101 protein-coding genes (1 of these 101 running past the window's edge) are annotated in these 113501 nt (G+C 68.0%); 60 read left to right on the forward strand and 41 right to left on the reverse strand.

Features of this window, described 5'->3' with window-relative positions:
- The first annotated feature begins 546 nt into the window (after positions 1–546).
- The gene (locus WFQ67_RS27855; protein ID WP_271106072.1) at positions 547–750 is read left to right on the forward strand and encodes a hypothetical protein; all 204 of its coding nucleotides are present in this window, start codon (positions 547–549) and stop codon (positions 748–750) included.
- Positions 751–824: 74 nt separating this feature from the next.
- Here WFQ67_RS27855 and WFQ67_RS27860 read toward each other — a convergent pair whose 3' ends face one another.
- Positions 825–3011, reverse strand: coding sequence for a putative bifunctional diguanylate cyclase/phosphodiesterase (locus WFQ67_RS27860; protein ID WP_337058792.1), 2187 nt, complete (start codon positions 3009–3011; stop codon positions 825–827).
- A gap of 117 nt (positions 3012–3128) precedes the next feature.
- Positions 3129–3446: a hypothetical protein gene (locus WFQ67_RS27865; RefSeq protein ID WP_213625003.1), complete on the reverse strand. Its 318-nt coding sequence runs from the start codon at positions 3444–3446 to the stop codon at positions 3129–3131.
- A gap of 150 nt (positions 3447–3596) precedes the next feature.
- Here WFQ67_RS27865 and WFQ67_RS27870 point away from each other — a divergent pair, with 150 nt between their 5' ends.
- The gene (locus tag WFQ67_RS27870; RefSeq protein WP_213625002.1) at positions 3597–4523 is read left to right on the forward strand and encodes a pyridoxal-phosphate dependent enzyme; all 927 of its coding nucleotides are present in this window, start codon (positions 3597–3599) and stop codon (positions 4521–4523) included.
- Positions 4524–4535: 12 nt separating this feature from the next.
- On the opposite strand, the gene WFQ67_RS27875 is transcribed toward WFQ67_RS27870, so the two are convergent.
- Positions 4536–6341, reverse strand: a complete 1806-nt coding sequence (locus WFQ67_RS27875; protein WP_337058793.1) for a monovalent cation:proton antiporter-2 (CPA2) family protein — start codon at positions 6339–6341, stop codon at positions 4536–4538.
- Positions 6342–6524: 183 nt separating this feature from the next.
- Here WFQ67_RS27875 and WFQ67_RS27880 point away from each other — a divergent pair, with 183 nt between their 5' ends.
- The 6 genes from WFQ67_RS27880 (at position 6525) to WFQ67_RS27905 (ending at position 12902) form a co-directional block, all read left to right on the forward strand.
- Positions 6525–6881, forward strand: a complete 357-nt coding sequence (locus WFQ67_RS27880; protein WP_173178714.1) for a VOC family protein — start codon at positions 6525–6527, stop codon at positions 6879–6881.
- A 100-nt stretch (positions 6882–6981) separates the two neighbouring features.
- A complete protein-coding gene (locus tag WFQ67_RS27885) occupies positions 6982–8016 on the forward strand; it encodes an AraC family transcriptional regulator (protein WP_337058794.1) in 1035 nt (344 codons plus the stop codon).
- Between the two features lie 118 nt (positions 8017–8134).
- Entirely contained in the window at positions 8135–9775 is a 1641-nt protein-coding gene (locus tag WFQ67_RS27890; RefSeq protein ID WP_337058795.1) for an AMP-binding protein, read from the forward strand.
- A 16-nt stretch (positions 9776–9791) separates the two neighbouring features.
- The gene (locus WFQ67_RS27895; RefSeq protein WP_337058796.1) at positions 9792–10559 is read left to right on the forward strand and encodes a 3-hydroxyacyl-CoA dehydrogenase; all 768 of its coding nucleotides are present in this window, start codon (positions 9792–9794) and stop codon (positions 10557–10559) included.
- 10 nt (positions 10560–10569) lie between these two features.
- On the forward strand, positions 10570–11763 hold the full coding sequence (locus tag WFQ67_RS27900; RefSeq protein WP_337058797.1) for an acetyl-CoA C-acyltransferase: 1194 nt from the start codon (positions 10570–10572) through the stop codon (positions 11761–11763).
- A gap of 11 nt (positions 11764–11774) precedes the next feature.
- The gene (locus WFQ67_RS27905; protein ID WP_337058798.1) at positions 11775–12902 is read left to right on the forward strand and encodes an acyl-CoA dehydrogenase family protein; all 1128 of its coding nucleotides are present in this window, start codon (positions 11775–11777) and stop codon (positions 12900–12902) included.
- 34 nt (positions 12903–12936) lie between these two features.
- Here WFQ67_RS27905 and WFQ67_RS27910 read toward each other — a convergent pair whose 3' ends face one another.
- The 7 genes from WFQ67_RS27910 to WFQ67_RS27940 all read right to left on the reverse strand — a co-directional run bounded on the left by WFQ67_RS27910 (position 12937) and on the right by WFQ67_RS27940 (position 19010).
- On the reverse strand, positions 12937–13392 hold the full coding sequence (locus WFQ67_RS27910; RefSeq protein ID WP_337058799.1) for a hypothetical protein: 456 nt from the start codon (positions 13390–13392) through the stop codon (positions 12937–12939).
- A 155-nt stretch (positions 13393–13547) separates the two neighbouring features.
- Positions 13548–14663, reverse strand: a complete 1116-nt coding sequence (locus tag WFQ67_RS27915) for an ATP-binding response regulator (protein ID WP_337058800.1) — start codon at positions 14661–14663, stop codon at positions 13548–13550.
- The gene (locus WFQ67_RS27920) at positions 14653–16407 is read right to left on the reverse strand and encodes an ATP-binding protein (RefSeq protein WP_337058801.1); all 1755 of its coding nucleotides are present in this window, start codon (positions 16405–16407) and stop codon (positions 14653–14655) included. Before WFQ67_RS27920 ends, WFQ67_RS27915 begins: the two co-directional genes overlap by 11 nt.
- A complete protein-coding gene (locus WFQ67_RS27925) occupies positions 16397–17386 on the reverse strand; it encodes an ATP-binding protein (protein ID WP_244862892.1) in 990 nt (329 codons plus the stop codon). The genes WFQ67_RS27920 and WFQ67_RS27925 overlap by 11 nt, the downstream gene beginning before the upstream one ends.
- A complete protein-coding gene (locus WFQ67_RS27930; RefSeq protein ID WP_111262925.1) occupies positions 17377–17775 on the reverse strand; it encodes an anti-sigma regulatory factor in 399 nt (132 codons plus the stop codon). Before WFQ67_RS27930 ends, WFQ67_RS27925 begins: the two co-directional genes overlap by 10 nt.
- Entirely contained in the window at positions 17735–18160 is a 426-nt protein-coding gene (locus WFQ67_RS27935) for an STAS domain-containing protein (RefSeq protein ID WP_442969635.1), read from the reverse strand. Before WFQ67_RS27935 ends, WFQ67_RS27930 begins: the two co-directional genes overlap by 41 nt.
- A 13-nt stretch (positions 18161–18173) precedes the next feature.
- The gene (locus WFQ67_RS27940; protein ID WP_337058802.1) at positions 18174–19010 is read right to left on the reverse strand and encodes an STAS domain-containing protein; all 837 of its coding nucleotides are present in this window, start codon (positions 19008–19010) and stop codon (positions 18174–18176) included.
- Between the two features lie 383 nt (positions 19011–19393).
- Here WFQ67_RS27940 and WFQ67_RS27945 point away from each other — a divergent pair, with 383 nt between their 5' ends.
- The 3 genes from WFQ67_RS27945 to WFQ67_RS27955 all read left to right on the forward strand — a co-directional run bounded on the left by WFQ67_RS27945 (position 19394) and on the right by WFQ67_RS27955 (position 20855).
- On the forward strand, positions 19394–19972 hold the full coding sequence (locus WFQ67_RS27945; protein ID WP_337058803.1) for a cupin domain-containing protein: 579 nt from the start codon (positions 19394–19396) through the stop codon (positions 19970–19972).
- 82 nt (positions 19973–20054) lie between these two features.
- Positions 20055–20384: a DUF2388 domain-containing protein gene (locus WFQ67_RS27950; protein WP_337058804.1), complete on the forward strand. Its 330-nt coding sequence runs from the start codon at positions 20055–20057 to the stop codon at positions 20382–20384.
- Between the two features lie 114 nt (positions 20385–20498).
- On the forward strand, positions 20499–20855 hold the full coding sequence (locus WFQ67_RS27955; RefSeq protein ID WP_213624989.1) for a hypothetical protein: 357 nt from the start codon (positions 20499–20501) through the stop codon (positions 20853–20855).
- A 63-nt stretch (positions 20856–20918) separates the two neighbouring features.
- Here the strand turns inward: WFQ67_RS27955 and antC are convergent, their stop codons facing one another.
- The 3 genes from antC to antA are packed head-to-tail and all read right to left on the reverse strand — an operon-like array spanning position 20919 to position 23836.
- Positions 20919–21938: an anthranilate 1,2-dioxygenase electron transfer component AntC gene (gene antC, locus WFQ67_RS27960; protein WP_337058805.1), complete on the reverse strand. Its 1020-nt coding sequence runs from the start codon at positions 21936–21938 to the stop codon at positions 20919–20921.
- An 18-nt stretch (positions 21939–21956) separates the two neighbouring features.
- Positions 21957–22448 carry an anthranilate 1,2-dioxygenase small subunit gene (gene antB, locus WFQ67_RS27965; protein ID WP_173178700.1) on the reverse strand — a complete coding sequence of 164 codons (492 nt, stop codon included), beginning with the start codon at positions 22446–22448 and terminating at the stop codon, positions 21957–21959.
- Positions 22445–23836, reverse strand: coding sequence for an anthranilate 1,2-dioxygenase large subunit (gene antA, locus WFQ67_RS27970; RefSeq protein WP_337058806.1), 1392 nt, complete (start codon positions 23834–23836; stop codon positions 22445–22447). The genes antB and antA overlap by 4 nt, the downstream gene beginning before the upstream one ends.
- Positions 23837–24167: 331 nt before the next feature.
- On the opposite strand from antA, the gene WFQ67_RS27975 reads away from it, so the two are divergent.
- The 5 genes from WFQ67_RS27975 to WFQ67_RS27995 all read left to right on the forward strand — a co-directional run bounded on the left by WFQ67_RS27975 (position 24168) and on the right by WFQ67_RS27995 (position 28226).
- A complete protein-coding gene (locus WFQ67_RS27975) occupies positions 24168–25178 on the forward strand; it encodes an AraC family transcriptional regulator (RefSeq protein WP_337058807.1) in 1011 nt (336 codons plus the stop codon).
- Positions 25179–25366: 188 nt separating this feature from the next.
- Entirely contained in the window at positions 25367–25723 is a 357-nt protein-coding gene (locus WFQ67_RS27980; protein ID WP_337058808.1) for a YciI family protein, read from the forward strand.
- 16 nt (positions 25724–25739) lie between these two features.
- Positions 25740–26489 carry a DUF899 domain-containing protein gene (locus WFQ67_RS27985; protein ID WP_213624984.1) on the forward strand — a complete coding sequence of 250 codons (750 nt, stop codon included), beginning with the start codon at positions 25740–25742 and terminating at the stop codon, positions 26487–26489.
- A complete protein-coding gene (locus tag WFQ67_RS27990; protein WP_263149631.1) occupies positions 26489–27721 on the forward strand; it encodes an RNA polymerase sigma factor in 1233 nt (410 codons plus the stop codon). The genes WFQ67_RS27985 and WFQ67_RS27990 overlap by 1 nt, the downstream gene beginning before the upstream one ends.
- A 67-nt stretch (positions 27722–27788) precedes the next feature.
- On the forward strand, positions 27789–28226 hold the full coding sequence (locus tag WFQ67_RS27995; RefSeq protein WP_173178694.1) for a YybH family protein: 438 nt from the start codon (positions 27789–27791) through the stop codon (positions 28224–28226).
- On the opposite strand, the gene WFQ67_RS28000 is transcribed toward WFQ67_RS27995, so the two are convergent.
- The 3 genes from WFQ67_RS28000 to soxR all read right to left on the reverse strand — a co-directional run bounded on the left by WFQ67_RS28000 (position 28227) and on the right by soxR (position 30142).
- Positions 28227–29081, reverse strand: coding sequence for a shikimate dehydrogenase (locus WFQ67_RS28000; RefSeq protein ID WP_337058809.1), 855 nt, complete (start codon positions 29079–29081; stop codon positions 28227–28229).
- A 4-nt stretch (positions 29082–29085) separates the two neighbouring features.
- Positions 29086–29526 (reverse strand): type II 3-dehydroquinate dehydratase, encoded by a 441-nt coding sequence (aroQ, locus tag WFQ67_RS28005; protein WP_337058810.1) that lies wholly within the window; start codon positions 29524–29526, stop codon positions 29086–29088.
- Between the two features lie 142 nt (positions 29527–29668).
- On the reverse strand, positions 29669–30142 hold the full coding sequence (gene soxR, locus WFQ67_RS28010; protein WP_213624980.1) for a redox-sensitive transcriptional activator SoxR: 474 nt from the start codon (positions 30140–30142) through the stop codon (positions 29669–29671).
- An 81-nt stretch (positions 30143–30223) separates the two neighbouring features.
- Between soxR and WFQ67_RS28015 the strand changes: the two genes are divergently transcribed.
- The gene (locus WFQ67_RS28015) at positions 30224–30535 is read left to right on the forward strand and encodes a hypothetical protein (RefSeq protein WP_213624979.1); all 312 of its coding nucleotides are present in this window, start codon (positions 30224–30226) and stop codon (positions 30533–30535) included.
- Positions 30536–30637: 102 nt separating this feature from the next.
- Here the strand turns inward: WFQ67_RS28015 and WFQ67_RS28020 are convergent, their stop codons facing one another.
- Entirely contained in the window at positions 30638–31165 is a 528-nt protein-coding gene (locus tag WFQ67_RS28020) for a fimbrial protein (RefSeq protein WP_213624978.1), read from the reverse strand.
- A 312-nt stretch (positions 31166–31477) separates the two neighbouring features.
- On the opposite strand from WFQ67_RS28020, the gene WFQ67_RS28025 reads away from it, so the two are divergent.
- Positions 31478–32341, forward strand: coding sequence for a LysR family transcriptional regulator (locus WFQ67_RS28025; RefSeq protein ID WP_213624977.1), 864 nt, complete (start codon positions 31478–31480; stop codon positions 32339–32341).
- 87 nt (positions 32342–32428) lie between these two features.
- On the opposite strand, the gene WFQ67_RS28030 is transcribed toward WFQ67_RS28025, so the two are convergent.
- The gene (locus WFQ67_RS28030; RefSeq protein ID WP_337058811.1) at positions 32429–33613 is read right to left on the reverse strand and encodes an HPP family protein; all 1185 of its coding nucleotides are present in this window, start codon (positions 33611–33613) and stop codon (positions 32429–32431) included.
- A gap of 312 nt (positions 33614–33925) precedes the next feature.
- Here WFQ67_RS28030 and WFQ67_RS28035 point away from each other — a divergent pair, with 312 nt between their 5' ends.
- Positions 33926–34639, forward strand: coding sequence for a lipoate--protein ligase family protein (locus WFQ67_RS28035; RefSeq protein WP_337058812.1), 714 nt, complete (start codon positions 33926–33928; stop codon positions 34637–34639).
- Positions 34640–34913: 274 nt separating this feature from the next.
- Here the strand turns inward: WFQ67_RS28035 and WFQ67_RS28040 are convergent, their stop codons facing one another.
- The 4 genes from WFQ67_RS28040 to WFQ67_RS28055 form a co-directional block, all read right to left on the reverse strand.
- Entirely contained in the window at positions 34914–35147 is a 234-nt protein-coding gene (locus WFQ67_RS28040) for a zinc ribbon domain-containing protein (RefSeq protein ID WP_173178683.1), read from the reverse strand.
- 80 nt (positions 35148–35227) lie between these two features.
- A complete protein-coding gene (locus WFQ67_RS28045) occupies positions 35228–37687 on the reverse strand; it encodes a TonB-dependent receptor (RefSeq protein ID WP_337058813.1) in 2460 nt (819 codons plus the stop codon).
- Positions 37688–37860: 173 nt separating this feature from the next.
- A complete protein-coding gene (locus tag WFQ67_RS28050; RefSeq protein ID WP_337058814.1) occupies positions 37861–38826 on the reverse strand; it encodes a FecR family protein in 966 nt (321 codons plus the stop codon).
- Entirely contained in the window at positions 38826–39332 is a 507-nt protein-coding gene (locus WFQ67_RS28055) for a sigma-70 family RNA polymerase sigma factor (RefSeq protein ID WP_337058815.1), read from the reverse strand. Before WFQ67_RS28055 ends, WFQ67_RS28050 begins: the two co-directional genes overlap by 1 nt.
- A 236-nt stretch (positions 39333–39568) precedes the next feature.
- On the opposite strand from WFQ67_RS28055, the gene WFQ67_RS28060 reads away from it, so the two are divergent.
- The 22 genes from WFQ67_RS28060 to pcaC all read left to right on the forward strand — a co-directional run bounded on the left by WFQ67_RS28060 (position 39569) and on the right by pcaC (position 64019).
- The gene (locus tag WFQ67_RS28060; protein ID WP_337058816.1) at positions 39569–41185 is read left to right on the forward strand and encodes a phosphoethanolamine transferase; all 1617 of its coding nucleotides are present in this window, start codon (positions 39569–39571) and stop codon (positions 41183–41185) included.
- Positions 41185–41763: a class I SAM-dependent methyltransferase gene (locus WFQ67_RS28065; protein ID WP_337058817.1), complete on the forward strand. Its 579-nt coding sequence runs from the start codon at positions 41185–41187 to the stop codon at positions 41761–41763. The genes WFQ67_RS28060 and WFQ67_RS28065 overlap by 1 nt, the downstream gene beginning before the upstream one ends.
- Before the next feature lie 130 nt (positions 41764–41893).
- On the forward strand, positions 41894–43960 hold the full coding sequence (locus WFQ67_RS28070) for an LTA synthase family protein (protein ID WP_337058818.1): 2067 nt from the start codon (positions 41894–41896) through the stop codon (positions 43958–43960).
- Positions 43961–44175: 215 nt separating this feature from the next.
- A complete protein-coding gene (locus WFQ67_RS28075) occupies positions 44176–44577 on the forward strand; it encodes a c-type cytochrome (RefSeq protein WP_337058819.1) in 402 nt (133 codons plus the stop codon).
- Positions 44578–44612: 35 nt separating this feature from the next.
- Positions 44613–46100: an aldehyde dehydrogenase family protein gene (locus tag WFQ67_RS28080; RefSeq protein WP_337058820.1), complete on the forward strand. Its 1488-nt coding sequence runs from the start codon at positions 44613–44615 to the stop codon at positions 46098–46100.
- 643 nt (positions 46101–46743) lie between these two features.
- A complete protein-coding gene (pcaQ, locus tag WFQ67_RS28085; protein ID WP_337058821.1) occupies positions 46744–47673 on the forward strand; it encodes a pca operon transcription factor PcaQ in 930 nt (309 codons plus the stop codon).
- A 117-nt stretch (positions 47674–47790) separates the two neighbouring features.
- Entirely contained in the window at positions 47791–48510 is a 720-nt protein-coding gene (gene pcaH / locus WFQ67_RS28090; RefSeq protein WP_111263930.1) for a protocatechuate 3,4-dioxygenase subunit beta, read from the forward strand.
- A 12-nt stretch (positions 48511–48522) separates the two neighbouring features.
- On the forward strand, positions 48523–49128 hold the full coding sequence (gene pcaG / locus WFQ67_RS28095) for a protocatechuate 3,4-dioxygenase subunit alpha (RefSeq protein ID WP_337058822.1): 606 nt from the start codon (positions 48523–48525) through the stop codon (positions 49126–49128).
- Positions 49118–50209: a cell division protein ZapE gene (gene zapE / locus WFQ67_RS28100; protein WP_337058823.1), complete on the forward strand. Its 1092-nt coding sequence runs from the start codon at positions 49118–49120 to the stop codon at positions 50207–50209. The genes pcaG and zapE overlap by 11 nt, the downstream gene beginning before the upstream one ends.
- Positions 50210–50337: 128 nt before the next feature.
- Entirely contained in the window at positions 50338–51180 is an 843-nt protein-coding gene (locus WFQ67_RS28105) for an IclR family transcriptional regulator domain-containing protein (RefSeq protein ID WP_111263928.1), read from the forward strand.
- 321 nt (positions 51181–51501) lie between these two features.
- The gene (locus WFQ67_RS28110; RefSeq protein WP_337058824.1) at positions 51502–52851 is read left to right on the forward strand and encodes an MFS transporter; all 1350 of its coding nucleotides are present in this window, start codon (positions 51502–51504) and stop codon (positions 52849–52851) included.
- Between the two features lie 204 nt (positions 52852–53055).
- The gene (locus WFQ67_RS28115) at positions 53056–54015 is read left to right on the forward strand and encodes an AraC family transcriptional regulator (RefSeq protein ID WP_213624961.1); all 960 of its coding nucleotides are present in this window, start codon (positions 53056–53058) and stop codon (positions 54013–54015) included.
- Between the two features lie 305 nt (positions 54016–54320).
- Positions 54321–55679 carry a benzoate 1,2-dioxygenase large subunit gene (gene benA / locus WFQ67_RS28120; protein ID WP_213624960.1) on the forward strand — a complete coding sequence of 453 codons (1359 nt, stop codon included), beginning with the start codon at positions 54321–54323 and terminating at the stop codon, positions 55677–55679.
- The gene (benB, locus tag WFQ67_RS28125; protein WP_173178667.1) at positions 55676–56164 is read left to right on the forward strand and encodes a benzoate 1,2-dioxygenase small subunit; all 489 of its coding nucleotides are present in this window, start codon (positions 55676–55678) and stop codon (positions 56162–56164) included. Before benA ends, benB begins: the two co-directional genes overlap by 4 nt.
- 67 nt (positions 56165–56231) lie before the next feature.
- Entirely contained in the window at positions 56232–57245 is a 1014-nt protein-coding gene (benC, locus tag WFQ67_RS28130; RefSeq protein WP_337058825.1) for a benzoate 1,2-dioxygenase electron transfer component BenC, read from the forward strand.
- Between the two features lie 118 nt (positions 57246–57363).
- On the forward strand, positions 57364–58137 hold the full coding sequence (locus WFQ67_RS28135) for a 1,6-dihydroxycyclohexa-2,4-diene-1-carboxylate dehydrogenase (RefSeq protein ID WP_213624957.1): 774 nt from the start codon (positions 57364–57366) through the stop codon (positions 58135–58137).
- Positions 58138–58306: 169 nt separating this feature from the next.
- The gene (locus tag WFQ67_RS28140) at positions 58307–59158 is read left to right on the forward strand and encodes a CoA transferase subunit A (protein WP_213624956.1); all 852 of its coding nucleotides are present in this window, start codon (positions 58307–58309) and stop codon (positions 59156–59158) included.
- Entirely contained in the window at positions 59155–59952 is a 798-nt protein-coding gene (locus tag WFQ67_RS28145; RefSeq protein WP_173178660.1) for a CoA-transferase subunit beta, read from the forward strand. Before WFQ67_RS28140 ends, WFQ67_RS28145 begins: the two co-directional genes overlap by 4 nt.
- Positions 59949–61154 (forward strand): 3-oxoadipyl-CoA thiolase, encoded by a 1206-nt coding sequence (pcaF, locus tag WFQ67_RS28150; RefSeq protein ID WP_337058826.1) that lies wholly within the window; start codon positions 59949–59951, stop codon positions 61152–61154. Before WFQ67_RS28145 ends, pcaF begins: the two co-directional genes overlap by 4 nt.
- A 289-nt stretch (positions 61155–61443) precedes the next feature.
- The gene (locus WFQ67_RS28155) at positions 61444–62805 is read left to right on the forward strand and encodes a 3-carboxy-cis,cis-muconate cycloisomerase (protein WP_337058827.1); all 1362 of its coding nucleotides are present in this window, start codon (positions 61444–61446) and stop codon (positions 62803–62805) included.
- 10 nt (positions 62806–62815) lie between these two features.
- Positions 62816–63610 (forward strand): 3-oxoadipate enol-lactonase, encoded by a 795-nt coding sequence (gene pcaD, locus WFQ67_RS28160; RefSeq protein ID WP_337058828.1) that lies wholly within the window; start codon positions 62816–62818, stop codon positions 63608–63610.
- A 13-nt stretch (positions 63611–63623) separates the two neighbouring features.
- On the forward strand, positions 63624–64019 hold the full coding sequence (gene pcaC / locus WFQ67_RS28165) for a 4-carboxymuconolactone decarboxylase (RefSeq protein WP_213624952.1): 396 nt from the start codon (positions 63624–63626) through the stop codon (positions 64017–64019).
- A gap of 438 nt (positions 64020–64457) precedes the next feature.
- On the opposite strand, the gene WFQ67_RS28170 is transcribed toward pcaC, so the two are convergent.
- Entirely contained in the window at positions 64458–65723 is a 1266-nt protein-coding gene (locus WFQ67_RS28170; protein WP_213624951.1) for an OprD family porin, read from the reverse strand.
- 116 nt (positions 65724–65839) lie between these two features.
- A complete protein-coding gene (locus WFQ67_RS28175) occupies positions 65840–67216 on the reverse strand; it encodes an MFS transporter (RefSeq protein WP_213624950.1) in 1377 nt (458 codons plus the stop codon).
- Positions 67217–67793: 577 nt separating this feature from the next.
- Here WFQ67_RS28175 and quiC point away from each other — a divergent pair.
- Complete coding sequence (gene quiC, locus WFQ67_RS28180) at positions 67794–69704, forward strand: 3-dehydroshikimate dehydratase QuiC (protein ID WP_213624949.1); 1911 nt, start codon at positions 67794–67796, stop codon at positions 69702–69704.
- Positions 69705–69856: 152 nt separating this feature from the next.
- Positions 69857–70516 (forward strand): TetR family transcriptional regulator, encoded by a 660-nt coding sequence (locus WFQ67_RS28185; protein ID WP_173178653.1) that lies wholly within the window; start codon positions 69857–69859, stop codon positions 70514–70516.
- Between the two features lie 12 nt (positions 70517–70528).
- Here WFQ67_RS28185 and WFQ67_RS28190 read toward each other — a convergent pair whose 3' ends face one another.
- The 7 genes from WFQ67_RS28190 to WFQ67_RS28220 are packed head-to-tail and all read right to left on the reverse strand — an operon-like array spanning position 70529 to position 78672.
- The gene (locus WFQ67_RS28190; protein ID WP_213624948.1) at positions 70529–71773 is read right to left on the reverse strand and encodes a TIGR02270 family protein; all 1245 of its coding nucleotides are present in this window, start codon (positions 71771–71773) and stop codon (positions 70529–70531) included.
- A gap of 45 nt (positions 71774–71818) precedes the next feature.
- Positions 71819–72712 carry a hypothetical protein gene (locus WFQ67_RS28195; protein WP_337058829.1) on the reverse strand — a complete coding sequence of 298 codons (894 nt, stop codon included), beginning with the start codon at positions 72710–72712 and terminating at the stop codon, positions 71819–71821.
- A 17-nt stretch (positions 72713–72729) separates the two neighbouring features.
- The gene (locus tag WFQ67_RS28200; protein WP_213624945.1) at positions 72730–73821 is read right to left on the reverse strand and encodes a PAAR-like domain-containing protein; all 1092 of its coding nucleotides are present in this window, start codon (positions 73819–73821) and stop codon (positions 72730–72732) included.
- Positions 73821–74858 carry a hypothetical protein gene (locus tag WFQ67_RS28205; RefSeq protein WP_213624944.1) on the reverse strand — a complete coding sequence of 346 codons (1038 nt, stop codon included), beginning with the start codon at positions 74856–74858 and terminating at the stop codon, positions 73821–73823. Before WFQ67_RS28205 ends, WFQ67_RS28200 begins: the two co-directional genes overlap by 1 nt.
- A complete protein-coding gene (locus tag WFQ67_RS28210) occupies positions 74858–75958 on the reverse strand; it encodes a DUF2169 family type VI secretion system accessory protein (RefSeq protein WP_213624943.1) in 1101 nt (366 codons plus the stop codon). The genes WFQ67_RS28205 and WFQ67_RS28210 overlap by 1 nt, the downstream gene beginning before the upstream one ends.
- Positions 75959–75971: 13 nt before the next feature.
- Positions 75972–76418: a DUF6484 domain-containing protein gene (locus WFQ67_RS28215; protein ID WP_173178647.1), complete on the reverse strand. Its 447-nt coding sequence runs from the start codon at positions 76416–76418 to the stop codon at positions 75972–75974.
- A gap of 28 nt (positions 76419–76446) precedes the next feature.
- Positions 76447–78672 (reverse strand): type VI secretion system Vgr family protein, encoded by a 2226-nt coding sequence (locus WFQ67_RS28220; protein ID WP_175384257.1) that lies wholly within the window; start codon positions 78670–78672, stop codon positions 76447–76449.
- Positions 78673–79042: 370 nt separating this feature from the next.
- Here WFQ67_RS28220 and WFQ67_RS28225 point away from each other — a divergent pair, with 370 nt between their 5' ends.
- From WFQ67_RS28225 to WFQ67_RS28245, 5 genes are all read left to right on the forward strand, one after another.
- Positions 79043–79471, forward strand: coding sequence for a GTP pyrophosphokinase (locus WFQ67_RS28225; protein ID WP_337058830.1), 429 nt, complete (start codon positions 79043–79045; stop codon positions 79469–79471).
- 324 nt (positions 79472–79795) lie between these two features.
- On the forward strand, positions 79796–80230 hold the full coding sequence (locus tag WFQ67_RS28230; RefSeq protein ID WP_213624941.1) for a DcrB-related protein: 435 nt from the start codon (positions 79796–79798) through the stop codon (positions 80228–80230).
- 46 nt (positions 80231–80276) lie between these two features.
- A complete protein-coding gene (locus tag WFQ67_RS28235; RefSeq protein WP_213624940.1) occupies positions 80277–81545 on the forward strand; it encodes a PAAR domain-containing protein in 1269 nt (422 codons plus the stop codon).
- Positions 81546–81553: 8 nt separating this feature from the next.
- Positions 81554–81817, forward strand: coding sequence for a hypothetical protein (locus WFQ67_RS28240; RefSeq protein ID WP_111264326.1), 264 nt, complete (start codon positions 81554–81556; stop codon positions 81815–81817).
- The gene (locus tag WFQ67_RS28245; RefSeq protein ID WP_213624939.1) at positions 81818–82342 is read left to right on the forward strand and encodes a hypothetical protein; all 525 of its coding nucleotides are present in this window, start codon (positions 81818–81820) and stop codon (positions 82340–82342) included.
- 376 nt (positions 82343–82718) lie between these two features.
- On the opposite strand, the gene WFQ67_RS28250 is transcribed toward WFQ67_RS28245, so the two are convergent.
- From WFQ67_RS28250 to tssA, 10 genes are all read right to left on the reverse strand, one after another.
- The gene (locus WFQ67_RS28250; protein WP_442969636.1) at positions 82719–84632 is read right to left on the reverse strand and encodes a type VI secretion system Vgr family protein; all 1914 of its coding nucleotides are present in this window, start codon (positions 84630–84632) and stop codon (positions 82719–82721) included.
- 126 nt (positions 84633–84758) lie between these two features.
- Positions 84759–87458, reverse strand: coding sequence for a type VI secretion system ATPase TssH (gene tssH, locus WFQ67_RS28255; RefSeq protein ID WP_337058831.1), 2700 nt, complete (start codon positions 87456–87458; stop codon positions 84759–84761).
- Between the two features lie 115 nt (positions 87459–87573).
- Entirely contained in the window at positions 87574–88602 is a 1029-nt protein-coding gene (gene tssG, locus WFQ67_RS28260; protein WP_337058832.1) for a type VI secretion system baseplate subunit TssG, read from the reverse strand.
- Positions 88566–90425 carry a type VI secretion system baseplate subunit TssF gene (gene tssF, locus WFQ67_RS28265; RefSeq protein ID WP_337058833.1) on the reverse strand — a complete coding sequence of 620 codons (1860 nt, stop codon included), beginning with the start codon at positions 90423–90425 and terminating at the stop codon, positions 88566–88568. The genes tssG and tssF overlap by 37 nt, the downstream gene beginning before the upstream one ends.
- On the reverse strand, positions 90422–90940 hold the full coding sequence (tssE, locus tag WFQ67_RS28270; RefSeq protein WP_213624934.1) for a type VI secretion system baseplate subunit TssE: 519 nt from the start codon (positions 90938–90940) through the stop codon (positions 90422–90424). The genes tssF and tssE overlap by 4 nt, the downstream gene beginning before the upstream one ends.
- A 2-nt stretch (positions 90941–90942) precedes the next feature.
- A complete protein-coding gene (locus WFQ67_RS28275) occupies positions 90943–91728 on the reverse strand; it encodes a type VI secretion system accessory protein TagJ (RefSeq protein WP_213624933.1) in 786 nt (261 codons plus the stop codon).
- A 227-nt stretch (positions 91729–91955) separates the two neighbouring features.
- Complete coding sequence (locus tag WFQ67_RS28280; protein WP_111264318.1) at positions 91956–92444, reverse strand: Hcp family type VI secretion system effector; 489 nt, start codon at positions 92442–92444, stop codon at positions 91956–91958.
- 73 nt (positions 92445–92517) lie between these two features.
- Complete coding sequence (tssC, locus tag WFQ67_RS28285) at positions 92518–94014, reverse strand: type VI secretion system contractile sheath large subunit (RefSeq protein WP_111264317.1); 1497 nt, start codon at positions 94012–94014, stop codon at positions 92518–92520.
- 12 nt (positions 94015–94026) lie between these two features.
- The gene (tssB, locus tag WFQ67_RS28290) at positions 94027–94542 is read right to left on the reverse strand and encodes a type VI secretion system contractile sheath small subunit (protein WP_111264316.1); all 516 of its coding nucleotides are present in this window, start codon (positions 94540–94542) and stop codon (positions 94027–94029) included.
- A gap of 94 nt (positions 94543–94636) precedes the next feature.
- Complete coding sequence (gene tssA, locus WFQ67_RS28295; RefSeq protein WP_213624932.1) at positions 94637–95671, reverse strand: type VI secretion system protein TssA; 1035 nt, start codon at positions 95669–95671, stop codon at positions 94637–94639.
- 403 nt (positions 95672–96074) lie between these two features.
- On the opposite strand from tssA, the gene tagH reads away from it, so the two are divergent.
- The 12 genes from tagH to tagQ form a co-directional block, all read left to right on the forward strand.
- On the forward strand, positions 96075–97724 hold the full coding sequence (tagH, locus tag WFQ67_RS28300) for a type VI secretion system-associated FHA domain protein TagH (RefSeq protein WP_337058834.1): 1650 nt from the start codon (positions 96075–96077) through the stop codon (positions 97722–97724).
- A 70-nt stretch (positions 97725–97794) separates the two neighbouring features.
- A complete protein-coding gene (gene tssJ / locus WFQ67_RS28305) occupies positions 97795–98277 on the forward strand; it encodes a type VI secretion system lipoprotein TssJ (protein WP_337058835.1) in 483 nt (160 codons plus the stop codon).
- 17 nt (positions 98278–98294) lie between these two features.
- Positions 98295–99629, forward strand: coding sequence for a type VI secretion system baseplate subunit TssK (gene tssK, locus WFQ67_RS28310; RefSeq protein WP_213624929.1), 1335 nt, complete (start codon positions 98295–98297; stop codon positions 99627–99629).
- Between the two features lie 6 nt (positions 99630–99635).
- The gene (locus WFQ67_RS28315) at positions 99636–100994 is read left to right on the forward strand and encodes a DotU family type VI secretion system protein (protein ID WP_213624928.1); all 1359 of its coding nucleotides are present in this window, start codon (positions 99636–99638) and stop codon (positions 100992–100994) included.
- Complete coding sequence (gene tssM / locus WFQ67_RS28320; RefSeq protein ID WP_337058836.1) at positions 100991–104506, forward strand: type VI secretion system membrane subunit TssM; 3516 nt, start codon at positions 100991–100993, stop codon at positions 104504–104506. The genes WFQ67_RS28315 and tssM overlap by 4 nt, the downstream gene beginning before the upstream one ends.
- A complete protein-coding gene (gene tagF / locus WFQ67_RS28325; RefSeq protein WP_213624926.1) occupies positions 104503–105198 on the forward strand; it encodes a type VI secretion system-associated protein TagF in 696 nt (231 codons plus the stop codon). Before tssM ends, tagF begins: the two co-directional genes overlap by 4 nt.
- Positions 105198–105926, forward strand: coding sequence for a PP2C family protein-serine/threonine phosphatase (locus tag WFQ67_RS28330; protein ID WP_213624925.1), 729 nt, complete (start codon positions 105198–105200; stop codon positions 105924–105926). Before tagF ends, WFQ67_RS28330 begins: the two co-directional genes overlap by 1 nt.
- 19 nt (positions 105927–105945) lie before the next feature.
- Positions 105946–109089, forward strand: a complete 3144-nt coding sequence (locus WFQ67_RS28335) for a serine/threonine-protein kinase (protein ID WP_337058837.1) — start codon at positions 105946–105948, stop codon at positions 109087–109089.
- Positions 109089–109805, forward strand: coding sequence for an ABC transporter ATP-binding protein (locus WFQ67_RS28340; protein ID WP_280527432.1), 717 nt, complete (start codon positions 109089–109091; stop codon positions 109803–109805). The genes WFQ67_RS28335 and WFQ67_RS28340 overlap by 1 nt, the downstream gene beginning before the upstream one ends.
- The gene (locus WFQ67_RS28345; RefSeq protein WP_337058838.1) at positions 109805–111010 is read left to right on the forward strand and encodes an FtsX-like permease family protein; all 1206 of its coding nucleotides are present in this window, start codon (positions 109805–109807) and stop codon (positions 111008–111010) included. The genes WFQ67_RS28340 and WFQ67_RS28345 overlap by 1 nt, the downstream gene beginning before the upstream one ends.
- Positions 111003–112700 (forward strand): formylglycine-generating enzyme family protein, encoded by a 1698-nt coding sequence (locus WFQ67_RS28350; RefSeq protein WP_213624923.1) that lies wholly within the window; start codon positions 111003–111005, stop codon positions 112698–112700. The genes WFQ67_RS28345 and WFQ67_RS28350 overlap by 8 nt, the downstream gene beginning before the upstream one ends.
- 146 nt (positions 112701–112846) lie before the next feature.
- On the forward strand, positions 112847–113501 hold the 5' portion of the coding sequence (gene tagQ / locus WFQ67_RS28355) for a type VI secretion system-associated lipoprotein TagQ (protein ID WP_337058839.1). Its footprint extends 308 nt past the window's final position; only the first 655 of its 963 coding nucleotides appear in the window; the start codon lies at positions 112847–112849; the stop codon falls past the right edge of the window.

Consider the following 113501-nt stretch of genomic DNA (forward strand, 5'->3'; position numbering starts at 1 on the left):
AGGGCCATCCCTGGCCCATCGCGGCTCTCGCGACATCCATGTCGCTCAACCCCTGAAACGACGATTGCGCTCGGCCTCCTGAAAGGGGCGTTTGGCCGCTGCTCCAACGTCTTCGCCAGAATCTTCATCGAGGTGCGCATCACGCTCGGGGCGCAACGGCTTCCGTAGGGTGGCGTAGAGCGAAGCGAAACCCACGCGGTGGGCGTGACGGGGAGTCATGAATGCCATGCTTGAGGCTTCGCATTAAGTTCACGGCAGCTAATGCAGACAGAGCCAATTCATTCACCCATCAGCCTGCCTTGCGGCCACAGGATTGCAGGCACCTCTCGTGGGAGCGGCTTCAGCCGCGAAGAGGCCGCAGCCGGCACCTGATTGCGCATGGCCGGATGCTCCATCGCGAATGAGTTCGCTCCCACAGGGGGCGGTGCTCCGGGGAATCGATTTCGCTGATATCCACTAGTGACCGATTGCGTTTCCCAGGACGCGACGGCGACGCGAAACTGGCCCCGTCGAATCACTCACCCCATCCCCTTAGGAGAACCCATCATGAGCCGCTACTTCACCGCCACCCTGCTTGCCGCCGTCGTTGCCGGCAGCGCTTTCAGCGTCAGCGCCGCCGACCATCACGGCTCGATCGAGCGCGCCTTCAAGGACGCCGCGAGCGACCGTGCCTCCGCCGCCGAAACCCAGGTCGACCGTGGCAACAGCAGCGAAGAACAACGCAAAGGCCTGCCGCGCTGGTGGCATTGATCCCGGCCGGTTTACACCGTTGCGAAAGGGCGCCCTGAGGCGCCCTTTGTCGTTTCCGCGGTTCGCTGCCGGATTCAACTGCCGGTGCGCACCGTCGGGCGGATGTGGTACGCCTCGGTGAAGGCCTGGGCGGACAGGGGGCGGGAGAACAGGTAGCCCTGGCCCTCGCCGCAGCGCTCCAGCTTGAGCCGGTCACGCTGGGCATCGGTCTCGATGCCTTCGGCGATGGTCTCCAGGTCGAAGCTGCGGGCCATGTCGAGGATGGCGCGGACCACCGAGGCGTCGCGGCGTGATTCCAGCATGCCCTGGACGAAGGAACGGTCGATCTTGATCCGGCTCAGGGGGTAGGTCTTGAGCAGGATCAGCGAGGCGTAGCCCGTGCCGAAGTCGTCGAAGGCGATGCCGACGCCATGGGTGCGCAGGCGCTGCAGGGTCTCCAGCACGATGTCGTCGTTGTCCAGCACGATGTTCTCGGTGACCTCCAGTTCCAGCGCTTCGGGAGGCAGGCCATAGCGGGCCAGGGCCTCCAGCGCCTCGGTCACCAGGTCGCCGACGTGGAACTGGGCGCTGAACAGGTTCACGCCCATGCGCATGTCTTCGGCGCCGTTGTTGCGCCAGAAGGCCAATTGCGCGCAGGCCTCGTTCAGAATCCAGTTGCCCACCCTGGCGGCCAGGGGGCTGCCTTCCAGGGCGGAGAGGAAGGCGTCGGGCGCCAGCAATCCGCGCTCGGGGTGCTGCCAGCGGATCAGCGCCTCGGCGCCCCGCAGTGAGCCATCGCTGAGGCGCACCTGGGGCTGGTAGAAGAGCACGAACTCGCCATTCTCCACCGCCTTGTGCAACTCCATGGCGTGCAGGTGACGACTCACGGCCTCCATGCGCAGTTCGGGGGTGAAGGCGGCCACCTGGCTGCGGCCGTTGCCCTTGGCCTTGAACAGCGCCAGGTCGGCGTCGCCCACCAGTTCGAGGGCCTCGAGGGCGTGCAGCGGCGCCAGCGCCAGGCCGCAACTGGCGGCCACCCGTACCTCGTGGCCGTCGATATGGATCGGACGGGCGATGGCGCCGATGGCCTCTTGGGCCACCCGCAGCGCGGACTCGGGCTCGGTGACGCCGGTGAGCAGCAGGGCGAACTCGTCGCCGCCGATGCGTGCCACCAGGTCGTCAGGGCCCGCTAGGGGGGCCAGGCGGGTTCCGACCTCCCGCAGGATGCCGTCACCGATCAGGTGGCCCAGGGTGTCGTTGACGTCCTTGAACCCGTCCAGGTCGATCATCAGCACCGTCACCGGCTCGGGCGCCAGCAGGGCTTCTTCGGCGCGGCGGTAGAAGCAGCCGCGGTTGGCCAGCCCGGTGAGGGCGTCGAAAGTGGCCAGGCGGCGCAGCTCGGCTTCTTCCTGCTGGCGCTGGCTGTCGTCGGTGAGCACCGCCTCGAAGCGCGGATACCCTTTCTCGCTCCAGGAGGACAGCGACATGCCCAGGTCGAACTCACTGCCGTCCTTGTGCAGGCCCTTGAGGGTGGTCGGCGTGTTCGGGTCGGCCAAATAGCCGGCGGTCACAGCGCGGCGGATCAGCGCCAGGAAGGGCGGACGCTCGGCCACCGCCAGCAGCGCCTCCACCGGCAGCCCGACCCCTTCCTCCGGGGCGTAGCCCAGCAAGCTGGCGGCGGCGGGGTTCCAGGCGAGGATCTGGCCACGGTGGTCGAACCAGAGCACCGGGGTGTCCGACTGCCCGGCGTAGGTCTCGAAGGCCGGGCGCTTTCGCCTAGCACTCGTCTCGATGCGGTGCAGTTCCAGGCGGTCGGTGGCCATGCGCGCGAGCTCTCGCAGGCGCTCGCGGTCGTCTTCCGAGAAATCCAGGTGGGGCTGGTCGTCGATGATGCACAGCGCTCCCAGCGGCAGGCCATCGGCGGTGAGCAAGGGCACACCGGCGTAGAAGCGCAGGTGGGTGGGGCCCAGTACCAGCGGGTTGTCGTGGAAGCGCTCGTCGCGGGTGGCGTCCGGCACCACCATTACCTGGTCCTGGGTGATGGCGTGGGCGCAGAAGGACATGTCGCGGCGCATGTCCACCTTGCCGACACCGGTGCTGGCGGCGAAGAACACGTGGTCGCTTCCTATCATGTTCACCGCAGCCAGCGGCATGTCGAACATCCTGGCAGCGATACGCACCACTGGGTCGAGGCTGGAGACGACGCGTTCGTCGTCGAGGCCGTAGTCGACGAGTGCACGCAAGCGCTCGGCTTCGTTCGGCAGCTGCGAGGGACAACGCATGGCAACCTCCTGTCGATGATCACTCCCTGTAGCAACGCCCTAAGGATAGATGGGAGGTGCGGTGCGCCAGCCTCGGGCAGGTACCAGCGGACGGACGGCTGCGTACATTGCCGGCCGTCAGTCCTCGATCGCCGGTTCGCGCAGCTTGGCCAGCCGTCGGTGGATCAGCATCAGCGCGATGGACGTGCCCTGGCGCAGCGGGGCGTCCAGGCGGCCGGAGAACATCGGCGGTGGGTCGATGGCGCCACCGGCCTCCAGTTGTCGCGCGATGCGTTCCAGCTCGAAGATGCCGTCGCCAGTGCCCGGGGTGCTTTCGCGGGCCCGGGCGATGGCCTCGTCGAGCCGCTGTGCCAGGTCGTGTGGGGCACCCGAGCCGATCAGGGCTCTGGCCATTTCCAGGCCGGCGAGGTGGGTGCGGTCGGGCGTCTTCTCCATGGGGACTTCCTGAGGGGGACAAGGGGTAGACCGTCGCCTGGGTGGGTTGCTCAAGGAATTTGAGACGTCGTCGCGCTGCAAGAACGTACAAGACGCCCTGGTGCCCGCCGGGCGAGACTGACGCCCCCACCTGCGCCGCGCGAGCCCTCCATGCCCCTACACATCCAGACCCCGCTGATCCATTCCCGCTCCCTGAGCCTGGCCGCCGGCACCGAGGTGTGGCTGAAGCTGGAGGCCTTGCAGCCGGCGGGCTCGTTCAAGCTGCGCGGCATCGGCGCCGCCTGCGAGCTCCATGCACGCCGGGGCACGCGGCGCTTCATCTCGTCCTCCGGCGGCAACGCGGGCATCGCCGTGGCCTTCGCCGGCCGCTGCCTGTCGATCCCGGTGACGGTGGTGGTGCCGGAAACCACCACCGAGCGGGCCAGGGCGCTGATCCGCCAGGAGGGCGCCGAGGTGATCGTCCACGGCAAGGCCTGGCACGAGGCCAATGCCCTGGCGCAATCGATGCTGGGCGAGGCGGATGCCTTCATCCATCCCTTCGACGACGCGCTTCTGTGGCAGGGCCACGCGACCCTGGTGGACGAGGTTGCCGCCAGCGGCTTGCAGCCCGACGCGGTGCTGCTTTCGGTGGGCGGCGGCGGGCTGTTCAGCGGCGTGGTGGAAGGCTTGCAGCGCAACGGCTGGGGCGCGGTGCCGGTGATCACTGCCGAAACCGCCGGTGCGGCGTCGTTCGCCCGGTCACTGGAGGCCGGCCGGCGTATCGAGCTGGAGCGCATCGACAGCGTGGCCACCTCCCTGGGGGCGAAGCAGGTGTGCGAGCGGGCCTTCGAACTGGGGCGCAGCCACCCGGTGCGGGCGCGGGTGGTCAGCGACCGCGCGGCGCTGCAGGCCTGCGAGCGCTTCCTCGATGAGCAGCGCCTTCTCGTCGAGCCGGCCTGTGGCGCGGCGCTGGCCCTGGCCTATGCGGGGGACGAGGCGCTGCGAGACTTCGAACGGGTGATGGTGGTGGTGTGCGGCGGGGTGACCGCCAGCCTGGAGCAGATCAGCGCCTGGAAGGCCGCCCAGCCGGAAGAATGAGCGGCCGGACGGTCACTTGACGCCCTGTTCCTCGATGCGGTCGGTGTCGAACAGGGTCTCCAGTTCGGCGCGTGCCTCGCGGGCGGTCTGCATCATCGCGGCGGCATCGCCATGCACCTTGTGCTGGGCGGCCAGCACTTCCTCGTCGTGGCGCTGGAAGCGGCGGATGCGCGCATTGGCCTGCTCCTCGTCCAGGCCCATGCCGAGCAGCACCTGGCGACTCATTTCCAGGCTGGAATGGAAGGTCTCGCGCACCGGCTGGGCGCCGAGGTCGAGCAACTGATGCACGTGCTGGCGGTCACGGGCGCGGGAGATGATCTTCAGGTGCGGGTAGAGGCGGCGCACCAGCTCGGTGGTCTTCAGGTTGGTCACCGGGTCGTCGGTGGCGACGATGAAGAACTCGGCCTTGTCGACCTTGGCCGCGCGGAGGATCTCCGGGCGCAGCGGATCGCCATAGAAGATCGGCATGCGGCCCAGGCTGCGGGACAGCTCGATGGTCTCCACCGAGGTGTCCAGGGCCAGGAACGGCACGCGCTGGGCGCGCAGCACACGGGCGACGATCTGGCCCATGCGGCCGGTGCCGGCGATCACCACCCGGGGCGAGTCGCTGTCGATCTGCTCGTACTCCGGCGGTACGTTCACCGATGCCGGCCTGGCCTTGACCAGGCGGTTGATGGCCAGGATCAGCAGCGGCGTCAGCGCCATGGACAGGGTGATGGCCAGCACCAGGAAGCCGTGCAGGCGGGCCTCGAACAGGCCCTGGTCGCGGGCCATCTTGAACACCACGAAGGCGAACTCGCCCCCGGCGGCCAGGACCACGCCCAGGCGCAGCGCGCTTTGCCGGGTGAGCCCGCCGGCGCTGCGGCCGAGCAGGTAGAGCACCGGGAACTTGACGGCGATCAGCAGTGCCGTGAGGCCCAGCACCAGCAGCGGCTGGCCCAGCAGCAGGCTGAGGTCGGCACTCATGCCCACACTGATGAAGAACAGCCCCAGCAGCAGGCCCTTGAACGGCTCGATCTGGGCTTCCAGTTCGTGGCGGTATTCCGAGTCCGCCAGCAGCAGGCCGGCGAGGAAGGCACCGAGGGCCATGGACACGCCGGCCAGCTCCATCAGCCAGGCGGTGCCGATCACCACCAGCAGCGCGGTGGCGGTGGACACCTCCTGCAGGCCGGTGCGCGCCACCACGCGGAACACCGGGCGCAGCAGGTAGCGCCCGCCGATGACCACCAGGCCGATGCTGCCAACCACCTCGGCGAGGTGGGCCAGCTGGCCGCCGTCCTCGCGGGCGGCGGTGGCACCGCTGAGCAGCGGGATCAGGGCGATCAGCGGGATGGCCGCGATGTCCTGGAACAGCAGGATGGCGAAGGCCAGGCGACCGTGGGGGCTGGTCAGCTCCTTGCGTTCGGCGAGGATCTGCAGGCCGAAGGCGGTGGAGGACAGCGCCAGGCCCAGTCCGAGCACCACGGCGCTCTGCCAGGTGCGGGCGAAGACCAGGTAGGCGATGCCGGCGATCAGCGCGCCGGTGAGCAGCACCTGGGCCAGGCCGACGCCGAACACCGAGCGACGCATGACCCAGAGGCGCCGGGGCGAGAGCTCCAGGCCGATGATGAACAGCAGCAGCACCACGCCCAGCTCGGACAGATGGCTGACGCTCTGCGGGTCGCTGACCAGGCGCAGCACGGAGGGGCCGATCAGCACGCCGGCCAGCAGGTAGCCGAGCACGGCCCCCAGTTGCAGGCGCTTGGCGAGCGGCACGGCAAGGACGGCGGCGAGCAGGAAGACCACGGCGACCTGCAACGAGCTGCCTTCATGGGGCATGGGAATTTCCTTGGGCTGACTTACGAAAGATCCGACGGAGCGGCAGAGGGCGCAAGGATAGGGGTTGCGGGCCGCCGCTGTCACGGCGCGGCCCTGTGTCCGGTTGGCGCGGGGCGCGAAAATCCTGGCTGCCGCGCGACGGGCGGCTATCCTGCTGCGGTCCCGGACAAGGAGCCCACTGCCATGAACGTGCTACGCCTGGTGGCCAACTTCGCCACCCCCGATCCCGCCGCGCTGGCGGACTTCTATCGCCGCCTGCTGGGCCTCGACCTGGTGATGGACCATGGCTGGATCCTCACCCTGGCCTCCCCGGAGGCGGTGCGCATGCGCCCGCAATTGAGCCTGGCCAGCGAAGGCGGCTCGGGTACGCCGGTGCCGGACCTGTCCGTCGAGGTGGACGACGTGGGCGAGGCCCACCGGCGCGCCCTGGCGTTGGCGGCGGAGATCGTCCACCCGCTGACCGACGAGCCCTGGGGCGTGCGGCGCTTCTTCGTGCGCGACCCGGCGGGGCGGGTGCTGAATGTGCTGGAGCATCTCTAGCGGGCCCCCTCGTTGGCGGGCGGGACCTGAGAAAGGGGCGGTCGTGCCCACTTCGCCATTCCCCTACAATCGGCCTCCCCATCGCACGCACCCGGGAACCATGACAGGCACCGTCGTCGAGAAAGGCACCATTTCCGTCCAGTTGGTCCGCGAGGCCCTGCTGGAGCTGCGTGCCCGCGGGCTCGACCCGGCGCCCTTGCTGGGGCATGCCGGGATCGCCGCCGAGGTGCTGGAGCGGCCTTATGGACGGGTCTCCTCGCAGCAGTACGCGCGCCTCTGGCTGCGCCTGGCCGAATGCATGGACGATGAATTCTTCGGCATGAACCCGAGGCGCATGAAGTCCGGCAGCTTCGCCTTCATGGCCCGCGCGGCGTTGAAGGAGCCCAGCCTGGGGGCGGCGCTGGAGGGCGTGCTCGGCTTCCTCGACCTGGTGTTCGACGGCCTTTCGCCGCACCTGGTGCGCCAGGGCGGGATGGCGGAGATCGTGCTGGAGGAGGCGCCGGGCGAGGCCCAGCGCGCCTTCGCCTACTTCACCCTGTGGATGATCGTCCACGGCCTGGCCTGCTGGCTGGCCGGGCGGCGCATCCCCATCCTCGCCATCGACCTGCGTTGCCCGGCGCCCGAGTACATCGAGGACTACCGGGTGATGTTCAGCGACAACCTGCGCTTCGCCCGGCCGCGCACGCGCCTGCTGTTCAACGCCGATTGCCTGGAGTTGCCGGTGCGCCGCAGCGAGCGCGAGCTCAAGCGCTTCCTCGGTGGCGCGCCGGCCAACATCCTGGTGCGCTACCGCGACCCGCAGAGCCTGGCGGCCCGCATCCGCGCCTACCTGCGCAGCCTGCGCCCCGAGCGCTGGCCGGACCTGGAGGCACTGTCCAGCCACTTCTTCATGGCGCCCTCGACCCTGCGCCGCAAGCTGGCGCTGGAGGACCAGTCCTACCAGGCGCTCAAGGACCAGGTGCGCCGCGACCTGGCCATCGCCAGGCTGGACAGCGGCGAGGGCAACTTCGCCGAACTGGCCTTCGAGCTGGGCTTCGCCGATGCCAGCGCCTTCTACAAGGCGTTCCGCAAATGGACCGGCACCACGCCGGGGCAATACCGCGAGCTGATGCACCCGGGCCCGCCGACGACCTGAGCTGGCCAGTGGCCGTTGTCAAAAATGCTCGCCGAGGTTGGCGCCATTCGACATTGCCGGCGGGCCAGGCCGGTCCGAAGATTCCGCCCACTACAAGAACAATGCGGAGTCACCGTCCATGCGCGACTACCACGAAGCTGCACGCCGGTTCGACCTGGCCGAGGCGTTCGCCGCCACCCTGGCGGGCACGCCGGAGGCCCTCAACGCCTGTATCGAATGCTGTGACCGCCACGCCGACGCGGAGCGCGTCGCGCTGGTCTGGGAAGGCCGCGACGGCCGCCGCGAGGACTGGACCTTCACCCGCCTGAAGGAAGCCAGTGCCCGGTTCGCCCACCATCTGCGCGAACTGGGCATCGGCCCGGGGGACTGCGTCTCCGGCCTGCTGCCGCGTACCCCGGAGCTGCTGGTCGCCATCCTCGGCACCTGGCGCGCCGGGGCCGTCTACCAGCCGCTGTTCACCGCCTTCGGGCCCAAGGCCATCGAGCACCGCCTGCAGTGCGGCCAATCGCGCCTGGTGGTGGTGGACACCGCCAACCGCGCCAAGCTGGACGAGGTGGCGCAGGTGCCGGCGATCCTCAGCGTCGGTGCCACTGGCGCCGCCGGTTGCGCCTTCTGGAGGGCGCTCGAACGCCAGGACAGTGACTTCGAGCCGGTCATGCGGCGTGCCGACGACCCCTTCCTGCTGATGTGCACCTCCGGCACCACCGGGCTGCCGAAGGCCCTGCAGGTGCCGCTGCGGGCCATCCTCGCCTTCGTCGGCTACATGCGCGACGCGGTGGGCCTGCGCGAGGACGACCGCTTCTGGAACCTGGCCGACCCGGGCTGGGCCTATGGCCTCTACTACGCCGTGACCGGGCCGCTGGCCATGGGCCACGCCACCACCTTCTTCGAGGGCGGCTTCAGCGTCGAGAGCACCTGCCGGATCATCCGCGAGCTCGGCATCACCAACCTGGCCGGCTCGCCCACCGCCTTCCGCCTGCTGTTGGCGGCGAAGGAGCAGGTGGAGCCGCAACTCAAGGGCCGGCTGCGCGCGGTGAGCAGTGCCGGCGAGCCGTTGACGCCCGAGGTGATCCGCTGGTTCGCCGACGGCCTGGGCGCCACCATCCACGACCATTACGGGCAGACCGAAATGGGCATGGTGCTGTGCAATCACCACGAGCTGGCGCACCCGGTGCGCATCGGCGCCGCCGGTTTCGCCGTGCCCGGGCATCGCGTGGTGGTGCTCGACGAGGCCCAGCGCGAACTGCCGGCGGGGCAGCCGGGCATCCTCGCCATCGACCGCGCCCGCTCGCCGCTGTTCTGGTTCCCCGGCTACCTGGGCACCGCCACCCGGGCCTTCGTCGGCGACTATTACCTGAGCGGCGACACCGTGGAGCTGAATGCCGACGGCAGCATCGCCTTCGTCGGCCGCTCGGATGACGTGATCACCACCTCCGGCTACCGGGTCGGCCCCTTCGACGTGGAAAGCGCGCTGATCGAGCACCCCGCGGTGGTCGAGGCGGCGGTGATCGGCAAGCCGTGCCCGGAGCGCACCGAACTGGTCAAGGCCTTCGTCGTGCTCAAGCCCGGCCACGCCGGGGACGCCTCCCTGGCCGAGGCGCTGCAACAACACGTGCGCAAGCGGCTGTCCGCCCACGCCTACCCACGCGAGATCGAGTTCGTCGCGGAACTGCCCAAGACACCCAGCGGCAAGATCCAGCGCTTCCTCCTGCGCAACCAGGAAGTCGCCAGCGCCCAGGCGCGTGCCGCCCACCCATGACCCAGGAGCTACCGACGTGCGTATAGAAAACAAGACCTTCCTGATCACCGGCGGTGGCTCCGGCCTCGGCCTAGCCACCGCCCGCGCGTTGCTGGCACAGGGCGCCCGGGTGCTGCTGGTGGACATCAATGCCGAGGCCGGCGCCGCCCGCGCGGCCGAGCTGGGTGACAACGCCCGCTTCCAGCGTGCCGACATCACGCACGAGGACGAGGCGCGGGCCGCCGTCGCTGCCGCCGTCGAGGCCTTCGGCGCGGTGCACGGGCTCATCAACTGCGCCGGCATCGCCCCCGCCGAGAAGGTGCTGGGGCGCAAGGGCGTGCACGGCCTGGACAGCTTCCGCCGGGTGGTGGAGGTCAACCTGATCGGCAGCTTCAACATGCTGCGCCTGGTGGCCGAGGCCATGGCCGGCAACGAGCCGGGCGAGGAGGGCGAGCGGGGCGTGCTGATCAACACCGCCTCGGTGGCCGCCTTCGACGGGCAGATGGGCCAGGCCGCCTATTCCGCTTCCAAGGGCGGCGTCGCCGCCATGACCCTGCCGCTGGCGCGGGACCTGGCGCGCTCGGGCATCCGCGTGATGTGCATCGCCCCCGGCATCTTCGAGACGCCGATGATGGCTGGCATGCCCCAGGAGGTGCGCGATTCCCTGGCCGCCGACGTGCCGTTCCCGCCGCGCCTCGGGCGCCCGGACGAGTACGCCGCGCTGGTGGCGCACATCATCGGCAACACCATGCTCAACGGCGAGGTCATCCGCCTGGATGGCGCGCTGCGCATGGCCGCCAAATAAGGAGAACCGCATGAACGCGAAGATCGACCCCATCGTCATCGTCGGTGCCGCACGCACGCCCATGGGCGGCTTCCTCGGTGACCTGCGCGAGATGAGCGCCGCCGAGCTGGGCGCCGCCGCCATCGCCGCCACCCTGGCGCGTGCCGGCCTGGCCGCCGACGCGGTGGACGAGGTGCTGATGGGCTGCGTGCTGCAGGCCGGCCAGGGCCAGGCGCCGGCGCGCCAGGCGGCCCTCGGCGCCGGGCTGCCCCAGGGCGTGGTGTGCTCGACGGTGAACAAGATGTGCGGCTCGGGCATGAAGGCGGCGATGCTCGGCCACGACCTGCTGGCCGCCGGCAGCGCCGACGTGGTGGTCGCGGGCGGCATGGAGAGCATGTCCAACGCGCCCTACCTGCTGGAGCGCGCGCGCTCCGGCTACCGCATGGGCCACGGCAAGGTGCTCGACCACATGTTCCTCGACGGCCTGGAGGATGCCTACGACAAGGGTCGCCTGATGGGCACCTTCGCCGAGGATTGCGCCCAGGCCTACGGCTTCACCCGCGAGCAGCAGGACGCCTTCGCCATCGAGTCCCTGACCCGTGCGCAGAAGGCCCTGGCCGAAGGCCGCTTCGCCGCCGAGACGGTGGCGGTGCAGGCCCGGTCGGGCCGCGAGGTGCGCGAGATCGCGGGCGACGAGCAGCCGCCGAAGGCGCGGCTGGACAAGATCCCCACCCTGAAGCCGGCGTTCCGCGAGGGGGGCAGCGTCACCGCCGCCAATTCCAGCTCCATTTCCGATGGCGCTGCGGCCCTGCTGCTGATGCGCCTGTCAGAGGCCCAGAAGCGCGGCCTCACGCCCCTGGCGCGCATCGTCGGGCATGCGTCCTTCGCCCAGGCCCCCGGGCTGTTCACCACCGCGCCGGTGGGCTCCATCCAGCGCCTGCTGGCACGCACCGGCTGGACCCTGGAGCAGGTGGACCTGTTCGAGATCAACGAGGCCTTCGCCGTGGTGCCGATGGTGGCCATGCGCGACCTGGGCATCGCCCACGAGCGGCTCAACGTCCACGGCGGCGCCTGCGCCCTCGGCCACCCCATCGGTGCGTCCGGTGCGCGGGTGCTGGTGACCCTGCTCGGCGCCCTCGGCCAGTACGGCTACAAGCGCGGCATCGCCTCGGTGTGCATCGGCGGCGGCGAAGCCACGGCCGTGGCCATCGAGCGCATGGACTGAAGGAGAGAACGATGATCCCGTCCGAACAAGACCTGCAGATTCGCGATGTCGCCCGCCAGTTCGCCCAGGAGCGGCTGAAACCCTTCGCCGCCGACTGGGACCGTGAGCACCGTTTCCCCGGCGAAGCCCTGCGCGAGATGGCCCAGCTGGGCTTCCTCGGCATGCTGGTGCCGGAGGAGTGGGGCGGCGCGGCCACCGGGCACCTGGCCTACGCCATGGCCCTGGAAGAGATCGCCGCCGGCGATGGCGCCTGTTCCACCATCATGAGCGTGCACAACTCGGTGGGCTGCATGCCGATCCTCAAGTTCGGCGACGAAGAGCAGAAGCGCCGTTTCCTGCGCCCGCTGGCGGAAGGCTCGATGATCGGCGCCTTCGCCCTCACCGAGCCCCAGGCCGGCTCGGATGCCAGCGACCTGCGCACCCGCGCGCGCCGCGACGGCGACCACTACGTGCTGGACGGCGCCAAGCAGTTCATCACCTCGGGCAACCACGCGGGGATGGTGATCGTCTTCGCGGTGACCGACCCGGCCGCCGGCAAGAAGGGCATCAGCGCGTTCATCGTCCCCACCGACACCCCGGGCTACCAGGTGCTGCGGGTGGAGGAGAAGCTCGGCCAGCATGCGTCCGACACCTGCCAGATCCAGCTCGACGGGGTGCGCATCCCCGCCTCGCTGCGCCTGGGCGCGGAGGGCGAGGGCTATCGCATCGCCCTGTCGAACCTCGAGGGCGGGCGCATCGGCATCGCCGCGCAGTCGGTGGGCATGGCCCGCGCGGCCTTCGAGGCGGCGCGGGACTACGCCCACGAGCGCAGGACCTTCGGCAAGCCGATCATCGAGCACCAGGCGGTGGCCTTCCGCCTGGCGGACATGGCGACGCAGATCGCCGTGGCGCGGCAGATGGTGCATCACGCGGCCGCCCTGCGGGAGGCGGGGCTGCCCTGCCTGACCGAGGCCTCCATGGCCAAGCTGTTCGCCTCGGAGATGGCGGAGAAGGTCTGCTCGGCGGCGATCCAGACGCTGGGCGGCTACGGCTACCTGAAGGACTTCCCGGTGGAGCGCATCTACCGCGACGTGCGCGTGTGCCAGATCTACGAAGGCACCAGCGACGTGCAGCGCCTGGTCATCGCACGGAGCCTGTAGGGGAGGGTGGGAGGCCGTCGCGGCCTCCCGGAGGTCAGCGGTAGGTGGCGCGGGTCTCGGCGCTGCCGAGCGGCGTCTTGCGCGGCGGCTCGTCGCCCTCCCGGGCGCGGCCGAACATCAGGTAGGCATCCAGCAGCAGCGCTTCGAGGCCGGACAGCAGCTGCTCCTGGTACTGCGCGCGTTCGCCGGCGGTGTCGGGGTCATGCTCGTCGAGCGTCTCGCGGATGCGCTGGACCAGGTGGGTGGCCTGCACCAGGCGATAGTCGCCCAGGGCCTGGCAGGCCTGCGCCGGGGAGTCGGGGCGGATGTCGAGGATCTCCTCGGGAAAGTCCTCGAGCGTGGGGAACTTCAACGAATCTTCCATGGGTGGGGTCTCCTGGCTGCGCGCCTGGTCCAGGCGCCGAAGGGGGCTGTCGGGCAGCTCTGGCGCGCGGGAATCGCGCATGAGCACGTCGAAGTGCGGTCGGGGGAAATGGCGGGCATCAGGCATGGCAAGGTCCTCGCGGCGGTTGAGCTGCCCCGGCGGGGCATGCCGTCTGGACTCTAGCGAGCGGTTTTGTAAGGGCTCAAGAATGATGGGAAGTAGGAGCGGTCCCCATCACCTGTGTGAAAGCCGGCACGCCCGCCTTGCGCGGGCCGTGCCCGTCAGGGCGTGACCACCAGGGCGGCCGGCAGGCTCAGGTGGACTTCGGCGCGCCCCTGCTGGTTGGCGAACGCCACGCTGCCGCCGTAGCTCTCGCAGAGCGCCTTGACGATGGGCAGGCCCAGGCCCCAGCTCTTGGTGTCGCTCCGGGTGGAGATGAAGTAGGGCGTGGCGAGGTTGGTCAGCACCTCTTCGGGGAAGGCGCCACGGTTGCTGACGCAGAGCAGCACCCTGTCGTTCTCCACGCGCTGCGACACCTCAATGGTGGTGCCCGCCTCGCCGTGCTTGGCGGCATTGAGCACCAGGTTGTCGAAGATGCGCAGGAAGGCCAGCTTGTCCCAGAACACCAGCTGGCCCGCGCCCTCGGCGTCGAGCGTGAGCGGGTTCTCCACCTGCAGGCGCAGGTTGGCCACGGCTTCCTCCAGCAGGGGGGCCAGGGGCATCTGCTCGCCGACCAGGCGGATGCCGCCGCCCATGCTGACGTGGGAGATGTCGAGGATGTTGGCGACCATCTTGTCGATGCGGCGCAGGTTTTCCTCCAGCAGGGTGATCATCTCCTCGGTGCGTCGTGCCGGGTTCTTCTGCATCAGCCCCGCGACCATGACGGCGGCGGCCAGGGGCGAGCGCAGGTCGTGGCTGAACGAGCGCATGAAGCGTTCGAGCATGATCTTCTCGGCGCGCAGGTTCTCGCTCTGCGCCTCGGCCACCTCGCGCTGCTTCTCGACGTCTTCGAGCTTGCTGTCCGATCTCATCAGGCTGGAGATGGTCGCCAGCATCTCGTCGGGGTTGATCGGGTGGGTGAGGTAGGCGCGGGCGCCGGTGTTCAGCCCCATCGCCTTGTCCTTGCCGCTCATGAAGGTGGCGGAGATGTTGATGATCGCCGGCAGCTTGTCGTGGCCAAGGCGCTGCTCGGCCTTCTGGATCAGCTCGAAGCCGCTCATGTCCGGCAGGTTGATGTCGAGGATCACCAGGTCCACGCCGCTTTCCAGGCTCGCCAGGCCGTCGCTGCCATTGGCGGCCTCCAGCACCTCGTAGCCGGGCTCGCTGGCGAGGATCTTGCGCAAGACGTAGCGGTTGGCATCCATGTCGTCGATGATCAGGATCCGTCTATTTCGCATCGTGGTATCTCCCCGCCAGGCGCTGCACCTGGTGCAGCAGGGTTTCGGCATGGTTGGGTTGGGACTTGTCGAGGATCGCCTGGCACCGGCTGCCGAGGCGCGTGCGTTCGCCGTCGTCCATCTGCTTGGCGGTGTTGACCAGCACCCGGGCGTGCATGCTCCAGTCCATGCTTTCCAGAAGGTCCTCGCCTGATATGTCCGGCAGGTCGAGGTCGAGGATGATGATGTCGGGGCGTACCGCATGCAGCTTGTCGATGCTGGCGCTGGCGCAATCCGCCTCGATGATCACGGGCTCGAAGGGTTGCAGCAGGTGGCTGATCAGGTAGCGATCTGCCGGGTTGTCGTCGATCACCAGGATGGTGGTGCCGGCGAGGCTGATCAGTGCCGGTTGGCGCTGGTTGTACTCGCAGGCCACCTGGACGTGGAAGCGGCTGCCGCGCCCGGGTTCGCTGGTGAGGCTGATATCACCCTTGAGCAGGTTGGCCAGGCGCAATGCCAGAGGCAGGCCAAGCCCGTTGCCGTGGACCTGCAGGCCCGGAGCGCGGATGCGGGCGAACTCCTCGAAGATGCGCGACTGGTTTTCCGCGGATATGCCGATGCCGGTGTCTTCAACGACGAACTCCAGGTTGTGCTCGTCCGGCTTGAAGCAGCGCACGCTCACGTTGCCTTCGCGGGTGTACTTGAAGGCGTTGCTGATCAGGTTGCGCATGATCTGGAACAGGCGGTTGCGGTCCGTGTCCAGGGGCAGGTCGAAGGCCGGCTCGGGAATCGTCCAGCTCAGGTGCGGGTAGCGCATGGCCAGGGCCCCGGTGAACTGGCGCAACTGTTCGATGAACTCGCTGAGCTCGAAGCGCTCGGGAAGCACTTCCATGCGCCCGGACTCGGCTTCCGCGAGGTCCAGCAGTTCGTTGACCAGCCCGGACAGGTCGGCCGCCGCATCGGCGATGAAGCGCACCTGCTTGTTCTGCTCGGCGTTGAGCGCCCCGTCGACGCCGCTGAGCAGCAGCTTGGAGATGTTCTCGATGATGTTGATCGGGGTGCGGAACTCGTGGGTCATGTTGGAGAAGAAGCGGCTGCGCGCCTCGCTGGCGTCCTTCAGCTCGGAGGACGCCTTCTCGAGCTCGGAATAGAGCGCCACCACGCCCTTGTTGGTGTTCTCCAGTTCCTGGTTGGTGGCTTCCAGTTCCTGCTGTTTGCTCTGCAACTCGGCGCTGGTGAGCAGCAGTTCGGAGCCACGCACCTGCAGTTCCACGTAGGGGTCGGCGGCCCCTTCGCTCTGCAGCTGGCGGCGGATCTGCTGGATCGACTGCTCGGCAGGCATCGGCTGTGGCGGGTAGACGGCCTTGCAGGCGCTGATGCAGGTGCCCCTGGGGGATGTCTCGATCTCGAAATCGTCCATCAGCCGCCGTGCGCCGCGCAGGCCGACGCCCATCCCGGTTGGTGAGATGTAGCTGCCATTCAGAATACTGGCGATCTCGGCGATGCCATTACCCTGGTCCACGGCGTCGAAGCAGATGCCGTTGACCATGCCGCGCATGTCGCAGCGCAGGTCGAAATGGAAGACGCCACTGCCGGCGTACTGGTAGACGTTGCGGGCCAGCTCCGACACCGAAGTGGCCAGGCGGATCTGCTCCAGGGTCGAGAGGCCGAGCCAGGCGGCGATCTGCTTGGCGCCCTGGCGGCAGCTGACCACATCGACTTCCTCGAGGATGCTGATGCTGGTGATGCGGCGCTTAGTGCTCACGCTTGACCACCACCACGGTTGCATCATCGTTGAGCCGCCGGTGGTCACGGTGGATGAGCGCGGCGATCACGCCAGGGTGGCGGGCGCGCAGGCCTGGATAGGCGTTGAAATCGATCTTGGTGCTGATGCCGTCCGAGGCCAGGATCATGATTGAACTATCGTCCCAGGGATAACTGAATGTATGGATACGACCGATGCGGTATCCGACCGTTCCATTGCTCGACACCATGCTGCGGCCCTTGTCGGTCAGCAGGGTGCCGGCGACGTTGCCGATACCGCAGAACTGCACCTGGCGCTGCTCCGGCTGTACCTCGGCGATGGCCGCCGCGCCGCCACGGGTCGACATCAGGGCGCGGTGCAGCTGTTCCATCAGCGCCTGCAGGGGCAGTTGCGGGTTGTGTTCGAGGAAGACCTGGCGGGCCTTCTGGCTGGCCACGTTCGCGGCGTGGCCATGGCCGAGGCCGTCGCACACCAGCACGCGGTTGCCGCGGATCGCCCAGGCGTCCCCGCCGATGTGCTCGCCGGGGTAGGGCGTGCACACGGCGCCCGCCACCAGGCCGTTGCCGGGCGGTGGCGGGGCGAGGTGGAAGCGCGCCTGTACCACGCTGCCCTGACCGGGCTGGGAGAACAGGTCGAAGCCGTCGGACATGCGCTGGATGGCGCCGAGCCCGGCGCCCATGGTGCCGGTGGTGGAATAGTTGTCGCTCAGGCACTGGGCGACGTTGCCCATGCCCGGCCCACGGTCCACCGCGATGACATCCAGGCGCTGCTCGTCGCAGCTGAGCAGAAGCTCGCCGCCCCCGGCGTGGATCACCAGGTTGCGGGCCATCTCCTGCACCACCACGGTGAGGCGGCCGAGCAGGTTCTCGTCCGCGCTGCGCTGGCTGGCATGACGGACGATGCTGCGCCTGGCCGCGTCCACATGGGCGGTTTCGGTGACGGGCAGCACCAGGTTGCAGTGTTCGACGTTCACTTCCATTTCCACAGCTCCACCCGGGTGCCCTGGCCTGGCTGGCTGTCGATGGCGAACTGGTCCACCAGGCGGCGTGCGCCGCTGAGGCCCAGCCCGAGGCCGCCGCCCGAGGTGTAGCCGTCCACCATGGCGCGCTCAAGGTCGGCGATGCCGGGCCCCTGGTCGCTGATGCACAGGCGTACCGCCGCGCGGCCGTCGCGCAGGCAGCTCTCGATGACGCATTCACCGCCGCCGCCGTAGATCAGGGCGTTACGGGCGATCTCGCTGGCCGCCGTCACCACCTTGGTCTGCGAGACCAGGCCGAGCCTGGCTTCCTCGGCCGCTTTGCGCACGCGCTGGCGAATGACGACGATGTCAGTCTCCTGCTTCAGCGGAAGCGTCTCTGTCTTCGTCACGCTCGTGCTCCAGGGTCAGGTCATCGTCGGCGACTGTGCTTTCCAGCCAGCGCATGCCTTTCTCGACGTTGAGGGCGGTCGCGATGCCCTCCAGCGAGAGCCCCAGTTCCACCAGGGTAATGGCCACGGCAGGCTGCATGCCGACGACTATGACCTTGGCGTCGAGGATGCGGGAGACGTTGGCGATATGGGAAAGCATGCGGCCGATGAATGAGTCGACGATCTCCAGGGAGGAGATGTCGATCAGCACCCCTTTGGCCTTGTGCCGCACGATCTGCTGGGTGAGATCTTCCTGGAGATCCAGGGCGAGCTGGTCGTGCATGTCCACCTGGATGGTCAGCAGCAGGTACTTGCCCATCTTCAGGATCGGGATTCTGTCCACCATCTATGCAGCCTCCTCAGCGCGCGCCGCTGACCAGACGGACGTTCAGCTCCTTGAGCGCGAGCTGGAAGGCGTCGGCCAGGGATGCCTTGGTCAGCACGTCGCCCAACTCCACGCCCAGGTGGACGATGGTGGCGGCGATCTGCGGTCGGATACCGCTGATGATGCACTTGGCGCCCATCAGCTTGGCGGCGGTGATGGTCTTGAGCAGGTGCTGGGCGACCATGGTGTCCACGGTGGGGACGCCGGTGATGTCGATGATGGCGATGTCGGATTCGGTCTCGACAATCTTCTGCAGCAGCGACTCCATCACGATCTGGGTGCGGTTGCTGTCCAGCGAGCCGATCAGCGGGATGGCCAGCACGCCCTTCCACAGCTGCACCACCGGGGTGGACAGCTCCAGCATGCTTTCCTGCTGCTCGCGGATCACCGTCTCGCGACCGGCCATGTAGGCCTGCATGCAGTAGAGACCGAGCTTGTCGATCAGGCGGCTGGCGGACCAGACCAGCTCGATGGCGTTGTCGTCGCGCTGCTGGATCAGCTGGAACAGCGGCTCCTTGAGTGACAGCACGAAGGTGGCCGTTTCGCTCGGGCTGAAGCCCTGGCGACTCTGGGCTGCAGAAAGGCGCTCCAGCAGGCCGCGGGCATTCTTCCAGGCGGCCTCGTTGAAATCCTCCCCCCCTTCGGTGATCCCCGCGATCAGGGCGCGAAGCAACTCGCGGGAGTTCTCCTGCACGGTGCGGTCGTCGATCAGGTCGCTACGGATACCGGCACCGCGCTGGGCGGCCATCCAGTCTTCGAGGATGGTCTTTTCGTTTTGCTTGAGCAGATCGGCTAGAACGGCGGTGGACATTGTTATCTCCCTGTCGAAGAGGACTCGTTGAAGAGCGGTTCGGTAATCGACCACAAAAAACGCGCCAAACACTAGCAAGGCGCGCGGGTAAACAGAACTCGGGGGGCGAAGTTTATTGACGTTTCGCGCGGCAGTCGCGGCAAGCCGCGACCCGCTTCGGCAATAGGATCGCAGCGGCGCGATTTGGTGCGATCCGAAGGTGGATAAAGCGTGCTGCAGCCCACGATTCCGCGTGCCTCATCGGGGCGATTCGCAGCTCGGCACCGCTCGCTCGCGACCGGCGTGACGCCCCGTTGAACCTGACCGCCCGGTCGGTTCGGGGGAACCACTGGCGCCGACGGTGTTTCCAACGTTCGGATAGCACCGAGTCGGAGGACCGAGAGATGCCAGCCAGCCTGACCCGCTTCGCCACCGAGCCTGCACGTCGCGCCCACGTTGCCGCCCGGGTGGGACACGCCGAGCCCGAGCTGCTGTTCTTCGAGGGCGATGGACGTACGCCCAACAGCCGCTTTCCCGTACTGCTCTACCGCGCCGCGCTGCCGGGGCAGGTGGACCGTGCCGAAGCCTTCGAGAAGCGCTTCGCCGCCCACCGCTGGGCACCTCTATGGCGCGACGGGGTGTTCGACTACCACCACTACCACGCCAGTGCCCACGAGGCCCTGGGTGTCGCCACCGGCAGCGCCCGGCTGATGCTCGGTGGCGAAAACGGCCGGGAGATCAGGGTGCGCGCCGGGGACGTGCTGGTGTTGCCGGCAGGCACCGGGCACTGCTGCCTGGAGGCCAGCGAGGACTTCCTGGTGGTGGGGGCCTATCCGCGTGGGCAGGAGGCCTATGACATCCAGCGGGCGGGCACTGATCGCTACCTGGCCTCGGTGCGGCGCATCGCCCAGGTGCCGACGCCGGTGGCCGACCCGCTGACCGGACGCGACGGCGCGTTGTCCCGGGCCTGGCGCGCCGCCTGAGCACGCGCGGGCTCTTTACTCGGCAGGTACCGCCGGTGCAGGCTCGGCCATCGCCCCGATGGAGGGGCCGGGGAGGAACGCCATGTCGCCCAGGACGCTGCTGCCGGTACTGCTGGTCTCGACCGCTTGCGCGGCCGAGCCTCCGCCCACCGGCAAGGAGCCGCCGAACGCCTTCGAGGCCGCGTTCTCCATGACGATGGTCGCGCCGATGATCAGCGTCATCGCCACCACCGATCTCAGCAGCGACGAGAAACAGTTGAAGCTGGGGCGTGCCCGCGAGGACGCACTGGCCTTCGTCGCCTCCGCCGGGGCGATCCGCGGAGCGCACCTGGAGCAGGCGCTCGGGCTGCTGCGCGCCGGCTCGGCCACGGGCGACATGGCGTGGGCGCAGGCCCTCGCAGCGGGCCGTTGACCCGGCCGTCCGTCGTCCTTACACAACCTTTACCCAACGGCGGTGATCCGCGGTTTCTCGCCGTTGTCTGATCTTGCGTCCCGGTCCATTCCCTAGCCGGGCGCAGGAGGAGTCATGTTTCGTCGTTTGCCCCAGGTTGCCCTGCTGCTGGGAGCCGCCGCCCTGGCCGGCCAGGCTTCGGCCCATGGGCATGATGCCGGCCCCGCCGTGATCGGGGCGGTGGTCGGGGCCGTCGTCGGCGGTGCCATCGTCGCGTCCCGCCCGGCCCCGGTGTATGTACAGCCCGCGCCCGTGTACGTGGCGCCACCACCGGTGGTCTACGCGCCGCCACCTCCGCCGCCTGCGGTGTACTACTACCCTGCGCAGCCCGTGTACTACCCGCCGGTGGTCGCCCAGCCCGTCTACTACGGTCCCGGCCCCTATTACGGCCCGCCGCGCCACTGGCACGGTGGCGGCCCGCGCCGCTGGTAGTAAGGAGGCCCCGCTGATGCGGGGCTTTCTTTTCGACGCCTCTGCCGCCGATAGGGGGATCAATCAGGTGCCGCTTTCGGTGAATTTCTCCAGGTACAGCGGGTTGCCATCGAGGGCGTTTTCCTGGAGCCAGGTCTTCATCGACTCGATCATGGGCGGCGGGCCGCACAGGTACATGTCGAAGGGGGCTGCGCGCAGCTGTGCCGGGTCCAGGTGCTCGCTGACGTAGCCGCGCCTGCCGCCCCAGCCCGGCGCGGCGTCGCTGACCACCGGGATGAAGGTGAAGCCCGGGATGCGTTCGGCGTAGCCCCTGAGGCGTTCCAGTTCGCAGAGGTCGGCCGGCTGGCGCACGCCGTGATAGAGCTGAACCGGCTGGTCGCAGCCGCGTTCGGCGAGCTCGTCGAGCATGCCGAGGAAGGCGGAGAGCCCGGTGCCGCCGGCCACCATCACCAGGGGCCGTTCGACCTGGCGCAGGTAGAAGGCGCCCAGCGGTGCCTCGAGGCGGATTTCATCGCCGGCCTTGCAGCGTTCCCTCAGGTAGTCGCTCATCACCCCGCCGGGCAGCAGGCGGATTAGGAACAGCAGGCGGTTCTGCGCATTCGGTCGGTTGGCGAACGAATAGGCGCGATGCGCCTCGGTGCCCGGCACCTGCAGCCGGGCGTACTGGCCGGGAAGGAAATCCAGCGGGTTGTCGCCGCCCGCCTCCAGGTGGAGCAGGGCGGTGCTGGCGGAGAGCAGCTCCACCTCGCTGACCCTGGCCTGCACCGCGCGGGTTCCGCTGGCGCTGCACAGCGTGGAGTCGACATCGAAGTAGAAGGCGGCATCGGAACGCACGCGGGTCTGGCAGGCGAGCACCTTGCGCTGCTGCAGGTCGCTGGGCGAGAGCGCTTCTTCGTCGACGTAGTCGAGGCTGTATTGGCCGGATTCGCAGCGGCCCATGCAGGTGCCGCAAACGCCTTCGCGGCAGTCCAGCGGGATGTTGATGCCGTTGCGCAGGGCGGCGTCGAGGAGCAGTTCGCCGGCCTTGATGGGAAAGAAATGGGTTGTGCCGTCGGCAAAGCTGATGGCGACCTTGTGGTTCATGCTGCGGTTTCCGTTGGCTCAGAGGTGATAGAAATCCAGCACCGAGTTGATGGTGTCGTTGAGCAGCACCACGTGCTTGCGGGTGATCTTCCAGCTGTCGCCCTCGGCCCGCAGGTGGTAGGTGGCGTGGCCGAAGAACTGCTCGCTCTGGCCCAGGCGGTGGAACAGCGTGTGCCAGTTGGCCCTGACCTCCAGCTGCCCGTCCGCGCGCTCGGCGATGCGCAGGTTGCCGATGCCGTGCAGGGTGCGCGGCATGGGGATGGTGGAGGCTGCCTTGCCGGTGCGGATGCGAAACACCCGGTCTTCCAGCCCCGCGCGGCTGGCGTAGTAGATCAGCGACATGCCCCGGCGGGGATCGGTGGTGTAGCTGTGCTCGCTGTCCCACTGCGGCAGGTGGAATTCGCTGTCCTCGCTGAACAGGTCGAGGTAGGCGTCCCAGTCCTGGGCGTCGCACAGTTCGCACTTGCGATAGAGGAACTGCTCGATGCGGTACTGCAGCTGCGGGCTCATGCCTGCACCTCCTTGAGTGCCAGGGCCTTGCGTTCCAGCCCCTGGAGCAGGAAGCGCTGCCAGTTGCCGTGCTGGTTGACGTAGAGGCCTTCATGGGTGAATTCGGTGCCGGTGAGCACCGGGGCGATGCCGAGGGTCTCGCTGTGCGGCGTGGCACCGCTGACCCAGCGGTCATGGCCCCGGGAGATGTCGCTCCAGCGCTCCAGGCGGGCCTCGAAGCCGCGCTGGGCCTCGCGGAATTCCACCAGGTCGTCCGGCGTGCCCATGCCCGAGACGTTGAAGAAGTCCTCGAACTGGCGGATGCGGCTTTCGCGGTCGGCGTCGGACTCGCCCTTCACGCCGATGCACTGGCTGATGACCTCGGTTCGGTTCCAGGCCACCGGGCGCACGATGCGCAGCTGCGAGCTGATCTGGTCCATGAAGAACAGGCTGGGGTAGAGGTTGAGGTTGCGCAGGCGGTGCATCATCCACTCCGCGCGGGCCTGGCCGTATTCCGCCACCAGGCGCGGCATCACCGTGGCGTAGCCGGGGCGCACCGTGGGGTTGGGCATGTCGCTGAACAGCACGCTGTGGCCGTTCTCGAAGGAAAACCAGCCGTCGTCGGTGGCGGCGTCGCCCGCGCCAAGCTTGCTGTAGTCGAGGGTGCCGCCCGTATCGCCGCGGTCGGCGTTGACCTGCTGGCGGTGCTGCACCGTGGCCACGTAGTTGTAGTGCACGGTGCTGACGTGATAGCCGTCCAGGCCGTTCTCGTTCTGCAGCTTCCAGTTGCCGTCGTAGCTGTAGGTGGAGCGGCCCGGCAGCACCTCCAGCTCCCCGGTGGGGGACTGCGCGACCATCATGTCGAGGAACACCCGGGCGTCGCCGAGGAAGTCCTCCAGGGAATCGCTGCCCCCGACATCCAGGCTGATGAAGACGAAACCCTTGTAGCTGGCGATGCGCGCCTTCTTCAGGCCGCGCGTGGCCTTGTCGAAGCCCTCGGGGTATTCGCCCGGCGCCTTCACCTTCACCAGGCGGCCGTCGTTCTTGTAGCACCAGGCATGGAAGGGGCAGGTGAAGGTGGACTGGTTGCCCCGGCCGACGCGGGTGAGGGTGGCGCCCCGGTGCTGGCAGGCGTTGATCAGCGCATGCAGCTGGCCGCTGGCGTCACGGGTGACGATCATCGGCTGGCGGCCGGCGCGCAGGGTGATGAAGTCGTTGGGGTTGGCGATCTCGCTCTCGTGGCAGGCGTAGATCCAGTTCTTCTCGAAGATGAGTTCCATCTCCAGGTCGAACAGCTGCGGCTCGGTGAACATTTCCCGGGCGATGCGGAACACGCCCTCGGCCGGACGGAAGTCCAGGCAGCCGCTGATGAAGTCTTTCCACTGCGTGACGCTCTTGTCGTTGTTCATGCACCTGTACCTGTCACATCGGGCGAGTCGGTCGGCACATTTAACGGAGCGCCGCGTCGGCCGGTCTATCCGCTTTGTCGAGGAAGGCGATCCGTTAATTCCGGGTGGCGTAACACCGGTTGGGTAGCCACTACCCAGCGTGAGGCGGCCTCGGGGGCGCATGGGGGTTGGCGGGCAGCTGCGCGCGCCGGTGGTTGTCCGCAAAGTGGGCGAATGCTGTCCGGATAGTGGGCGGGTGGGCGTTGCCGGGCATGCGTGGCATGGTGCTTGCGTCCTCGGACGACGACGCGCCGGCAGAGCGCGCGGAACAACAGCCTTGAGAGTGCCCGTGATGAACCCGCCCGAATCGCATTTCCGTGATATCCGTGCCGATCGTTTCGACCTGGCGGGTGCCCGCTCCTGGATGGCGGGCATCTGCGGACCGCACCAGCTCGATGCCAGCCGCCCCAACCGGATCCGCTTCCACCACAGCGGCAACGTGCTGCGGTCGATGTCCACCACCCTCGGCATCATCGAATACGGCACCGACGTGACGGTGGCCGTGGCCGATATCGAGGGTTTCAACAGCTACAGCCTGAGCCTGCCCCTGTGCGGTGAGCAGGAGTTGCGCTGCGACGGGGCGGCGTTGCGCTCGGACCGCGACCAGGCGGTGATCGTCGCGCCCAACCGCAGCCAGGAGCTGAGCATCGCCGGCGACTGCCGCAAGCTGCAGGTGGTGATCACCCGCGCCGCGATGCGCGAGGTGCTGGAGGGCATGTTGCAGCGGCCGGTGGAGGAGCCGTTGCGTTTCGAGCCGCTGATGGATGCGGTGGAGGGCGCCGCCGCCTCCTGGTGGCGCATGGCCCGGCACATCCTCGACGAGATGGAGCACGGCGGGCTCTACGGCCAGCCGCTGTTCAGCCGTGACCTGGAGAGCGCATTGCTCAAGGGGCTGATCCTGGCCCAGCCGAGCAACTACTCCGAGGAGCTGCGCCAGGTGCTGGGGCTCAAGGTGCCGCACTACCTGGTGCGGGCGCGCGATTACATCCACAGCCACGCCCGCGAGGCGCTGCGCCTGGAGGATGTGGAGAGCGCCGCCGGGGTGTCGCGGTTCAAGCTGTTCGAGGCCTTCCGCAAGTACTACGGCGCCTCGCCCATGGCCTATCTGAAGAAGCACCGTCTCGGTGCGGTGCGCCGGGAGATCCTGGAGGACCGCTCCGCCCGCAACATCTCGGTGATCGCCATGGGCTGGGGGTTCGGCCACCTCGGGCGGTTCTCGGTGGAGTACCGCAAGCTCTTCGGGGAGACGCCGAGCGCCACATTGCAGCGGGCCGAGTCGCGTCGTCGCGAACCCTTCGCATAGCCAGCCCCGGAGGCCTGTGCAGGCGGACGTTATAGGGTGCGTGCGGCTTAGCACCAAACGGTCGAAGGCGCGGGCGAGGGTGGATGGACTATCCCTGTCTATGCTTGGACGACTTTTTTCTTCCGGCCTGTCGATCCGGCCGTCCCCCGTTCGACTAGGGATGCAAGCCCATCAACAAGGAGCGAACGATGAAGTACCTGTGCCTGATCTATTTCGACGAGACCGTGCTCGATTCCATGCCCGCCGAGCAGCTCGAATCCATCGTTGGCCACTGCATGGACTATGAGCAGCGCCTGCAACGCAGCGGCCAGTACATCGCCGCCGAGGCGCTGCAATCCACCCAGACCGCCACCACGTTGCGCCTGCAGGGCGACAAGCTGTCGATCACCGACGGCCCCTTCGCCGAGACCCGCGAGCAACTCGGCGGTTTCTACCTGATCGATGCCAAGGACCTCAACGAGGCCATCCAGATCGCCGCGAAGATCCCGCCGGCCCGCCTGGGCTGCATCGAGATCCGCCCGATCAAGGAATTGCCCAGGCTCTGAACGAGGAGGAACCCCGATGAAGATCGAATCGCATCCCGTCGTCGACCACGAGCAGTGGCTGGCGGCCCGCAAGGAACTGCTGCGCAAGGAGAAGGCCTTCACCCGCCTGCGTGACGAGCTCAGCGCCGCGCGCCGCGCGCTGCCCTGGGAGCGGGTGAGCGACGCCTACCGCTTCGAAGGCCCCATGGGGGCGGAGACGCTCGATCAGCTGTTCGCCGGTCGCAGCACCCTGGTGGTCTACCACTTCATGTTCGGCCCGGGGTGGGAGGAGGGCTGCGATGGCTGCTCCTTCCTCGCCGACCATTTCGACGGCGCCAACCTGCACCTGGCGCATCACGACGTCAGCCTGGTGGCGGTCTCCCGCGCGCCCTGGCAGGCGTTCCAGGACTTCAAGCGGCGCATGGGCTGGCAGTTCAAGTGGGTGTCTTCCCACGGCTGCGATTTCAACGCCGACTTCGGCGTCAGCGCCACGCCCGAGGCGATCGCCGCCGGCACCGCCCGCTACAACTACGACACCAGCCGCGACCCGGGGGAGGAAATGCCCGGCCTCAGCGTGTTCTTCCGCCTGCCGTCGGGGGAGGTGTTCCACACCTATTCCACCTATGCGCGCGGGCTGGACATGCTGGTGGGCACCTACAACTTCCTCGACCTGCTGCCCAAGGGCCGTGACGAGGACGAAATCATGGATTGGGTGCGCCACCACGACCGTTACGAAGGTATGGGGCCACGGCATGACTGCTGCTCCGCCAAGGCCGGGGGCGATTGATGGAGGCGCTGCAGGCCCGCCAGAAGGTGGAGGCGGTCTACCGCGAGGAGTCGCGGCGGGTGCTGGCGACGCTGATCCGCCTGCTGGGTGATTTCGAGCTGGCCGAGGAGGCGTTGCACGACGCCTTCATCGCCGCCGTGGAGCAGTGGCCCGTCGACGGCGTGCCGGCCAACCCGCGGGCCTGGCTGGTGTCGGCGGGGCGTTTCAAGGCCATCGACGCGCTGCGCCGGCGTGCCCGTTTCGATGCGCGCCAGGCGCAGTTGATCATCGAACTGGAGCGCGATGAGCCCGAGGAGATCGAGGATGTGGAAGACGACCGCCTGCGCCTGATCTTCACTTGCTGCCACCCGGCGCTGCCGGCGGACGCGCAGGTGCCGCTGACCCTTCGCGAGGTTTGCGACCTGAAGACCGAGGAAATCGCCCGGGCCTTTCTCGCCACGCCCTCGACCATCGCCCAGCGCATCGTCCGCGCCAAGGCGAAGATCCGCGATGCACGCATTCCTTACCAGGTGCCGTCCATGGGCGAGCTGCCGGAGCGGCTGGATAACGTGCTGCGGGTCATCTACCTGGTGTTCAACGAAGGTTATTCGGCCACCTCCGGCGACTCCCTGACCCGCGCCGACCTGTCGGCCGAAGCCATCCGCCTGGGCCGCCTGCTGCTGGAGCTGCTGCCGGATTCGGAAGTCATGGGCCTGCTGGCGCTGATGCTGCTGCACGACTCGCGACGCCAGGCACGCACCGGCGCCGATGGCGAGCTGGTGCTGCTGGAGGACCAGGACCGCTCGCTATGGAACCGCGAGCAGATTCTTGAGGGTTGCGCCCTGGTGGAGCGCGCGCTGGCCTCGCGCCGCATCGGCATGTACACGCTGCAGGCGGCCATTTCCGCCGTGCACGCCAGCGCCGCCACGGCCGAGGCGACCGACTGGGCGCAGATCGTCGCGCTCTATGGCGTGCTGCAACGGGGAATCGGCTCGCCCGTCATCGAACTCAACCGCGCGGTGGCGGTGGCCATGCACCAGGGGCCGGAAGCCGGGCTGGCACTGATCGAGGCCATTCTCGAACGCGGCGAGCTGCGTGATTACCAGCTGGCGCATTCGGCCCGCGCCGATCTCTACCGCCGCCTGGGGCGCCGCGCCGAGGCACGGGCCGCCTACCAGGTGGCGCTGGGGCTGACCCGCCAGGACACCGAGCGGCGTTTCATCGAACGGCGCCTGGCGGAGTTGGCGTCATGACGGATTCACCCGTGGCAGGCACGGGAACCGGGGCTGAGGCCCGGGCTACGAACGGAGGAGAGGCACCATGAGCAGCAACGAACAGGCCGTCGAGCAACTTCATGCCCTGCTGGCCGACTGGGCCGAGGCGGTACGCAGCAAGGACGTCGCGCGCATCGTCGGCTTCTACGCCCAGGAGGTGGTGGCCTACGACGCCATCCTGCGCTTGCAGTTCGTCGGCCGTGAGGCCTATGGCGCGCATTGGGCCTACTGCATGGAGGTGTGCCAGGGCTCGTCGATCTTCGACCCGCAGCACGTGACGATCCGCGCCAGCGGTGATGTCGGCTTCGCCCACTTTCTCTGCCTGTGTGGCGGCACCAACGCCGAAGGGGTCGAACAGCGCAGCTGGATGCGCGTCACCTGCGGCTACCAGCGCATCGGCGGGCAGTGGCGCATCGTCCATGACCACTTTTCCGCGCCCTTCGACATGGAAAGCGGCCAGGCGCTGTTCGACCTCGAGCCCTGATCAGGCGTCGAGACTGCGGAAGTGCTCGAGCATGCGCTGGGCATCGGCCTTGGCGCCGCTGAACAGTTCGAAGGCCTTCACCGCCTGGAACACCGCCATGGTGCCGCCATCCAGCGTGCGGCAGCCGAGGGCCCGGGCGTCCCTGAGCAATTGGGTCTCCAGCGGGAAGTAGACGATTTCGGCGACCCATAGCGCGGGGCGCAGCAGTGCGGCGGGCACCGGCGTGCCGGGCAGCTTGGCCATGCCCATGGGCGTGGTGTTGACCAGGCCGTCGGCATCCGCGAGTGCGTCGGGCAGGTCGTCACCGGCGCAGGCACGGCCAGCGCCGAAGCGGCGCTCCAGGCTGCTCGCCAGAGCGTGGGCGCGCTCGGCGTCGACGTCGAAGATCAGCAGCTGGCCGACGCCCTCGGCGAGCAGGGCATGGGCCACCGCAGCCCCGGCACCCCCGGCACCCATCTGCACCACCCGGCGGCGTTCGACATCGCCCAGCCCACGGCGGAAGCCTTCGGCGAAGCCCAGGCAGTCGGTGTTGTGGCCGACACGACGGCCGTCGCGCAGCACCACGGTGTTCACCGCCCCGATGCCCTCGGCCTCGGGGGACAGTTCGTCGAGCAGCGGAATGATCGCCTGCTTGCAGGGAAAGGTGATGTTGAGCCCGGTGAAGCCGGTGCGCTCGGCGGCCTCCAGCAACTGGGGCAGGGCGCTGACGTCGAGCTGGAGCGGGTCGAGGTCGATCAGTCGGTAGAGGTAGCGCAGGCCCTGGGCGTCGCCTTCGCGCTCGTGCAGGGCGGGGGTGCGCGAGGCCTGGATGCCGGAGCCGATCAGGCCGGCGAGTACGCTTGCGTGTGCGGTCATGGCGTCACCCCTTCAACAGCTTGCCGAAATGCTGCACGCCGGCCCGGTAGCCGTCGCTGCCCAGGCCGCAGATCACCCCGATGGCGATGCCGGAGACGAAGGAGTGCTGGCGGAATGCTTCGCGCTTGTGGACGTTGGAGAGGTGCACCTCGATCACCGGCAGCTCGCTGGCGACCAGGGCGTCGCGGATGGCCACGGAGGTGTGGGTCCAGGCGCCGGGGTTGATCAGGATGCCGGCACAACGGCCACGTGCCTGGTGGATCCAGTCGATCAGCTGGCCTTCGTGGTTGGTCTGGCGGCACTCGGCTTCCAGGCCCAGCGCGGCACCGGTTTCCCGGCACAGCCGATCGATATCGGCGAGGGTTTCGAGGCCATAGGTCGCCGGCTCACGAGTGCCGAGCAGGTTCAGGTTGGGGCCGTTGAGGACCAGCAAGGTGGGGGACATCAGGGGCATTTCTCCATTGTCATGAGCCCCTGCCGGGAACGCGGGCGGGGCTGGAATGGAAAAATGTACTAACTGGTTACTTTAATCAATCGGAGGGTGTCGGGCGGGCAAACGGGTGTCGGTTATTCCGTTCGATAATCGGTCACTCGGATGCGTCATCGGTCTCCAGCAGCAGCGGGCCGCTGCCGAGATCCGAGAGCTCGTCACCCGGGTTGCGCAGGGGGCAGACCTCCATGGTCAGGCAGCCGCAACCGATGCAGCCGTCGAGCTGGTCGCGCAGTCGGGTGAGGCGGCGGATGCGTTCGTCCAGCTCACTCTGCCAGCGTGCCGAGAGCGCGTGCCAGTCGGCGGCGGTGGGGGTGCGGCCTTCCGGCAGCGTCATCAGCGCGGCGTGGATGGACGCCAGCGGGATGCCCAGGCGTTGGGCCACCTTGATCACCGCCACCCGGCGCAGCACCTCGCGCGGATAGCGGCGCTGGTTGCCGGCGTTGCGGGTACTGGTGATCAGCCCCTTGGTTTCGTAGAAATGCAGGGTAGACACGGCCACCCCGCTGCGTTCGGCCACCTGGCCCACCGTCAGCGCCTTGCCGATGTTGCTCGCTGTCACCTTTGGCATGCTCGTGCCCTCTTGACCTAAAGTTAAGTTGAGGTTTTACCCTCGCCGCCAGCATTGCACAACGGTATAAGGAGTCTCGGCATGACCAACGAGCAGTTGCAGGGCGTCGTTTCATCCATTCATTTCTCGGCCGATCCGGCCTGCCTGCCAGCATTGGTGGAAGACCTTGGCGTGCGCTTGGCGGCCTGCCTCGAGTCCCAGGTGGGGCTGCTTTCCACCAGCCTGGAGACCAGCACCGATGGCCGCTGGTTGATCCAGCGCAGCCGCTGGGTCTCTGCCGATGCGGCACAGGCCGCGCTGGAGGGCGACTCCTGCAGTGCGCGCCTGCTGGGCGAGGCGATCTGGCGCTACGGCGCCAAGGCGGTGCGTTTCGAAGTGCCAGAGGAGGTGTGACGGCTCTTTCGCCGCTCGGTCGCAAGGAGGGGGGACGGAGGAATAGCGCGGTGGGGTGTCGCATGAGTGACTCGCCCGGGAGTCCCGGGCGAGTCGAGGGTGTTACTCGTAGCTCATGGTGTAGGTGACGCTGGTGCTGACCTGGCCCGGCTTGACGCTTGCATCGGTAGGAGCCAGATAGGCTGCGAAGAAGCCGAGCACGGCGTTCCCGCCGGCACCGCTGACCTCCTCCAGGTTGTTGCTGCCAGTGGACAGGTCTATCGCCTGCTGGTCCTTGTTGAAGAGTTGCACCGCGACGTTGGAAGCATCAGCACCGCTGAGCTCGTTTTTCAGTGTGCCGTTGGCCGGATCGACGTTCGGGCCTATCTCGAAGTTCGCCTTCACTTTGGAGCCAGCGGTGCAACTGGAGAGCGCAATCGCGAAAGGCGTGAAGCCAGCGATCTGACCGGAGGCGAGGGAACTCTGCGAAACGACTGGCAGTTGCACGGTCTGGTTGAGCGTTGGCGTCTGGATGTTGCAAGTCTTGCTGGAAACCTCTCCCTTGATGGTGATGGTGCCGTCGACTGCAAGCGCCAGGCTGCTCAGGCCAAAGCCGATCAGTGCCGTGCTGGCGGTGAGAAACTTCTTCATGTAGCTCTCCTAGTTGGCGCCTGGCTCCACGCGCCTGTTTAAAGGTTGACCTCAAGAGTCGGAACCAGAGCTGAAAGGCGGTGCAGCCTCGAAAATGAGAGCTGGATCGCACTTCAGCGGAGCGAGCGCAATGATAACGAGGGCTTTCTAGGCGGAATGGAGTCCGGCAGCGATGCGGGTCGTAGGAATAGTCGCCTGGTCTGCAAGTTTGTTCCGAGGAATTGGCCTGCATGTCATAGGGGCATGTTTCTGAGGTGCGCGTCGGTGAGTGGCCCTTGCTAACATGCCGGCTTTCACGAACGAGTCGGCACCGTGGACATCGACCTGGCGCGCACCTTCCTCGAAATCGTCCGCAGCGGCAGCTTCGTCGCCGCTGCAGAGCGCCTGCACGTGACCCAGACGGCGATCACCGCGCGGGTGCAGAACCTGGAGAACCAGCTGGGCTGCAAGCTCTTCGTGCGCAACCGTGCCGGTGCGCGGCTCACGGCCGAAGGCGAGGTGTTCGTCGGCCATGCCACGCAACTGGTGCAGACGTGGGAGGCCGCACGGCGCGACCTGCCGCTGCCCAGGGGCTACCGCGACCTGCTCGCCATCGGCGGGGAACAGAGCCTGAGCAACCCCTTGCTGCTGGGCTGGATGAGCCGCCTGCGCGAGCGCATTCCCTCCCACGCGGTCCGCGTCGAGGTCGCGCCCGGCCAGCAATTGCAGAAACAACTGGAGCTGGGCCTGCTGGATGCCGCGCTGGTCTACCAGCCCGAGTACTGGCCGGGCATGCAGGTGGAGCAATTGCTTGAGGAGAAGTTGATCCTGATCCGCTCCACCACCAACCCCGAACCCTACGTGCAGGTGGACTGGGGCCCGACCTTCCGCCAGCAGCACGACGCGGCGCTGCCGGACAGGGCCCGCGCCGCAGTGACGGTGAACCTGGGGCCGCTGGCGCTGCAGTTCATCCTCCAGCACGGCGGTTCGGGATATTTCCGTACCCGCGTGGTGCAGAGCTACCTGGACGGCGGCCAGCTCGAACGCGTGGAGCGCGCCCCGGAATTCACCTACCCGACCTACCTGGTCTATTCCCGCGACAAGGATTCACCGTTGCTGCAGCAGGCCATCGCCGTGCTGCGCGAGGTGGTGAGCGAGGACATCGACTGGTCACAGCGCTGGGAAGCGACGCTCTGAGGGCTGCGCAGGGCTGGTTCCGGTGGATCCCCGCGTTCGCGAGGATGACGAGGTGGCGGGGAGCGTCCCTGCGAGGCCGCGTGAGCATCAGCTCGCCACCTTCAGCGCGGCTGCCGGAGCCTGGGCGGTGAGGTCCTTGAGCCAATGGCGGTAGAGGCCGCCAATCAGATCGCTCTGGGTCACCAGGCCCACCAGTTTCTCGTCGTCACCCAGCACCGGCAGGCAGTGCAGGCCCTGGTCGGAGAGCATCGACACCAGCACGCCGATATCGGTATCGCGCTTCACGCAGCGTACCGAACGGGTCATGAGTTCATCCAGGCGCGGGGCGGGGCGGTGGCGCAGGCGGCCGAACAGCGAGCCGGGCGTTTCGTCCCGGGCGTGGCGGAACAGGTCGCCGGGGGTGACGATGCCCACCAGCTGCTTCTGCTCGTCGAGCACCGGCAGGGCCTTGATATGGTGCTTCTCGAACAGCTTCCAGGCTTGCTCGCGGGTGGTTTGCGCGGTGGCGGTGAGCAGGTCGCGGGACATGATCTGCTCCGCCGTGACCTGGCCCACGCTGCGGCGCAGGGTGTTGCGCTCGGTCTGGCGCAGCAGGCGCTCCAGGTCGTCGCGGGTGATGTCGACGAACTCGCCGAACTCCTCCAGCGCCTGGTCCAGGTCTTCATCGGAAAACACGCCGCGCTCGCTGGGCAGTGGGTCGGCGGTCAGGTGCTGGCCGACGCGGGCCTGGCTCGTTGCGGTGCTCAGGGCGCTGCGGGTGAGGCGGTTATAGGCCAGGGCCACGGCCACCAGCAAGGTGGAACCGAGCAGCACCGGCCAGGCGACGGCGAAGCCCTGGGCTTCGAACGCGGGGCCACCCAGGGCCACCGACACGGCCAGCGCCGTGCCCGGTGGGTGCAGGCAGCGCAGGCCGTACATGGCCAGCACGGTCACGGCCAGGCCCAGGGTCGCGGCCAGCACGGAGTGGTCGATCCACAGCCCGGCGGCCGTGCCCACCAGGGCTGCCACCAGGTTGCCCATCACCACCGACCAGGGTTGCGCCAGTGGGCTGGAGGCGACGGCGAACACCAGCAGCGAGCTGGCGCCGAGGGGGCCGGCGAGGCGCAGGGCGACCTCGGTGCCGAAGACATGGCCACAGGCGATGCAGCACAGCGCCAGGCCCATGCAGGCGCCCAGCGCCGCGCGCAGCCACTCCCCGGGGTTCGCGGTGCGCGGTGCGGGAGCCAGGCGCTTGCGCCAGCGCCGCCAGAGGGCGTCCGGGGTGTCGTGCATGGTGATCTCTTCGTTGCCTGAGCCGTTCGGGGTGATAAAAAAGGGCCCTTTGGGGCCCGGAGGAGTCCCACTGCGTGCGCGGGAAGGTCGCCATCCCTGGACATGGAACAGGAGCAAGGGTGGTGCAATCGTTGCCGCAGCCGGCGTGGCCGGGCGGCGAGACGGTGCGCATGCTACGGGCGGCATCAGCCATGTCGCCAATGAATAATATTGCTCGTTCGGTGCAATTTATTTGAATCAAAGGCGCCTGCCTTCGCCTGGGCAAGGGCCCGGGGCCGGCGTAGCATCGGCTCCCTCCAGGCATTCGAGGCGATGGCGGTTATGCAGCGACATACGGTGGGCGCAGGGCTGGACGCGGAGCGGCAACTGCTGGACAGGATCTACGATGGGCAGCACGACAGCGGCCTGCTGCTCTGGCGACCGCTGCACGCGGCGCTGGTCATGCCCCGGCGCATGAGCCGCCTGTCGGCATTCGAGACGGCCCAGCGCGCCTGCCTCGAACAGGGTTGGCCCATCGCCCTGCGTGACACCGGGGGCGAGCCGGTGCCGCAATCATCGGCGGTTCTCAACGTCGCCCTGGCCTATGCGGTGCCGCGTGAGGAGAACGAGCTGACGCGCATCGAGACCGCCTACCTGCGGCTGTGCCAGCCCTTGTGCGACTGGCTGGCCGACCTGGGCCTGGAGCCGGGGCTGGGCGAGGTGGAGGGTGCCTTCTGCGATGGCCGCTTCAACGTCAACCTGCAGGGCCGCAAGCTGGTGGGCACCGCCCAGCGCTGGCGTCGGCGGCAAAGCGATGGTCGCCACGTGGTGCTGGCCCACGGCGCGATCCTCATGGGCAACCAGCGTGAAGCCATGGTGGAGGTGGTCAACACCTTCTATCGCGAGTGTGGCCTGGGCACACGCTGCCGTGCCGGCAGCCACATCGCCCTGGAGGAGTGCCGCGCGGATGCGTGGGATGCCAGCGGGCAGCTTGCCGGGTATTACCGGCGGATGCTGGACGCCGCCGGGATTGCCACCGGCCTGTAGCCCGGGCTTCAGCCCGGGACGGTCCCCGAGCGAGTTCGTAGGATGGGTAGAGCGAAGCGAAACCCATGCGGCGGAAGGCCACGTGCATCCAGAACCGAGCGAAGAAATGTGGAGCGGCGATCCCAGGCAAGAAGGGTGGGCTGAAGCGGAGCGCCGCCCGGCCCACCCTACGGAGCTGGCCTATGAAGCCGCACAAGTGGTTCAGGTTGGCCGCTGAGTGCGCATCACGTTCTCGGTGCACGCGGCACACCCTGCAAGGTGCCGCCGCTTCCGGTCAGCGGTAGATGAAGGCGAGCGTGCCGGCGATGACCAGCACCACGGCGACCAGGGTACGGGCCACCCAGGGGGCGGCGAGCCAGACACCCGCCACGCCGGCCACCTGGCCGATGTTCTTCTCCGAAAGCAGGCGCGGGTTGGCGCCGCCCTTGATCGGATAGCCGCATTGCGGGCAGCTCGGGGCCTGGTCGGAGATGGAACGCTTGCATTCGGGGCAGTCGATGAGGGCCACGTCGGGAACTCCTTGTCAGTGATCGTGCAGACTTTCTGACAAGGCGCGGGTGGCCTGGTTCAGCCGCCTGTCGCCTCCACCTAGAAGTCGAGGGTCGCCGAGACCTTGAGGGTGCGCGGCGCGCCCTGGGTCAGGTAGCCGCCGTAGGCGGATTCCCAGTAGTCCTCGTTGGCCAGGTTCTCCAGCCCGGCGCGCAGGGTGATGTCGTGCTCATCCAGCGTGAAGGCGTAGCGCGCCCCCAGGTCGATGCGGGTCCAGGCGGGGATGCTCAGGGTGTTGCCCGAGTCGTAGTACTGGCCGCCGGTGCGTTGCAGCAGGGCATTGACCGCCAGCCCGCTCACCCCGGGCACGTCCCAGTCGGCGCTGAGGTTGTACTGAAATTCCGGCACGCCGACGGCGCGGTTGCCGTCGTTGGCGCCGTTTGCCGTCCCCGTGAGCTCGGTGTCCATCAAGGTGCCGCCGGCCAGCAGCCGCAGGCCCTGGGTCGGCTCGCCGAACACGCTGAACTCGATGCCTTTGTTGCGCTGCTCGGCATCCACGCTGTAGATGCCACCACTGGTCACGCCCTGGGGCTGTTCGATGCGGTACACGCCGAGCTGGGCGCCGAAGGTGCCCTGGTCGAACTTGATGCCGGCCTCGATCTGGCGGGTGCGGTAGGGCGCGAACATCTGCCCCGAGTTGCTCGCGGTGCTGGGGGCGATCGGGCCGGGGGCCAGGCCTTCGATGCGGTTGGCATAGAGGGAGATCGAGTCGGTGGCCTTGAGCACCAGGCCGTACACGGGCGTGGTGATCGAGGCGTCGTAGTCGGACGTGCGAACGCCCGCGGTGGACCAGCCATCGGTGGCGATGGACTGGCGGCGAACGCCCAGGGTCAGCAGGGCGCGCTCGTCGAAGAAGCCGAGGGTGTCGGAAACCGCCACGCTGCGCGCCTTGCTGGAGCCGGTCTTGCCCGGGTGGTGAAGGTCGCCGTTGCGCGTCGGCGTCGGTTCGGGGCTGGGGAAGGGGGCGTAGAGGTTGCCCGGCAGGCGATTGCCGGCGCTGGTGGACTGGTTGGCGCTGCGGTATTCCCGCCAGTTGCCCGTCAGCCCGGCGTTGAATTGATGAGTCACCGCGCCGGTCTCGAAGTGGCCCCGCAGCCCACTGCTCAGGCTGTCGCTTTCCTCGTCACGCGGGGCATAGAGCCGGCCGACGCGCCCGGTGCCGTCCGCCGCGCTGACATAGAGGGAGGAATACACGCCGTTCTCCCGGGTGTACTTGCTGCCGACGGACAGGTAGCCGCTCCAGCTGTCGTCGAAGTCGTACTCGGCGTTGAGCATGCCGTAGGTGTCTTCCAGCTGCGACCAGGCCCAGGGCTGCGAGTAGCTGTGGTTGGCATCCGGCACTTTTGGGGTCTTGGACAGACTGGGGCCGGTGGTCAGGTAGACCACCGAGCGGCCGTCGTTGATGCGCTGCTTCTGGTAGCCGAAATCGCCGGACAGGCGCAGGCGCTCGCCCCGGTAGTCGAGGCCGACGCTGAACAGGCCGAAGTGCTGGTGCTCGTCGTCCACCGCCGTCTCGCCGTCGCGCTTGGCCATGTTGACCCGCACGCCGAAGCGGTTGTCCTCGCCGAACCGCTGGCCGAGGTCGACGTGGCCGCCGACGCGGTCGTCGCTGGCGTAATCCAGGGTCAGGCTGCGGGTCGGCTCGTCCTCGGCGCGCTTGGGCACGACGTTGATGTTGCCGCCGATGCCGCTGCCGCCCGGCGATACGCCATTGAGGAAGGCGCTGGAGCCCTTGAACACCTCCACACGCTCCACCGCCTCGGTGGCGATGATCTGCCGGGGCAGTACGCCATAAAGGCCATTGAAGGCGATGTCGTCGCTGAACAGGGCGAAGCCGCGGATCACGAACACCTGGGAGAAGTTGCCGAAGCCGTAGGACTGGCGCACCGCCGGGTCGCTGCGCAGCACGTCGCCGATGTTCTGCGACTGGCGGTTCTCGATCAGTTCGCGGGTGTAGCTGGAAAAGCTGAAGGGCACGTCCTGCATGTCCTGGTTGCCCAGCATGCCGATGCGCGCGCCCCGTGCCACCTGGCCGCCGGCGTAGCTTTCCGGCAGGCCGTCGCCGCGCAGCGCGCTGTCGCTGATGGTGGTCGCCCCCAGCTCCAGGCTTCCATCATTGGCGATCGGTACCAGGGTGTAGCCGCCACCGCTGCTGGCGAGCTGGTGGCCGCTGCCGGCGAGCAGCGCCGCGAAGCCGTCCTGTACGCCGTAGCTGCCTTGCAGGCCGGGGCTTGTCCGGCTATCCAGCAAGCCCTGCTGGAAGGACAGCGGCACGCCGGCCTGGGCGGCGAACTGGGCGAGCACATGGCCCAGCGGCCCGGGGCCGATGGCGTACTGACGCGTGGCGGCCTGCTGCGCGGGTGCCTCGGCCTGGGCCGGCTGGGCGAACGGTGCCGCGCAAAGAGCGAGGCCGATGGCCAGGCTCAGCGCGTGCAACGGAAGACGGGCCGTAGCCGGTGGGGTGGCGGGGCGACGCTGCTGGGGCGACCACGAAGTCATGCTGCTTTCCTGTCGACGCTTGGATGAGAAGGGGTTCATCCAACACACCGGACGAGATCAAAAAAGGTGTCAGGGGAACGCGAAAATACTGTCCCGGGGGGCGTGCGGCCCCGTTTCCAAGGGGAGCGATCCGTGAAGCTGCGCAGCGGGGCATTGCGTGGGGCGGCTTGGGGTCAGGCGCTGGCTGCCGGCTCCAGGGTCACCCAGTAGCGGGTCAGGCGGGTGAGGGTGATGGGCAGGGTGTCCTGCAGCAGGCGCAGGCTGGCGTCGGTGTCGCGCAGCGGGAAGGCGCCGGAGACCCGCAGGTCGGCGATACCCGGGTGGCAGCGCAGCACGCCGGGGCGGTAGCGCCCCAGTTCGCCCACCAGCTCGGCCAGGCGCATGTTCTGGGCCAGCAGCATGCCGGTTTCCCAGGCGCTGGCCGCCGGGTCGAGGGGCGCGCTGGGCAGCAGGCGGTCGCGCTCGAAGGCCGATTGCCGGCCGGCCTCGATCACCTGCGAGTCGCCACGCCCGGCGTTGCTGACCCGCACCGCGCCTGCCATCACCGCCACGCGGCAGCGCGCGCCATCCAGGCGCAGGGCGAAGCGGGTGCCCAGCGCCTGGGCGATGCCCTGCGGCGTTTCCACCAGGAAGGGGCGGGGGCCGGGCGAAGGGTCCCTGGCGGTGGTGATCAGCACTTCGCCGCTGAACAGGCGCAGGCGGCGGCTGGTCCTGTCGAAGGCCACATCGATGGCGCTGGCGGTGTTGAGCAGCAGGCGGCTGCCATCGGGCAGGTGCAGGTCCTTCTGTTCGCCGGTGGCGGTGCGCAGGTCGGCGCTCCAGTCCTGCCAGGGCAGCTGGCGCCAGGCCGCCCAGGCGACGGGGGCGGCGAGCAGCAGCAGGCCCAGGCGGGCGATGGCCCGGCGGCGGCCGAGCCCCTTGCGCGCGGCGCGGTCCAGGGTCTGCAGCGCCAGGTTGCCGGGCAGGTTGCGGAAGTCGCCGAGGATGCTCTCGGCATGGGCCCAGGCCAGCGCGTGCTGGGGGCTGCGGTTGCGCCATTGCTGGATGGCGCGGTGATCGTCCTCGGTGGCGCTGCCGGAATGCAGCTGCACCAGCCAGTCGGCGGCCTCGCCGAGGATCTGCGGGTCGATGCGGTTCATCAGGCGACGCTCAGGCAGGCGAGGAAGGCATCGCGCATGTAGCGCTTGACGCTGGCCAGCGACACGCCCAGTCGCGTGGCGATCTCGGCATAGCCCAGGCCTTCGAGCTGGGACAGGAGGAAGGCCTGGCGGGTCTTCGCGGGCATACCGGCCAGCAGCGCCTCGATGCGGCACAGGCTTTCCAGGATCAGCAACCGGGTCTCCGGGGAGGGCACCTCGGGCTCGGGCAGGTGGGCGATGCTTTCCAGGTAGGCCTGCTCGATGTCCTGGCGGCGCCAGCGGTCGATCACCAGGCCCTTGGCGATGTGGGTGAGCAGGGCACGTGGTTCGCTGCCGAAGTCCCGGCCCGCCGGGCGGCCGAGCAGGCGCAGGAAGGTGTCATGGGCCAGGTCGGCGGCATCCCAGGCGTTGCCAAGGCGCCGGCTGAGCCAGGCGTGGAGCCAGCCGTGATGGTCGCTGTAGAGGGTGTGGATCTGGCGGTGGAGGGTCTGTTCGGCTGCCGGCATGGGCTACTGCGTCCGTCCGGGCGGCCCGCGCCTGGATGTAGATAAGAATTGATCTCATTCTATATTCGCGCCCGGAAAGCTGGCAATCGCCGTGGCGGGCCGGCCGTCAGCCCCTGGGGGAGCGATGTGCCTGGCGTCGACGTTTCCGAGAGGTTTTTTTCACGAATTCTTGACCGACCGCTGCCTAGGCTGCGAGCCGTCTCCTGCAACTCCTGCAGGGCCGCCGAGCGTCGTCCATGCTGAAAAACCTCCGGTTGCGTCCCGAAGCCCTGACCCTGCTGGTCAGCGTCGCGCTGCTGCTGTTCTACAACCTGCCGCTGTGGCGGCACGTCGCGGAGATCGTTCCGGACCCCTGGCTGCGCGTGGTCTTCGGCCTGCTGGTGGTGCTGATCTTCAACCTGGTGTTGACGCTGTTCTCCTTCCGCTGGGTGTTCAAGCCATTGCTGACGCTGGTGCTGCTGGGCAGTGCCGGGGTGCTGTATTTCATGACCCAGTACGGCGTGGTGGTGGACATCGAGATGCTGCGCAACGTCGCCGAGACCAACGCCAGCGAGGTGGGCGACCTGCTGACCCCGAGGTTCGCCGGCTTCCTGCTGGCATTCGGCGTGCTGCCGGCCTGGCTGCTGTGGCGCCTGCAGATCGGCCATCGCCCGCTGCTGCGCGAGCTGTTGAGCAAGCTGCTGGTGATGGCGGCGTGCCTGGTGGCCCTCGGCGCGATCGCGCTGAGCAACTACCAGGCCCTGGCGTCGCTGTTTCGCAACCACCACGAGCTGCGCCTGATGGTGGTGCCGAGCAACTACCTGGGCGCCTCGTTCAGCTACCTGCGGGGCCAGTTCGCCCAGCCGGCCGAACCGATCCGCGCCATCGGCACCGACGCCCATCGCGCCGCGGCCTGGCAAGGCCACGCACGCAAGTCGCTGACGGTGCTGGTGGTGGGGGAGAGCGCCCGTGCCGCCAACCTCGGCGTGCTCGGCTACGGCCGCGACACCACCCCGCTGCTGGCCCGGCAGGCGGGCCTGACCGCCTTCACCCAGATGCGCTCCTGCGGCACCGAGACCGCCGTGTCGGTGCCCTGCATGTTCTCCAACCTCACCCGGGGCGGTTACAGCCATGACCGCGCCGCATCCCAGGAAGGCCTGCTGGATGTGCTCAAGCACGCCGGCCTCGCCGTGCGCTGGCGCGACAACCAGTCCGGCTGCAAGGGCACCTGTGACCGCGTGGCCTTCGAAGACGTTGGCAACGCCAGGGACCCGGTCCTCTGCGCCGGCGGCGAATGCCAGGACGCCATCCTCCTGCAGGGCCTGCAGGGCTACATCGACAACCTCAAGGACGACAGCGTGCTGGTGCTGCACCAGATGGGCAGCCATGGCCCGGCCTACTACAAGCGCTACCCCGCGGCCTTCGAGCGCTTCACCCCGGTGTGCCGCAGCGCCACCCTGAGCGATTGCTCGCGGGAGAGCATCGTCAACGCCTACGACAACACCCTGGTCTACACCGACTACGTGCTGTCCAGCCTGATCGACCTGCTGCGCAAGAATCAGGACCGCGTCGACACGGCGATGATCTACCTCTCCGACCACGGCGAGTCCCTTGGCGAGTACAACCTCTACCTGCACGGCACGCCCTATGCGATGGCGCCGGACGAGCAGAAGCACGTCGGCCTGCTGACCTGGTTCTCCGAGGGCTACCAGAAGGATTTCGGCCTGGACAACGCCTGCCTCGCGACCCGCCGCGACGAGCCGGTGAGCCAGGACAACCTGTTCCACTCCCTGCTCGGGCTGTTGCAGATCGAGACCGGCGAGTACCAGCGTGACCTGGACCTCTTCGCACCGTGCCGGAGGTCGGCGTCCTGATGCCTCTATCCCCCTGGTTCGGGCGCTGGCGCCAGCGGCAGATCGCCCGACGCGCCCTCAAGGCCGCCGGCGAGCCCAACCTGGTGCTCGACCTGCCGTGCGGCCTGGGGCGTTCCTGGGCGCTGCTGGCCGAGCACCCGAACCGCTTCATCCTGGCGGCGGACCCTTCGCGGGAAGTGCTCGACCGCGCGCTCGCCACCCGCAGCGGTCCGCTGGTGGAGAGGGTGCGTGGCTTCCAGACCTCGGTGCTGGCCATCCAGCTGCCGGAAAACGCGGTGGACAGCATCCTCTGCCTGCAATCGCTGAGCCGCCTGAGCCCCGAGCAGCGGCTGATGGCCCTGCGCGAGCTGCGCCGGGTGACCCGCGACACGCTGATTCTCTCGCTGCCGGTGGACGGCAACCTGGAGGCCTGGCACTGGCGGCGGCACCGGGGGGAGGGAGGCGACACCGTGCCGCCCCTGCGCCGCGACGTGCTGGAGGACGAATTCCGCCAACTCGGCCTGCAAGTGCTCTCGCACCAGGACTTCCTGCCCGGCTGGGCGATGGTCCGCACCTACGTGCTGCGCAAGGAAGGTTGATGGAAAACTCTGTTACCGCTGAACCTTTCCCATTTGGCTTACCTAAGCACTATCATCGCGCCTCTCCGGCATCCCGCTTCGGACGCCCGGCAGTTCGCATTTCCTCTTCCCATTGGATGGACTCCGAGACATGAGCAGAACCCGCAGCCCGTCAGTTGGCTACCGCCCGACCCTGGGTAGTCACCTGGCCTTCACCCTGTCCTGCGGCCTGGTTTTCCTGGCGATGTACACCCTCTTGCGCGGCGCCCTGCTGGCCTACAACCGCGAGCTGATCGGCGCCACGCCCGCCGCCACCTTCGTCGAGGCATTCTTCAACGGGTTCCGCTTCGACCTGCGCCTGACCATCTACGCGCTGGCGCCGCTGCTGCTGTCGATCCCATTCGCCGCGGCCATGGCCGCACGGCGCCTGCACCGCGTGTGGCTCACCGGTTTCGCCAGCATCACCCTGTTCTTCGGCCTGCTGGAGCTGGACTTCTATCGCGAGTTCCACCAACGCCTCAACAGCCTGGTGTTCCAGTACATGAGCCAGGACCCGAAGACCGTTCTGAGCATGCTCTGGTACGGCTTCCCGGTGGTGCGCTACCTGCTGGCCTGGGCCATCGCCACCTGGCTGCTGTTCAAGCTGTTCCAGTGGCTAGACCTTCGCAACCGCCCACGCAACGAGTCAGTAGCGGGTGAAAGCGGCCGCGCCACCATCGCACCCTGGTACCTGCGCGCCGGGGTCTTCGCCCTGGTCCTGGTCCTCGCCGTGGTCGCCGCGCGGGGCACCTTGCGCCAGGGGCCGCCGCTGCGCTGGGGGGATGCCAATACCACCGACTCCGCCTTCGCCAACCAGCTCGGCCTCAACGGCACGCTGATGTTGATGAACGCCGCCCAGGCGCGCTTCTCCGAGACCCGTGACAACCAGTGGAAGGCCAGCCTGCCCGAAGGCGAGGCCCAGGACGTGGTCCGTGACATGCTGCTGACCCCGCAGGACCAGTTGGTGGACGAAGGCAGTGCCGCCGTGCGCCGCCTGCTGACTCCCAGTGCCGAGGGCAGCCTGCCGGTGCGCAACGTGGTGGTGATTCTCATGGAGAGCCTGGCCGGGCACTACGTCGGTGCGCTTGGCGGCAAGGGCGACATCACCCCCAACTTCGATCGGCTGAGCAAGGAGGGGCTGCTGTTCACTCGCTTCTTCTCCAATGGCACCCACACCCACCAGGGCATGTTCGCCACCATGGCGTGCTTCCCCAATCTGCCGGGCTTCGAGTACCTGATGGAGCAGCAGGAGGGCACCCACAAGTTCTCCGGCCTGCCGCAACTGCTCAGCGCCCGCCAGTACGACGACCTGTACGTCTACAACGGCGATTTCGGCTGGGACAACCAGCTGGGCTTCTTCGGCAACCAGGGCATGCGCAACTTCGTGGGGCGCAATGACTTCGTCAACCCGGTGGTCTCCGACCCGACCTGGGGCGTCTCCGACCAGGACATGTTCGACCGCGCCGCCCAGGAGCTGAAGGACAACTACGGCAGCAAGCCTTTCTATGCGCTGCTGCAGACCCTCTCCAACCACACGCCCTACGCCCTGCCGGCGCAGCTGCCGGTGGAGCCGGTCACGGGCTTCGGCTCCCTGGACCAGCACCTCACCGCCATGCGCTATTCCGACTGGGCCCTGGGGCAGTTCTTCGAGAAGGCCAAGCAGTCGCCGTACTACAAGGACACGCTGTTCGTGATCGTCGGCGACCACGGCTTCGGCACGCCCGAGCAGCTCACCGATATCGACCTGTACCGCTTCAACGTGCCGTTGCTGCTGATCGCCCCCGGCATCCAGGAGAAATTCGGTGCGCGCACCGACGTCGTCGGCACCCAGGTCGACGTGGTGCCCACCATCATGGGCCGCCTCGGCGGCGAGACCCGCCACCAGTGCTGGGGCCGCGACCTGCTGAGCCTGGCGCCGGAAGACAAGGGCTTCGGCGTGATCAAGCCCTCCGGCAGCGACCAGACGGTGGCCATGGTGGCCGACGGGCGCATCCTGGTGCAGCCGCGCGGCGCCGATCCGCTGCTCTACGAGTACCGCCTCAACAGCGGCCAGGGCGCGACCCGCGTCGAGGACCCGCAAGCGGTGCAGGCCATGAGCCGGCGCCTCGAAGCCTTCATCCAGGTGGCCACCAAGAGCCTGCTGGGCAACACCACCGGCGTCGTCGACGCCAAGCCCTGACCCCCGCCGCCCCGGAGCCATTCCGGGGCGCGTTCCTTCCCGCCACGGCGCCGCGCTTTCCCGGGCGCGCGGCCCTGGCAGAGTCGCCAACACATCTGGCATGCAGGGAAAAACCTGCCGTGCCCCGAGCGGTAAGAATCGGCTGACCGTCGCCCAGCAGGCTACGCCCCTCACGGGCGAGCCCCGGGGCGGCATTCGCCATCAAGGTCCGCTGCATGCCGCACAACAACAAGAAACCTTCGATCCTCGCCGTACTCCCGCTGCTGTTCCTGCTGCCGGTCCTGCCGGCCCTCGCCGATTGCGGCCTGGCCAAGGTGGAGCAGGGCGCCAGTGCCTTCGCCGCCGAGTGCTCGGTGTGCCATGCCGCGCGCAAGGACGCGGCCCCGGGCATGGGCCCGAACCTGGCCGGGGTGATCGGCCGCAACGCCGGCGCCCAGCCCGGCTTCGCCTACTCGCAGGCGATGAAGGCCCGCGCCCGGGCCTGGGAACAGGACGGCCTGCAGGCCTTCATCGCCCAGCCCCAGGCCGAGGTGCCCGGCACCTACATGCCCTACGCGGGCATGGCCGACGCCGACCAGCGCCAGGCCATCGCCTGCTTCCTCGCGCAGCAGCGCTGAGCCGCCCGAACCCTTCCACGAACGAGGACAAGCACATGAACAAGGTCGAAGTACTGCCGCAGGTCGCGGCCTTCCTGAAACGCCGCCACGGCTGCTTCATCGATGGCCGGTGGGTGGTGCCCGAAGGCGCATCCACCCCCGTGCTGAACCCGGCCACGGGCGAGGCCATCGCCGAGGTGGCGGAAGCCGATGACGCGCTGCTGGACCGCGCCGTGCAGTCGGCCCACAACGCCTTCAAGGCCGGCGTCTGGTCGGGCCTGCGCCCGGCCGATCGCGAACGCATCCTGCTGCGCTTCACCGCGCTGGTCGAGGAGCACGGTGAGGAGCTGGCGCAGCTGGAGACCCTGAGCCAGGGCAAGTCCATCAACATGGCGCGGATGCTCGACGTCGGCGCCACGGTGGAGTTCATGCGCTACATGGCCGGCTGGGCGACCAAGATCGAGGGCCAGACCCTGGACGTCTCCATCCCGCTGCCCGAAGGCGCGCGCTTCACCGCCTTTGCCCGCCGCGAGCCGGTGGGCGTGGTGGCCGGCATCGTGCCCTGGAACTTCCCGCTGATGATCACCACCTGGAAGCTGATGCCGGCGCTGGCCTGCGGCTGCACGGTGGTGATCAAGCCGGCCACCGAGACGCCGCTGACCGCGCTGCGCCTGGCCGAGCTGGCGCTGGAGGCGGGCATCCCGCCGGGCGTGTTCAACCTGGTCACCGGCGGCGGCACCGTGGGCAACGCCCTGGCCTCGCACCCGCTGATCAACAAGGTGTCCTTCACCGGTTCCACCGCCGTGGGCAAGAGCGTCGGCGCGGTGGCGGTGCGCAACATGACCCGTTTCGCCCTGGAACTGGGCGGCAAGAACCCGATGATCATCCTCGCCGACGCGGACATCGACAAAGCCATCGGTGGCGCGCTGCTCGGCGGCCTGCTCAACCAGGGCCAGGTCTGCGCCGCGGCCTCGCGCTTCTACGTGCAGCGTTCGCGCTACGACGAGTTCGTCGAGAAGTTGGCCGGCGCCGTTTCCGGCCTGACCATCGGTGCGGGCATGGACTGCGATGCGGCGATCAACCCGCTGGTCTCGCGCAAGCAGCAGCAGGGCGTGCTGCGCCACATCGAACTGGCCCGCAGCGAGGGCGCCCGCGTCGTCACCGGAGGCACGCCGGTCGAGGGCGAGGGCTTCTACGTGCGCCCCACGGTGCTGGCGGACGTCGAGCACGGCATGACCGTGGCCCGCGAGGAAGTGTTCGGCCCGGTGCTGTCGGTGATCCCCTTCGACGACGAGGACAGCGCCATCGCGATGGCCAACGACAGCGAGTACGGCCTGGCCGCCAGCCTCTGGACCAACGACCTGACCAAGGCGATGAACCTGGTCCCGCGTATCGAGGCCGGCACCGTGTGGGTCAACGCCCATGTGCTGCTGGACCCCAACATGCCGTTCGGCGGCGTCAAGCAATCGGGCATGGGCCGCGAGTTCGGCCGCACCGTCATCGAGGCCTACACCGAGCTGAAATCGGTGTGCATCGCCCACTGAGCAAGTGCGACACCCTCCTAATTCACAGGCCTTCGGGCCTGTTTTTTTATGGGCGGCTTTCAGTGGGCCCCCGCGTGCGCGGGGGTGACGGTATAGAGGGGTGGTTTGTGCCACCTCGTCATCCTCGCGAACGCGGGGATCCACTCAAGCCGGCGGGCACGGCGTTGCCTGGGTCGCCGTATCGCGAATGAATTCGCTCCCACGGGGGGACGGGGCAGCGCGAACCCTTCAGCCACCTCGTCATCCTCGCGAACGCGGGGATCCACTCAAGCCGGCGGGCACGGCGTTGCCTGGGTCGCCGTATCGCGAATGAATTCGCTCCCAGGGGGGGACGGGTTAGCGCGAACCCTTCAACCACCTCGTCATCCTCGCGAACGCGGGGATCCACTCAACCGGCGAGCACGGCGTTGCCTGGGGCTCCGAATCGCGAATGAATTCGCTCCCACGAGAGGGAGCGGGAGGCTGTTCAGTGGCCCCCCGCGTGCGCGGGGGTGACGGTGTGTGGGGATGGTGTGTGCCACTCCGTCATCCCCGCGAACGCGGGGATCCACTCGAGGCCATGTCGCCGGGTCATAACCAAACCTGTTGGCCTGAGCGGCATTCGAGGCTAGGCTTCGGCCATTTCCCTCATCGGGCAGCTGCCGTGAATATCGATACCCGCATCAAGTTCCGCCACCTGGTGTGCTTCCTCGAAGTGGCGCGCCAGGGCACCCTGGCGCGAGCGGCGGACAGGCTGGCGGTGAGCCAGCCGGCCATCTCCAAGACCCTCAAGGAGCTGGAGGAACTGCTCGGCACCAGCCTCTTTGCGCGCAGCAAGAGCGGCGTCACCCTCAGCGAGGCCGGCGTGGCCTTCATGCGCTACGCGGGCCCCTGCGTGCAGGCGCTGCGCGATGGCGTGGAAAGCCTGCGCAGTGGCGAGCACGAATCCGCCAGCCTGCGCCTTGGCGTGCTGTCCACGGTGGAGAGCCTGCTGGTACCCGAGGTGGTGCGCCGCCTGCACGCGCGCCACCCGACCCTGGTGGCCAGCGTGGTGACCGGCCCCAGCGCCTTCCTGCTGTCGCAACTGCACCTGGGCGAGCTGGACCTGGTGGTGGGGCGCATGACCGACAGCCCGCAGATCCAGGGCCTGCTGTTCGAGCACCTGTACAGCGAGTCGATGACCCTGGTGGTGCGCCCCGGCCACCCGCTGCTGGAAGGACCGCTGCAACGCGAGCGGTTGCAGGACCACCCCCTGGTGCTGCCGCTGGCGGGCACCACCATCCGCAAGTACGCCGACGCCTTCTTCGTGCAATGCGGCATCAGCCAGCCGCGCCAGCGCCTGGAGACCCTCTCCGTGGCCCTGAGCCGTCGCTACGTGCAGACCAGCGAGGCGATCTGGATCGCGCCCACCGACGCCGTGCGACTGGATCTGCACCGCGGCGAACTGGTGGAGCTGCAGCTGGGCATCCGCGAGCCGGGCGGCTCGGTGGGCATCTGCAGCAATGCGGCGCTGCCGCTGCCTTTGGCGGCGCACTGGTGCGTCGAGGTGCTGCGCGAGCTGGGCCAGGCCTATCGGGAAGGGCAGTATCCTTAACCCATTGGTTATGGATGGGGCGCGTTATTTCAGTTTTCCGGGCTCCCGCGAGGCGTGACACTTCGCCACAGCCTGCTGCCCCGCAGCCTCCACAAATCCAATAACGAGGAGATCGACATGCCCGATGCGCAACAGAGCCGCTTCGTCATTCGTGATCGCAACTGGCACCCCAAAGCCCTGACGCCCGACTACAAGACCTCCATCCCGCGTTCCCCGCGCCAGGCGCTGGTGAGCATCCCGCAATCGGTCTCCGAGACCAGCGGCCCGGACTTCTCGCACCTGAAGCTGGGGCGCTTCGACAACGACCTGCTGCTCAACTTCGACCACGGCGGCCTGCCCATCGGCGAGCGCATCATCGTCGCCGGGCGCGTCTGCGACCAATACGGCAAGCCGATCCCGCACACCCTGGTGGAGATGTGGCAGGCCAACGCCGGCGGCCGCTATCGCCACAAGAACGACCGCTACCTGGCGCCGCTGGACCCGAACTTCGGCGGCGTTGGCCGTGCGCTGACCGACAGCGAGGGCTACTACAGCTTCCGCACCATCAAGCCCGGCCCCTATCCCTGGCGCAACGGCCCCAACGACTGGCGTCCGGCGCACATCCATTTCTCCATCAGCGGGCCGTCGATCGCCACGCGGCTCATCACCCAGCTGTACTTCGAAGGCGATCCGCTGATCCCGATGTGCCCCATCGTCAAATCCATCGCCAACCCCGAGGCGGTGCAGAGCCTGATCGCCAGGCTCGACATGAGCGCGGCCAATCCCATGGATTGCCTGGCCTACCGCTTCGACATCGTCCTGCGCGGCCAGCGCCGCACCCACTTCGAAAACCGCTGAGGAGCTGCGCGCATGCCCATTCAATTGCTGCCGGAAACCCCGTCGCAAACCGCCGGCCCCTATGTGCACATCGGCCTGGCGCTCGCCGCTGCCGGCAACCCGGTCCGCAACCCGGAAATCTGGAACGAGATGGCCAGGGCCGATGCGCCCGGCGAGCACATCCTGCTCATCGGCCATGTCTACGACGGCAACGGCCACCTGGTGCGCGATTCCTTCCTGGAGTTCTGGCAGGCCGACCACGAGGGTCGCTATGACTGCGCCTTCGACCCGGAGAAGCCGTTCAACGGCTTCGGCCGTACCGCCACCACCTTCGACGCTGGCGAATGGACGCTGAAGACCATCAAGCCCGGTGTGGTGCACAACGCCGCCGGGGTGCCCATGGCGCCGCACATCAACGTCTCGCTGTTCGCCCGGGGCATCAACATCCACCTGCAGACGCGCCTGTACTTCGACGACGAGGCCGAGGCCAATGCCCGCTGCCCGGTGCTCGCCCTGATCGAGCAGCCGCAGCGCCGGGAAACCCTCCTCGCCCAGCGCTGCGAGGTGGACGGCACGCTCGCTTACCGCTTTGATATCCGCATCCAGGGGGAAGGGGAAACGGTCTTCTTTGACTTCTAGAACGCTGCACTCCGATCAGCCCGCCGAAACGGTCCTCGAGCGCATCCGGCGGCACTTCAACGCCGTGCTGGAGGCGCGGGGCTACCGCGCCGACAGCGCGCAGCAGGCGGCCATCGAGCACCTCGGCGACTGGCTGGGCAAGCACCTGGCCGCGCGCCGGGGCTGGTTCCGCCGGCCGGTGGCGGGTGTCTACCTGTGGGGCGGCGTCGGCCGGGGCAAGAGCTTCGTGATGGATGCCTTCTTCGCCGCCGCGCCGGTGCAGGCCAAGCGCCGCGTGCACTTCCACGCCTTCCTGCAGGAGTTGCAGGTGCGCATGCTCGCCTTCAGCGGCCAGACCGACCCATTGGCCCGTGTCGCCCGGGAGATCGCCCAGCAGACGCACTTGCTGTGCTTCGACGAATTCCACGTGCACGACATCGGCGACGCCATGCTGCTCGGGCGCCTGCTCAAGGTGCTGGTGGAGGAGGGCGTGGGTCTGGTCTGCACCTCCAACTACAGCCCCGACAGGCTGTGCCCTAACCCGCTGTACCGCGAACGCTTCCGCCCGGCCATCCAGCTGATCGAGAAGCGCTTCGACGTGTTCTCCCTCGACGCCGGCCAGGACTACCGCCAGCACAGCACCGAGCTGGAGGCCTGGGGTGATTACTGCTGGCCCGAACCGGACGATGGCGGCGCGCTGATCCGTCGCACGCTGGGGCTGGGGGAGGGCGCGGCGCTGCACCCGGTGCTGGAGGTGAATCACCACCCGCTGCGGGTGCATGCACTGGAAGGCGACCGTGCCTGGCTGGACTTCCACGAGCTGTTCGCCACGCCGCGCTCGGCCAGTGACTACCTGTGGCTGATCGAGCACTTCCCGCACATGGCGGTCAGTGGCCTGGACCGCCTGGGCGATCACCCGCAGGACGTCAGCCAGCGCTTCCTGAATTTCATCGACATCGCCTACGACCGGGGGCTGCACCTGCGGCTGTTCTCCGCCGTGGCGCTGGAGCAACTGGCCGAGGGCGGCAATGCCGTGGATTTCGCCCGCACCCTGAGCCGCATGAAGCAGCTGCGCAGCGTGAAGCTCGATACCGCCAACTAGAGAATCCGCCGGGAGCACCGTCCATCCCCGCGAACGCGGGGACCCACCGGACGGCCGCCAATTGCGATAACCGCCCACCGCTTCGATAATCGCCCATCAGCCCGGTGCGATAGCCAAGGACAACAACAATGAGCGACGAACAACGAGTCCCCCTGCCGCCCCTGGCGCCGCCCATCATCGCCTCGCCGGCCAAGCGCATCGAAGCCTTCACCGGCGACCCCAACTTCATGACCTCCCTGGCCCGTGGCCTGGCGGTGATCCACGCCTTCCAGGAGCGCAAGCGCCACCTGACCATCGCCCAGATCAGCCACCGCACCGAGATTCCCCGCGCCGCCGTGCGCCGCTGCCTGCACACGCTGATGAGCCTCGGCTACGTGACCACCGACGGGCGCACCTATTCGCTGCTGCCCAAGGTGCTCACCCTCGGCCACGCCTACCTGTCCTCGACGCCGCTGGCGGTCACCGCGCAGCCGATCCTCGACCGCCTCAGCGAGCAGCTGCACGAGGCCTGCTCCATGGCCACCCTGGAGGGCGACGAGATCCTCTACATCGCGCGCTCGGCCACGCCGCAGCGGCTGATCTCGGTGGACCTCAGCGTCGGCAGCCGGCTGCCGGCCTACTGCACCTCCATGGGCCGCATCCTCCTCGCCGCGCTGGATGACGCGGCGCTGGAGGAGTACATCGAGCACGCCGACCTGCAGATCAAGACCAGCCGCACCGTGCACACGGCGCAAGGGTTGCGCGCGAGCATCGCGCAGATCCGCACCCAGGGCTGGGTGATCATCGACCAGGAGCTGGAGGTCGGCCTGCGCTCGGTGGCGGTGCCGCTGAAGGATTCCGCCGGCCAGGTGCTCGCCGCCCTCAACGTCGGCACCCACGCCGGGCGCGTCACCCGCCAGGAGCTGGAGACGCGCTTCCTGCCGGTGCTGCTGGAAGCGAGCAAGGAACTCAGCGCACGGCTGTTCCAGTAGGCGCCGGACCCGCGTGGGGCCGGCATCCGCCTACCGCTTGCAAAGCGTTCGATAAGCGCACGCAGAGTCGATTATCGAATTGAACTGCCCCAGGCCTCTCCGTAGTGTTTGCCGGGCCGCACGAGACGCTGCGGTCCCATAAAAACAATGAGAGTCAGCCATGGCCAGCAGCCAACCGCGGCGCTCCCGCGCCCAGCCGTTGCACGCCGCAGGGTTCCGCTTGCCGGGCACGCTCATTCCTGTCTCATCCGTGCGATACCCCACGGTGGCCGAGATCATCGGCCCGTGCCGCGCGAAGAGGCCTTCACAGGAACTTCCGACATGACCCGCCCTGCATCGCTACCGGCCGCCGGTACCCTCGACGTCCAATCCTTCATCAACGCCCAGCCGCTTTCCCGCTACCAATGGCGGATCGTGCTGCTGTGCTTCCTCATCGTCTTCCTCGACGGCCTCGACACCGCCGCCATGGGCTTCATCGCCCCGGCACTGACCCAGGACTGGGGCATCGACCGCGCCAGCCTTGGCCCGGTGATGAGCGCCGCACTGATCGGCATGGTCTTCGGTGCCCTCGGTTCCGGCCCGCTGGCCGACCGCTTCGGCCGCAAGATCGTGCTGGTGGTGGCGGTGTTCCTCTTCGGCCTGTTCAGCCTGCTGTCGGCCTTCAGCAGCGACATCGACCAGTTGCTGGTGCTGCGCCTGCTCACCGGCCTCGGCCTGGGCGCGGCGATGCCCAACGCCACCACGCTGCTTTCCGAATACACCCCGGAGCGCCTCAAGTCGCTGCTGGTGACCAGCATGTTCTGCGGCTTCAACCTGGGCATGGCCTCCGGTGGCTTCGTCTCCGCGAAGATGATCCCGGCCTTCGGCTGGCACAGCCTGCTGCTGCTCGGCGGCGTGCTGCCGCTGCTGCTGGCGGTGGTGTTGCTGCTCTGGCTGCCGGAATCCGCCCGCTACCTGGTGGTACGCAACCGCGGTGCCGATCGGGTGCGCCGGGTGCTTGCGCCCATCGCCCCGGCTGAAGTCGCCGTGGCCACCGACTTCAGCGTGCCGGAGCAGAAGACGGTGCAGAGCCGCAACGTGCTCAAGGTGGTCTTCGCCGGCACCTACAGCGCCGGCACCCTGCTGCTGTGGCTGACCTATTTCATGGGCCTGGTGATCGTCTACCTGCTCACCAGCTGGCTGCCGACCCTGATGCGCGACAGCGGCGCGAGCATGGAGCAGGCCGCCTTCATCGGCGCGCTGTTCCAGTTCGGCGGCGTGCTCAGCGCCGTCGGCGTGGGCTGGGCGATGGACAAGTTCAACCCACACAAGGTCATCGGCATCTTCTACCTGCTGGCGGGCGTCTTCGCCTATTTCGTCGGCCAGAGCCTGGGGCAGGTCACCCTGCTGGCGACCCTGGTGCTGCTCGCCGGCATGTGCATCAACGGCGCGCAATCGGCGATGCCGTCCCTGGCCGCACGCTTCTACCCCACCCAGGGCCGCGCCACGGGCGTGTCCTGGATGCTCGGCATCGGCCGCTTCGGCGCCATCCTCGGTGCCTGGATCGGCGCCACGCTGCTGGGCCTGGGCTGGAACTTCGAACAGGTACTGACCGCGCTGGTGGTCCCCGCCGCGATCGCCACCGCGGCGGTGGTGATCAAGGGGCTGGTGAGCCATGCGGATGCGACCTGAGTCTGCGTGACGAGGAGGCGGGTCGTTGCGGTCCGCCTCCGGTTGTCCAGCCGCCCTGGAGCTCTGCAGCCCGGGCACCTCGTGGCTCAGCGCGGGTGTCCGATAATCGAACGGATATTCCGCCGACGAATTGCTTGGTTCGCGAGCCCGGGGATACCTTGCCGGTCACCGTGGCTCCGTAATAACAACAAGAGTGCGTTGGACATGGAAAATTGCCTGCTGAGCGAGCGCAGCATGGTGTTTGAGCGTGCCGACCCTTATGCGGTGTCGGGTTACGTCAACCAGCATGTCGGCTCCCACGATATCCGCCTGCCCACCCTGGGGCGGCCCGAGGCCAGCCTCAATCACCGCAAGTTCGCCAGCCTGGACCTGTGCCGCATCAGCTATGGCGGCAGCGTGCGGGTCACCTCACCGGCGCTGGAAACCATCTACCACCTGCAGGTGCTGCTGCGCGGCAACTGCCTGTGGCGGGGGCATCGCCAGGAGCATTACCTCGCGCCGGGCGATCTGCTGCTGATCAACCCGGACGATCCGGTCGACCTGACCTATTCCGACGACTGCGAGAAATTCATCCTCAAGATCCCGGTCGCGCTCATCGACGCCGTATGCGACGAGCAGCGCTGGCTGCATCCTGGCGACGGCGTGCGGTTCCTGCAGAACCGCTACCGGCTGCTGGAGCTGGATGGCTTCATCAACCTGCTGGCCATGGTCTGCCGGGAGGCGGAAAGCAGCGACCCCTTGCTGCGGGTGCAGGAACACTACACGCAGATAGTCGCCAGCAAGATGCTCACGCTGATGCGCACCAACGTCAGCCGCGAGCAGCTCGGCACCCAGGCCGCGTCCTTCGAACGCATCGCCGAACACATCGAGCGCAACCTCAAGCAGGACATCTCCAGCGAGGAACTGGCCGCCCAGGCGCAGATGAGCCTGCGCTCGCTCTACGCCCTGTTCGAGCGCCACGCCGGTACCACGCCCAGGAACTACATCCGCCAGAAGAAACTCGAGCGCATCCATGCCTGCCTCGGCGACCCGGACTGCTGCGCGCGCAGCATCACCGAGCTGGCGCTGGACTATGGCTTCCTGCACCTGGGGCGCTTTTCCGAGAGCTACAAGGCGAAGTTCGGCGAATTGCCGTCGGACACCATGAGGCGGCGCGGCTTGTAGCCCGAACCCCCGACTCGGGGCACCCCCTCCGTCCGCGAGCGTAGGGTGGAGGTCGCTGTTTACCTCCACCCTGACGGTGTTTCATGTGGCTCCGGGGTAGGGCAGTCCTGCGGCCTGCCTGGCGAATGAATCCACCCCTGCAAAAAGCGCGTCCGTGCCCTGGAGCGGGCGTCGCGCGCGGTATGTGCAACACCCCGTAACCCCTCTGCACAAAACGGATAGCGATCTGCACACAGCGGATATTGCCGCCGCTCCCGCATCCCTAACCTGAGCCTGCCTGAACAATAACAATGGAGGCCCTGGCCATGTCCCTGGGATTCGATTACCTGCACTCGCTGCTCGAGGAAGACAAGGAGAAGGGCATCTACCGCTGCAAGCGCGAGATGTTCACCGACCCCCGCCTGTTCGAACTGGAGATGAAACACATCTTCGAGGGCAACTGGATCTACCTGGCCCATGAGAGCCAGCTCCCCAACGTCAACGACTACCTGACCCTGACCATGGGGCGCCAGCCGATCTTCATCGCGCGCAACAAGGAGGGTCGGCTCAACGCGTTCCTCAACGCCTGCAGCCATCGCGGTGCCCAGCTCTGCCGGCACAAGCGCGGCAACCGCTCCAGCTACACCTGCCCCTTCCACGGCTGGACCTTCAACAACAGCGGCAAGCTGCTCAAGGTCAAGGACCCCGCCGAGGCGGGCTACCCGGCGAGCTTCAACTGCGAAGGCTCCCATGACCTGACACCTGTCGCCCGCTTCGAGTCCTACCGCGGCTTCCTCTTCGGCAGCCTCAACCCGGACGTGGTGCCGCTGGCCGAGCACCTGGGCGAGTCGGCGAAGATCATCGACATGATCGTCGACCAATCCCCCGAGGGCCTGGAGGTGCTGCGCGGCTCCAGCAGCTACATCTACGAAGGCAACTGGAAGCTGACCGCCGAGAACGGTGCCGATGGCTACCACGTGAGCTCCGTGCACTGGAACTACGCCGCCACCCAGAACCAGCGCAAGCAGCGCGAGGCCGGCGAGGAGATCAGGACCATGAGCGCCGGCAACTGGGCGAAGAACGGCGGCGGCTTCTACTCCTTCGAGAATGGCCACCTGCTGCTCTGGACCCGCTGGGCCAACCCCGAGGACCGCCCGCTCTACGAGCGCCGCGACGAGCTGGCCCGCGACTTCGGCCAGGCCCGCGCCGACTGGATGATCCACAACTCGCGCAACCTCTGCCTGTACCCCAACGTCTACCTGATGGACCAGTTCAGCTCGCAGATCCGCATCGCCCGGCCGATCTCCGTCAACCAGACCGAAATCACCATCTACTGCATCGCCCCCAGGGGCGAGAGCGCCGAGGCCCGCGCCAGGCGCATCCGCCAGTACGAGGACTTCTTCAACGTCAGCGGCATGGCCACTCCGGACGACCTCGAGGAGTTCCGCTCCTGCCAGCTGGGCTACGGCGGCGGCCGTGGCTGGAACGACATGTCCCGCGGCGCCGCCCATTGGGTGGAAGGTGCCGACCAAGCCGCCCGCGAGATCGACCTGCACCCGCGGCTCTCCGGTGTGCGCACCGAAGACGAAGGCCTGTTCGTCCTGCAGCACCTGTACTGGCAGCAGGCCCTGCGCCAGGCCGCCGAGGCCGAGCAGCGGCTGATCCCCGTGGAGGCCGTGCAATGAACGCTTCCTACGAAACCGTGCGCGACTTCCTCTACCGTGAAGCCCGCTACCTCGACGACAAGGACTGGGACAACTGGCTGGAACTCTATGCCGCCGATGCCAGTTTCTGGATGCCGTCCTGGGACGATGACGACGAGCTGACCACGGACCCGCAAAGCGAAATCTCGCTGATCTGGTATGGCAACCGTGGCGGCCTGGAGGACCGCGTGTTCCGCATCAAGACCGAGCGTTCCAGCGCGACCATGCCGGACACCCGCACCTCCCACAACATCAGCAACGTCGAGATCCTCGAGGTCGCCGATGGCCTCTGCCAGGTGCGCTTCAACTGGCACACCCTGAGCTTCCGCTACAAGACCGTGGACAGCTATTTCGGCACCAGCTTCTACACGTTGGACGTGCGCGCCGAGCAGCCGGTGATCAAGGCGAAGAAGGTCGTTCTGAAGAACGACTATGTCCGCCAGCTCATCGACATCTACCACATTTGATGGTGCGCTCCGGGGCGGTCGTGCCTGTGCGGGACGACCACCGGGACCGTGCTTCGCGGAGACAGACATGACTCACCAGATCGCGCTTACCTTCGAAGACGGCGTAACCCGCTTCATCGACGCCAGCCCCGGCGAAACCGTGGCCGACGCGGCCTATCGCCAGGGCATCAACATCCCCCTGGACTGCCGTGACGGCGCCTGCGGCACCTGCAAGTGCCTTGCCGAGGCCGGCCGCTACGACCTGGGCCAGGACTACATCGAGGACGCCCTCAGCGAGGAGGAAGCCGCCCGGGGGTATGTGCTCACCTGCCAGATGCGCGCGGCAAGCGACTGCGTCGTGCGGGTGCCGGCGTCCTCCGACCTCTGCAAGACCCAGCAGGCCAGCTTCGAGGCGGCCATCAGCGAGGTGCGCCAGCTCTCCGACAGCACCATCGCCCTGTCCCTCAAGGGTGAGTCCCTGGCCAGGCTGGCCTTCCTGCCGGGGCAGTACGTCAACCTCAAGGTGCCGGGCAGCGAGCAGTCCCGCGCCTATTCCTTCAGCTCGCTGCAGAAGGGCGGCGAGGTCAGCTTCCTGATCCGCAACGTGCCGGGCGGCCTGATGAGCAGCTTCCTCACGGGCCTGGCCAAGGCCGGCGACCAGCTGACCCTGGCCGGCCCCCTGGGCAGCTTCTACCTGCGCGACATCCGCCGGCCCTTGCTGCTGCTGGCCGGTGGCACCGGGCTCGCCCCCTTCACCGCGATGCTGGAGAAGATCGCCGAGCAGGGCAGCGAGCATCCCCTGCACCTGATCTACGGCGTGACCCACGACTTCGACCTGGTGGAACTGGACAAGCTGGAAGCCTTCGCCGCGCGCATCCCCAATTTCACCTTCAGCGCCTGCGTGGCCAGCCCCGACAGCAGCTACCCGCAGAAGGGCTACGTCACCGAGCACATCGAGCCCGGGCACCTCAACGAGGGCGACGTGGACATCTACCTCTGCGGCCCGCCGCCGATGGTGGAGGCGGTGAGCCGGTTCATTCGCGAGCAGGGCGTGCAGCCGGCGAACTTCTACTACGAGAAGTTCGCCGCCAGTGCTGCCTGACGGAACTGCAGACGCAGGTTGGCGCAGAACGCAGCGAAGCCCAACGCCTGGATCGTCGGGCCTCGCGCAGCTCGGCCCAACCTACGAATCGCCATTGCCCACTTCGAGGTGTATTGCCATGAACAAGAGATTCCAGGACAGGGTCGCGCTGGTCACCGGCGCGGCGCAGGGCATCGGCCGCCGCGTCGCCGAGCGCCTGGTGGAGGAGGGTGCGAGCCTGGTGGCGGTGGACCGCTCCGAGCTGGTCTTCGAACTGCGCGAGCAACTGGGGGAGGGCCGGGTCCTGACGCTGACCGCTGACCTTGAGCGTTACACCGAATGCAGCCGGGTGATGGAGGCGGCGGTGGCACGCTTCGGCCGCCTCGACGTGCTGGTCAACAACGTCGGGGGCACCATCTGGGCCAAGCCCTACGAGCACTACCAGGCGCACGAGATCGAGGCGGAAGTGCGCCGCTCGCTGTTCCCCACCCTGTGGTGCTGCCACGCCGCGCTGCCCTACATGCTGGAGCGGGGCGCGGGGGCCATCGTCAATGTTTCCTCCATCGCCACCCGCAGCCTCAACCGCGTGCCCTACGGCGCGGCCAAGGGCGGCGTCAACGCACTGACCGCCTGCCTCGCGTTCGAGAACGCCGAGCGCGGTATCCGCGTCAACGCCACCGCCCCGGGCGGCACCGAGGCCCCACCCCGGCGCATCCCGCGCAACACGTCGGAGCAGAGCGCCCAGGAGAAGGTCTGGTACCAGCAGATCGTCGACCAGACCCTCGGCAGCACCCTGATGAAGCGTTACGGGACCCTCGACGAGCAGGTGGGCGCGATCCTCTTCCTGGCCTCCGACGAGGCCTCCTACATCACCGGTGTGACCCTGCCGGTGGGCGGGGGTGACCAGGGCTGAAGCCCGAGCCGCCGCCTGGCCGCCGGGATCGGGGGAAATGCTTAGCAAGGTACATAGTTGTTCGATTATCGAACGGATAGTCGATTATCGGATTGTTCGCCGGTCGGGCCAGCGGTAGCTTTCCATCACCCGGCGAACCTTCCGCCCTGGATAACAGAACGAGATCGACATGGCTGAAATCATCTCCCTGCGCGAAGCGGTCGAGCGCTTCGTCAACGACGGCGACACCGTCGCCCTCGAAGGCTTCACCCACCTGATTCCCACCGCCGCTTCCCATGAGCTGATCCGCCAGAACAAGCGCGACCTGACCCTGGTGCGCATGACGCCCGACCTGGTCTACGACCTGCTGATCGGCGCCGGCTGTGCGAAGAAACTGGTGTTCTCCTGGGGCGGCAACCCGGGTGTCGGTTCCCTGCACCGCCTGCGTGACGCGGTGGAGAAGGGCTGGCCCCATGCGCTGGAGATCGAGGAACACAGCCACGCCGACCTGGCCAACTCCTATGTGGCCGGTGCTTCGGGCCTGCCGTTCGCGGTGCTGCGCGCCTATGCCGGCTCCGACCTGCCCAAGGTCAACCCGCTGATCAGGAGCGTGACCTGCCCCTTCACCGGTGAAGTGCTGGCCGCGGTGCCTTCGGTGCGCCCGGACGTGACCGTGATCCATGCGCAGAAGGCCGACCGCAAGGGCAACGTGCTGCTCTGGGGCATCCTCGGCGTGCAGAAGGAAGCCGCCCTGGCCGCCAAGCGCTGCATCGTCACGGTGGAAGAGATCGTCGACGACCTGGATGCGCCGATGAACGCCTGCGTGCTGCCCACCTGGGCGCTGACCGCCGTCTGCCACGTGCCCGGCGGCGCGCACCCGTCCTATGCCCACGGCTACTACGAGCGCGACAACCGCTTCTACCAGGCCTGGGATCCGATCGCCCGCGACCGCGAGGCCTTCAGCGCCTGGATCGACGACTACATCCGTGGCACCGAGGACTTCGCCCAGTTCCAGCAGAAAATTGCGGAGGCCAAGCAATGAGCGCCCATTCCACCCCCGGCTACAGCACCAATGAAATGATGACCGTCGCCGCCGCCCGCCGCCTGAAGAACGGCGCGGTGTGCTTCGTCGGCATCGGCCTGCCCTCCAAGGCCGCCAACCTGGCGCGCCTGACCTCGTCCCCGGACGTGGTGTTGATCTACGAATCCGGCCCCATCGGTGCCAAGCCCACGGTGCTGCCGCTGTCCATCGGCGACGGCGAGCTGGCCGAGACCGCCGACACCGTGGTGCCCACCGGCGAGATCTTCCGCTACTGGCTGCAGGGCGGGCGCATCGACGTCGGCTTCCTCGGCGCCGCCCAGGTCGACCGCTTCGGCAACATCAACACCACGGTGATCGGTGACTACCACAACCCGAAGGTGCGCCTGCCGGGTGCCGGCGGCGCGCCGGAGATCGCCGGTTCCGCCAAGGAAGTGCTGATCATCCTCAAGCAGTCCCACCGCACCTTCGTCGACAAGCTGGCCTTCGTCACCTCGGTCGGCCATGGCGAAGGCGGCGACTCGCGCCAGCGCCTGGGCCTGCCCGGCAAGGGCCCGGTGGGCATCATCACCGACCTGTGCATCATGGAGCCGGAAGCCGGCACCCACGAATTCATCGTCACCTCGCTGCACCCCGGGGTGACCCGCGAGCAGGTGGTCGAGGCCACCGGCTGGCCGATCCGCTTCGCCGACAGCGTCAGCGAGACCCTCGCCCCGAACGACGAGGAGCTGGCCGCGCTGCGTGCCCTGGAGGCCCGCACCGCCGCCGCCCACGGCCAGCAGGGAGGTGAGGAATGAGCCGCGACGTATTCATCTGTGATGCCGTGCGCACGCCCATCGGTCGCTTCGGCGGTGGGCTGGCGCCGGTACGTGCCGACGACCTGGCGGCCATCCCGCTCAAGGCCCTGATCGAGCGCAACCCACAGGTGCGCTGGAGCGAAGTCGATGAGGTGTTCCTCGGCTGCGCCAACCAGGCCGGCGAGGACAATCGCAACGTCGCGCGCATGGCGCTGCTGCTGGCCGGGCTGCCGGAAAGCGTTCCCGGCGTCACCCTCAACCGCCTCTGCGCCTCGGGGATGGACGCGGTGGGCACCGCCTTCCGCGCCATCGCCGCCGGCGAGATGGAGCTGGCCCTGGCCGGCGGCGTCGAATCCATGTCCCGCGCGCCCTATGTGATGGGCAAGGCGGACAGCGCCTTTGGCCGCAACCAGAAGATCGAGGACACCACCATCGGCTGGCGCTTCATCAACCCGCTGATGAAGGCCCAGTACGGTGTCGATGCCATGCCGCAGACCGCCGACAACGTCGCCGACGACTACCGGGTGAGCCGTGAGGACCAGGACGCCTTCGCCTTGCGCAGCCAGCAGCGTGCCGGTCGTGCCCAGGCCGAGGGCTTCTTCGCCGAGGAGATTGTCCCGGTGGTGATCAAGGGCAAGAAGGGCGACACCGTGGTCGATGCCGACGAGCACCTGCGCCCGGAGACTACCCTCGAGGCCCTCGCCAGGCTGAAACCGGTCAATGGCGAAGGCAAGACCGTCACCGCCGGCAACGCCTCGGGCGTCAACGACGGCGCGGTCGCGCTGATCCTGGCCTCCGCCGAGGCGGTGAAGAAACACGGCCTGACCCCGCGCGCGAAAGTGCTGGGCATGGCCAGCGCCGGCGTGGCGCCGCGGGTCATGGGTATCGGCCCGGTGCCGGCGGTGCGCAAGCTGCTGGAGCGCCTGAACCTGGGCATCGACCAGTTCGACGTGATCGAACTCAACGAAGCCTTCGCCGCACAGGGCCTGGCGGTCACCCGTGAGCTCGGCCTCGCCGACGATGACGCCCGGGTCAACCCCAACGGCGGCGCCATCGCCCTCGGCCACCCCCTGGGCGCCAGCGGCGCGCGCCTGGTGCAGACCGCGTTGCACCAGCTGGAGAAATCCGGCGGCAAGCGCGGCCTGGCCACCATGTGCGTGGGGGTGGGGCAAGGGCTCGCCCTGGCCATCGAACGGGTGTGACAGGCTACTGCGCTTGGCATCTCGGGGTTGGGCAGTGCTCGCAATCCTCATGTACAGCCGTACATTCCGGTTGCTGCGCGCTGGCCGCCCCCGACCTGCCTGCGCTCGCTACGCCTGCTGCGCGCGGCGCAGCCGTAGGGACGTTCCGTGGTGCTGCGAGGCACGTGATGGGTTTCGCTTCGCTCTACCCATCCTACGGCCTGTTGGTGGTGGCACGGTGAGCGAAGGCTGGTCGTGACCGGCCGGCTGCTATAAAACGATTCACCTTCCTGATTTCCGGAGCACTGGCTTGAACAGCCCGAGCAACCAACTCTTCGATGCCTACTTCACCGCGCCGGCCATGCGCGCGATCTTCTGCGACCAGGGCCGGGTGCAGGGCATGCTGGATTTCGAGGCCGCCCTGGCCCGCGCCGAGGCCCGTGTCGGGGTGATCCCTGCCGAGGCGGTGGCAGTCATCGAGGCGGCCTGCAAGGCCGAGCTCTACGATTTCCCCGCCCTGGCCGTGGCCATCGGCAGCGCCGGCAATTCGGCCATCCCGCTGGTCAAGGCCCTGGGCAAGCGCATCGCGGCGAGCAGCCCCGAGGCCGAGCGCCATGTGCACCTGGGCGCCACCAGCCAGGACGCCATGGACAGCGGCCTGATGCTGCAACTGCGTGCCGCCGTCGGCCTCATCGAGGCCGACCTCAAAAACCTGGGCAACGCCCTCGCCGAGCAGGCCGAGCGCCATGCTGGCACCCCGCTGGCCGGCCGCACCTGGCTGCAGCAGGCCACCCCGGTGACCCTTGGCATGAAGCTCGCCGGCCTGCTGGGCGCCGTTACCCGCCATCGCCAGCGCCTGGCGGAACTCAAGCCGCGCCTGCTGTGCCTGCAGTTCGGTGGTGCTTCCGGCAGCCTCGCCGCCCTTGGCGAACACGCCTGGCCGGTGGCCGAAGCGCTGGCCGCCGAGCTGTCGCTGAACCTGCCCGACCAGCCCTGGCACACCCAGCGTGACCGCCTGGTGGAGTTCGCCGGGCTGCTGGGGCTGATCGCCGGCAGCCTGGGCAAGCTGGGGCGCGACCTCAGCCTGCTGATGCAGACCGAAGCCGGCGAAGTCTTCGAGCCCGCCGCGCCGGGCAAGGGCGGTTCCTCGACCATGCCGCACAAGCGCAACCCGGTGAGCGCCGCCGTGCTGATCGGCGCCGCCACCCGGGCCCCGGGGCTGGTGGCGACCCTGCTGGCCGCCATGCCCCAGGAACACGAGCGCAGCCTCGGCCTGTGGCACGCCGAATGGGAGACCCTGCCGGAGCTCTGCTGCCTGGTATCCGGTGCCCTGCGGCAGGCGCTGCTGGTGGTGCCGGGCCTGGAGGTGGATGCCGCGCGCATGCGCCACAACCTCGACCTGACCCAGGGGCTGGTGCTGGCCGAAGCGGTGAGCATCGCCCTGGCCCAGCGCATCGGCCGTGACGCCGCCCACCACCGGGTGGAGCAGTGCTGCCGCCAGGCGGTGAAGGAGGGCGCCCACCTGCGGGCCACGCTCGGCGCCGATCCCGAGGTCGCCGCGCACCTTTCCGCCGACGAGCTGGACCGCCTGCTCGACCCGGCCCATTACCTCGGGCAGGCGCGTCGCTGGGTCGATCGCGCCGTGGCCGAGCATCAGAACCTTTTGTGCTAGGAGCCTTTGCATGCCTGCCGTACGACTCGCCGATGGCGACCTGAACTACCTGCTCGAAGGCCCGGCCGACGCGCCGGTGCTGGTCCTCAGCAACTCGCTGGGCACCGACCTGCACATGTGGGACGCACAGGTCCCGGCCTTCAGCCGGCACTTCCGCGTGCTGCGCTACGACACCCGTGGCCATGGCGCGTCCCTGGTCACCGAAGGCCCCTACAGCATCGAGCAGAACGGCCGCGACGTGCTGGCCCTGCTGGATGCGCTGGATATTGCCCAGGCTTCGTTCTGCGGCCTGTCCATGGGCGGGCTGATCGGCCAGTGGCTGGCGATCGAGGCGCCGCAGCGCATCCAGCGCCTGGTGCTGTGCAACACCGCCGCCAAGATCGGCACCCCGGATGTATGGAACCCGCGTATCGAGACGGTGCTGCGCGACGGCCCGGCGGCCATGGCGGCCCTGCGTGACGCTTCCATCGCCCGCTGGTTCACCGCGGACTTCGCCGAGGCGCAGCCGGGCAAGGTCGAGCACATCGTCGCCATGCTGGCGCAGACCTCGCCCCAGGGTTACGCGGCCAACTGCGCGGCGGTGCGCGACGCCGATTTCCGCGAGCGACTGGGCGCCATCCGCGCGCCGACCCTGATCGTCTGCGGCAGCGGCGATGCGGTGACCACGCCCGAGCATGGCCGCTTCCTGCAGGCGCATGTCGTCGGTGCGGAACTGGTCGAGTTCCAGGCTGCGCACCTGTCCAACGTCCAGGCCGGCGAAGCCTTCACCCACCGGGTGCTGGATTTCCTGAACGCCAAGGGCTAGCGAGGAACCACCGATGGACGAGAAAGAACGCTACGAAGCCGGCATGCAGGTGCGCCGCGCGGTGCTGGGCGATGCCCATGTCGACCGCAGCCTGCAGAACCTGACGCCCTTCAACGAAGAGTTCCAGGAGATGATCACCCGCCATGCCTGGGGCGATATCTGGACGCGTCCGGGCCTGCCGCGCCACACCCGCAGCCTGGTGACCATCGCCATGCTCATCGGCATGAACCGCGAGGGCGAGCTGCGCCTGCACCTGCGCGCCGCGAAGAACAACGGCGTGACTCGCGACGAGATCAAGGAAGTGATCATGCAGAGCGCCATCTACTGCGGCATCCCTGCCGCCAACGCCACCTTCCACCTGGCCGAATCGGTGTGGGATGAGCTGGGCGTGGAGTCGTTGCAAGGCTGACCCGCGAGCCATGCAAACGCCGCCCGGGCCACGCACCCGGGCGGCGTTTTTGTATTTGCGGCCTATCTTGCCCCGTGGCACCTGTAGGGGCGAATTCATTCGCCAGGCAGGCCTCAGGGCTGCCCCGGCACCGTGCTCCCCGGCGGCACCGCCCGGTGGATGAAAAAGCGCCATCCACCCTACGCACCGGTGGTGTTTTTGATCGGGCACGGTGGCGCAGCCCCCTGTGGGAGCGGCTTCAGCCGCGAAAGACCTTCCGCCGGCACGTGGCTGTGGATGGCCGGGCACTCCATCGCGAATGAATTCGCTCCCACGAGATGGGCGGTCCGGGCGGCCCGACGATTCCTGCGCCGGGTTTCGCGGGTTCTACCCACCCCATAAAAAAGCCCGTCACGAGGACGGGCGAGGAATCTGCAGCAACGAGGATGAAGCGGGGCTTCAGAGCAGCGAGAAGGGGTAGCTGACGATCAGCCTGTTCTCGTCGAAGCTGTTGGTGTTGCCCCAGTCGCGGCGCTGGCTGGAGTTGCGCCACTTCACCGCCAGGCTCTTGAAGGTGCCGGACTGCACCACGTAGGCGAGCTCGCTTTCGCGGCCCCATTCCTTGCCGTCGGTGACGCTGCCGGTGTGCACGTTGGAGCCGTGGATGTAGCGGTTCATCAGGGTCAGGCCGGGGATGCCGAGCGCGACGAAGTTGTAGTCGTGGCGCAACTGCCAGGATTTCTCCCTGGCGTTCTCGTAGCTGGAGTTGTAGCTGTCGTTGGCCAGGGTGCCGCCGCTGGTGCCGTTGACGCGCATCCAGGCATCGTCGCCGCTGACCTTCTGCAGGCCCAGGTAGAAGGTGTTGCCGCCGATCTTCGCCGAGAACAGGCCCGACCAGGTGCGGTTGTCCAGGTCGCCGGCCAGGGCGCTGCCGTCTTCCTTGCCGTCGAACCAGCCGATATTGGCGCCCAGGGTCCAGTCGCCCAGGGGCTGGCTGTGGGTCAGTTGCAGGTAGTTCTGCCGGTAGATGTCTTCCAGTTGCGCATGCCAGGCGCCGACCAGGGTGCGGCCTTCGTTGAAGGTGTATTCGCCGCCGGCGAAATCGAAGCGGTCCGAAGTGAAGGCCGCGCGACCGTTGAGCGACATGTCTTCCATGCTGGCGTCGTTGCGCGGGCTGTTGCCATGGAAGCGGCCGGCGTAGAGGGTCAGGCCGTCGAGTTCCCTGGAGGTCAACTGGGCGCCCTCGAAGGTCTGCGGCAGGGAGCGGCCGTCGTCGGAACGCAGGATGGGCAGCACCGGCATCCATTCGCCGACCTTCAGTTCGGTCTTCGACAGGCGCATCTTGCCGGCCACGCCGAGGCGGCCGAAGTCGTCGGCGGGGCGCCCGTCGTCATGCACCGGCAGCAGCTGGGTGCCACGGGTGCCCTTGCCGCCGTCGAGCTTGAGGGCATACAGGCCGAGCACGTCGACGCCCAGGCCCACCGTCCCCTGGGTGAAGCCGGAGCGGGCGTCGAGGATGAAGCTCTGGGTCCATTCCTCCGCCTGGTCCTGGGTGCTGGAGCCGACGAAGTTGCGATTCATGTAGAAGTTGCGCGCCGTCAGGGTGGCGGTGGCGTCCTCGACCAAGCCGGCTTCGGCGGCGGATACGGCGCCGGCCGCGATGGCCAGGGCGACGGCGAGCGGCAGGCGGGCGCGGGAAAGGCGGTCGGTGTGAAGCTGTTGCATGGTGGCGTGCCTCTTTGCTTGTTGTTGTCAGGCATGGGATGCCCGTTCCGCGCCGAGGGGCGCGAAAGGGCGGGTGCGGTCCGGGGGTGGGTGGGGCTCGCGAGAGCCCCGGCGGATCAGTGGCTGGCGACGCGCAGGCTGTCCTGGCGGCTGCTGTCGTACTGGGTCTTGTCCATCGGCTTGGCGTTCGGCTTGCCGAGGTCCTCCATCTGCAGGCGGTAGGTCTCGGGCGCCAGGTAGGCGGCGAGGGCGCAGAGGCAGGTGATGGCGAAGGCGAGGCTGCCGACGATCACCGGCACGTTGTCCGAGCCGGGCGGGGCGACGGCGGCGAACAGCGCCGGCAGCATGGCGGTGAGCATGGTGCCGATGTTCTGCGAGATGGCCATGGCGGAGACGCGGTAGCGGGTCTGGAACAGCTCCGGGTAGAAGCTCGGGAACACCGCGTTGTAGCCCTGGTAGACCATGCCCCACATGAGGATCGACATGCCGAAGGCCAGCGGCACGTTGTGGATGCTGATGGCGTAGAGGTAGGCGAAGGCCAGCAGGCCCGAGCCCAGCGCGCCGGCGATCATGGTCGGGCGGCGGCCGATGCGGTCGGAGAGGTTGCCGACGAAGGGGATGACCAGCACGGCGACGATGTTGCCCACCACCGGTATCCACAGGTAGACGCTCTTGTCGAAGCCGATGCCGTAGGCGGGCTGCACCGCGTAGGCCGCGCCGAAGATGGTGGCGACCACCGGGACCACGTTCATCAGCGCCATGAAGGTGACCAGGATCATGTTCTTCCAGCTGTGGCGGAAGGCTTCGGCGACCGGCGACCTGGCGACCTTCTGCTGCGACTCCTCGTTGACGAAGGCCGGGGTCTCGTGGACTTCACGGCGGATGATGTAGCCGGCCACCAGCACCAGGGCGCTGAGCAGGAAGGGAATCCGCCAGCCCCATTCGTTGAAGGCGTCGCTGGGCATGAAGTAGGCCAGCGGCAGGAACACCGCGGCGGCCATCACCTGGCCCGCCTGCACGCCCTGCAGGGTGAAGCTGGCGTAGTAGCCGCGCCGGCCGAAGGGGGCATGTTCCATGATCATCGAGCTGGCCCCGGAGATCTCCCCGGCCACGGCGAAGCCCTGGACCAGGCGCAGGATCACCAGCAGCACCGGCGCGAGGATGCCGATGTCGTGGTAGGTCGGCAGCAGGCCCACGGCCATGGTCGAGATGCCCATGAGGAACATGCACAGCAGCAGCACGTTCTTGCGGCCCCGGGTATCGCCCCAGTGGCCGAGCACGAAGGCGCCGACCGGGCGCGCCAGGTAGCCGACGCCGTAGGTGGCCAGCGAGGCGACGATGGCGATCTTCGGGTCGGTGGAGGGGAAGAAGATCTGCGGGAAGATCAGCGCCGCCGCCTGGGCGTAGATGAAGAAGTCGTAGTACTCGAGGGCGGAGCCTATCCACCCGCTGGCAGTTGCTTTCTTGGCTTGGGAGCTTGAGGGAGTAGCCATCGTTGTCTCCGTTGTTCTTGTCTGTACGTCGGGCAAGCGGGCTCGACCGGTATTGTGCCGGGTCGACTGACGTGCACGCAGGCTTGGCCGGACTGGCGGTGCCCTCGGGGGCACGTGCCGGGTTGACCGGTCTGGTTCGGGGAGTGCTGCCGGGGATGGCTAGGCTGTTCGCGCCCGGGGTTCGAGTCGCGCCGGGGCTGGCGGGGGGAGGAGTGCGGTGAGGCGGCTTGGAGTGAGCATGAGGATTTACCCGATTCTTGAAATTGTTATGTGGTGACGCTGGGTTTCGATTGCGTTTTGCCGTGGCGTTTTCAGCAGGCTGCACCGGCGGCGGGTTGCAATGTGGTGAAGATGGTTGCGCAGCGAGCGAAATACCGTCAATTCGATAACCGGCCTTCTGTTCGGTAATCGAACACAAAACTAACCAGTTCGTACATTTCAATTGCTGGGCGGACTTTAGCTACGAATAATCGATTGCGCTACGGCCTCCACGCAAAATCCCGGCCTCGCATCGGGAGGCGTGTCGGCCATCCATGCCGCCGGTCGCAGAACCGGCGCCCTTGCCAGGAGCTCAAGCATGCAGCGTTCGATTGCCACCGTCTCGTTGAGCGGAACCCTGCCGGAAAAGCTCGAAGCCATCGCCGCCGCCGGTTTCGACGGCGTGGAGATCTTCGAGAACGATCTTCTCTACTACGCCGGCAGCCCCCGTGAGGTGCGCCAGCTGTGCGCCGACCTGGGGCTGGCCATCACCCTGTTCCAGCCGTTCCGCGATTTCGAGGGCTGCCGCCGTGACCGGCTGCAGAGGAACCTCGACCGCGCCGAGCGCAAGTTCGACCTGATGCAGGAACTGGGCACCGATCTGGTGCTGGTGTGCAGCAACGTCGCCACCGACTCCCTGGGCGAGGAACGCATCCTGGTGGACGACCTGCGCCTGCTTGGCGAGCACGCCGGCGCACGTGGCCTGCGCATCGGCTACGAGGCTCTGGCCTGGGGCCGCCACGTCAATACCTGGCAGCAGGTCTGGAACCTGGTGCGCCAGGCCGACCACCCGGCCGTCGGGGTGATCCTCGACAGCTTCCATACCCTGTCGCTCAAGGGCGATCCCCGTGCCATCGCCGAGATACCCGGCGAGAAGATCTTCTTCGTGCAGATGGCCGACGCGCCGATCCTGGCCATGGACGTGCTGGAGTGGAGCCGCCACTTCCGCTGCTTCCCGGGGCAGGGCGAGTTCGACCTGCCGGGCTTCCTCGCGCCCATCCTGCGCAGCGGCTATCGCGGCCCGCTGTCCCTGGAGATCTTCAACGACGGCTTCCGCGCCGCGCCGCCCCGGGCCAACGCCGCCGACGGCCTGCGCTCTCTGCTGTACCTGGAGGAGAAGACCCGCGACCTGCTGCGCCAGGACCCGACGCCGCCGGCCGACCTCGACCTGCTGTTCGCCCCGCCGCCGGCCGGCCGCTACGACGGTGTGGAGTTCCTCGAGTTCGCCGTCGACGGCGAGCAGGGCGCACGGCTGGCCAACTGGCTGGAGCGCCTGGGCTTCGCCCGTGCCGGCCAGCACCGGTCCAAGGACGTCAGCCTGCTGCGCCAGGGCGATATCAACATCGTGCTCAACGCCGAACCCTATTCCTTCGCCCACGGCTTCTTCGAGGCCCACGGCCCGTCGCTCTGCGCCACGGCCTTGCGCGTGGCGGACAGCGCCTCGGCCCTGGAGCGGGCGCGGGCCTACCGTGGCCAGCCCTATCGCGGCCTGGTCGGCCCCAACGAGCGGGAGATCCCCGCCGTGCGCGCCCCCGACGGCAGCCTGATCTACCTGGTGGAGCCCTCCGTCCCGGGCCAGACCATCTACGACAGCGATTTCCGCCTGGACGCCACCGCACGGCCCGGCGGCAGCCTCACCCGCATCGACCACATGGCCATGGCGCTGCCGGCCGACGGGCTCGACAGCTGGGTGCTGTTCTACAAGGGCCTGCTGGATTTCGAGGCCGACGACGAGGTGGTGCTGCCCGACCCCTACGGCCTGGTGAAGAGCCGTGCGCTGCGCAGCCGCTGCGGCACCGTGCGCCTGCCCTTGAACATCTCGGAGAACCGCAACACCGCCATCTCCCACGCGCTGTCCAGCTACCGGGGCTCGGGCGTGCACCACATCGCCTTCGCCTGCGACGACTTGTTCGCCGAGATCGCCCGGGCCAAGGACGCCGGCGTGCCGCTGCTGGACATCCCCCTGAACTATTACGACGACCTGGCCGCGCGCTTCGACTTCGACGACGAGTTCCTCAGCGAGCTGGCCTACTACAACGTGCTCTACGACCGCGACGCCCAGGGGGGCGAGCTGTTCCACGTCTACACCGAGCCGTTCGAGGGGCGCTTCTTCTTCGAGCTGCTGCAGCGCAAGGGCGGCTATGTCGGCTACGGCGCGGCCAACGTCGCGGTGCGCCTGGCGGCCATGGCCAAGGCGCGCAGCGGTGCCGTGCGCCAGGCGAAGCTCTGAGCCGGTGATGGGGCGTTGAGATCGGCCTGATAGCCCAGCCATGGCGTTCCGGCCGGGGCCCGCAGGCGGCTCCTGCCGATGGGCCGGCCGCGCTTCCTTCGGGAAGGCGACCGGCCCATAATCCGGCCGGTATGCATTGGCTTGAGTCCCGTATGACCATCACCGCTGATCTGCCCGTCGAGACACCCCGCAAGAGCCGCAAGAACAACCCGGAGAAGACCCGCGAGAACATCCTCCAGGCGGCCGTCGTCGAATTCGTCCAGCAGGGCCTCTCCGGTGCCCGCGTCGATGCCATCGCCGAGCGCACCCAGACGTCCAAGCGGATGATCTACTACTACTTCGAGAGCAAGGAGCAGCTCTACCTGCGGGTGCTGGAGAAGCTCTACGGCGACATCCGCCACACCGAGGCGCAGTTGCACCTGGCGGAGCTGGAACCGCGCGAGGCGATCCGCCGCCTGGTCGAGTTCACCTTCGACCACCACGACCGCAACGTCGACTTCGTGCGCATCGTCAGCATCGAGAACATCCAGCACGGGCAGTACATCCGCGAGTCCGATGCCATCGGTTCGCTGAACGTCACCATCCTCACCAGCCTCGACGACATCCTCCGGCGTGGCGTCGAGGCGGGTGCCTTCCGGGCCGGTGTGCAGGCCATGGACGTGCACCTGCTGATGTCGTCGTTCTGCTTCTACCGCGTTTCCAACCGCCACACCCTGGGCGCGATCTTCGCCATCGACCTCAACGAGGCCGATGTGAAGGCGCGTCACAAGGAAATGATCGTCGAATCGATCCTGCGCTTCCTGAAGGCCTGACCCCGTGTGGGGTCAGGCGCCCAGCAGCTGGCGCTGGCGCAAGGCCGGGGCGCTGGTGGGGAACAGCGGTCGGGTCGGGATGTAGCGGGCCAGGGCGCAGGCGGCGGCGATGCGCTGGCGCTGGTAGCCGGTACGCAGCACTTCTAGGCAGCGTGCTTCGCTCAGGGGTTGGCCCAGCAGGTAGCCGCTGCCCCTGGTGAAGCGCTCCTGGTTGGCTTGCCACCAGCCTTCCACCCGCGCCGGGTCCGGCCAGGCGAGGTCGGTGTCCGGGTCCATCTCCACGTTCGGGTCCTCGGGGTCATCCGTGGGCCCGGCGTCGTAGTCGGGGTGCACCTTCAGCTCCAGGTCCAGCTCGGCCAGGTCCGCCCCGGTGATCAGGGTGAAGGCTTCGCCGGCCACGCGGGCATAGGGCAGCTCGCGCATCTGCTGGATCAGCCAGGGCACCGTCACCGGGTCGCCGAACAGGCCGGTGGCCTGGATCACCAGGCGCCGGTGCTCGGGGCTCTGCATCAGCCCGCGCAGCCAGGCGATGCTGGCTTCGCGAGGTTGCCAGCAGAGCAGGGTATCGAGTGCCCGCAGGCGGAACACGCCCTGCTGTTCGGCCAGCAGGCGCAACGGGCCCAGGGCCTCTTCGTCACCCATCTGCACCGTCGCCCAGTTGGCCCAGAAGCGCACCGCCTCGTCGGCATGCAGGCGGTGGGCGCGGATGGTCTGCATCAGGTCGCGCCGGCGCAGCTCGCCGGCGGTGCGCGCGGCACGGGCCAGCACGCCCGGGTCGGCATGGGAGAGCCCGGCGATTAGCGCGGGGCCCGGGTCGCGGCGGTGCATGCCGCAGGCGGCCAGGCCCAGGCGGCGGAACAGCGGTTCCTGGGATGAGAGCAGGCGTTCGATCCAGGGCTCGACCTTTTCCCACTCCAGCCAGCCGAGGGCGGCGGTGAAGGCCCGCTCGCCGTCGGGCGCCTTGCGCAGGTGCTCGGCGAGGGTGGACAGCGCCGGGCCGTTGCCGGCCAGGAAGGCCAGCGCGGTGGCGGCGAAGACCTCGCCGGTGGCCAGCGGATGCAGCTCCTTGAGCAACAGGTCCAGGCCCTTGAGCCCGGCGATCAGCAGCCCGTCCAGGTGCGCCTCGATGCGGCCATCCAGGGTCTGCAGGTGCTTGAGGTCGTAGTGTGGCGCGCGCACGGCATAGTCGCGCAGGCCGGCGAGGAAGCCGGCCTCTTCGGCGTGCTGCTCGAGGACGCGCAAGACGGGCTGGTTCATGCGCGCACCGCGCTCGGGAGTACCGGGAAAAAGGCGATGTGAGTATCAGTAGCTGGCATCGTCATAATCCACGACCGTCCAGTTCTCGCCGTCGGCGGTATAGGCGAGGTGCCGGTTGCCAACGGACCAGAGCACGCCGTCCCCCTTGGTGAGGTAGGACGCCGAGCCCGTGCCGACCGAGCCGATATCGGCTTTCTTCAGCTCGCCGTCGACGATCCGGTAGACGCCCTTGGAGGACGCGACGAACAGGGTCCCGTCGAAGGTCTGCACCCCCCACAGGTCTTCGCTGAAGTCACCGAGGTCGATGAAGTCCCATTGGTCCCCTCGACCGAAAAGCACGACGCCCGCCTGGCCGACGATATAAGCCGTTCCATCGTCGCTGCAGTGCACGCCTTGCAGTGCCACGGAGGTCGGGCTTTCCAGGGCCTGCCAGCGCTGGCCGTCGAATAGCCAGATCTCGCCGTCCATGCCCACTGTGTACAGCTCGGTGGCCGCGAAGCCGTCGATGGCGTTGAAACCCTTGATGCCCTCGCGGTTGAGGATGGCGTCGGCGATGGATTGCCAGCTGCCGTCGTCGTTGCGTCGATACACCTGGCGCTGCATGCCCGCGGCATAGTGCGCGCCGGCGATCAGGCGCATGTCGCGCAGTGGGCCGAAATCGCCGGGGCCCACGATGCGCTCGGTGGTCCTGTTGGAGCCCTGGAAGACGTGGATGTCGCCATCGAGCCCCATCGAAAGCAGGGTCAGGGGGGGCGTCGTCGCGCTGATCGCGGTGGTGGCCCAGTCGATCATGAAGTGCACGAAGGCACCGTCCTTCCAGCGGAGCACCTTGGTGTGATCGACGTTGCGTTCGTTCAGCTCGGTGACCTGGGCGCTGATGAACACCAGGTCGCGCCGGACTATCGAGCATTTGGCAAAGGTTACGTTTCCGTTGTTCATGCTGTTCACATCACTCTTCAATCGTCATCCATCGATTCGAGCTGCTTGGCGCCCCATTCCTTCTGCTCGTCCTTGAGCGGCGAACGGTCCGCGCGCAGCGGCGTATCGTTGTTCTTCACGCCGACCTGCTTGTGGTAGTTGTCGAGCTGGGCCTCCAGGCAGGCTTCGCTGCAGGGCTTGCCGTCCTTGCCGGAGGTGGGGAAGGTCTTCTGGTGGGCGAAGATCCCGGTCTTCTTCGCGGCGCCGTAGTTCCAGGCGTTGTCCTTGCCGCCCATCTGCGACCTGGCCCCGCCGGCGCTCTCCGGCACCATGTAGCCTTTCTCGGCCGTGTTCTGGATGGCGTGCATGTTGCCGTGGGTATCGGTATAGCGTGACCCCGTGACGCACACGCAGGGCGCCCGTGTATCGTCGTATGCGCTGAAGCCGCTCAGGCGGGTCTTTTCCTTCCTTCCGCCGGCCTCGGTGAAGCAGTGGACTTCCACGAGGTGGTGCGGGGTCTCGCCTTCGCAGCAGCCGGTCTGGTTTTCCGTCGACCGTGCGGTGTAGGGCACCAGCATGCACTTCTTGGCGTTCTGGCAGGCGTCGTCTTTGCAGTCCTTGTCGTGGTCCCCGGAGCACTTGTCCTTGACGTTCTTGCGCTCGTCCTCGCACCCCTTGCCCGGCGCGCCCGTGGCCACCTCGTCGATGTAGGGCCAGGTGGGCGTGTTGCCGGGGAAGGAGGCATGGTTGTGGGTGGTCAGGTCCATCATCCTCACGACGTTGAGGCTTTCGAACTTCACGTTCATCGACCAGGCGGTGAAGTAGACCTTGCCCTTGATCTTGCTGGTGACCACGCCTTTCTTGGGGGCGCAACCCGCCTCGTCGCCGTAGCTGGTCTTGAAGTAGCTCTTGTTCTTGAGCATCACTTCCTGGCCGGAGATCTTGATCGTCCGGGTGCCGTTGGTGGTGTCCTTGGCCATCCCGGTGTTGGGGTAGGGGATGGGCACGCCGGTGGGGGTGGGAGGCGCCTGCGGAGGCGTGAAGCAGACGTCGGGGAAACAGGCCACGGACTTGCCGTCGGCCGCCTTGCACGAGACCTCCATGTTGTTCGCGTAGACCTGGTTGGCCATCAGGCGGCCCTCACGCGTTGATAGCTGAGCAGGGCGACCGCGCGCTGGCCGGCATCGTTGCCCAGGTGGCAGAGGATGTTGTTGCCGGGGCCGTAGCCCTTGCGACTGGCGGAGTGCGCCAGCGCCAGCATCGCCGGGCCTATCGCCGCGCCGCATTCACCGATGCAGTCGGCGGGATGCCAGAGGTCGAAGAACTCCTTGCGTACCCGAAGGTTGCGGCTGAGCGCGAGGGAGGCTTCCTTGAAGTAGTACTGCTCCCCCGATAGATCGGTGAGGCGGTAGTCGTAGGACTCCATGCTGGAACCTGATTCCTGCAGTGCGGCGCGCAAGGCCTGGGTGAGGCCATCCGCGCGCAGGGGGATGTCGAGCGATTCGACTGTGGCCGGCTCCATGCCGAACCCCAGGCCCGTGCAGACCAGTTGGGGCTGGTCTTCGGCGACCGGGGCGCAGAGGCTCACCGCAGCGGCGCCTTCGCCCGGGATGAAGCCGTTGGAGTTGAGGCTGGTGAGCAGGCGATCACGTCGTTCATAGGCCTCCATGACCGGGGCGTTGAGAAACGAGTCGACGCCCGCGATGAGCACATGGCGGTGGCCGAGTTCATGGATCAGCTTGCGCGCATTGAGCAGCCCCACCGCCGCACCGACCCGGCCGCGGGCGATGAAGCTCGAATCGGCATGGAATTCCACCCCCAGCTCTTCCTGGATGCCGCGAATCAGGCGCGGGCCGAGATCGGCGAGTCGGGCGGGCCGGTCTTCTTCGGCAATGCAGAGCAGCAACGGGGTCTTGGCGGGATCCAGGCCAGGCGTGGAGGCGATCGCTTCGGCCACGGCCCTGGCCGCCATCTTCACCAGCTTGGTCTGGCCGCGCCAGGCCTCTTCGAGCTGCACGCTGGAGCCGACCAGCCACTCGCCGCCCTTGTCGAGGAAGCGGGTGTCCTGGAAGTTGTCGATGGCGCAGCGTATCGCTGCACAGGTGGACAGGGCGTCATGACCGACGGCCGTGACCATCCCGACGCCCTTGATACTGAGTGCCTGCATCACGGGTTGACTTCCTTGTGTCGCAGCATGGCCAGGGACGGGTAGTAGGTCTTTCCAAGCTCCCGCGCCCGCCACCATGCACGGGAACGTGAACCGACCAGCAACTGCTCCACCTCGAACATGTTCCGCCTCAATGCCCGGCTCGCGCGCCAGGTGATCTCGACCTTGCCGGCGTCGGTGTCCACTACCAGCGTGTCGATCACCGCCTGCACCGTCTCGTGGCCACCCTTCTTCAGGAAGAAGGTCACCGGCACCTGCATCCTCGGCACCTTGAAGCCGGCGCGCTCCTGCCGGGTCAGGTTGAGCAGCAGCACGTCCTCGCCGCCTTGCAGGTGCTCGGTCTGCTGGTCCGGCGGGGCGGCCTGGTAGTAGCGGGTGTCGAAGTCCGGCGGCAGGAAGGGGAAGTGGTCGGCCAGCCAGGCCTCGTCATAGGTGCCGGCGTAGCCGATGCGCGGCGGCCAGTGTCGGCCGATGGGGCCGAGGGCCATGGGGGTGAAGTCGCCGTGCGGGCTGTCGATGGGCTGGCCCAGGGCTTCGGTGCTGGGCATGGGCATGCCGACGATCCCGGCGGTGCCGGCGCTCCTGGGGTACCAGCCGATGCCGGCCGGGTTGGGCAGGTAGGTCTCGGCGAAGTCCGGGCGGTCGGCCATGGCGTGGCGGCCACCGAAGGCGTGGGCGTAGCCGATGTCCTGCTCGAGGAAGGGCTGCGGGACGCCGGGGCTGGCGCCGAGCATGCCCGGCTGCCACTGGCGCGGGCCGAGCACGCTGAAGGCCTTGCTGACCCGGCCGACGCGGATGCCGGCGGTGATCTGGGTGGCGGGGCGGCCGTTGGGAGCGTGGGCCTTGCCCATCACCAGCACGTCGCAGAAGGGCTTGACCGGGGCGAAGTCCATTTCCTGGCGCGGTGCCGAGAGGCCGGGTTCGCCGACGTATTCGTCGGCCATCAGCAGCGGGCGCTGGACCTCGGCCAGGCGCGCCTCGCTGCCATCGAGCGGCAGGTCGAAGGTGCCCTTGGCGACCACCACCAGGGACTCGCGCCCGTCGGGGGCCAGGCCCTGGGTGTAGGCGGCCGTCAGGCGGGTGGCGTTGAGCAATTCCATGTATGCGGCTCTGTCAGTTGATCTGCACCGAACCGCCCTTTATGCGGTGGACCCCGGAGGAGCGGCTGGACAGGTAGGCGCCCTTGATCAGCACCTTGCCTTCGCGGGTCAGGGTGATGCTGGCCTTGCCGCAGCGCAGGACGATCTCGCGCTCGGCCGAGAACTCCAGGCGCTCGCCGTCGATGTGCGCCACCGCCGGCTCCCTGCGGGTCTCCGGCAGGCGCTGGATGCGGCCGATCACCAGGGGCAGGGCGGGGTCGCCGCCGACGAACATCAGCGCCACCTGGGTGCCGATGTCCTCGCGGGCGAGCACCGTGGTGGTGGTCGCGGCGATGCCGGTCTCCGACGGGCAGCCGGGGAAGGCCACCACCGGGCTGGAGGCCTCGGGCACGTCGAGGAGGATGCCGATCACCACGCCGTCGAGGCGGGTGGCGGCGGGGGTGTGGATCTGGACTGTCATGCTCTGTACTCCCTGACCGAGCGCGGGCTCAGTTCTGCAGGATCTTCTGACCCTTGACCACGACGTTGCTGCTGGCCTTGATGTTGATCGCGCCGGAGCCGTCGATGGTGATGTTCTTGCCACGGATGACGATGGTGCCGTCCTTCTTCATGGTGATGCTGGCGGAGCCGGTGACCAGGCTGATGGAGTCGCCGGCGTTGAGCGAGAAGCTCTTGCCGATGTCGACGCTGTCGTTCTGGCCGACGTCGGTGCTGCGGTTCTGGCCGATGCTGCGCGACTCGTTCTTGCCGATGCTGGTGGTCTGGTTGCTGCCGATGTCCACCTGCTCGTTGGCCCCCACGCTCTCGGTGCGGTCGGCGCCGATGGTGATGTTCTCGTTGCTGCCCACGCTTTCGGTGCGGTTGCTGCCGATGGTGATGTTCTCGTTGCTGCCCACGCTCTCGGTGCGGTTGCTGCCGATGGTGATGTTCTCGTTGCTGCCGACCTTCTCGGTGCGGTTGGCGCCGATGGTGATGGTCTCGTTGCTGCCGACGTCCTCGGTGCGGTTGACGCCGATGGTGATCTTCTCGTTGTTGCCGACCTTCTCGGTGCGGTCGACGCCGATGGTGATGGTCTCGTTGTTGTCCACGGTCTCGGTGCGGTCGTGCTTCACGTGCACCGTCTCGTCGTGGTCGATGGTCTTGGTGCGGTCGTGGCCAACCCAGTGGGTCTCGTCGTTCTCGACCTCGATGTCCTGGTTCTTCTCCGCGTGGATGAAGAGCTGTTCCTCGCCCTTCTTGTCCTCCATGCGGATCTCGTTGAAGTTCGCCGGCGTGCCGCCCTTGCTGGAGCGGCTCTTGGTGCCGCTCTGGGTGGCGTTGGCGGGCAGCTCGTAGGGCACGGTCTGCTCCGCGTTGTAGACGCGGCCGGTGATGATCGGGCGGTCGGGGTCGCCCTCGAGGAAGCTGACGATGACTTCCTGGCCGATGCGCGGGATCTGGATATGGCCCCAGTTCTTGCCGGCCCAGGCCTGGGACACACGCATCCAGCACGAGCTGTTCTCGTTGGACTGGTCGTGGCGGTCCCAATAGAAGTGCACCTTCACCCGGCCGTACTGGTCGGTCCAGATCTCCTCGCCCTTGGGGCCGACGACCATGGCGGTCTGCGGGCCCTGGACGATGGGCTTGATGGTGGTCGGCATCGGGCGGAAGGCCTGGGAGGCCTCGATGCAGTCCAGGGCGCTTTCGTACTGCAGCACGCCGCCGGTGGCGCCGCTCTCGTAGCTTTCCTGGCTGATGGAATAGCGGGCGCCGACGATCAGGTATTCGCGGTTCTGGTCGTCGCGCGGGTAGCCGGTCATCTTGAACAGGTGCCCCGAGCCCAGGCCGCGCGCGTTGGTGCGCAGGTGCACGCGCTCGTACTGGGTCTGGATCGCCTCGATGCGGTTGCGTGCGTACTGCTCGCCGTCCTTGCTCTGCACGTACTCGCCCGGGTAGTCGTACAGCGGGTGCTCGGCGTTGCTGTGCGGGCGGGAGACGGTGGAGCGCACTTCCAGGCGCGCACTGGGGCGCTGGAAGTCGTAGTCGTTGAGCGCCAGGGAGCCGGGCTGCACCTCGCGGGCCAGGTGCCAGTCATAGATGTGGTCGCGCTCGCGCATCTGGTCTTCGAGCGGGTAGTAGGGCACGGAGGCGTAGTCGGCCACCGACTTGTGCGCGCCATACGCATCGGAGAGCACCAGCACGTGGCGCTCCTTTTCGTGGCGGAAGTAGTAGTAGATGCCTTCCTGTTCCATCAGGCGGCTGACGAATTCGAAGCTCGTCTCGCGGTACTGCACGCAGTACTCCCACTCGCGGTAGGAGCGTGACAGCGAATCCTCGAAGTCGGAGAAGCCGAGGTCGCGGAACACCTGCTTGATGATGTCCGGCACCGTCTTGTTCTGGAATATGCGGCAGTCGGAGGTGCGTGACAGCAGCCAGAACCAGGGGCGCAGGCTGATCTGGTAGCCGGCGAACTGGCCGGTGCCGGCGGTCTGGCTGCAGCGGCAGGCGATGCCGTGGAAGTAGCGCTGGCTGCCGTCGGGCAGCTCCAGGGAAACGCCCATGGGCTTGCCCAGCAGGGCGTCGAGCTTGATGGCGTAGTTTTCCGAAACCAGGCTCAGCTCGTAGTCGAAGAGCCGCCCCAGTTCCTCATGGCCATCGAGCCGGTCAAGGACCAGGACGTTGGGCCCGAGCGGGCTGCTGACCTTGGCCATGCGGGCCTGTTGTGTGATTGCCATGCTGTCCTTGCCTCGTGTACCACTGGGATCGGAGCGAACCGCCAACGGGCCGGCGCCAGGGGATCGACGCGGGGCGGGCAGGCCGGGATTTCCGGGGAAACCTGGGTCGAAGTATTAGCAGACGACGCTCGTCCCGGGCGCTTTTTCCGATATCCGCGAATCCATTCGGGGTGACGGGAAACAACCTTGCCGATCGGGCGGCAGGATTCTCGCCGGCGATTGTTGTAGTGCAGAGCGGCTCCGCTGTCCAGAGAGCGGATGAGCGAGCGAGCGCCGGCGTCGCCACTTCTGGACGGGGTTCACATTCGCAACGGCCGGGTGGGTGAGGGCCGGTGCTATGCTCGCCGCCTGCCCGAGCCCTGGAGCCCCCATGAACGACACCCTCGAACGTGCCATCGCGCTGGCCTGCCGTATGCACGCCGGCCAGCGGGACAAGGCCGGCAAGGCCTATATCCTCCACCCCCTGCGCCTGATGCTGCGCTTCGACGACGCCGAGTCGCAGATGGTCGCGGTGCTCCACGACGTGGTGGAAGACGGAGGCGTAACCCTCGATGACCTGCGCGCCCTCGGCATCCCCGAACCGGTGCTGGCCGCCATCGACTGCCTGAGCAAGCGCGAGGGCGAAGGCTACGAGGCCTTCATCGAGCGCATCCGCCCCAACCCGCTGGCCCGCCGGGTCAAGCTCGCCGACATCCGCGACAACCTCGACGTCTCGCGTCTGCCGCAGCTGGACGACAGGGACCTGGCGCGGGTGGCCAAGTACCACCGGGCGTTGCAGGTGCTGGAGGCTCAGGGCTGATCTCGCGATTCCGGGACGAGTTGTAGGAGCGAATTCATTCGCGAAAAGACCTCCAGCACCTATCGCTTCTCATCGCGGACGCAGGGTGACGGTACGGCGGGGCGCTTGCCGCGCCTCGTCATCCCCGCGAACGCGGGGACCCACTGAACGACACGCACATAAATCGAGACCTGGGGCATATCCAGCGGCCTTGCTCCTTGATGTTTGTTTCGCGTTCCCCGAAAATTTTTCGCCTCACCGGTTGTCGAACACGCACCCCCGGGGCGCGGCGAGGTATTCGACGACCCGCTCATGCGCGATACAGACTAGGGAAGGCCTTCAGCAGTGACTCTCTACCGACTCCACGAGGCGGATCTGGATATTCCGGACTCCTGGCAGGACCAGAGCATCAACATCTTCAAGCTGCCCGCCACCGGGCCCGCCAAGGAAGCCAGCTTCGTCATCAGTCGCGACCCCAGCAAGGGCGATGCGCCCTTCGCCGACTACATCGCCCAGCAGGTAGCCAACGCCCGCCAGCAGTTGCCGGGCTTCGCCCTGATCAAGCAGTGGGACATCAACATCCAGGGCTCGCCCGCGGTGCTGCTGGACTACACCTGGCAGCGCGAAGGGCGCCAGCTGATGCTGCGCCAGGTGTTCATCGAACACCGCGCCCTGGTGCTGATCGCCACCCTGACCACCACGCCCCAGGACCTGCCTTACCACGAGCCGGCCTGGAAACAGGCGATGCAGACCTTCAAACCGCTGCCCCCGGCAGCCTGATCCGAGCGCCGCGAGGCGCCCCGCAGCAAGGACGTAGACGTACCTCATGGATGCACAGGCAGCGGCACGCCTAGGCGACGAGATAGCCCACGGATTCGGCGTGGCGGCCATGGTGGCCGGCGCGGTGGCGGGGGCGCTGATCGGCGCGGCGGTGATCGCCGCCACGGCAGCCACCGGCGGCGTGGCCCTGGCGGTGATGGCCGGTTCCATCGCCGGCGGCGGCCTCTCGATGTTCCAGATCCTCAAGGGCCTGAACACCATTTTCAACCTGCCGGAGCCGACGACGGGGGCGTTGATACGGGGCAGCCCGAACGTCTTCATCAACCTCCGTGCCTCCATGCGTGCGGGGGAGGATGCCTCGTCCTCCTGCAGCGGCCTGCCGTGCAACCACCCCATCTGGCCGTTCGAGGTGACCATCGCCGAGGGCAGCGCCACCGTCTACATCAACGGCAAGCCGGCGGCGCGCATCACCAGCAAGATGGTCTGTGGCGCGCACATCAAGAGCGGCAGCGAGAACACCTTCATCGGCGGCCCCACCGAGCGGGTCGCCTTCGTGCTGGACATCGAGGGCTGGATGCATACGGGGCTCGAGGCCCTGGGCCTGGCCGCACTGGGCGTCGGCCTTGTGGTCGCGGCCATGGCCGGCCTGGCCGCGCTGGCCACTACCGTGCTCGTCGGCGGCGCCATCTTCGGCGGCATGGAGCTGCTGGGTGACCTGGGCGACCGCCTGGGCCCCGGCTACCGCGACCTGCTGCAGGGCGTGGCCGGCATGGCGATGCTCGGCCTGGGGCCGAAGATGGCGCGCCTGGGCCGCCCGGCAGCCGAAGTACCCAAGTTCAAGCCGGGTTTCAGCGAGGCGGACATCCTCGCCATTCCCAAGAATTCGCGCCCTCCCGCCACGGATTACCTGACGCCGGAATACGTGTCCCAGCACCTGGGGCAGTTCGACAAGGGCGCCTCGCGCTTCATGACCAAGGCGAACCTCGACAAATACGGGATCGCCCAGCGCGATGGCACCTCGTTCATAATGCCCAAGCACGAAGCCGACCAATTGCTGGCCTCCACCAAGGGCAACAAGCGCGCCATGGAAGAGGCCCTGGGCCTGCCGAAGGACTTCCTCGAAAGCAACAGCCTGGTCCGGGTCGACATTCCGGAGCCGGGCAAGCTCAACCTGCGCATACCGTCGGGCAACGAGGCGGGGGCCAACGAATTCTGGATACCGGGCGGCAAGCTGCCCAATGGCAACACCGAAGCCGTAATCGACGCTGGCAGCATCAGCCCCAGCGAGTTCAACTGGATACCCTTGGATCTATAGAGGTAACGATGAAATTCACCGATTTGTTCGTCAGCCGGGAGTACCGGTTTTCCCTGGGTATCGAAGAAGAGTCGGGGCGCCTGTTCCTGTCCATCCCCGTGAGCAATGGTCTGGTCGACTACGAAGAGTATTACGAGGTCAACAAGGCGACCTTCGACCTGCTCGAGAACGATGTCGAAGCTGCAATCGAATTCGCCCGCCGGTGCAAGAACCGCGAAATGGACGACCTCCTGATAGTCAAGCCGGGCAAGCTTCGCGGTACCGCGATCTAGATGGTTCAGGGTTCGCTTCGTCTCGCCCTGGCCAACGACGAACTGGACCGCTTCCTGGTGGGCGAGCCGTTCTATTTCCTCGAAGCGCGCAGCGACAACGACGAGCCGCAGAACGTGGTCGCCGCCTTCGACCAACGGGTGGTGCCCTATTGGCGCGAGACCCGCGACCCGGCCTTCCCCCAGCGCTTCGTCGCGGCGTTGCTCAAGATCCTCGCCACCTACCCGGACCGCAACCGCGCCATCTACCTGGCCCATGACTGGGTCTGGTACTACCGCTTCTGCCTGGCGAAGAAACGCGCCCAGCCGGAAGGCCCCTATGGCGATCTGTTCGAGGTGGACATGAGCGGGGTGGCGGTGGCCCTGCAACGCCAGCTGGAAGCCAGCAAGGCCGCCCTGCAAGCCGATACCCGCTGGGCCGGCGCCGCCTGGAACAGCCCCGACGGCATGTGGACCCCGCTGCTGCGCACCGCCGTCACCGTGCGCGACAAGCTCGGTGGCCCGGACTTCGTGCCGGCCAATGCCTGAGGGCACCGCCGTTGCCCTTGGGCGAATGAATTCGCCCCTGCACCATCGCCAACCCAGGCGCCGTGCCGTGGCACCTTGGTAGGGTGGATGGCGCTTTTTCCATCCACCAGCGGAGTGGCCGGCGAGCACGCAAGGTGGACCGATGGAGCGGGGTCCACCCTACGCGGCGAGGGCATCGTTGAGCGGCCAGCGGCACCGCATCGCAAGTGAGTTCGATCCTGCAGGGGCGGCCTTGGGATATCGCGGCCCACCCCGTGAACCGAACTCCGCCCGTAGGGTGTGCTGCGCGCACCGAGAACGTCACGCGCACCCCGAAACCCTATGAGCCAAGGCGGGTGGGGCAGCCAGAAGCGCCCCTTTCAGCCTGGCAGGGCGGTCAGGCCTTGGGCGGCGGGAACAGTGCCTTGACCATGGCGTCGATGGTGCCCTTGATGCCCTTGCCCTTGCTCGGAACCTCGCTGGCGACGCCGGAGTTGAGGTCGAGGCGACCGCCGGTGTCGATGGCGCCGTTGCCGCTGGCGTAGAGGTTGAACGCGGTGCCGGAAATGTTGATCTCGCCGCTGGCGTTGAACTCCAGCACGCTCTTGCCGCACACCAGGCGGATCTGCGCGCCGGCCTCGATCAGGTACTGGGTGCTCACGCTGTCGGCCTTGGCGCCGCCCACCATCAGGGTGTCGTTGCGCTTCACCGCGCGGGTGCGGTCCTGGCCGATGCGTGCCAGCTCGTCGTTGTCCACGCTCTTGGTGCGGTTGTGGCCGACCCAGTGGGATTCGTCGTGCTCGACGGCGATGTCCTGGTTGCGTTCGGCATGGATGTACAGCTGCTCGGCGCCCTTCTTGTCCTCCATGCGGATCTCGTTGAAGTTCGCCGGCGTGCCGCCCTTGCTGGAACGGCTCTTGGTGCCGCTCTGGGTGGCGTTGGCGGGCAGCTCGTAGGGCACGGTCTGCTCGGCGTTGTACACGCGGCCGGTGATGATCGGGCGGTCGGGGTCGCCCTCGAGGAAGCTGACGATCACTTCCTGGCCGATGCGCGGGATCTGCACCGAGCCCCAGTTCTTGCCGGCCCAGGCCTGTGATACGCGGATCCAGCAGGAGCTGTTCTCGTTGGACTGGTCATGCCGGTCCCAGTAGAAGTGCACCTTCACCCGGCCGTACTGGTCGGTCCAGATCTCCTCGCCCTTGGGGCCGACGACCATGGCCGTCTGCGGGCCCTGGACGATGGGCTTGATGGTGGTGGGCATCGGGCGGAAGGGCTGGCGCGCCTCGATGCAGTCCAGCGCGCTTTCGAACTGCAACGGGCCGCCGGCGGAGCCGCTCTCGTAGCTCTCCTGGCTGACCTGGTAGCGGGCGCCGACGATCAGGTACTCGCGGTTCTGGTCGGCGCGCGGGTAGCCACTCATCTTGAACAGGTGCCCCGAGCCCAGGCCGCGCGCGTTGGTGCGCAGGTGCACGCGCTCGTACTGGGTCTGGATCGCCTCGATGCGGTTGCGTGCGTACTGCTCGCCATCCTGGCTCTGGGTGTATTCGCCGGGGTAGTCGTACAACGGGAGCTCGGCGTTGCTGTGGGCGCGGCTGACGGTGGAGCGCACCTGGAGGTGGGCGCTGGGGCGCTGGAAGTCGTAGTCGTTGAGCGCCAGGGAGCCGGGCTGCACCTCGCGGGCCAGGTACCAGTCGTAGATGTGGTCGCGCTCGCGCATCTGGTCCGCGAGCGGGTAGAAGGGAACCGTGCCGTAGCCCGCCACCGGCGAGTGGGCGCCATAGGCATCGGAGAGCACCAGCACATGGCGCGATTGCTCGTGGCGGAAGTAGTAGTAGATGCCTTCCTGTTCCATCAGGCGGCTGACGAACTCGAAGCTGGTCTCGCGGTACTGGACGCAGTATTCCCACTCGGTGTACGTGCGGGTAAGGGCGTCCTCGAAGTCGGAGAAGCCGAGGTCGCGGAACACCTGCTTGATGATGTCCGGCACCGTCTTGTTCTGGAATATGCGGCAGTCGGAGGTGCGCGACAGCAACCAGAGCCAGGGCTTGAGGCTCACGTGGTAGCCGGCGAACTGGCCGCTGCCGGCAGTCTGGCTGCAGCGGCTGGCGATGCCATGGAAGTAGCGCTGGCTGCCGTCGGGCAGCTCCAGCGAAACGCCCATGGGCTTGCCCAGCAGGGCATCGAGCTGGATCGAGTGATCTTCCGAGATCAGGTTCAGCTCGTAGTCGAAGAGCCGTCCCAGCTCCTCATGGCCATCCAGCCTGTCCAGCAGCAATGCATCGCCGCCCAGCGGGCTGCTGACCTTGGCCATGCGTGCCCGTTGCGAAATCGCCATCCCACACGTCCTTAGCGCTGTGCGCGTCACTGCCGGGTTCCGACGCGCCGGAACCTTCCACATTCAGGCGGCGCGCCCCGTCGTGGGACGCGCCGCATCGCTTCAATCGAAGCTGTAGGTGAACTCGCCGTTCTCGGCGCCCACCGTCACCTTCTCGACCTTGCGGCCTTCCAGCATGCGGCCGAGGAACTCGCGGGAGAGGTCCGGCAGCATGCTGTTGGTGAGGATGGCGTCGATCTGGCGGCCACCGCTCTCGGTCTCGGTGCAGCGCGAGACCACCAGGTCCACCACCTTGTCGTCGAAGTCGAAGGGCACCTTGTGCGAGGCCTCAACGCGCTTCTTGATGCGGCCCAGCTGCAGACGGGTGATGCTTTTCAGCATCTCGTCGGTCAGCGGGTAATAGGGGATGGTCACCAGGCGGCCGAGCAACGCCGGCGGGAAGATCTTCAGCAGCGGCTCGCGCAGCGACTTGGCGATGCCCTCGGGTTCGGGCATCAGCTCGGGGTCGTTGCACAGGCTGGCGATCAGGTCGGTGCCGGCGTTGGTGGTGAGCAGGATCAGGGTGTTCTTGAAGTCGATCACCCGGCCTTCGCCGTCTTCCATCACGCCCTTGTCGAACACCTGGAAGAAGATCTCGTGCACGTCCGGGTGGGCCTTCTCCACCTCGTCCAGCAGCACCACGCTGTAGGGCTTGCGCCGTACCGCCTCGGTCAGTACGCCGCCCTCGCCGTAGCCGATGTAGCCGGGCGGGGCACCCTTGAGGGTGGAGACGGTGTGCGCTTCCTGGAACTCGCTCATGTTGATGGTGATGACGTTCTGCTCACCGCCGTACATGGCCTCGGCCAGGGCCAGCGCGGTTTCGGTCTTGCCGACGCCCGAGGTGCCCGCGAGCATGAACACGCCGATCGGCTTGCTCGGGTTGTCGAGCCCCGCGCGGGAGGTCTGGATGCGCTTGGCGATCATTTCCAGGGCATGGTCCTGGCCGATGATGCGCTTCTTCAGGTGGGTGCCCAGGTTGAGCACGGTCTCGATCTCGTTGCGCGCCATGCGGCCCACGGGGATGCCGGTCCAGTCGGCGACCACCGAGGCCACGGCCTGGTAGTCCACGGTCGGCAGGATCAGCGGCGTCTCGCCCTGCAGCGCGGTGAGGCGCTGCTGCAGGTCGGCCAGCCTGGTGCGCAGGCCGTTCAGTTCGTCCTCGCTCAGGCCCGGGGCGTCGGCGCCGGCCTCGCGGCTGGTGCCGTCCACCGGCTCGGCGGCGGCGCGCAGGCTGGCACGGGTGGCCAGCAGCTCGTCGACCAGGGCCTTCTCTTCGTTCCAGCGGGACTCCAGCTCGGCCAGGCGGGCGCGCTCCTCGGCCAGCGCGCTGTCGACGTCGGTGCGACGGCTGCCGATGGCGACGCCGATGGCGTGCTCGCGGCCGATGATGGCCAGCTCGGTCTCCAATGCCTCGATGCGGCGGCGGCTGTCGTCCACCTCGGCCGGCACGGCGTGCAGGCTGATGGCGACGCGGGCGCAGGCGGTGTCCAGCAGGCTCACGGACTTGTCCGGCAGCTGGCGTGCGGGAATGTAGCGATGGGACAGCTTGACCGCCGCCTCCAGCGCCTCGTCGAGGATCTGCACCTGGTGGTGCTTCTCCATGGTCGAGGCGACGCCGCGCATCATCAGGATGGCGCGGTGCTCGGAGGGCTCGTCCACCTGCACCACCTGGAAGCGGCGGGTGAGGGCGGGGTCCTTCTCGATGTGTTTCTTGTACTCGGCCCAGGTGGTGGCCGCGACGGTGCGCAGGGTGCCGCGCGCCAGGGCCGGCTTGAGCAGGTTGGCGGCATCGCCCGTGCCGGCGGCGCCACCGGCACCGACCAGGGTGTGGGCTTCGTCGATGAACAGGATGATCGGCTTGGGCGAGCTCTGTACGTCCTCGATCACCTGGCGCAGGCGCTGCTCGAACTCGCCCTTCATGCTGGCGCCGGCCTGCAGCAGGCCCACGTCCAGGGCGCGCAGCTCGACGTCTTTCAGCGAGGGCGGCACGTCGCCGGCGACGATGCGCAGGGCGAAGCCTTCCACCACCGCGGTCTTGCCCACGCCGGCCTCGCCGGTGAGGATCGGGTTGTTCTGGCGGCGACGCATGAGGATGTCCACCAACTGGCGGATCTCGTCGTCACGGCCGACGATGGGGTCCAGCTTGCCGCTGCGGGCCTGCTCGGTGAGGTCGACGGTGAAGCGCTTGAGGGCTTCCTGCTTGCCCATGGCCGCCGGGGCCATGGCGCCGCTGGCATCGCCCGGGGCGGCGCCGGCGTTGAAGCCGTCGGTGGCGGTCAGGGCATTCTCCGGGGAGTTGCCGACGATCTCGTCGAAGCGCTCGATCAGGGTTTCCACCTTGACCTTGTCGAACTCGCGGGAGATGGCGCTCAGCGCGTGGCGCAGGCTCGGGGTCTTGAGGATGCCGACCACCAGGTAGGCGGTGCGCACCTGGCTTTCGCCGAACATCAGGCTGCCGTAGACCCAGCCGCGCTCCACCGATTCCTCGACATGGGAAGACAGGTCGGTGATCGAGGTCGAGCCACGGGGCAGGCGATCCAGCGCCTCGGTGATGTCCTTGGCCAGGCGAGCCGGCTCGATGTTGAACTGGCGGATGATCTGGTGCAGGTCGGAGTCCTGCAGTTGCAGGATCTGGTGGAACCAGTGCACCAGCTCGACGTAGGGGTTGCCACGCAGCTTGCAGAACACCGTGGCCGCTTCGATCGCCTTGTAGGCGAGGCTGTTCAGCTTCCCGAACAGCTTGGCACGACTGATTTCGCTCATCTTGCTCTCCTTTTCCTGACGGCACGCTTGCAGTGATGGCCGTGTGGTTGGTCCTGTCTGAAGCGCTCCATGCGCTTCGTGTTGTTTTCTATCTGTGGGTAGCGGTGGCGTGCGCTCAGGCGCGCGCCTCCGTACCGTGGTTCAGGTGGCTCACCGCCAGCAGCAGGTCGTCGGCGTCCTCGGCGGGCTTGCCCAGCCAGGTATTGAGGCCCAGGCGGTCGTTGCCGCCCAGGGTCATGGAGGGGACTTCCTCGCGCTTGAGCACCAGGTTGCTGTCCCAGTCCAGCTCCTCGCCCAGGTACTCGGCGACCCACGCGGCCAGCTCGTGGAACAGCTCGCCGCCGGGCAGGAAGCGCTGGTACTGCGACAGGTCCAGCGGGCCGATGCGGATGCGGAACTTGTGCTGGCGATCCCACACGTGGGTGCCCAGGCACAGGTCCGTGCCCAGGGTGCTGGCCTGGGCGCCGAGGCGGCTGAACTCGGGCAGCTCCAGCCATTGGCCGACGTATTCCTCGATGGCCACGGGGACGCCGAAGAACTCCGAGAGGATGCTGCGCAGACCGTCCGGGTAGCGGGTCTGCGCCGCCAGGTGGCCGGTGAAGTAGTAGCGCGCGGCGTCGTCGATCGGGCCCTGGCCCATGAGACTTTCCATGCCACGGCCGGAGAGGGCGCCCAGGCGCGGCGACCAGTAGTCGTCCTGGGGGCGGTCCTGGCTCACGGTCGGGCGTGCTTCGGCCCAGGCGCGGTAGAACAGGGTCAGCAGGCGGTGGTTGAAGACGTCGAGGAAGCGCTTGAAGGTGGCGTCGGCGTTGTTGCGCTGGCGCTCGCGGGCGTATTCGGTCAGGTGCAGCGGCAGCGGGCCGTTGGGGCCGGTGAGGCCGAAGAAGTACTGCTCGATGCGCGGGGTGCCGTCGGGGTTGTGCTCGACGCTGGCCAGGGTCGAGGGGGCGAAACCGCAGTCGGGCTTCTGTCCCAGGCGCAGCGGGTCATCGGCCAGGCGCACGGAATGCCCCAGGCGCGGGCGCTCGGGGAATTCGCACTCGATGCGGCGCAGCGCCTGGAAGAAGTCGTAGTTCCAGGGCGCGGTCTCCATGGCCGCGAGGGTGCTCACAGATTCGGACGGCGTCCGGGCTTCGCCCGCCATCGCATCACCTCGCCCCGTTCAGTGGTCCGCATCACCGTCTCGGTGAAGCTGTTGATCGACACATAGCGTGTCAGGAAGCGCTCCAGCACCGCGCCCAGGAGAAACACACCGGTGCCGCGGAAGGCGTTCTCGTCGAACTCCAGGCCGATTTCCAGGCCACGACCGAAGACGATGGGGCCGGGCATCGGCAGGCGCCGCGTGCAGGGTTTGCTGGTGACCTGGCGCAGGCCTTCGATCTGCATCTGCAGCGCCGGGTCGGTGGGGTCGCCGTACAGGCGCAGCAGTTCGCGCAGCGCGGCGGCACCCTGGCCTTCCTGGCTCAGCGACAGGTAGTTGAGCGACAGCTGGCTGATCAGCCGCCAGGCGCTGGCGTCGTGGGCGCGGCTGGCGCGTGGGCGGCTCGGGCCGGCCAGGCAGCGCACGGACAGCACCGGGGCACTGTCTTCCAGCGTGAAGTCGCTGCGGCCGTTGCCCACCGGCATGAACAGCGGCAGGTCGCGGTTGGTGCACAGCGCGCCGATGCCCAGCTGGCGAAGGTCATGGCGGTAGGGCGCCTGGTTGGCATCCACCAGGGACACGAAGGTCTCGCTGCCGATGTAGGTGGAACGCGGGCCCTTGCGGCGCTGCTTGCTGGAGAGCACGCGGGGCTCGCGGCGCACCGTGTACCAGGCCTGCTCGCGGCCGTAGCGCGAGGGGTCGCGCACGGCATAGAAGGGCTGGAACGGCTGCTCGGGGCCGGCGCCGTGGCCGCTGACCTCGGTGAGCGAATGCACTTCGAAGTCCAGCGGGCGGGTGCGGTCGACGATCACCTGGTGCTCGTGCACGCGGTCGCTCAGGTGGATGCGGTCGGCGCGTCGTGGAAACAGGTTCACCGCCGGTGTGCAGAACAGCTTGAACTGATCGTTGCCGATGCTGCCTTCCAGGCTCTGATCGAGGCGGTTGAACAGCACGATGACGTCGAGTTCCTGGCCGGCGCAGCGCTGCACGGGGCGGCGCAGGTTGGCGATGTCGATGAAGAGGAAGCGGTTGGGCAGGGCGAAGTATTCCTGCAGCAGGCGGTAGCCCTGGAAGGCGCGGGGCACCACCGGCAGGACCGCGTCCTCGTCATCGAAGCCGCGCGGGCGCAGGCTCTCCGGCGGCAGGCGCTCGACCCAGTCGCCACCAGGGGCTTGGACGAACACGGCGCAGGCGTTGCCCAGCAACTGTTCGTAGAGGCGGAAGGGTTGCTCGTCGGCGCCGTGCAGGTAGAACGAAAGGCTCTCCAGGGGCAGGGCGCTGAAGGGCAGTCCGGCGCCGGTGCGCAGGCGCAGGCGCAGCGCGGCCTTGGCCGTGGGTTCGGAGGCGGCGAGGCGACCGAGCACCGAAGCGGGGTTGCCGAAGTATTCGACCTTGGTCACTTCCAGCGGCCACAGCGTTACCGGCTGGGAGGTGCGGTACTCGCAGGCGGTCTGCTCGTCGGTGCCCAGCAATCCGCGCAGGGAGGCGTTGCGCTTCACGGTGAAGCCACTGGCCAGCGAGCCCTCGTTGGGGTCGGACTGAAGCTGCACCACGGTCATCGACGGCGTCGGCGCCAGGTACTGCGGGTAGGCGATCTCCAGCAGGTTGTGGGTGAAGGTCGGGTACTCGGCGTCGAGTTTCAGCTGCACCCGCGCAGTGAGGTAGGCGAAGCCTTCCAGCAGGCGCTCGACGTAGGGGTCGGCGCAGTCGATGCCGGAGAGGGTCAGGCGGCTGGCGATCTTGGGGTATTCGCCGGCGAATTCCGCCGCGCTCTCGCGAATGTGCTGCAACTCCTGGTTGTAGTACTCGAGCATCCGCGGGTTCATTTGTTGCGCTTCCGCAGGTGGTCGGCGGGGACGATCTGCACGTGTCCGGTCTCCAGGTCCAGGTCGGTGGTGAGGAGCATGCGCAGGGGCACGGGCTCGGCCCAGAGGTCGCCTTCGATCTCGAAGGACAGGGCGTTGTGGTTCATCTGGTCGGCTGCCAGCTGGGCGCGGACGCGCAAGGTGGATCGGATGATGCGCGGCTCGTAGTCGGCGATGGTCTCGGTGAGCAGGGCCTCGATGGCCTGCACGTCGACGCTGGAGGCGGTGTGCCCGGCCAGCGGCGGCAGGCCGTAGTTGACCACCGAGTTGCCGGCCTGGATCTCGCCGGAGGTCTCGCTGTCGAGCGGCGCGATGGTGTTGAACAGCCAGGCCAGGTCGCGCAGGACGGACGCCTTGAGCTGGGACAGGGAGAGCACGCGCTTGTCGACGCTCTCCTTGGCGTTGCTCGGGTCCTCGTCGGTCAACCGGTCCAGGAGGGAGGGTTGCAGACGTTCCTGCAGCGTCAGCTCGGCCATGCTCAGGCCTCCGGATGCCCGAAGGCGAGGCTGCGCAGTTCGAACAGCGCGGTGTCGCCCTGGTCGGTGACGAACAGGCGCTGGCCGAGGGGGCGGCCGTCTTCCAGGAAATCGGTCTTGCGGCCCAGGCGGATGGCGCCGTCGGCGTCGTCCTGGCTGCCCGGGTAGCGGCTGGGGATCAGGCCCACGGTGGCACCGCCGTTGACCAGGGTGACTTCCACCGGCAGCCAGACCAGGTCGCGCAGGTCGGTGGGTGCCTCGGTGACCAGGCTCTGGATGTTGTGCATCGGCAGCCACACGTAGCGGCCATTGACGATGAGCTCGAGCACCGGGCCCAGCCGTGGGTCGGCGTCGGCGAACCATTCGAAGGGCTGCTCGTTGAGGGTGCCGGCCACGGCGGGCGCGGCTTCGAAGGCGGCATCGCGCAGGGCCTGCGCGGCCTCGTGCTGGCCGTCGGCATCATGCTTGAGCGCCTGGATCAGCGGCGCCACCCACTCGGCGGGCTCGCCCAGCACCACGGGCGTCAGGCGGCCCGCGAACACCTCGGCGCGTAGGGCCTCGCACTCCAGGGCGGTGCGGTAGGTCTGCACCATCGCCAGGGTGCTGGCATCCAGCTCGCCGGCGACCTTCAACTGGTTCTGCGCGCGGCTCCACTGGCCGAGCACCGCCAGCAGCTGGAACAGGAAGACCCGCAGCTCGGCGTTGGAAGGTTGGGCACGCACCTGGTCCTGCAAGGATTTCAGGGCTTCGTCGGCGCGTCCTGCGCGCAGTAGTTCTTCGGCGGTCATGGTCGTCCTGCCTGCAGCCGGGCTGCGCGAAGGGAGGGGAGGGAGGGGCTCGGTGTGGCGCTCTCCGCTGGGGCCCGCCCGGGGCTCCACTGGGCAGCGTCACGGGCAACCGACGGGGTGACGGCCGCTGCGTGTTTATCGGGGGTGGGTCTGGCCATGGTCGGTCCGCAGGAGGGTGGGGGTGGAACGCATCCGGGCCCGCTTGCGCAGGCCCGGATGGGAGAGCATCAGATCTTGACGTTCTCGCGGATGTTCCAGCCGTACTTGACCGGGCCGCCGTCTTTGGCGCCGTCGGCTTTCTGCGGCTGGTAGTCGACCTGGACCTGGGCGAAGTTCAGGCTGACGTTCTCGGTCAGGCGATCCTCGCCACCGCTGCCACCGGTGCTCACGGAGGAGATCAGCACTTCTTTCATGGTGATGATCAGGTACTCGACCGGCGACTCACCGCCAGCCTTGCGGATGGTCAGCTTGGCTTCCGGGTAGTGCTTGCCGCTGGAGCAGGCCATCATCAGGTTCGGGGACGACTTGTCGATGTACTTGGTCAGCGACAGGTCCTGCACGCTCACCTTGCCGGCGCCGCCGCCACCGCCCTGGTGCATGTTGCCGGACTGGGACATGCCCCAGCTCCAGGCCAGCACGTCGATTTCCTTGCCGTGGGTCTTGTCGGCGGACTCACCTTCGACGTCGCCGATCTTGATGAACATATCTACAGCCATGTTTCCTCCTTCGTGGCTTTCGCCACCTTGTCAGACGCGCCCGCCACCTGGCAGGCGCTTAAAGTGACGCGCCTCAGGCCCCCTTGGCCGAAGGCAGCTTGGATACCAGGCGCAGCGACACGGTCAGCCCTTCGAGCTGGTAGTGCGGGCGCAGGTAGAACTTCGAGCTGTAATAGCCCGGGTTGCCCTCGATCTCCTCGACCACCACTTCGGCGGCTGCCAGCGGGTGCTGCGCCTTGGTGGTCTCGGTGGAGTGAGCGGGGTCGCCGTCGACGTAGTTGAGGATCCAGTCCTGCAGCCAGCGCTGCATGTCGTCCTTCTCCTTGAACGAGCCGATCTTGTCGCGAACGATGCACTTGAGGTAATGCGCGAAGCGGCAGGTGGCGAACAGGTACGGCAGGCGTGCGGCCAGGTTGGCGTTGGCGGTGGCGTCCGGGTCGTCATACTCGGCCGGCTTCTGCAGCGACTGGGCGCCGATGAAGGCCGCCAGGTCGGTGTTCTTCTTGTGCAGCAGCGGCATGAAGCCGTTCTTCGCAAGCTCGGCCTCGCGGCGGTCGGAGATGGCGATCTCGGTCGGGCACTTCATGTCCACGCCACCGTCGTCGGTGGGGAAGGTGTGCGCCGGCAGGTTCGGCACCTCGCCGCCGGACTCCACGCCGCGGATGCGCGAGCACCAGCCGTAGAGCTTGAACGAGCGGTTGATGTTGACCGCCATGGCATAGGCCGAGTTGGCCCAGGTGTACTTGCTGCTGTCGGCGCCGGCGGTGTCTTCCTCGAAGGCGAACTCTTCCACCGGGTCGGTCTTGGCGCCGTAGGGCTGGCGGGCCAGGAAGCGCGGCATGGTCAGGCCGATGTAGCGCGCGTCGTCGGACTCGCGCAGCGAACGCCAGCCGGCGTATTCCGGGGTGGTGAAGATCTTGGTCAGGTCACGCGGGTTGGACAGCTCCTGCCAGGAACCCATGCCCATCACGGTGGGGGAGGCGGCGGAGATGAAGGGCGCGTGCATGGCAGCGGAGACCTTGGCGATCTCGCCCAGGAGCTCCACGTCCGGCGGCGACTGGTCGAAGTAGTAGTCGCCCACCAGGCAGCCGTAGGGCTCGCCACCGAACTGGCCGTATTCCTCTTCGTAGAGCTTCTTGAAGATCGGGCTCTGGTCCCAGGCGGTGCCCTTGAACTTCTTCAGGGTCTTGTGCAGCTCGCCCTTGGAGATGTTCAGCACGCGGATCTTCAGTTGCTCGTCGGTCTCGGTGTTGTTGACGAGGTAGTGCAGGCCACGCCAGGCGCTTTCCAGTTGCTGGAAGTCCGGGTGGTGCATGATCAGGTTGACCTGCTCGGTGAGCTTGGCGTCGATCGCAGCGATGATCGATTCGATCGACTTGATCGCATCGTTGGAGATCAGGCTGGTCTGCTGCAGCGCATGCTCGGCGAGGGTGCGCACGGCGGTTTCCACCGCTTCACGGGCGCGATCGGTCTTGGGTTTGAACTCCTGCAGCAGCAGGGAGGCGAACTCGCTGGTCTGCTCGGTCGCTTCGCCGGCCTGGGGCGCGGCGTCGGTCATCAACTCGGCCATCTGGGTGTCCTCTTAAGCTTGCGGCTCGTTGTCTTGCGGCTTCGGCGCGCTGGCCAGCGCCTGCAGCAGGGCCGGGTCCTTGATCGCTTTCATGATCAGCTCTTCGGCGCCGGTCTTGCCGTCCATGTAGGTCAGCAGGTTGGCGAGCTGGGTGCGGGCTTCGAGCAGCTGGTTCAGCGAGTCGACCTTGCGCGCCACGGCGGCGGGGCTGAAGTCGTCCATGCTCTCGAAGGTGATGTCCAGGGACAGGTTGCCGTCGCCGGTCAGGGCGTTGGGCACGTTGAACGCGACGCGCGGCTTCATGGCCTTGAGGCGCGAGTCGAAGTTGTCGACGTCGATCTCCAGGAACTTGCGGTCGGCAACGGCGGCCTGGGGCTCGGCCGGCTTGCCGGCGAGGTCGGCCATGACGCCCATGACGAAGGGCAACTGCACCTTCTTCTCGGCGCCGTAGAGTTCCACGTCGTACTCGATCTGGACGCGGGGCGCGCGGTTGCGTGCGATGAATTTCTGACTGCTGGTGCTACCCATGGTGCTCCTCCTTCGCTGCCTGTGCGGCTGTGTTGGCGTCATCGGCCGCTAGCCGGTAACGGATGCGTGAACCCGCTTCGAATGTGCCGTGCACTTATTCGGACTCGGGGCCCCGCAAATTCTCGAACTGGGACATTCCATCCGGGATCAGGTTGCGCACGATCGCCGCGAAATCGGCCGTCACCAGGGTCTTGGCACGCTTGAGCAGGATCGGCACCGGGCTCGATGGCTCCTGGCGCGCGTAGTACTCGAGGATGCGATCCAGGGTCTTGAGCACGTCGTCGCGGTTGGCCACCTCGCCCGAAATGCGCGGCGTGGCGCGGGCGGCCGGCGCGGAGCCCGGGGCGTCGGCGTCCGTGGCGGTGTCGTCACCTGCAGCGGGCTCGTCGGCGCCGGCGGCATCGCCGGGAGCCTGGTCCTTGTGGATCTGCAGGGCGTGGCGCAGCAACTGCTTGAGCGCGCCGAGGTCGGCGCTCTGGGCCGAGCCCACGCGATCGGAAAGGGTCGACTCGATGGTGGCCAGGGCGGCCTGGGCATCGGTCAGGGCGTTGCGGGTACTTGCGAGAAGCGCGTCATCGCTGTCGCGGAAGGCACCTTGCAGCTGCTCGGCCGTCAGCGTCTCGCTGGGGAAGCGCTGCAGGTCGAGGGCGTTGAGGGCGGCACGCACGCTCACCGAGCCGAAGGCCCGCGAGCTGGTCAGGCTGCTTTCGCGCAGCAGTTGTATCACCGGTTCCGCCGCCAGCCCGGTGAGGGCGTTGATGCGGAAGGTGGGGTCGTTGTCATCGTCGGCATCGAGCTGCGGGTAGAGGCCGTCCCAGAACTGGGTCAGCAGCTCGCGCACCAGGATCAGGCCCTGGGCGAGTCCCGGAATCCCTTCGAGGGCCAGGTTGCTCTGCAGGAAATAGTTGGCGATGCGCAGGTCCTTGCTGCGCTGCAGCAGCTCGCTGGAGAGCTCGCGGACATCGCGCCACACAGGGGGTTCGGCAGGGAGTACGGAGTCGCCCATCTGGCGCTCGGGCTGGCCTTGGGCAATACGCTCGAGCTCGAGATACGCAGCGTCGTATTCGAGGTCATCACCACAGGGCGATTCAGCGGAAACAGGGGATAGCAAACGCGACACATCCACCACGGTGGGTGTTCTCCTTGTCAGGCCTCAGAGGGAAGGCAAGCTGTATTCAGAGTGAACGTACGGCCTGATCACAGTCCTTTGGATCAACGTTCCGATGACGCCAATTTCATGGCTTCATCCGCTGCAACTCTTTTCCATTCTTGGGGTCGTATTTCACCCTTGTCAAGACAATCCCAGAGCACAAACGACAGATGTGCACCAGTCCACGCTAGCCTCTTTCGGCTGTCATTTTTGTCTTTTTTCGATCTAAGATATTTCGGCTAAAGCCACGCAAGTTTTCCGTTCGTCTATAGGATCATTTGTATGGCAAAGGGCCACGTGCAGAACAGGGACCGGATCGAAGTTGCACGGCATCGAAGGGACTCGGTGCTCGCGTCCACAGTGAGAAGTGCAAGGAGTCGCAATGCCACTGCGTTTGACCATCACCAGTTATCACAAGCTGACCCCCGGACAACGTCCCGAGGTGGAGCTGGATCGTGGTGAGCTGAGGATTGGCCGCAGTGCCGAAAACGATTGGGTCCTCCCCGATCCCGAGCGCCTCGTCTCCAGCCAGCACTGCACCATCCAGTTCCGCGACGGCACCTATTACCTGACCGACACCAGCACCAACGGCGTGATGCTCGCGCAGTCGGGCGTGCGCCTTCGTCGTGGCAATAGCGAACCGCTGATGGATGGCGAGATCCTCAAGCTCGGCGAGTACGAGATTCTCGTCCAGGTGCAGGGCATGAGCATGCAGCCGGTAGGTGCCGCGCCGATCAGCACCGGCGGCGACCCGTTCAGCAGCTTCGACGCGCTGATGAGCCGCCAGTCGGGCGCCGCTTCCATTCCCGAGCCGCTGGCGCCACCGCCGGTCCCCATGGCCCACATCCAGGGCGGCGGTTCGCCCCTGGACACCAAGCCCGACCTGTTCGACTTCCTCAATCCGCCGCCGGCCGCTGCGCCGTCCATCCCGGATCACGTGCCCGCCGAGCGCCACGACTTCCGGCCGCCCACGCCGATCCCCAGCTTCGAGCCGACGCCGACGCCCGCTGCCATTCCGGCGGTTGCGCCGGCCGCATTCGCCGAACCCGCCGGGGTCGCACCGGCCATCCCCGCTGACTGGGACCCCTTCGCCGACCTCGGCCTGAGCAGCCCCGCGCCACAGCACGCGCCGGCCGTTCCGGTGCCGATGCCCACTGCCGCCGCGCCGCTGGAGCCCGCGCCGGTGGCGGTCGAACTGCCGGCGGATTTCTTCAGCAATCCGCCCATCGGCCATGACGCCGCCGCGACCTCCATCCCCGCGCCCGTCGCCATTCCCCAGCCGCTCGCCCAACCGGCCATCGTGCCGACCCCGTCTCCTGTGGCCGCGGTCGCGCCGAATCCGATTCCCGCGCCGCCAGCGCTGACGCCCACCGCGCAGGCCACCCATGCCGCAGCGGTCTCGACGCCGGCTGCCGCGACGGCCCCGGCCCCGGCCGGTGAAGACGGTGCGCTGCTCGATGCCTTCCTGCGGGGCGCAGGCCTTGGCCAGCTGCGCATCGATCGTGCCGAGGCGGTGGCGCAGATGGAGTCCATCGGCCGTAGCTACCGCCTGATGGTGGAGGGGCTGGTGGACGTGCTGCGCGCCCGCTCCAGCCTCAAGGGCGAGTTCCGCATGGCGCAGACCATGATCCGGCCGGTGGAGAACAACCCGCTGAAGTTCGCCCCCAACGTCGACGAGGCGCTGCTGCTTCTCTTGCGCCACGGCAACGCCGCCTTCATGCCGCCGGACCAGGCCGTGGGCGAAAGCTTCGACGACCTCAAGGCCCACCAGCTGGCGGTGATGGCCGGCGTGCAGGCGGCCATCAAGCACATTCTCAAACGCTTCGAGCCGTCGGTGCTGGAAGCGCGGCTGAGCAAGCCCTCGGGGCTCTCGGCCTTGCTGCCGGGCTCCCGCCAGTCGCAGTACTGGGAGCTGTTCACCGACCTCTACGCGAGCATCTCGCGGGAGGCCGAAGACGACTTCCAGGACCTTTTCGGGCGCGAGTTCAGCCGCGCCTACGAGGAGCACAGCGCCAGACTTCGCGGGCACTGACCCGGCAACCCCCCTGGGTGCCCGGCAACCGGCCCCGCGGAACAACAGCAGTCATTGAGGACGAATCGAAATGCCAAGGATTCTACTGGTAGCCGTAGTAGCGCTTCTGGGCGCATGTGCTTCCGAGCCACCGCCACCACCGCCGCCCACCGTGGTGCAGCTGCACATCGAAGCCTCCAGCGACGTCAACCCGGGCCCGGGCGGGCAGGGCGCACCAGTGCGCGTGCGGGTCTTCGAACTCAAGAGCGCCACCGCCTTCAACCGTGCCGACTACTTCTCCCTGGTCGAACAGACCCAGGCCACCCTGTCCACCGACCTGGTGGCCCAGGACGAGCTGCTGGTCAAGCCCGGTGACAAGCAGATGCAGGAGCGCAAGCTCGATGACTCCACGCGCCAGTTCGGCATCGTGGTCGGCTATCGCGAGCTCGACAGCGCGGTCTGGCGCGACGTGATCACCGTGCCCCTGAACCAGACCAGCGCCTACAGCGTGAAATTCGGCGCCCACGCCATCAGCGTCTCGCCGGCTGCGGTCGCCGAGCCGGAAAAAAAATAGAAACGGAGAGTTCGTCCATGTCCTGGAACAACCGAGTGGTGTGGTCTGAGGGAATGTTCCTGCGCCCGCAGCACTTCCAGCAGCACGACCGCTACCTGGAGTCCCTGGTGGAAGGCCGCTGCCGCTCGCTGCAGGCCGGCGGCTGGGGCTTCTCCGAGCTGAAGATCGACGAGGCCCTGCTCACCCAGGGCAAGGTGGCCATCGTCTCGGCCCGTGGCGTGCTGCCCGACGGCACCCCCTTCGACATCCCCGGCGACGACGTGGCCCCGGTGCCGCTGGACGTCGAGGACGGCCTGCGCGACGGCATCATCTACCTGGCCCTGCCGCTCAAGCGCGCCGGTGCCCGTGACACGGTGGAGGAGGGCGAGGCCCTCGGCGGCGCGCGCTACCAGAGCAGCGTGCGTGAAGTCCGCGACGACAACGCCCCCTTCGAGAGCCGCGCCCCCGTCTCCATCGGCGGGCGCGCCCTGCGCCTGCTCACCGCCCGTGACGGCCTCGGCGAGTACGCCGCCGTCGGCGTGGTGCGGGTCGTGGAAAAGCGTGCCGACCGCTCCCTGGCCCTGGACGAGAGCTACATCCCGCCACTGCTGGACGTCGCCGCCTCGCAACCCCTGGCGGCCTTCCGCAGCGAGCTGCTGGGCCTGCTCCACCAGCGCGGCGAGGCCCTGGCCGGCCGCGTGGTCGCCTCCGGCGCCGGTGGCGCCTCGGAGATCGCCGACTTCCTCCTGCTGCAACTGGTCAACCGCGCCGAGCCCCTGGTCTCGCACCTGGCCAGCATCACCCCGCTGCACCCGGAATGGTTCTACCGCGAGGCGGTGAGCCTGGCCGGGGAGTTCTCCACCTTCTCCGCCAGCGGCCGTCGCCCGGCTGAGTTCCCGGCCTACGAGCACGACGACCTGGCCACCACCTTCGCCCCGGTCATGCTCGCCCTGCGCCAGGCCCTGTCGATGGTCATCGACAGCCGCGCCGTGCCCATCCCCATCGTCGAGAAGGCCTATGGCGTGCACGTGGCGATGCTGGCGGACAAGAGCCTGCTGGACAACTCGGCGTTCATCCTCGTGGTGCGCGCCGACGTGCCCGGCGAAGCCCTGCGCTCGCGCTTCCCGCAGCAGGCCAAGATCGGCTCCGTGGAGCACATCCGCGACCTGGTCAACCTGCAGCTGCCGGGCATCGCGCTGCTGCCGATGCCGGTGGCGCCGCGGCAGATCCCCTACCACGCGGGCAGCACCTACTTCGAACTCGACCGTGGCAGCGACCACTGGAAGCAGCTGGTGCATTCCGGCGGTTTCGCCTTCCACATCGCTGGCCAGTTCCCTGGCCTGAACCTGGCCTTCTGGGCCATCCGGAGTTAATTCGCGATGCATCCAATCGACGATCCCTTCGGCGGCCCGCCCGCCGGTGGCGGCAGCGGCGGCAACGGCAACAACGACCGCACCATGATCATGCCGCGCCCCGGTGGCCGCGCCCCGGACCCGGCCGCGCCGCGCTACGACGCGCCCACGCCGCCGCCCGCCGGCCCCGCGCCCACGGGCCCGATGCTCACCGCACGCGGCCAGGGCCTCAACCCCCTGGAAGCCGCCGCCGGCCCGATGCTGGCGTTGCTCACCCGCCTGCGCAACACCATCGCCCACCCGATGCCTGCCAGCCTGCGCGCGCAACTGCTGGGCTACCTGCGCCAGTTCGAGGAGAAGGCCCGCGCCGCCGGCATCGCCCAGGACGAGGTGATGCTCAGCCGCTACGTGCTCTGCACCGCGCTCGACGAAGCCGTGCTCAGCACCCCCTGGGGCAGCGGCAGCGACTGGAGCAAGCAGAGCCTGCTGATCACCCTGCACAACGAGGCCTGGGGCGGCGAGAAGGTCTTCCAGCTGCTCGACCACTGCCTGCAGAACCCGCGCCAGCGCCTCAACCTGCTGGAGCTCCTGTACCTGTGCATCAGCCTCGGGTTCGAAGGCCGCTACCGGGTCATGAACGACGGCCGCAGCCAGCTCGAAGCGCTGCGTGAGCGTGTCGCCGCGACCATCCGCAGCACCCACGGCGAGATCGAGCGCGAGCTGTCGCCGCACTGGCGCGGCCTGGTGGTGGCGCGTGATCGCCTGCGCCAGTTCCTGCCGCCCTGGGTGGCCGTGGCCATCGGTGCCGCGCTGCTCCTGGCGCTGCTGTTCGGCATGCGCCTGAAGCTGGCCGCCGAGGCCGAGCCGGTGTTCAAGAACCTGCATGCCCTGGGCGACGTCCCGGTGCAGACCATCGACCGTCCGCCGCAGCAGCCGAAGATCGTCGAGCGCCCGCGCCTGGCCGGCTTCCTCGCCGAGGAGATCCGCCAGCAGAAGGTGGCGGTGGAAGACGCCGTCGACCGCTCCGTGGTGACCATCCGCGGCGACCAGCTGTTCGCCTCCGGCAGCGCCACCATCGCCGACGATTTCCAGCCGCTGCTGCTGCGCATCGCCGAAGCCATCCGCAAGGTGAAAGGCAATGTGCTGGTCACCGGCCACAGCGACAACCGGCCCATCGCCACGCTGCGCTACCCGTCCAACTGGAAGCTGTCCCAGGACCGCGCCCAGCAGGTGATGGATGTGCTCGCGGCCAAGAGCGGCCAGCCCGAGCGCTTCCGCGCCGAGGGCCGCAGCGACACCGAGCCGGTCGCATCCAATGACACCGCCGACGGCCGTTCGCGCAACCGTCGGGTGGAGATCACAGTCTTTGCGGAGGGCGTCGAGTGAAGGCGTTTTTCAGTTTCCTCGCCCGCTGGGTGATACCGGTGCTGGGCCTGATCGCCCTCAGCCTGGTGATCTGGTTCGTCGGCCCGCTGATCGCCATCGGCGACGTCGAGCCCCTGGCTTCGGCCACCGTGCGCTGGGTGCTCATCATCCTGCTGTTCGCCGTGTGGATCGGCTGGCGCGTGCTGCGCATCATCCAGGCCCGGCGCAACGCCGCCAAGGTGATGCAGGGCCTGGTCGCCGTGGCCCCGGATGCCGCCAGCGTGGCCACCAGCGAAGAGCTGGCCACCCTCAAGCAGCGCATGGACGAGGCCCTGGTTCTGCTCAAGCGCGCCAAGCTCGGCGGCAACGAGCGACGCAACCTCTATGAGCTGCCCTGGTACGTGATCATCGGCCCGCCGGGTTCGGGCAAGACCACTGCGCTGGTCAACTCCGGCCTCAACTTCCCGCTCGCCGAACAGATGGGCAGCGGCGCCATCCGTGGCGTCGGCGGCACCCGCAACTGCGACTGGTGGTTCACCGACGAGGCCGTGCTGCTCGACACCGCTGGCCGCTACACCACCCAGGACAGCCACGCCCAGGTGGACAAGGCCGCCTGGCTGGGCTTCCTCGACCTTTTGAAGAACCAGCGCAAGCGCCGCCCCATCGACGGTGCCTTCGTGGCCATCAGCCTGTCCGACCTGCTGCTGGGCAGCGAGACCGAGCGTGCCGCACACGCCCGTGCCATCCGCGCCCGGGTGCAGGAGCTCTACGCCCAGCTCGGCGTGCGCTTCCCCATCTACGTGATGCTCACCAAGCTCGACCTGGTGCCGGGCTTCATGGAGTTCTTCGACTCGCTGAGCAAGGAAGACCGCGCCCAGGTCTGGGGCATGACCTTCGCCCTCGACGACGGCAAGAGCGCCGAGGGCCCGCTGTCGGTGTTCGGCAACGAGTTCGCCCTGCTCGAGCAGCGCCTCAACGAGCGCCTGGTGGAACGCCTGCAGCAGGAACGCGACCCCGCGCGGCGCGACCTGATCTACGGCTTCCCGCAGCAGTTCGCGGCTCTGCGCGATGCGCTGTCGAGCTTCCTCGACGGCGTGTTCAAGCCCAACCCCTATGAAGAGCGCGCGCTGCTGCGTGGCGTCTACTTCACCAGCGGCACCCAGGAAGGCAGCCCCATCGACCGCCTGATCGGCGCCATGGCGCAGAGCATGAACCTCGACCGCCAGCACCTGGCCCGCCAGACCGGCACCGGGCGCAGCTACTTCATCGAGCGGCTGTTCCGCGAAGTGGCCTTCGGCGAGCGCGGCCTGGTCGGCGCCAACCCCAAGGTCGAGCGCCAGCGCAAATGGATGGCCCGCGGCGTGCTCGCCGCGACCGCGATCCTGGTCCTGGGCATCGCCGCCATCTGGTTCGCCAGCTTCAGCGCCAACCGCACCTACATCGCCGCCGTCGACGGCCGGGTCAAGCCGCTGCACGGCGAGCTGCAGGGCCTGAGCCCGGCGCAGCGCGACGTGCTCGCGGTGCTGCCGCTGCTCAACGCCATCCGCAACGTGTCCGGCGATGCGCCGAGCTGGGCGGAAGGCTACGGCCTCTACCAGGGCGACATGCTCGGTGCCGAAGGCGCCAGCGTGTACCGCAAGCTCCTGATCGCGGTGATGGCCCCCCGGGTCATGGCCCGTATCGAGGAACAGCTGCGCAGCGGCGGCTCCTCGGACTTCCTCTACGAGGGCCTGAAGGCCTACCTGATGCTCGCCGACCCGGAACACTACGACGGCGACTTCATCAAGGCCTGGGTCGCCCTGGACTGGGACCGCAGCCTGCCGCGCGACCTGGTGCCCGAACAGCGCCAGGCGCTCAACGAGCACCTGGCCGCGCTCTACGACCGGGCACCGCCGGCCGTGCGCCTGGACGACAACCTGGTGCAGGACACCCGTCGCCAGCTGCAGCAGCTGTCCATCGCCCAGCGTGTCTACGACCGCGTCAAGCGCCAGAAGCTGCCCCAGGGCCTGCCGGACTTCCGCATCAGCGACGCCGCCGGCCGCGACGCCGCCCTGGTGTTCTCGCGCAAGAGCGGCAAGGCGCTGAACGACCCGCTGTCGGGCTTCTTCACCCAGCGCGGCTACCGCGAAGTGTTCATGGTCTCCAGCCTGAGCCAGTCGGGCACCCTTGCCGAGGAGCAATGGGTGCTCGGCCGCACCATGGACGACACCCAGGATGCCGCCAGCCTGGCCCTGGAAGTGCGCCAGCTGTACTTCCAGGACTACCTGCGCCAATGGGATGCGCTGCTGGCCGACATCGACTTCGTCGCCATCACCAGCACCGCCCAGGCCGCCGACGTGCTGCGCGTGCTGTCCGGCCCGCAGTCGCCGCTGAAGAAGCTGCTCGAAGCCGTGGCCAAGGAGACCGACCTGCAGAAGGAAGAGCGCCTGGCCGCCGAGAAACTCAAGGGCACCAGCGACACCGTCGGCAAGCTCAAGGATCGCCTCGGCTCCCTGGTGGGGCAGGGCGACGACGCCCCGCAACAGCAGCAGGCGCCGAGCGAGGACCCGATCACCGCGCACTTCGCCGAGCTCAACAGCCTGGTGGCCAGGAACGACAACGAGCCGGCGGCCATCGACGGCCTGCTGGCGGACATGAACGCCCTCTACGTGCAGATCAGCGCCATGAGCGGTGCCAGCGGCGACGCCCTGCTGGGCGAGGCGAAGAACCAGGCCCAGGCCGCCGCCCAGCGCGTCAGCCTCGGTGCCGAGCGCCAGCCGCCGCTGGTCCAGGGGCTGGTCAAGTCCGTGGTCAGCGCCACCACCAGCACCATGATGGGCGGCATCCGCAACCAGCTGAACGCCGCCTGGACGGCCGAAGTGGTCAACGTCTACCGCCAGTCCCTGGCCGGGCGCTACCCGCTGGACCGCAACAGCACGCGCGACGCCACCCTGGACGACTTCGGCGCCTTCTTCGGCGTCGGCGGGGTGATGGACAGTTACTTCCGCAAATACCTGCAGCCCTACGTCGACACCTCCGCCACCACCTGGCGCTGGCAGCCGGGCGCGGCGGAGAAGCTCGGCATCGGTTCCGGCGTGCTCGGCACCTTCCAGCGTGCCGCGCAGATCCGCGACGCCTTCTTCCGCTCCGGCAACACCACCCCCATGGTGCGCTTCGAACTGAAGGCGGTGGCCATGGATGCTGCCATCGACCAGTTCCAGCTCGACCTGGACGGCCAGCAGTTCAGCTACGACCACGGCCCCAGCCGGCCGGTGGCCATGCAGTGGCCGAGCCCCAACAGCCTGGGCGTGGTGCGCCTGACCATCTCGCCGCCGTCCTCCAGCGGTCGCTCGGGCCTCACCATGGAAGGCCCCTGGGCCTGGTTCCGCCTGCTCGACCAGTCGGACCTGACCCAGGGCAATGCACCGGACCGCTTCACCCTGCGCATGCGCGTGGACAACGTCAGCATCTCCAGCGAGCTGCGCGCCAGCAGTGCCTTCAACCCGTTCCGCAGCCGCGTGGTCACAGGTTTCGGCCTGCCGGAGCGCCTATGACGACGGCGGGCTTCTACGGCAAGCTCGCCAGCCGTGGCGACTTCATCCATCGCGGCCTGCCCCCGGCCTTCATCGAGGCCTGGGACCAGTGGCTGGCCGCCGGCATGGCGCAGAGCCAGGCCGAGCTGGGCGGCGCCTGGCTGGACGCCTACCTGGTGAGCCCGCTGTGGCGCTTCGCAATCGCCCCGAACCTGTTGGGGAGCGAAGCCGTGGCCGGCGTGGTGATGCCCAGCATCGACCGCGTCGGCCGTTATTTCCCGTTGACCATCGCGGTGCTGCTGGACGAGCGCAGCAACCTCGGCGCCATCGTCGGTGGTGCCGATGACTGGTTCGATCGCGCCGAGTCGCTGCTGCTCTCCACCCTGGAGCCGGAGGCCGATTTCGACGCCTTCGAGGCCGGGGTGCAGGGGCTGGGCTCGCCGCTGGTGAGCCCGCGCCACGACGCGCGTCTCAGCGAGGTCGGTGCATTGCGTTACGCGGTGCAGGGCAGCGAGTCGCGACAGGCGGTACTGGCGCAGATCGCCAGCGACGGCTGCAGTTTCTGGTGGGGGCGTGGTTCAGAGCGTGTAGCGGCCGAGCTGGTGAGATTCCAGGGCTTGCCGCCGACGCGGTTTTTCAGCCGCTTCCTGGTGGGCGAGGGCGCCGTCGAGCAGCCCGCCGGCATCGGGCAGATCGATTTCGGGAGCCTGTGATGCCACTGCCTCCGGTTGCGCAATACCGATCAGCCAGCCACAGCCACGTCGGCATGGTCCGCCAGGTCAACGAAGACGCCTGCCTCGACGCCGGTGACTACGGCCTCTGGGTGGTCGCCGACGGCATGGGCGGCCATGCCGCCGGTGACTACGTCAGCAACCTGATCGTCGATACCCTTCGCGGCGTGCAGTACGGCGACGGGCTCGATGCCTATGTCGACGCCCTGCGCGCGGCGCTGATACACGTCAACACCCTGGTGCGCGCGGAAACCCGCCAGCGCGGGGTGAGCACCATGGGCAGCACGGTCGTCGTGCTGGCGGCGCGGGGCAGCGAGGGGACCTGCCTGTGGGCCGGCGACAGCCGCCTGTACCGCCTGCGCGAGGGCAAGCTGGAACCCATCAGCCGCGACCACAGCTACGTGCAGGAACTGGTGGACAGCCACCTGCTCAACGAGGCCGAGGCCAAGGTGCACCCGATGGCCAACATCGTCACCCGCGCGGTGGGGGTGCAGGACGATCTGGAACTGGAAGAAACGAGGTTCGTGGTGCTGCCCGGCGACAGCTTCCTGCTGTGCAGCGACGGTCTGAACAAGACCGCGGAGGACCACGAGCTGTGTGAAGTGCTGGGCCACGAGGACCCCTATCAGGTGGTTCGCAGCCTGGTGCATCTGGGCTTGACCCGGGGCGCGCCGGACAACATCACGGCGGTAGTCGTCAAAGCATCCTGAAAAAGAAAAAAAGACCAGCATGGACATAGAAATTCCGGGGTATGAAATCGAACGCGAGCTGGGCGACGGCGCGATGGCCGTGGTCTACCTGGCCACCCAGCGTTCGCTGGAGCGCAAGGTCGCGCTGAAGGTGATGGCCGCGGCGCTCGCCGCCGACGCCAGCTTCTGCGAACGCTTCCTGCGCGAGGGCAAGACCCTGGCGCGGCTGTCGCACCCGCACACCGTCACCATCCACGACATCGGCAACGTCGGCAGCCTGTACTACATGGCCATGGAGTACCTGCCCAACGGCACGCTGAAGGAGCGCATCAGCGCCGGCCTCAGCCCCGAGCAGGGCCTGGTATGGCTGCGCCAGATCGCCTCGGCACTGGGCTACGCCCATGCCCAGGGCCTGGTGCACCGTGACGTCAAGCCGGCCAACATCCTGTTCCGTGCCGACGGGGGCGCGGTGCTCTCGGACTTCGGCATCGCCAAGGCGCTGGACGACCGCACCCAGTTCACCCAGGCCGGCTTCGCCGTCGGCACCCCCAGCTACATGAGCCCCGAGCAGGCGCGCGGCCTGGAGATCGACGGCCGCGCCGACCTCTACGCCCTGGGCGTGGTGCTCTACGAAATCCTCACCGGCAAGCTGCCCTACGTCGGCTCGGACTCGCTGTCCACCGCCCTGGCGCACCTCACCGAACCGCTGCCGGAGCTGCCCATCGCCCAGGGCCGCTACCAGGAGATCCTCACCCGCCTGCTGGCCAAGGACCCCAAGGACCGCTACCCGGACGCCGCCGCGCTGATCGCGGCCCTCGACCGCCTGCCGAGCCTGCCCGCGGCGGCCCCGGCCGACGACGATGGCGCCACCCAGTTCCGCCCCCTCGGCCTGCCGCCGACCCCGCCGGCCGCGCAGACCGGCAGCGGCATGACCGGGCTGACCCCGGTCTCGGTGACCATGCCGCCGCTGGACGCCCCCGCGCCGCCGACCCAGGTCACGCCGCCGGCGACACCGCCGGCCACGCCGCCCAAGGCTGGCAAGGCCAAGCGCGCCTCGGTGCTCGACACCGAGCTCAGCGCCGCCGCCGGCCAGCCCACCAGCGGCCCCAACCGCGCGCCGCTGATCGCCGCCGCCGGCCTGGCCGTGCTCGGCCTCGCCGGCCTCGGGGGGGGCGCCTACTGGTGGCTCAACCAGTCGCCGGCCAAGCCCGACGCCGCCCAGGTCGACGGTGGCCAGGTGGAAGGCGGTGCCGGCGGCACCACGCCGGATGAAGGCGGCAAGAACGTCGACACCGGCGGCCAGGTGGCCACGCCCGTGGGCAACCAGGACGGTGGCAGCCGCCCGCTGATCATGGCCGGCAAGAAGACCCTGTTCGAACGCGTGCTGAGCAAGCCCGGGGCACGTTTCGCCAGCGCGCCCGGTGCCCAGGCCGACGGTGCGCCGGTGCCGGCCTTCTCGGTGTTCTACGTGTACGCGCGCAAGGTCGTGGGCGGCACGCCCTGGGTCGAAGTGGGCGCCTCCAGCGACGGCCATCGCGATGGCTGGCTGCCCCTGGACAAGCTCAGCGACTGGAAGCAGAGCCTGGTGCTGAAGTTCACCGAACGCTCCGGCCGCTCGCCGGTGATGTTCCTGCGTGACCCGGAGCAGGTGGAGCTGTACCTCGCCGATTCCAACAAGGCGCGCAACGCCGTGCACCAGGCCCAGTTCGGCGACAGCACCGACCCGGAGATCGTCGCCATAGAGCCGGCCGCCAGTGCCATTCCCCAGGACCAGTTCTACCTGCTGCCGATCTTCGATTCGCGCGAGAGCTTCGACGCCAGCGGCCAGCCGGTGCAACTGCTCAACGTCGCCTCCATCGACCCGGGCGACACGCCCCAGGTGAAGGGCGAGGGCAGCGCGCCGGCGGCGAAGACCGATGCCTTCCGCACCGCCATCGTGCTGGTGGTGGACACCTCGGTGTCCATGCAGCCCTACATCGACCGCGTACGCGAGGTGGTGCACGAACTGCACAACCAGATCGCCGCCCGTGGCGAACTGGACAGCGTCAGCTTCGGCATGGTCGGTTTCCGCAGCAACACCGACAAGACGCCGGGCCTGGAGTACACCGCCAAGACCCTGGTGAGCCTGGACGAGGGGCGCAATCCGGACCAGTTCCTGCAACTGGCGCAGCAGATCAAGGCCACCAGCGTCTCCAGCCACGACTTCAACGAGGACGCCTTCGCCGGCGTCATGGAAGCGGTCGACGGCATGGACTGGAGCGGCTACGGCGGGCGCCTGATCCTGCTGGTCAGCGATGCCGGCGCGATCCGCAAGAACGACCCCCTGGGCCGTACCCAGATGAACGAGGCCGAGGTGCGCGAGGCGGCGCTGCGCAAGCAGATCAAGATCTACGCCCTGCACCTGAAGACCGATGCAGGCAAGAAGAACCACGGCTTCGCCGAGCAGCAGTACCGCAGCCTCACCGCCGACGCCAACCCGCAGATCGGCGACCTGTACATCCCGGTCGCCGGTGGTGACGTGAAGAAGTTCGGCGACAGCGTCAGCGAGATCGGCAACGTCTTCGCCGACCTGGTGCACAAGGTACGCAGCGACGCGACGCTGGAGGCGCCGGTGGCAGGCAACAGCATCGCCGCCAAGACAGCCGCCATCGGCTATGCGATGCACATGGACTTCCTCGGCCACAAGTCCCAGGCCCGCGCGCCGCAGCTGGTCACCGCCTGGACCTCCGACCGCGACCTGACCAACCCGCAGCTGCCGGCCTTCCAGGTCTGCGTGCTGTTGACCAAGCTGCAGCTCAACGACCTGCAGCAGTCGCTGAAAGTGATCGTCGACGCCGCACGGCGTACCCAGAGCTCGCCCAAGGACTTCTTCCAGGAGATCGCCAGCGCCAGTGCGCACATGGCCCGCGACCCCTCGAAGCTGGCCCGTGGCAGCAACCTGGCCGAGAGCGGCATCCTCGGCGAATACCTGGAAGGGCTGCCGTACCGCAGCAAGTCGCTGAACATGAACCAGGACCTGTGGCTGTCGCTGTCGGTGGCCGAGCAGGAGGACTTCATCGACGAGCTGGAGTCCAAGATCCGCCTCTACGAGACCTTCCACAACGACACCGCCAACTGGGTGCGCTTCGGCGACGCGGCGCCCGGCGACGCCCTCTACCGCGTGCCGCTGTCGACGCTGCCCTGATGCTCAGGCTTCGTGACCTGCGCAAGACGCGGGGGCAGGGCGCCCAGCGCTACAGCCTGGAAATCCCCAGGCTGGACCTGCGCGCCGGGCAGCGCCTGGCCCTGGTCGGCCCCAGCGGCAGCGGCAAGAGCACGGTGCTCGACCTGCTGGCGCTGATCCTCTCGCCGGACGCCGGCGGGGTGATGGAATACGAGCTGGACGGCCGCGTGCGCGACGTCGCCGCGCTGTGGAAGCAGGGGTGCAACGATGAGCTGGCGGCCCTGCGTGGTCGCGGCATCGGCTACGTGCTGCAGACCGGGGGCCTGCTGGGCTACCTCGACGTGGCCGGTAACATCGGCCTGTCCCGCGCGCTGCTGGGCATGCCGGACGACGACACGGTGCGCCACCTGGCCACCCACCTGGAAATCGCCGATCAGTTGGGCAAGCGCCCTTCGGCACTCTCGGTGGGGCAGCGCCAGCGCGTCGGCATCGCCCGCGCCCTGGCCCACCGGCCACGCCTGCTGCTGGCCGACGAACCCACTGCGTCCCTCGACCCGATCAACGCGGAGCGGGTGATGCAACTGCTGGTGGAGCAGGCCCGGCTCCATGACCTGTGCCTGGTGGTGGCGACCCACGACCAGGCCCTGGCCGCCCGCGCCGGGCTGGCCCCCTTGCCCCTGGCGCTGCAGCGTGGCGTCGATGGTGGCGTCACCGCCACCCTCGCGGAGGCCGGCTGATGCGCAAGGGCCTGCTCGTCGCACTGGCCTGGCACGACTACCGCAATGAGGCGCGGCTCTCGGCCTGCGCGGTGCTCGCGCTGGTCGCCGTTGTCGCCCCGCTGCTGGTGTTGTTCGGCCTCAAGCACGGCCTGGTCAGTACCCTCACCGAACGCCTGGAGCGCGACCCCGCCGTGCGCGAGGTGATTCCCCTGGGCGGCGCCCGCTACAACCTCGAGGGCATCGCCGAACTCGCCGCGCGCCCCGAGGTGGCCTTCGTGGTGCCGCGTACCCGGCAGATCGCCGCCACCGTCGACCTGCACGCCGACGGCGGCAGCCAGCCGCTGACCGTGGAGATGGTCCCCACCGCCGAGGGCGACCCGCTGGTGCCACCTGCACAACTGCCCCAGGGCCGCGACGAAGTGGTGCTCAGCCAGCGCGCCGCCGAGCGTCTTGGAGTGAAGGAGGGCGACGAACTCACCGCGGCGTTCGGCCGCTCCGTATCCGGCATCCCCGAGTACCAGCGCACCCGCGTGAAGGTGAAGGCCGTGCTGCCCCTGGAGGTCTTCCAGCGCCAGGCCCTGTTCGCCCGCCTGGACCTGCTGGAGGCGGTGGAGGACTACCGCGACGGCCTGGCCGTGGAGCGCTTCGGCTGGCCGGGCCGCGAAGCCGCCAGCGGTGCGCGGGCACGGGTCTACCCCGGCTTCCGCCTCTATGCGCGCGACCTGGACGCGGTGGAGGCGCTGCGCCTGCATTTCGCCGGCCGCGACCAGGAGGTCGCCACCCAGGCCGAGGCCATCGCCCAGGTGCGCTCGCTCAGCCGCAACCTGACCCTGGTGTTCTGGATCATCGCCGGGCTGGCCCTGGCCGGCGCCTTCGCCGCGATGGCCGCCAGCACCCTGGCGGCCGTGGAGCGCAAGCGCCGCGAACTCTCGGTGCTGCGCCTGCTGGGCTTCTCCACCGCCGCGCTGGTCTTCTTCGTGGTGCTGCAGGCGCTCTACACCGGCACCTTCAGCCTGGCCCTGGCGGGAGTGCTGTACCTCATCGCCGAGGCCGGGCTCAACCAATTGTTCCAGTCGGCGGCGGGCGAATATGCCTGCCGCCTGCTGTTCTCCCATTACCTGCTGGCGTTGCTGGCGACCCTGGCCTGCAGTGCGCTGGCCGCGGCGACCGGTGGCTGGCGCGCGGCCCGAATCGAAGCTTCGGAAGGACTACGTGATGTTTAAGTTGCTGACAGTCGCATTCTCACTGTCCCTGGCGGTGGCCACGGCGCACGCCGAGCCGAACCCGTTGTACAACCCCAAGCCGCTGCCGGACGACGTCAGCCTGCCGCTGCCCTGCGAGGGCGAGATGGTGTTCCGCTACGTCTACGTGCTGGCCAAGGGCACCCTGGACGATCGTGAAGTGAGCCTCGGCTACCCCTTCAGCGAGGGCGAGACCGGCTACCAGCAGTCGTTCATCTCCGGCTACCGCCGCGACTTCATCAACGGCCAGTTCACCCTCTCGGACCTGTCCAGGGACTGGCAGTCCAAGCTTTCCGCCAGCCTGCCGAAGCCGGAGAAGGGCACGCCGCTCAAGCCGATGCTGTACTTCGTCGGCAAGTACGAAGTGACCCAGCGCCAGTACGACCTGGTGATGGCCCAGGCCGCGTCCCTGGCCGGCCAGGGCGAGCCGCCCGCCTGTGAGCCGGCTCCGGCGGGCATGGCCGCGCGGCTGCCCAAGGTCAAGCTGTCGCGCTTCGAGGCCGAGCGCTTCGGTGCGGTGTACAGCGCCTGGCTGCTGAAGAACCATCGCGACCTGCTGCCCATCAGCGGGCGGGGTGGCAAGGCCGAGGACGGCGGCGTCGGTTTCGTGCGCCTGCCCACGGAAGTGGAATGGGAATTCGCCGCCCGCGGCGCCCACGCGGTGAGCCGCCAGGAGCTGGAGGCGCGGCTGTTCCCGCGCAAGCAGGAGGGCGCCGAGGGTGACGGCCCGCTGGGTGATTGGGCGGTATACAACCAGGTCGCCGGCGGCACCGGACAGGCGGCGCGCCTGCTGCCCATCGGCCTGAAGAAGCCCAACCCCATCGGCCTGTTCGACGTCATCGGCAACGCCGCCGAGATGGTCCAGGAATCCTTCCAGCTGGTGCACGCCGGGCGTCGCCAGGGCACCTACGGCGGCTTCGTGGTCAAGGGTGGGAACTACCTGGAAGGGGAGATGACCCTGTTCACCGGCATGCGCCGCGAGTACCCGCTGTTCGCCGCCGATGGCACCGAGCAGCAGAACGAGACCACGGGCTTTCGCGTCGCCATCGGTGCGTTGTCGGCACCGCGCTCGCGCTACAAGGACCTGTTCGAGCAATGGAAGGCCGAGGGTCGTGCCTCCTCGCTCACCGACGAGATCGCCGACGACCAGGACCCGACCCAACTGCTCGACAGCATCATCGCCAGCAGCGCCGACCCCGAGCTGCAGGGGCGCCTGGCGCTGGTCAACGAGGAGCTCAAGCGCAACATCTCGCTGATCGCCAAGCAGCGCGAGGAGGCGGCCGGCAACCTGATCCAGTCCGCCGCGCTGGTGGCCGAGACGATCAACAACTACAACATCCGCCTGACCAACCTGAAGAAGAGCCGCGACCAGGCCAAGGCGGCCAAGGACGAGGCCTCGGCCAAGCTCTACGAGAGTGCGATGGCCAACGGCAAGACGGCACTCGACGGCGCCGTGGCGATCTATATTGACAACCTGGCGACCGGGACCCGCTATACCGACGCGGTGATCCAGGCGCAGTTCCAGCGGACCAAGGAAGAACTCAACCGCAACCCGGTACTGGGCAAGAGTCTCGTGACGCGCGCCACGCTTTTCGTCAAGCATGTGGGCGAGTATCGTCAGCAGCGCAGGGCGGATCCGGAGGTGATTCTGAAAGAACTGCTCGGCCCCTGAGGCCGGGCGACAAGGACGGCGCTTCGGTGGCTTCCGTGAAGCCTTAATGGATTTGCAGGTCGTTGAGAAACGTAGGCGAGGCCGCGATGGCAACGCAGGCTTTCCCAATGGCCTGTTAGACAACCTCAAGAACGAGAGCAATGACCATGGCAACCCCACGCAACATTCCCGCATTTTCCGCAGTACGCACCGCACTGTTCACCGCCGTCACCTGCACCAGCGTGCTGCTCACCGGCTGCGCCGGGATGGGCTCGCCCAGTTCCAAGGTCGCGGCCAGCACCAAGGCCGAGTACTACCCGCAGTGCTACCAGCCGGTCAGCCAGCTGCGCGCTTCCGACCAGGCGATGACCCAGTCGGTCGCCACCGGCGCCATCGCCGGCGGTGTGATCGGTGCCCTGGCGGGCGGCCTTTCCGGCGGTGACCACGCCGGCCGCAACGCGCTGATCGGTGCGGCGGGCGGTGCCCTGGTGGGCGGTGCGGCGGGTTACTACAGCGCTCGCCAGCAGCAGATCGCCGACGACAACGCGCGCATCGCCTCCTACGCCAGCGACATCGATCGCAGCAGCGGCGAGATCGACCGCAGCATCAAGTACGCCAGCGCCGCGCAGAACTGCTACCAGCGCGAGTTCGCCAACCTGCAGGCTTCGCGCAAGGCCAAGACCGTGAGCGAGACCGAAGGCCGCCTGCGCCTGGCCGAGATCGTCAGCGGCCTGAACGAGACCAATGCACTGATGGCGGCCGTCGACGGCCGCGCCGGCGAGAACATCAACACCTACACCCAGGCCTACGAAAAGGACCTGC

It is taken from the genome of Pseudomonas sp. USHLN015 (assembly GCF_037153275.1).
GTDB lineage: Bacteria > Pseudomonadota > Gammaproteobacteria > Pseudomonadales > Pseudomonadaceae > Metapseudomonas > Metapseudomonas tohonis.

Coding starts and splice junctions, on each gene's coding strand:
- WFQ67_RS27855 (WP_271106072.1), top strand. CDS start 547: ATGAGCCGCTACTTCACCGCCACCCTGCTTGCCGCCGTCGTTGCCGGC.
- WFQ67_RS27860 (WP_337058792.1), bottom strand. CDS start 3,011: ATGCGTTGTCCCTCGCAGCTGCCGAACGAAGCCGAGCGCTTGCGTGCA.
- WFQ67_RS27865 (WP_213625003.1), bottom strand. CDS start 3,446: ATGGAGAAGACGCCCGACCGCACCCACCTCGCCGGCCTGGAAATGGCC.
- WFQ67_RS27870 (WP_213625002.1), top strand. CDS start 3,597: ATGCCCCTACACATCCAGACCCCGCTGATCCATTCCCGCTCCCTGAGC.
- WFQ67_RS27875 (WP_337058793.1), bottom strand. CDS start 6,341: ATGCCCCATGAAGGCAGCTCGTTGCAGGTCGCCGTGGTCTTCCTGCTC.
- WFQ67_RS27880 (WP_173178714.1), top strand. CDS start 6,525: ATGAACGTGCTACGCCTGGTGGCCAACTTCGCCACCCCCGATCCCGCC.
- WFQ67_RS27885 (WP_337058794.1), top strand. CDS start 6,982: ATGACAGGCACCGTCGTCGAGAAAGGCACCATTTCCGTCCAGTTGGTC.
- WFQ67_RS27890 (WP_337058795.1), top strand. CDS start 8,135: ATGCGCGACTACCACGAAGCTGCACGCCGGTTCGACCTGGCCGAGGCG.
- WFQ67_RS27900 (WP_337058797.1), top strand. CDS start 10,570: ATGAACGCGAAGATCGACCCCATCGTCATCGTCGGTGCCGCACGCACG.
- WFQ67_RS27905 (WP_337058798.1), top strand. CDS start 11,775: ATGATCCCGTCCGAACAAGACCTGCAGATTCGCGATGTCGCCCGCCAG.
- WFQ67_RS27910 (WP_337058799.1), bottom strand. CDS start 13,392: ATGCCTGATGCCCGCCATTTCCCCCGACCGCACTTCGACGTGCTCATG.
- WFQ67_RS27915 (WP_337058800.1), bottom strand. CDS start 14,663: ATGCGAAATAGACGGATCCTGATCATCGACGACATGGATGCCAACCGC.
- WFQ67_RS27925 (WP_244862892.1), bottom strand. CDS start 17,386: ATGGAAGTGAACGTCGAACACTGCAACCTGGTGCTGCCCGTCACCGAA.
- WFQ67_RS27935 (WP_442969635.1), bottom strand. CDS start 18,160: ATGGTGGACAGAATCCCGATCCTGAAGATGGGCAAGTACCTGCTGCTG.
- WFQ67_RS27940 (WP_337058802.1), bottom strand. CDS start 19,010: ATGTCCACCGCCGTTCTAGCCGATCTGCTCAAGCAAAACGAAAAGACC.
- WFQ67_RS27945 (WP_337058803.1), top strand. CDS start 19,394: ATGCCAGCCAGCCTGACCCGCTTCGCCACCGAGCCTGCACGTCGCGCC.
- WFQ67_RS27950 (WP_337058804.1), top strand. CDS start 20,055: ATGTCGCCCAGGACGCTGCTGCCGGTACTGCTGGTCTCGACCGCTTGC.
- WFQ67_RS27955 (WP_213624989.1), top strand. CDS start 20,499: ATGTTTCGTCGTTTGCCCCAGGTTGCCCTGCTGCTGGGAGCCGCCGCC.
- antC (WP_337058805.1), bottom strand. CDS start 21,938: ATGAACCACAAGGTCGCCATCAGCTTTGCCGACGGCACAACCCATTTC.
- antB (WP_173178700.1), bottom strand. CDS start 22,448: ATGAGCCCGCAGCTGCAGTACCGCATCGAGCAGTTCCTCTATCGCAAG.
- antA (WP_337058806.1), bottom strand. CDS start 23,836: ATGAACAACGACAAGAGCGTCACGCAGTGGAAAGACTTCATCAGCGGC.
- WFQ67_RS27975 (WP_337058807.1), top strand. CDS start 24,168: ATGAACCCGCCCGAATCGCATTTCCGTGATATCCGTGCCGATCGTTTC.
- WFQ67_RS27980 (WP_337058808.1), top strand. CDS start 25,367: ATGAAGTACCTGTGCCTGATCTATTTCGACGAGACCGTGCTCGATTCC.
- WFQ67_RS27985 (WP_213624984.1), top strand. CDS start 25,740: ATGAAGATCGAATCGCATCCCGTCGTCGACCACGAGCAGTGGCTGGCG.
- WFQ67_RS27990 (WP_263149631.1), top strand. CDS start 26,489: ATGGAGGCGCTGCAGGCCCGCCAGAAGGTGGAGGCGGTCTACCGCGAG.
- WFQ67_RS27995 (WP_173178694.1), top strand. CDS start 27,789: ATGAGCAGCAACGAACAGGCCGTCGAGCAACTTCATGCCCTGCTGGCC.
- WFQ67_RS28000 (WP_337058809.1), bottom strand. CDS start 29,081: ATGACCGCACACGCAAGCGTACTCGCCGGCCTGATCGGCTCCGGCATC.
- aroQ (WP_337058810.1), bottom strand. CDS start 29,526: ATGTCCCCCACCTTGCTGGTCCTCAACGGCCCCAACCTGAACCTGCTC.
- soxR (WP_213624980.1), bottom strand. CDS start 30,142: ATGCCAAAGGTGACAGCGAGCAACATCGGCAAGGCGCTGACGGTGGGC.
- WFQ67_RS28015 (WP_213624979.1), top strand. CDS start 30,224: ATGACCAACGAGCAGTTGCAGGGCGTCGTTTCATCCATTCATTTCTCG.
- WFQ67_RS28020 (WP_213624978.1), bottom strand. CDS start 31,165: ATGAAGAAGTTTCTCACCGCCAGCACGGCACTGATCGGCTTTGGCCTG.
- WFQ67_RS28030 (WP_337058811.1), bottom strand. CDS start 33,613: ATGCACGACACCCCGGACGCCCTCTGGCGGCGCTGGCGCAAGCGCCTG.
- WFQ67_RS28035 (WP_337058812.1), top strand. CDS start 33,926: ATGGCGGTTATGCAGCGACATACGGTGGGCGCAGGGCTGGACGCGGAG.
- WFQ67_RS28045 (WP_337058813.1), bottom strand. CDS start 37,687: ATGACTTCGTGGTCGCCCCAGCAGCGTCGCCCCGCCACCCCACCGGCT.
- WFQ67_RS28050 (WP_337058814.1), bottom strand. CDS start 38,826: ATGAACCGCATCGACCCGCAGATCCTCGGCGAGGCCGCCGACTGGCTG.
- WFQ67_RS28055 (WP_337058815.1), bottom strand. CDS start 39,332: ATGCCGGCAGCCGAACAGACCCTCCACCGCCAGATCCACACCCTCTAC.
- WFQ67_RS28060 (WP_337058816.1), top strand. CDS start 39,569: ATGCTGAAAAACCTCCGGTTGCGTCCCGAAGCCCTGACCCTGCTGGTC.
- WFQ67_RS28065 (WP_337058817.1), top strand. CDS start 41,185: ATGCCTCTATCCCCCTGGTTCGGGCGCTGGCGCCAGCGGCAGATCGCC.
- WFQ67_RS28070 (WP_337058818.1), top strand. CDS start 41,894: ATGAGCAGAACCCGCAGCCCGTCAGTTGGCTACCGCCCGACCCTGGGT.
- WFQ67_RS28075 (WP_337058819.1), top strand. CDS start 44,176: ATGCCGCACAACAACAAGAAACCTTCGATCCTCGCCGTACTCCCGCTG.
- WFQ67_RS28080 (WP_337058820.1), top strand. CDS start 44,613: ATGAACAAGGTCGAAGTACTGCCGCAGGTCGCGGCCTTCCTGAAACGC.
- pcaH (WP_111263930.1), top strand. CDS start 47,791: ATGCCCGATGCGCAACAGAGCCGCTTCGTCATTCGTGATCGCAACTGG.
- pcaG (WP_337058822.1), top strand. CDS start 48,523: ATGCCCATTCAATTGCTGCCGGAAACCCCGTCGCAAACCGCCGGCCCC.
- WFQ67_RS28105 (WP_111263928.1), top strand. CDS start 50,338: ATGAGCGACGAACAACGAGTCCCCCTGCCGCCCCTGGCGCCGCCCATC.
- WFQ67_RS28110 (WP_337058824.1), top strand. CDS start 51,502: ATGACCCGCCCTGCATCGCTACCGGCCGCCGGTACCCTCGACGTCCAA.
- WFQ67_RS28115 (WP_213624961.1), top strand. CDS start 53,056: ATGGAAAATTGCCTGCTGAGCGAGCGCAGCATGGTGTTTGAGCGTGCC.
- benA (WP_213624960.1), top strand. CDS start 54,321: ATGTCCCTGGGATTCGATTACCTGCACTCGCTGCTCGAGGAAGACAAG.
- benB (WP_173178667.1), top strand. CDS start 55,676: ATGAACGCTTCCTACGAAACCGTGCGCGACTTCCTCTACCGTGAAGCC.
- benC (WP_337058825.1), top strand. CDS start 56,232: ATGACTCACCAGATCGCGCTTACCTTCGAAGACGGCGTAACCCGCTTC.
- WFQ67_RS28135 (WP_213624957.1), top strand. CDS start 57,364: ATGAACAAGAGATTCCAGGACAGGGTCGCGCTGGTCACCGGCGCGGCG.
- WFQ67_RS28140 (WP_213624956.1), top strand. CDS start 58,307: ATGGCTGAAATCATCTCCCTGCGCGAAGCGGTCGAGCGCTTCGTCAAC.
- WFQ67_RS28145 (WP_173178660.1), top strand. CDS start 59,155: ATGAGCGCCCATTCCACCCCCGGCTACAGCACCAATGAAATGATGACC.
- pcaF (WP_337058826.1), top strand. CDS start 59,949: ATGAGCCGCGACGTATTCATCTGTGATGCCGTGCGCACGCCCATCGGT.
- pcaD (WP_337058828.1), top strand. CDS start 62,816: ATGCCTGCCGTACGACTCGCCGATGGCGACCTGAACTACCTGCTCGAA.
- pcaC (WP_213624952.1), top strand. CDS start 63,624: ATGGACGAGAAAGAACGCTACGAAGCCGGCATGCAGGTGCGCCGCGCG.
- WFQ67_RS28170 (WP_213624951.1), bottom strand. CDS start 65,723: ATGCAACAGCTTCACACCGACCGCCTTTCCCGCGCCCGCCTGCCGCTC.
- WFQ67_RS28175 (WP_213624950.1), bottom strand. CDS start 67,216: ATGGCTACTCCCTCAAGCTCCCAAGCCAAGAAAGCAACTGCCAGCGGG.
- quiC (WP_213624949.1), top strand. CDS start 67,794: ATGCAGCGTTCGATTGCCACCGTCTCGTTGAGCGGAACCCTGCCGGAA.
- WFQ67_RS28185 (WP_173178653.1), top strand. CDS start 69,857: ATGACCATCACCGCTGATCTGCCCGTCGAGACACCCCGCAAGAGCCGC.
- WFQ67_RS28190 (WP_213624948.1), bottom strand. CDS start 71,773: ATGAACCAGCCCGTCTTGCGCGTCCTCGAGCAGCACGCCGAAGAGGCC.
- WFQ67_RS28195 (WP_337058829.1), bottom strand. CDS start 72,712: ATGAACAACGGAAACGTAACCTTTGCCAAATGCTCGATAGTCCGGCGC.
- WFQ67_RS28200 (WP_213624945.1), bottom strand. CDS start 73,821: ATGGCCAACCAGGTCTACGCGAACAACATGGAGGTCTCGTGCAAGGCG.
- WFQ67_RS28205 (WP_213624944.1), bottom strand. CDS start 74,858: ATGCAGGCACTCAGTATCAAGGGCGTCGGGATGGTCACGGCCGTCGGT.
- WFQ67_RS28210 (WP_213624943.1), bottom strand. CDS start 75,958: ATGGAATTGCTCAACGCCACCCGCCTGACGGCCGCCTACACCCAGGGC.
- WFQ67_RS28215 (WP_173178647.1), bottom strand. CDS start 76,418: ATGACAGTCCAGATCCACACCCCCGCCGCCACCCGCCTCGACGGCGTG.
- WFQ67_RS28220 (WP_175384257.1), bottom strand. CDS start 78,672: ATGGCAATCACACAACAGGCCCGCATGGCCAAGGTCAGCAGCCCGCTC.
- WFQ67_RS28225 (WP_337058830.1), top strand. CDS start 79,043: ATGAACGACACCCTCGAACGTGCCATCGCGCTGGCCTGCCGTATGCAC.
- WFQ67_RS28235 (WP_213624940.1), top strand. CDS start 80,277: ATGGATGCACAGGCAGCGGCACGCCTAGGCGACGAGATAGCCCACGGA.
- WFQ67_RS28240 (WP_111264326.1), top strand. CDS start 81,554: ATGAAATTCACCGATTTGTTCGTCAGCCGGGAGTACCGGTTTTCCCTG.
- WFQ67_RS28245 (WP_213624939.1), top strand. CDS start 81,818: ATGGTTCAGGGTTCGCTTCGTCTCGCCCTGGCCAACGACGAACTGGAC.
- WFQ67_RS28250 (WP_442969636.1), bottom strand. CDS start 84,632: ATGGCCAAGGTCAGCAGCCCGCTGGGCGGCGATGCATTGCTGCTGGAC.
- tssH (WP_337058831.1), bottom strand. CDS start 87,458: ATGAGCGAAATCAGTCGTGCCAAGCTGTTCGGGAAGCTGAACAGCCTC.
- tssG (WP_337058832.1), bottom strand. CDS start 88,602: ATGGCGGGCGAAGCCCGGACGCCGTCCGAATCTGTGAGCACCCTCGCG.
- tssF (WP_337058833.1), bottom strand. CDS start 90,425: ATGAACCCGCGGATGCTCGAGTACTACAACCAGGAGTTGCAGCACATT.
- tssE (WP_213624934.1), bottom strand. CDS start 90,940: ATGGCCGAGCTGACGCTGCAGGAACGTCTGCAACCCTCCCTCCTGGAC.
- WFQ67_RS28275 (WP_213624933.1), bottom strand. CDS start 91,728: ATGACCGCCGAAGAACTACTGCGCGCAGGACGCGCCGACGAAGCCCTG.
- WFQ67_RS28280 (WP_111264318.1), bottom strand. CDS start 92,444: ATGGCTGTAGATATGTTCATCAAGATCGGCGACGTCGAAGGTGAGTCC.
- tssC (WP_111264317.1), bottom strand. CDS start 94,014: ATGGCCGAGTTGATGACCGACGCCGCGCCCCAGGCCGGCGAAGCGACC.
- tssB (WP_111264316.1), bottom strand. CDS start 94,542: ATGGGTAGCACCAGCAGTCAGAAATTCATCGCACGCAACCGCGCGCCC.
- tagH (WP_337058834.1), top strand. CDS start 96,075: ATGCCACTGCGTTTGACCATCACCAGTTATCACAAGCTGACCCCCGGA.
- tssJ (WP_337058835.1), top strand. CDS start 97,795: ATGCCAAGGATTCTACTGGTAGCCGTAGTAGCGCTTCTGGGCGCATGT.
- tssK (WP_213624929.1), top strand. CDS start 98,295: ATGTCCTGGAACAACCGAGTGGTGTGGTCTGAGGGAATGTTCCTGCGC.
- WFQ67_RS28315 (WP_213624928.1), top strand. CDS start 99,636: ATGCATCCAATCGACGATCCCTTCGGCGGCCCGCCCGCCGGTGGCGGC.
- tagF (WP_213624926.1), top strand. CDS start 104,503: ATGACGACGGCGGGCTTCTACGGCAAGCTCGCCAGCCGTGGCGACTTC.
- WFQ67_RS28330 (WP_213624925.1), top strand. CDS start 105,198: ATGCCACTGCCTCCGGTTGCGCAATACCGATCAGCCAGCCACAGCCAC.
- WFQ67_RS28335 (WP_337058837.1), top strand. CDS start 105,946: ATGGACATAGAAATTCCGGGGTATGAAATCGAACGCGAGCTGGGCGAC.
- WFQ67_RS28340 (WP_280527432.1), top strand. CDS start 109,089: ATGCTCAGGCTTCGTGACCTGCGCAAGACGCGGGGGCAGGGCGCCCAG.
- WFQ67_RS28345 (WP_337058838.1), top strand. CDS start 109,805: ATGCGCAAGGGCCTGCTCGTCGCACTGGCCTGGCACGACTACCGCAAT.
- WFQ67_RS28350 (WP_213624923.1), top strand. CDS start 111,003: ATGTTTAAGTTGCTGACAGTCGCATTCTCACTGTCCCTGGCGGTGGCC.